88 protein-coding genes and 1 tRNA gene (2 of these 89 cut by a window edge) are annotated in these 115343 nt (G+C 69.3%); 44 read left to right on the plus strand and 45 right to left on the minus strand.

The annotated features are described in order from the left end of the window. The 5 genes in view from BLV57_RS15305 to gntD are tightly spaced (at most 5 nt apart) and all read right to left on the minus strand, a layout consistent with a single transcriptional unit that may run on beyond the window. Positions 1-7798, minus strand: partial view of a non-ribosomal peptide synthetase gene (locus BLV57_RS15305; protein WP_091289410.1) — the 5' portion only. Its footprint begins 674 nt before the window's first position; the window shows 7798 of its 8472 coding nt (coding positions 1-7798); its start codon is at positions 7796-7798; its stop codon lies off the left edge, out of view. A gap of 5 nt (positions 7799-7803) precedes the next feature. Further along, positions 7804-12636, minus strand: coding sequence for a non-ribosomal peptide synthetase (locus tag BLV57_RS15310; protein WP_091289411.1), 4833 nt, complete (start codon positions 12634-12636; stop codon positions 7804-7806). Further along, the gene (locus BLV57_RS15315; protein ID WP_091289412.1) at positions 12633-12827 is read right to left on the minus strand and encodes an MbtH family protein; all 195 of its coding nucleotides are present in this window, start codon (positions 12825-12827) and stop codon (positions 12633-12635) included. Before BLV57_RS15315 ends, BLV57_RS15310 begins: the two co-directional genes overlap by 4 nt. Position 12828: 1 nt before the next feature. Then, positions 12829-13671 carry a dimethylarginine dimethylaminohydrolase family protein gene (locus BLV57_RS15320; RefSeq protein ID WP_091289413.1) on the minus strand — a complete coding sequence of 281 codons (843 nt, stop codon included), beginning with the start codon at positions 13669-13671 and terminating at the stop codon, positions 12829-12831. After that, complete coding sequence (gene gntD / locus BLV57_RS15325; protein WP_091289414.1) at positions 13668-14675, minus strand: guanitoxin biosynthesis L-enduracididine beta-hydroxylase GntD; 1008 nt, start codon at positions 14673-14675, stop codon at positions 13668-13670. Before gntD ends, BLV57_RS15320 begins: the two co-directional genes overlap by 4 nt. 475 nt (positions 14676-15150) lie before the next feature. Between gntD and BLV57_RS15330 the strand changes: the two genes are divergently transcribed. The 7 genes from BLV57_RS15330 (at position 15151) to BLV57_RS15360 (ending at position 25533) form a co-directional block, all read left to right on the plus strand. Continuing rightward, positions 15151-16413 carry an HNH endonuclease signature motif containing protein gene (locus BLV57_RS15330; protein WP_091289415.1) on the plus strand — a complete coding sequence of 421 codons (1263 nt, stop codon included), beginning with the start codon at positions 15151-15153 and terminating at the stop codon, positions 16411-16413. 59 nt (positions 16414-16472) lie between these two features. Continuing rightward, a complete protein-coding gene (locus BLV57_RS15335) occupies positions 16473-17495 on the plus strand; it encodes an IS3 family transposase (RefSeq protein WP_281244415.1) in 1023 nt (340 codons plus the stop codon). A 470-nt stretch (positions 17496-17965) separates the two neighbouring features. Continuing rightward, the gene (locus tag BLV57_RS15340; protein ID WP_091289416.1) at positions 17966-20209 is read left to right on the plus strand and encodes an alpha/beta fold hydrolase; all 2244 of its coding nucleotides are present in this window, start codon (positions 17966-17968) and stop codon (positions 20207-20209) included. Further along, a complete protein-coding gene (locus BLV57_RS15345) occupies positions 20203-21441 on the plus strand; it encodes an ATP-grasp domain-containing protein (protein ID WP_091289417.1) in 1239 nt (412 codons plus the stop codon). Before BLV57_RS15340 ends, BLV57_RS15345 begins: the two co-directional genes overlap by 7 nt. Further along, positions 21441-23096, plus strand: a complete 1656-nt coding sequence (locus BLV57_RS15350; RefSeq protein WP_091290380.1) for a non-ribosomal peptide synthetase — start codon at positions 21441-21443, stop codon at positions 23094-23096. Before BLV57_RS15345 ends, BLV57_RS15350 begins: the two co-directional genes overlap by 1 nt. Next, the gene (locus tag BLV57_RS15355; protein WP_091289418.1) at positions 23093-24304 is read left to right on the plus strand and encodes a cytochrome P450; all 1212 of its coding nucleotides are present in this window, start codon (positions 23093-23095) and stop codon (positions 24302-24304) included. Before BLV57_RS15350 ends, BLV57_RS15355 begins: the two co-directional genes overlap by 4 nt. Further along, positions 24301-25533 carry an MFS transporter gene (locus BLV57_RS15360; protein ID WP_091289419.1) on the plus strand — a complete coding sequence of 411 codons (1233 nt, stop codon included), beginning with the start codon at positions 24301-24303 and terminating at the stop codon, positions 25531-25533. Before BLV57_RS15355 ends, BLV57_RS15360 begins: the two co-directional genes overlap by 4 nt. 55 nt (positions 25534-25588) lie before the next feature. Here the strand turns inward: BLV57_RS15360 and BLV57_RS15365 are convergent, their stop codons facing one another. Next, entirely contained in the window at positions 25589-26107 is a 519-nt protein-coding gene (locus BLV57_RS15365; protein ID WP_091289420.1) for an ArsR/SmtB family transcription factor, read from the minus strand. Positions 26108-26192: 85 nt separating this feature from the next. On the opposite strand from BLV57_RS15365, the gene BLV57_RS15370 reads away from it, so the two are divergent. Together BLV57_RS15370 and BLV57_RS15375 are read left to right on the plus strand one after the other, a co-directional pair. Beyond that, complete coding sequence (locus tag BLV57_RS15370) at positions 26193-27533, plus strand: M20/M25/M40 family metallo-hydrolase (protein WP_245757333.1); 1341 nt, start codon at positions 26193-26195, stop codon at positions 27531-27533. Further along, a complete protein-coding gene (locus BLV57_RS15375) occupies positions 27530-29305 on the plus strand; it encodes a S9 family peptidase (protein ID WP_091289422.1) in 1776 nt (591 codons plus the stop codon). Before BLV57_RS15370 ends, BLV57_RS15375 begins: the two co-directional genes overlap by 4 nt. A 59-nt stretch (positions 29306-29364) precedes the next feature. On the opposite strand, the gene BLV57_RS15380 is transcribed toward BLV57_RS15375, so the two are convergent. Together BLV57_RS15380 and BLV57_RS15385 are read right to left on the minus strand one after the other, a co-directional pair. Next, complete coding sequence (locus BLV57_RS15380) at positions 29365-31098, minus strand: sensor histidine kinase (RefSeq protein WP_218134811.1); 1734 nt, start codon at positions 31096-31098, stop codon at positions 29365-29367. After that, positions 31091-31786: a response regulator transcription factor gene (locus BLV57_RS15385; protein WP_091289423.1), complete on the minus strand. Its 696-nt coding sequence runs from the start codon at positions 31784-31786 to the stop codon at positions 31091-31093. The genes BLV57_RS15380 and BLV57_RS15385 overlap by 8 nt, the downstream gene beginning before the upstream one ends. Positions 31787-31828: 42 nt before the next feature. Here BLV57_RS15385 and BLV57_RS15390 point away from each other — a divergent pair, with 42 nt between their 5' ends. Next, positions 31829-32536 carry a Crp/Fnr family transcriptional regulator gene (locus tag BLV57_RS15390; protein WP_176968636.1) on the plus strand — a complete coding sequence of 236 codons (708 nt, stop codon included), beginning with the start codon at positions 31829-31831 and terminating at the stop codon, positions 32534-32536. Between the two features lie 260 nt (positions 32537-32796). Further along, positions 32797-34182: an FAD-dependent oxidoreductase gene (locus BLV57_RS15395; protein ID WP_218134818.1), complete on the plus strand. Its 1386-nt coding sequence runs from the start codon at positions 32797-32799 to the stop codon at positions 34180-34182. Here BLV57_RS15395 and BLV57_RS15400 read toward each other — a convergent pair. Beyond that, positions 34161-37253: an amidohydrolase family protein gene (locus tag BLV57_RS15400; RefSeq protein ID WP_245757334.1), complete on the minus strand. Its 3093-nt coding sequence runs from the start codon at positions 37251-37253 to the stop codon at positions 34161-34163. The genes BLV57_RS15395 and BLV57_RS15400 overlap by 22 nt on opposite strands. 94 nt (positions 37254-37347) lie before the next feature. On the opposite strand from BLV57_RS15400, the gene BLV57_RS15405 reads away from it, so the two are divergent. Both BLV57_RS15405 and BLV57_RS15410 read left to right on the plus strand, forming a co-directional pair. After that, the gene (locus BLV57_RS15405; protein ID WP_091289425.1) at positions 37348-37725 is read left to right on the plus strand and encodes a hypothetical protein; all 378 of its coding nucleotides are present in this window, start codon (positions 37348-37350) and stop codon (positions 37723-37725) included. A 433-nt stretch (positions 37726-38158) separates the two neighbouring features. Further along, positions 38159-39568 carry an amidohydrolase family protein gene (locus BLV57_RS15410; protein WP_091289426.1) on the plus strand — a complete coding sequence of 470 codons (1410 nt, stop codon included), beginning with the start codon at positions 38159-38161 and terminating at the stop codon, positions 39566-39568. 56 nt (positions 39569-39624) lie between these two features. Here BLV57_RS15410 and BLV57_RS15415 read toward each other — a convergent pair whose 3' ends face one another. Next, complete coding sequence (locus tag BLV57_RS15415; RefSeq protein ID WP_091289427.1) at positions 39625-40383, minus strand: chitosanase; 759 nt, start codon at positions 40381-40383, stop codon at positions 39625-39627. Positions 40384-40934: 551 nt separating this feature from the next. Here BLV57_RS15415 and BLV57_RS15420 point away from each other — a divergent pair. The 3 genes from BLV57_RS15420 (at position 40935) to BLV57_RS15430 (ending at position 44703) form a co-directional block, all read left to right on the plus strand. Beyond that, the gene (locus BLV57_RS15420) at positions 40935-41705 is read left to right on the plus strand and encodes an ABC transporter ATP-binding protein (protein ID WP_091289428.1); all 771 of its coding nucleotides are present in this window, start codon (positions 40935-40937) and stop codon (positions 41703-41705) included. Beyond that, a complete protein-coding gene (locus BLV57_RS15425) occupies positions 41705-44245 on the plus strand; it encodes an FtsX-like permease family protein (protein WP_091289429.1) in 2541 nt (846 codons plus the stop codon). The genes BLV57_RS15420 and BLV57_RS15425 overlap by 1 nt, the downstream gene beginning before the upstream one ends. A gap of 191 nt (positions 44246-44436) precedes the next feature. Further along, the gene (locus BLV57_RS15430) at positions 44437-44703 is read left to right on the plus strand and encodes a helix-turn-helix domain-containing protein (protein ID WP_091289430.1); all 267 of its coding nucleotides are present in this window, start codon (positions 44437-44439) and stop codon (positions 44701-44703) included. Here the strand turns inward: BLV57_RS15430 and shbA are convergent. Both shbA and BLV57_RS15440 read right to left on the minus strand, forming a co-directional pair. After that, the gene (shbA, locus tag BLV57_RS15435; RefSeq protein ID WP_091289431.1) at positions 44700-45314 is read right to left on the minus strand and encodes an RNA polymerase sigma factor ShbA; all 615 of its coding nucleotides are present in this window, start codon (positions 45312-45314) and stop codon (positions 44700-44702) included. The genes BLV57_RS15430 and shbA overlap by 4 nt on opposite strands. An 87-nt stretch (positions 45315-45401) precedes the next feature. After that, the gene (locus tag BLV57_RS15440; RefSeq protein ID WP_091289432.1) at positions 45402-46334 is read right to left on the minus strand and encodes an extracellular catalytic domain type 1 short-chain-length polyhydroxyalkanoate depolymerase; all 933 of its coding nucleotides are present in this window, start codon (positions 46332-46334) and stop codon (positions 45402-45404) included. Positions 46335-46480: 146 nt separating this feature from the next. On the opposite strand from BLV57_RS15440, the gene BLV57_RS15445 reads away from it, so the two are divergent. Then, complete coding sequence (locus BLV57_RS15445; RefSeq protein ID WP_091290389.1) at positions 46481-47725, plus strand: alpha/beta hydrolase family protein; 1245 nt, start codon at positions 46481-46483, stop codon at positions 47723-47725. Positions 47726-47792: 67 nt separating this feature from the next. Here BLV57_RS15445 and BLV57_RS15450 read toward each other — a convergent pair whose 3' ends face one another. From BLV57_RS15450 to BLV57_RS15475, 6 genes are all read right to left on the minus strand, one after another. Next, positions 47793-48896 carry a serine hydrolase domain-containing protein gene (locus tag BLV57_RS15450; RefSeq protein WP_245757335.1) on the minus strand — a complete coding sequence of 368 codons (1104 nt, stop codon included), beginning with the start codon at positions 48894-48896 and terminating at the stop codon, positions 47793-47795. Between the two features lie 78 nt (positions 48897-48974). After that, positions 48975-50630, minus strand: a complete 1656-nt coding sequence (locus BLV57_RS15455) for a helix-turn-helix domain-containing protein (protein WP_425425999.1) — start codon at positions 50628-50630, stop codon at positions 48975-48977. Between the two features lie 13 nt (positions 50631-50643). Next, complete coding sequence (locus BLV57_RS15460; protein ID WP_091289434.1) at positions 50644-51948, minus strand: MFS transporter; 1305 nt, start codon at positions 51946-51948, stop codon at positions 50644-50646. A 32-nt stretch (positions 51949-51980) separates the two neighbouring features. Continuing rightward, positions 51981-52727, minus strand: a complete 747-nt coding sequence (locus BLV57_RS15465) for a 3-hydroxybutyrate dehydrogenase (RefSeq protein WP_091289435.1) — start codon at positions 52725-52727, stop codon at positions 51981-51983. Between the two features lie 114 nt (positions 52728-52841). Next, complete coding sequence (gene kynU, locus BLV57_RS15470) at positions 52842-53996, minus strand: kynureninase (RefSeq protein WP_091289436.1); 1155 nt, start codon at positions 53994-53996, stop codon at positions 52842-52844. Then, positions 53993-54514, minus strand: coding sequence for a GNAT family N-acetyltransferase (locus tag BLV57_RS15475; RefSeq protein ID WP_218134820.1), 522 nt, complete (start codon positions 54512-54514; stop codon positions 53993-53995). Before BLV57_RS15475 ends, kynU begins: the two co-directional genes overlap by 4 nt. Positions 54515-54730: 216 nt before the next feature. Here BLV57_RS15475 and BLV57_RS15480 point away from each other — a divergent pair, with 216 nt between their 5' ends. Continuing rightward, positions 54731-56566: an AMP-dependent synthetase/ligase gene (locus BLV57_RS15480; protein ID WP_091289438.1), complete on the plus strand. Its 1836-nt coding sequence runs from the start codon at positions 54731-54733 to the stop codon at positions 56564-56566. Between the two features lie 54 nt (positions 56567-56620). Here BLV57_RS15480 and BLV57_RS15485 read toward each other — a convergent pair whose 3' ends face one another. Next, positions 56621-57511: an SDR family NAD(P)-dependent oxidoreductase gene (locus tag BLV57_RS15485; protein WP_091289439.1), complete on the minus strand. Its 891-nt coding sequence runs from the start codon at positions 57509-57511 to the stop codon at positions 56621-56623. A 355-nt stretch (positions 57512-57866) separates the two neighbouring features. Between BLV57_RS15485 and BLV57_RS15490 the strand changes: the two genes are divergently transcribed. Beyond that, positions 57867-59081, plus strand: coding sequence for an MFS transporter (locus BLV57_RS15490; protein WP_091289440.1), 1215 nt, complete (start codon positions 57867-57869; stop codon positions 59079-59081). A gap of 449 nt (positions 59082-59530) precedes the next feature. Then, positions 59531-60988, plus strand: coding sequence for a GGDEF domain-containing protein (locus BLV57_RS15495; RefSeq protein ID WP_245757336.1), 1458 nt, complete (start codon positions 59531-59533; stop codon positions 60986-60988). Here BLV57_RS15495 and BLV57_RS15500 read toward each other — a convergent pair. The 6 genes from BLV57_RS15500 to BLV57_RS15525 all read right to left on the minus strand — a co-directional run bounded on the left by BLV57_RS15500 (position 60966) and on the right by BLV57_RS15525 (position 69771). Continuing rightward, the gene (locus tag BLV57_RS15500; protein WP_091289442.1) at positions 60966-64361 is read right to left on the minus strand and encodes a tetratricopeptide repeat protein; all 3396 of its coding nucleotides are present in this window, start codon (positions 64359-64361) and stop codon (positions 60966-60968) included. The two genes, BLV57_RS15495 and BLV57_RS15500, sit on opposite strands and share 23 nt — an antisense overlap. Before the next feature lie 101 nt (positions 64362-64462). Further along, positions 64463-65068 carry a hypothetical protein gene (locus tag BLV57_RS15505; protein WP_143047065.1) on the minus strand — a complete coding sequence of 202 codons (606 nt, stop codon included), beginning with the start codon at positions 65066-65068 and terminating at the stop codon, positions 64463-64465. 14 nt (positions 65069-65082) lie between these two features. Continuing rightward, positions 65083-66495: a hypothetical protein gene (locus tag BLV57_RS15510; protein ID WP_091289444.1), complete on the minus strand. Its 1413-nt coding sequence runs from the start codon at positions 66493-66495 to the stop codon at positions 65083-65085. Next, entirely contained in the window at positions 66492-67202 is a 711-nt protein-coding gene (locus tag BLV57_RS15515) for an ABC transporter ATP-binding protein (protein WP_091289445.1), read from the minus strand. The genes BLV57_RS15510 and BLV57_RS15515 overlap by 4 nt, the downstream gene beginning before the upstream one ends. Positions 67203-67235: 33 nt before the next feature. Beyond that, positions 67236-68450: an FtsX-like permease family protein gene (locus BLV57_RS15520; RefSeq protein ID WP_091289446.1), complete on the minus strand. Its 1215-nt coding sequence runs from the start codon at positions 68448-68450 to the stop codon at positions 67236-67238. Positions 68451-69291: 841 nt separating this feature from the next. Further along, positions 69292-69771, minus strand: a complete 480-nt coding sequence (locus BLV57_RS15525; protein ID WP_091289447.1) for a hypothetical protein — start codon at positions 69769-69771, stop codon at positions 69292-69294. A gap of 74 nt (positions 69772-69845) precedes the next feature. Here BLV57_RS15525 and BLV57_RS15530 point away from each other — a divergent pair, with 74 nt between their 5' ends. The 3 genes from BLV57_RS15530 (at position 69846) to BLV57_RS15540 (ending at position 74477) form a co-directional block, all read left to right on the plus strand. Continuing rightward, positions 69846-71975 carry a phospholipase A2 gene (locus BLV57_RS15530; RefSeq protein ID WP_091289448.1) on the plus strand — a complete coding sequence of 710 codons (2130 nt, stop codon included), beginning with the start codon at positions 69846-69848 and terminating at the stop codon, positions 71973-71975. A gap of 145 nt (positions 71976-72120) precedes the next feature. Next, a complete protein-coding gene (locus tag BLV57_RS15535; RefSeq protein WP_483860463.1) occupies positions 72121-73836 on the plus strand; it encodes an LCP family protein in 1716 nt (571 codons plus the stop codon). A gap of 170 nt (positions 73837-74006) precedes the next feature. Further along, entirely contained in the window at positions 74007-74477 is a 471-nt protein-coding gene (locus BLV57_RS15540) for a helix-turn-helix transcriptional regulator (RefSeq protein WP_091289449.1), read from the plus strand. A 77-nt stretch (positions 74478-74554) separates the two neighbouring features. On the opposite strand, the gene BLV57_RS15545 is transcribed toward BLV57_RS15540, so the two are convergent. Beyond that, positions 74555-76024 (minus strand): flavin-containing monooxygenase, encoded by a 1470-nt coding sequence (locus BLV57_RS15545; RefSeq protein ID WP_091289450.1) that lies wholly within the window; start codon positions 76022-76024, stop codon positions 74555-74557. 105 nt (positions 76025-76129) lie between these two features. Here BLV57_RS15545 and BLV57_RS15550 point away from each other — a divergent pair, with 105 nt between their 5' ends. After that, positions 76130-76708 carry a TetR/AcrR family transcriptional regulator gene (locus tag BLV57_RS15550; protein ID WP_176968685.1) on the plus strand — a complete coding sequence of 193 codons (579 nt, stop codon included), beginning with the start codon at positions 76130-76132 and terminating at the stop codon, positions 76706-76708. A 156-nt stretch (positions 76709-76864) separates the two neighbouring features. After that, positions 76865-77320, plus strand: coding sequence for a hypothetical protein (locus BLV57_RS43945; RefSeq protein ID WP_245757338.1), 456 nt, complete (start codon positions 76865-76867; stop codon positions 77318-77320). On the opposite strand, the gene BLV57_RS15560 is transcribed toward BLV57_RS43945, so the two are convergent. After that, complete coding sequence (locus BLV57_RS15560) at positions 77317-77538, minus strand: DUF3618 domain-containing protein (RefSeq protein ID WP_091289452.1); 222 nt, start codon at positions 77536-77538, stop codon at positions 77317-77319. The two genes, BLV57_RS43945 and BLV57_RS15560, sit on opposite strands and share 4 nt — an antisense overlap. 119 nt (positions 77539-77657) lie before the next feature. On the opposite strand from BLV57_RS15560, the gene BLV57_RS15565 reads away from it, so the two are divergent. From BLV57_RS15565 to BLV57_RS15580, 4 genes are all read left to right on the plus strand, one after another. Next, positions 77658-77731: transfer RNA gene (locus tag BLV57_RS15565), tRNA-Leu, on the plus strand. Between the two features lie 353 nt (positions 77732-78084). Continuing rightward, positions 78085-80394, plus strand: coding sequence for a xanthine dehydrogenase family protein molybdopterin-binding subunit (locus BLV57_RS15570; protein ID WP_245757339.1), 2310 nt, complete (start codon positions 78085-78087; stop codon positions 80392-80394). After that, positions 80391-81251 (plus strand): FAD binding domain-containing protein, encoded by an 861-nt coding sequence (locus tag BLV57_RS15575; protein ID WP_091289454.1) that lies wholly within the window; start codon positions 80391-80393, stop codon positions 81249-81251. Before BLV57_RS15570 ends, BLV57_RS15575 begins: the two co-directional genes overlap by 4 nt. Next, positions 81248-81709, plus strand: coding sequence for a (2Fe-2S)-binding protein (locus BLV57_RS15580; protein ID WP_091289455.1), 462 nt, complete (start codon positions 81248-81250; stop codon positions 81707-81709). The genes BLV57_RS15575 and BLV57_RS15580 overlap by 4 nt, the downstream gene beginning before the upstream one ends. Here the strand turns inward: BLV57_RS15580 and BLV57_RS15585 are convergent. Then, entirely contained in the window at positions 81693-84383 is a 2691-nt protein-coding gene (locus BLV57_RS15585; protein WP_091289456.1) for an AfsR/SARP family transcriptional regulator, read from the minus strand. The genes BLV57_RS15580 and BLV57_RS15585 overlap by 17 nt on opposite strands. Positions 84384-84436: 53 nt before the next feature. On the opposite strand from BLV57_RS15585, the gene BLV57_RS15590 reads away from it, so the two are divergent. Next, entirely contained in the window at positions 84437-85162 is a 726-nt protein-coding gene (locus BLV57_RS15590) for a class I SAM-dependent methyltransferase (RefSeq protein ID WP_091289457.1), read from the plus strand. Positions 85163-85204: 42 nt separating this feature from the next. Here BLV57_RS15590 and BLV57_RS15595 read toward each other — a convergent pair whose 3' ends face one another. Then, positions 85205-86692 carry a glycoside hydrolase family 64 protein gene (locus BLV57_RS15595; protein WP_091289458.1) on the minus strand — a complete coding sequence of 496 codons (1488 nt, stop codon included), beginning with the start codon at positions 86690-86692 and terminating at the stop codon, positions 85205-85207. Between the two features lie 25 nt (positions 86693-86717). Further along, positions 86718-88292, minus strand: coding sequence for a discoidin domain-containing protein (locus tag BLV57_RS15600; RefSeq protein ID WP_091289459.1), 1575 nt, complete (start codon positions 88290-88292; stop codon positions 86718-86720). A gap of 456 nt (positions 88293-88748) precedes the next feature. Between BLV57_RS15600 and BLV57_RS15605 the strand changes: the two genes are divergently transcribed. From BLV57_RS15605 to BLV57_RS15630, 6 genes are all read left to right on the plus strand, one after another. Continuing rightward, positions 88749-88934 (plus strand): hypothetical protein, encoded by a 186-nt coding sequence (locus tag BLV57_RS15605; protein WP_091289460.1) that lies wholly within the window; start codon positions 88749-88751, stop codon positions 88932-88934. Between the two features lie 16 nt (positions 88935-88950). Continuing rightward, positions 88951-90183, plus strand: a complete 1233-nt coding sequence (locus tag BLV57_RS15610; RefSeq protein WP_091289461.1) for a cytochrome P450 — start codon at positions 88951-88953, stop codon at positions 90181-90183. A gap of 25 nt (positions 90184-90208) precedes the next feature. Continuing rightward, a complete protein-coding gene (locus BLV57_RS15615; RefSeq protein ID WP_091289462.1) occupies positions 90209-92449 on the plus strand; it encodes a TOMM precursor leader peptide-binding protein in 2241 nt (746 codons plus the stop codon). A 21-nt stretch (positions 92450-92470) separates the two neighbouring features. Next, positions 92471-94039, plus strand: coding sequence for a SagB/ThcOx family dehydrogenase (locus tag BLV57_RS15620; RefSeq protein ID WP_091289463.1), 1569 nt, complete (start codon positions 92471-92473; stop codon positions 94037-94039). A 378-nt stretch (positions 94040-94417) separates the two neighbouring features. After that, a complete protein-coding gene (locus BLV57_RS15625) occupies positions 94418-95632 on the plus strand; it encodes a sensor histidine kinase (RefSeq protein ID WP_091289464.1) in 1215 nt (404 codons plus the stop codon). A 13-nt stretch (positions 95633-95645) separates the two neighbouring features. Then, positions 95646-96260 (plus strand): response regulator transcription factor, encoded by a 615-nt coding sequence (locus BLV57_RS15630; protein ID WP_091289465.1) that lies wholly within the window; start codon positions 95646-95648, stop codon positions 96258-96260. Positions 96261-96263: 3 nt separating this feature from the next. Here the strand turns inward: BLV57_RS15630 and BLV57_RS15635 are convergent, their stop codons facing one another. After that, positions 96264-97193: a glycoside hydrolase family 25 protein gene (locus tag BLV57_RS15635; RefSeq protein WP_091289466.1), complete on the minus strand. Its 930-nt coding sequence runs from the start codon at positions 97191-97193 to the stop codon at positions 96264-96266. A gap of 234 nt (positions 97194-97427) precedes the next feature. On the opposite strand from BLV57_RS15635, the gene BLV57_RS43265 reads away from it, so the two are divergent. The 4 genes from BLV57_RS43265 (at position 97428) to BLV57_RS15655 (ending at position 102017) form a co-directional block, all read left to right on the plus strand. After that, entirely contained in the window at positions 97428-97604 is a 177-nt protein-coding gene (locus BLV57_RS43265; protein WP_091289467.1) for a hypothetical protein, read from the plus strand. 190 nt (positions 97605-97794) lie between these two features. Beyond that, positions 97795-98331 (plus strand): hypothetical protein, encoded by a 537-nt coding sequence (locus BLV57_RS15645; RefSeq protein WP_091289468.1) that lies wholly within the window; start codon positions 97795-97797, stop codon positions 98329-98331. A gap of 14 nt (positions 98332-98345) precedes the next feature. Next, positions 98346-98816 carry a thioredoxin-dependent thiol peroxidase gene (gene bcp, locus BLV57_RS15650; RefSeq protein WP_091289469.1) on the plus strand — a complete coding sequence of 157 codons (471 nt, stop codon included), beginning with the start codon at positions 98346-98348 and terminating at the stop codon, positions 98814-98816. Between the two features lie 66 nt (positions 98817-98882). Next, positions 98883-102017: an NACHT domain-containing protein gene (locus BLV57_RS15655; protein ID WP_091289470.1), complete on the plus strand. Its 3135-nt coding sequence runs from the start codon at positions 98883-98885 to the stop codon at positions 102015-102017. Positions 102018-102033: 16 nt separating this feature from the next. Here the strand turns inward: BLV57_RS15655 and BLV57_RS15660 are convergent, their stop codons facing one another. From BLV57_RS15660 to BLV57_RS15690, 7 genes are all read right to left on the minus strand, one after another. Then, on the minus strand, positions 102034-103017 hold the full coding sequence (locus tag BLV57_RS15660; protein ID WP_091289471.1) for a 3-oxoacyl-ACP synthase III family protein: 984 nt from the start codon (positions 103015-103017) through the stop codon (positions 102034-102036). Next, the gene (locus BLV57_RS15665; RefSeq protein ID WP_091289472.1) at positions 103014-104807 is read right to left on the minus strand and encodes a ThiF family adenylyltransferase; all 1794 of its coding nucleotides are present in this window, start codon (positions 104805-104807) and stop codon (positions 103014-103016) included. The genes BLV57_RS15660 and BLV57_RS15665 overlap by 4 nt, the downstream gene beginning before the upstream one ends. 217 nt (positions 104808-105024) lie before the next feature. Continuing rightward, positions 105025-105630 (minus strand): RdgB/HAM1 family non-canonical purine NTP pyrophosphatase, encoded by a 606-nt coding sequence (gene rdgB, locus BLV57_RS15670; protein ID WP_091289473.1) that lies wholly within the window; start codon positions 105628-105630, stop codon positions 105025-105027. Beyond that, positions 105627-106400, minus strand: coding sequence for a ribonuclease PH (gene rph, locus BLV57_RS15675; RefSeq protein WP_091289474.1), 774 nt, complete (start codon positions 106398-106400; stop codon positions 105627-105629). The genes rdgB and rph overlap by 4 nt, the downstream gene beginning before the upstream one ends. A gap of 23 nt (positions 106401-106423) precedes the next feature. Beyond that, positions 106424-107188 (minus strand): MBL fold metallo-hydrolase, encoded by a 765-nt coding sequence (locus tag BLV57_RS15680; protein ID WP_091289475.1) that lies wholly within the window; start codon positions 107186-107188, stop codon positions 106424-106426. Between the two features lie 30 nt (positions 107189-107218). Further along, positions 107219-108016, minus strand: coding sequence for a glutamate racemase (gene murI / locus BLV57_RS15685; RefSeq protein WP_091289476.1), 798 nt, complete (start codon positions 108014-108016; stop codon positions 107219-107221). After that, entirely contained in the window at positions 108013-108645 is a 633-nt protein-coding gene (locus BLV57_RS15690; protein WP_091289477.1) for a rhomboid family intramembrane serine protease, read from the minus strand. Before BLV57_RS15690 ends, murI begins: the two co-directional genes overlap by 4 nt. Positions 108646-108701: 56 nt before the next feature. Here BLV57_RS15690 and BLV57_RS15695 point away from each other — a divergent pair, with 56 nt between their 5' ends. Next, positions 108702-109205, plus strand: a complete 504-nt coding sequence (locus BLV57_RS15695; protein WP_176968637.1) for a TFIIB-type zinc ribbon-containing protein — start codon at positions 108702-108704, stop codon at positions 109203-109205. A gap of 54 nt (positions 109206-109259) precedes the next feature. Here BLV57_RS15695 and BLV57_RS15700 read toward each other — a convergent pair whose 3' ends face one another. From BLV57_RS15700 to clpS, 6 genes are read right to left on the minus strand one after another with little or no spacing between them, the layout of a single operon-like run. Continuing rightward, the gene (locus BLV57_RS15700; protein ID WP_091289478.1) at positions 109260-110210 is read right to left on the minus strand and encodes a PLP-dependent cysteine synthase family protein; all 951 of its coding nucleotides are present in this window, start codon (positions 110208-110210) and stop codon (positions 109260-109262) included. Positions 110211-110212: 2 nt separating this feature from the next. Beyond that, the gene (locus tag BLV57_RS15705) at positions 110213-110485 is read right to left on the minus strand and encodes a MoaD/ThiS family protein (RefSeq protein ID WP_091289479.1); all 273 of its coding nucleotides are present in this window, start codon (positions 110483-110485) and stop codon (positions 110213-110215) included. Between the two features lie 55 nt (positions 110486-110540). Continuing rightward, the gene (locus BLV57_RS15710; RefSeq protein WP_091290395.1) at positions 110541-110948 is read right to left on the minus strand and encodes a M67 family metallopeptidase; all 408 of its coding nucleotides are present in this window, start codon (positions 110946-110948) and stop codon (positions 110541-110543) included. Positions 110949-110957: 9 nt separating this feature from the next. After that, the gene (locus BLV57_RS15715; RefSeq protein ID WP_245757340.1) at positions 110958-111596 is read right to left on the minus strand and encodes a P1 family peptidase; all 639 of its coding nucleotides are present in this window, start codon (positions 111594-111596) and stop codon (positions 110958-110960) included. Beyond that, the gene (locus BLV57_RS15720; RefSeq protein WP_091289481.1) at positions 111593-112150 is read right to left on the minus strand and encodes a DUF2017 domain-containing protein; all 558 of its coding nucleotides are present in this window, start codon (positions 112148-112150) and stop codon (positions 111593-111595) included. The genes BLV57_RS15715 and BLV57_RS15720 overlap by 4 nt, the downstream gene beginning before the upstream one ends. Continuing rightward, complete coding sequence (gene clpS, locus BLV57_RS15725; RefSeq protein ID WP_091290397.1) at positions 112150-112446, minus strand: ATP-dependent Clp protease adapter ClpS; 297 nt, start codon at positions 112444-112446, stop codon at positions 112150-112152. Before clpS ends, BLV57_RS15720 begins: the two co-directional genes overlap by 1 nt. A 74-nt stretch (positions 112447-112520) precedes the next feature. On the opposite strand from clpS, the gene BLV57_RS15730 reads away from it, so the two are divergent. The 3 genes from BLV57_RS15730 to BLV57_RS15740 are packed head-to-tail and all read left to right on the plus strand — an operon-like array spanning position 112521 to position 115045. Further along, on the plus strand, positions 112521-113828 hold the full coding sequence (locus tag BLV57_RS15730) for a nicotinate phosphoribosyltransferase (protein ID WP_091289482.1): 1308 nt from the start codon (positions 112521-112523) through the stop codon (positions 113826-113828). A gap of 9 nt (positions 113829-113837) precedes the next feature. Continuing rightward, a complete protein-coding gene (locus BLV57_RS15735; protein ID WP_091289483.1) occupies positions 113838-114413 on the plus strand; it encodes an isochorismatase family protein in 576 nt (191 codons plus the stop codon). Next, entirely contained in the window at positions 114410-115045 is a 636-nt protein-coding gene (locus BLV57_RS15740) for a bifunctional 4-hydroxy-2-oxoglutarate aldolase/2-dehydro-3-deoxy-phosphogluconate aldolase (protein ID WP_091289484.1), read from the plus strand. Before BLV57_RS15735 ends, BLV57_RS15740 begins: the two co-directional genes overlap by 4 nt. 40 nt (positions 115046-115085) lie before the next feature. Here the strand turns inward: BLV57_RS15740 and BLV57_RS15745 are convergent, their stop codons facing one another. Continuing rightward, on the minus strand, positions 115086-115343 hold the 3' portion of the coding sequence (locus tag BLV57_RS15745) for a choice-of-anchor P family protein (RefSeq protein WP_245757341.1). It continues 417 nt past the right edge of the window; the window shows 258 of its 675 coding nt (coding positions 418-675); the start codon falls outside the window, past its right edge — the gene reads right to left on this strand; its stop codon occupies positions 115086-115088.

Genomic DNA, 115343 nt, shown 5'->3' on the forward strand with positions numbered 1-115343 from the left:
AAGCCGGGGTGAGCCCCGCGGTGTGCGTCAGCAGCTGCCGCAACGTCGCGGACGCGGGCTGGCCGTCTTCGTCGAGAAGCTGCCATTCCTTCAGCGAGACCGGCGCGTCGAGGTCCAGCCCCGCGGCCAGCGCGACCACGGTGGCGACGTGCTTGCTCACCGAGCCGCATTGGAACGCCGTCGTCGCGGTCAGGCCGTCGCCTGCCTGCCAGGCCTCGATCGAGCCCTCGGAGAACACCGCGATGCTGACACCCGGCACGTCACACTCGAGCAAATCCTTGTCGAGCCCCGACTTCTTGCTCGCGCAGTGCGAGATCAGCGTGCCGAGGTCGGCGAGGTAGTCCTCGGCGAGCTTGCGCACCGTCGACTCCTCGTGCATCCGATGCGAGTACAGCCAGCTGACCTGCAGCTTCCCGTCCTGGACGGCCGCACTGATCTCCAGCGGGTGCGACCGGGCGCACCGCCCGCTCCGCCCGATGGTCAGGTCGTCCAGCTCGCCTGCCTCGTCGGAACCGCTGAGCTGCCCGTGGTAGTTGAAGATGATCTGCGCGCCCGATTCGCCGTGCCCGAGCAGTCCGTAGCCGATACCGTTGTTCGGCGTCGACCGCGTCCATTCCTTGGCGGCGCCCATGATCTCGTCGGGGCGGCGCGACGCGGGCAGGTCGACGCTGACCGGGTGCCAGGTGGTGAACCAGCCGACCGTCCTCGACAAGTCGACTTCGGCGCCGGGCAGGTCCTCACGGCCGTGGCCTTCGAGGTCGACCAGCAGCCGGTCGCCGCCGGTCCACCGGGTCAGCGCCATGCCGAGCGCGGCGAGGAGCACCTCGTTGATCCGCGTGCCGTAGACGGCGGGAACCTTGCGCAGCAAGGATTCCGTGGCCGCCTTGTCGAGCGACACGGTGACCATGCTCGTGTCGGCGACGGTGTTCGCGGACGACTCGTGGTCGACCGGGAATACCTGACTCGGCGAGATCCCTTCCCAGTAGGACTTCTCGGCCGAGAAGTCCGCTGTGGACAGTCGGTGGGCCCACTGCGCGAACGAGGTCGTCTCCGGCAGTGAGACCGGCTGACCGGCCGCGAGCTGCTCATAGGCCGTCTCGACGTCCGAGCGAATGATCGGCCACGACACCGTGTCGACCGACCAGTGATGCACGGCCAGCAGCACCTGCTCGCCGACCACCAGCGCCCGCAGCAGCGGACCGTTCGCCAGGCTCATGCTCTCGTGCAGCGCGCGAGCATCCTCCAGCGAACCTTCCCGGACCAGCACCGAGTCTTCCCGGGACGCGACATACTGCCGCCACACACCGTCCACAAGCGACACGCGCAACCGCAGCGCGTCATGGTGGTCGACGACCGCGAGCAAGGCCCGCTCCAGCACGACCGGGCGCAAACCCTTGATGGTGAACAGATCCCACTGGTTGTAGTGGTCCAGGTCGAGGTGCCCGGCGCCGTTGACCCACCACTTCTGGATCGGGGTCAGCGGGATGTCGTCGGTGCGCACCTCGGCGACCACCTTGCGCACCGGCTTGGCGCCGTCGACGGCCGCGGCGAGTGCCGCGATCGTGTTGTGCCGCACTGCCAGACGCGGCGTCAGCGCCAGCCCGGCCTTCTTGGCGCGGGCCACGATCTGGATGGTCAGGATCGAGTCGCCGCCGAGCTGGTGGAAGTCGTCGTGCAGGCCGACCCTGCCGACCCCGAGCACGTCCGACCAGATCGCGGCCAGCGCCCGCTCGGTCGCCGTGCCCGGCGCGACGAACTCCGTGGCCAGCTCCGGCCGCAGCACCTCGGGCTCCGGCAGCCGGTCACGGTCGACCTTGCCCGCCGCCGTCAGCGGCATCTCGTCCAGCTCGACGATCACCGCGGGCACCATGTACTCGGGCAACGTCTCGGCCAAGTGTTCGCGCAGGCCGGCGGCGGTGCCGACCACGTACGCGACCAGCCGCTTGTCGCCGGGGGTGTCCTCGCGGGCCACGACCACGGCCTCGGTGACGTCCGGGTGGGTGAGCAGCACGGCCTCGATCTCGCCCAGCTCGATCCGGTAGCCCCGGATCTTGACCTGGTTGTCGATGCGGCCGAGGAAGTCCAGCTCGCCGTCCGGCCGGACCCTGGCCAGGTCACCGGTGCGGTAGAACCGGGCGCCCGGTTCCCCGTTGAACGGGTCCGGCACGAACTTCTCGGCGGTCAGGCCGGGCCGGTCCAGGTACCCGCGGGCCACACCGGCCCCGCCGATGTACAGCTCGCCGACCACGCCGACCGGAACCGGCTGCATTTGCGCGTCCAGCACGTACATCTGCATGTTGGCGATCGGCACGCCGATCGGCACCGGCACCGACTGGTCGAAGTCCTCCGGTACACAGTGGACGGAGCAGCCGACGACCGTCTCGGTCGGCCCGTACTCGTTGATGATCCGCGCGCCCGGCGCGATCCGGCGCCAGGCCGCGACCGTCTCCGGCTTGACCTCGTCCGCGCCGACCACGAAGGTCCGCACCGACGAGACCGCGCCATCGGCCCCGATCAGCGACCGCAGCACGTCCAGGTGCCCCGGCGTGATCTTCAGCAGGCTGAAGTCGCCCGGCGCGCACAGCCGGTCCGCGAGCGTCTCCATGCTGCGGTCCTCCGGCAGCAGGGTGACGCTCTTGCCGCCGATCAGCGGGAGGAAGAAGTTCGGCACCGACAGGTCGAACGCGATCGAGCCGAGCATGACCGCGCCGTCCGCGCCTTCGAGCCCGTAGCCGCCCTTGGCCCAGAGCAGGTAGTTGGTCAGGCCCTCGTGCGTGACCAGCACGCCCTTCGGCCGCCCGGTCGAACCGCTCGTGAACAGCGCGTACACCAGGTTCGACGGGTCCAAAGCGCGAGCGACCGGCCCGCGCGGAGCCTCCGCGATGCGCTCGGCGTCGTAGTCGACGCGCACGGTCAGCCCACCGAAGTCCTCGCAGAGGTTCTCCTCGGTGATGAGCACCCCGGCCTGGGTGTCCTCGAGCACGAACCGCCGCCGGTCGGCCGGATGCGCGGGGTCGAGCGGCACATACGCGCCACCGGTCTTGACCACCGCGAGCAGCGCGACCAGCTTGTCCAACCCGCCGGTCAGGCACACCCCGGTGAACGTCTCCGGCCCGACACCGTGGTCCACGAGCACATGGGCGAGCTGGTTGGCCCGCGCGTCGAGCTCGGCGTAGGACAGCCGGGAACCGTCGATGTCGATGACGGCCGTGGCCTCGGGCGTCGCCGCCACCTGCTGTTCGAACAGGTCGGGCAACGTGGTCGCGGGCATCGGCATGGCGGTCTGGTTGTTCGTGGAGAGCACGAACTCCTGCTCGCCCTCGGGCAGGTAGGTGGCGAGCGCGTCGCCGAACGGGTCGGCGGCCATCGACTCCAGCACCGCGCGGTACATCTTGCCGAGCCGCTCGCGGTTGGCGGTGGTCACGTCCTGCGGGCGGCTGATCAGCGCGAGCAGCCCGGGGTGCGTGGTGACCGACAACGGGAACTCGTTGGGGCTGTCGTCGATGCTGGTCTCGACGTCGACCAGGTCGGTGTCGAGCACGTGGAAGTCGAGGTAGTTGAAGTAGACGTCCGCGAGCCGCTTGCCACCCGCGTACTCACGCTGCATCTCGCCGAGCGGGAAGCGCCGGTGCGGCCACATCCCGATCTCGGTGTCGAAGACCTGCCGGACCAGCTCCATCCAGGTGCGGGCGCCACGCTTGAATGGGAACGGAACGGTGTTGATGAACAGGCCGAACACCTTGTCCGCGCCGGCGATCTCGGGCCGGGTGTCGCAGATCAGGCCGGACGAGAACGCCTCCTCGCCGGTCAGCATGCTCATCACCTTGAGGTGCGCGGCGTGCATGACGCTCTTGAGCGGCACGTCCGCGCGCTTGGCCAGTGCCTTAAGGCCGTCCTGCAGATCCGTGAACCACACGTAGGTCTGCTGGATCGTGTCCTTTTCGGACCCGCCCCACGCGGTCGGCAGCGTGAACTTCGGGTGGTTCGTGACCATCGAGCGCCAGTACTCGCGGTCCTCGGTGGACTCCAGCGCGGACCGCTCCAGCCGGACGAAGTCGGCGTAGCGGATCGACGGCAGCGCGGGCGGCTCGTACGGGACACCGTCGCGGAGCCCCGCGTAGCGGTCCAGCACCTCCATGATCATCGTGTTGAAGCTCCAGCCCTCGAGGATCGGGTGGAACTCGGTGAAGGTGAGCCACCAGCCGCCCTGATACGCCCTGGTGAAGAAGCGGATGAGCGGCGGCTTGGCCAGGTCGAACATGTGGTTGCGCTCGGCAGCCATCATCTCGCGCAGCGCGGTTTCCTGGTCCGCCTCGGACAGGTACGAGAAGTCGAGCGAGTCCACCTTGATCGAGGCGCTCGGGTGCACGATCTGGATCGGCTCGGAGTAGCCGGTCAGGTCCATCGAGACGCGCAGGATCTCGTGCCGCGCGACCACCAGGTCCACCGCCGCCTGGAACAACTCGGCGGAAAACGGCTTGGGGTCACGGATCCGGAACGAGGTGACGTTGTGGTAGTTGCCGTCCACTTCGGACGACTGCATCTCGAACAGCATGCCGACCTGCACCCGCGACAGCGGGTACGCGTCGACCACATCCGCGGGCAGCCGCTCCAGGTCGGCCGGGGCGAGCAGCTCGAACGGCTTGACCGGCGGCGCGTCGAGCCGGTCGGCACTGCGCTCACCGAGCACGGCCACGAAGCGGGCGACCGTGCGGTGCTCGAACACATCGCGCACCGAGACGTCGAACCCGGCCTCACGCAGCGCGCCGACGAGCGCGACCGCGCGGATCGAGTCGCCGCCCAGCTCGAAGAAGCTGTCATGCACCCCGATCACCGACGCGCCAAGGACTTTGCCCCAGATATCGGCCACATCGGACTCGACGCCCGGCTTGGGCGCGACGAACTCGGTCGTGGTCCGCGACTGGCGGCCCGGCGCGGGCAGCGCCCGGTAGTCGACCTTTCCGTTGCTGGTGACCGGAATCTGATCCAGCTCCACGAAGGCGACCGGGATCATGTACTCCGGCAACCGTGCCGACAGGAACGCCGCGAGATCGCCGACCGGACCGTCCGCGAGCACATACGCGACCAGCTCGGCGCCACCGGGTCCGTCCGTCCGGGCGTCGACGACCGCGGTCCGCACGGCCGGGTGCTCGGCGATGGCGTTCTCGACCTCACCGCGTTCGATGCGGTAGCCCCGGATCTTGACCTGGGTGTCCCGCCGCCCGACGAAGTCGAAGTCACCGCCGGGCAGCACCCGCGCGAGGTCGCCTGTGCGATAAAGCCTGCTGTTCTCAGAGAATGGGTCCGGCACGAACTTTTCGGCGGTCAGGCCGGGCCGGTTTCGGTAGCCGCGCGCGACACCGACACCGCCGACGTACACCTCACCGATCACGCCCTGCGGCACCGGGCTCATGTTCTCGTCGAGCACGTACGCGGTGGTGTTCGGGATGGGCAGGCCGAGCGAGACGAGGTCGGCCTCGACCGGGCCGTCGACCTCGTGGCACGAGTTGCCGATGGTGATCTCGGTCGGCCCGTACTCGGACGCGACCCGCGCGCCGCTCCAGCGGTTGGCCAGCGTGTTCGTGAACGCGTCACCCGCCGCGATGACCATGCCGGCCAAGGACGCGCGCTGGTCGGCGTCGAGCTGCGAGGTCAGCAGTTCCAAGTGCCCGGGCGCCATCTTGACGAAGCTCAACGGTCCCGCGGCGAGCAGCAGCGAACCCAGGTCGGCCAGGTCGAAGTCGGCGGGCAGGAGGTTGACCGGACGGCCGAGCATCAGGCTCGTGTAGAGGTTAGGCACCACCAGGTCGAACGCGACCGAGGAGAACAACGCGGTGCCGCCCTCGGCCGTGGCGTAGGTGTCGATCGTCCACAAGAGATAGTTGGACAGTCCTCTGTGGTTGATCAGCACACCCTTGGGCTTACCGGTCGTGCCCGAGGTGTAGATGATGTACGCGAGGTTGTCCGGGTCGACCCGCACGCCGAGATCGGACGAGTCGTAATACGGGACGTCCGCGAGGAATTCGCGGGTGATCACGATGTCCGCGCCCGCGTCGCCGAGGATGTACGCGAGCCGGTCCGCCGGGTGCGACGGGTCGAGCGGCACATACGCGCCACCGGTCTTGAGCACGGCGAGCAGCGCGGTCACCAGCTCCGGGCTCCGCTCCAGCTTCACGCCGACGACGGATTCCGGCCCGATGCCCAGCGACTGCAGGTGGCGGGCGAGGCGGTTGGTGTTGGCGTCGAGTTCACCGAAGGTCATCTTCGACGAGCCGGAGATGATCGCGACCGCTTCGGGATCCTTCCGGGCGCGGTCGGCGATCACCTCGTGCACCGCGGGCCAGGTCATGGGCTTGGCGGTGTCGTTCGCGGCCACGATGAGCCGGTGCAGCTCGTCGTCGGTGATGTACTCCGCCGCCGCGACCGAGATCTTCGGGTCGGTGGTGACACTGCTCAGCAAGCGCTCGAAGTGCGCGGCGGTCCGCTCCACAGTGGACGCGTCGAACAAGACGCTGGAGTACTCCAGCACCGCGTTCATCGCGCCGTCGGGCGCGTCGGTCACCTGCAGGTTGAGGTCGAACTTCGCGGTATCCCAAGCGGTTTCAACCGCTTCGGCGGTGATGCCCGGCAGCTCGAACCCGCCGGACTCGGTGTTCTGGTAACCGAACATGACCTGTACCAAGGGGGTACGAGACAGGTCACGTCCGGAGTCCAGTTTGTTGACCAGTTCCTCGAACGGCACGTCCTGGTGGTCGAAACCGTCGAGCACGGCCAGCCGGTTCTCGCCCAGCAGTGCGGCGAAAGACTGGTCGTTCGTCCACTGTGCACGGAGCACGAGCGTGTTGACGAAGAACCCGATCAGGTTCTGCACCTCGGGCAGCGCGCGGCCGCCGACCGGCACGCCGACCGCGATGTCGTCACGACCGGTGTACCGGCCGAGCAGCACCTGGAACGCGGTCAGCAGCACCACGAACGGCGTGGTCTCGTACTCAGCCGCGAGCAAGCGCACGGAGTCGGCCAGCCCGGCGGGCAGGGTGAACCGCACCGCGCCGCCGTCCGAGGTGCGGATGGCCGGGCGCGGCCGGTCCGCCGGCAGCTCCAGCGGCACGATCCCGGCGAGCCGCTTGGTCCAGTACTCGACCGAAGCCGCGGCCTCGCCGCTGTCGAACCGCGCACGCTGCCAGGCCGCGTAGTCCGCGTACTGGATCGGCAGCTCGGGCAGCGAAGCCTTCTCGCCGGTCGCTGCCTCCTCGTAAAAAGCGGCGAGTTCCTTCCAGAACACCGATTCCGACCAGCCGTCGTAGGCGATGTGGTGGAAGACGGTGACCAGCAGGTGTTCGTCGGCCGACAACGCGATGAGATGGAAGCGCGCCGGCGAGTCGAGCGCGACCGGTGTCGCCGCGAGGCGCTCGACCAGCTCGTCCGCGTCCTGCGGGCGCTCGGACAGGTCGGTGTACGCGAACGCCGCGCCGCCCTCCCCGATCACCTGCACCGGCTCGGTCCCGTCGAGCCGGTAGCCCGTGCGCAGGATCTCGTGCCGCCGCACCACCTGCTGCCACGCGCGGTGCAGCGTGCCGGGGTCGAGCGGGCCACGCAGCCGCAGCACGGTCGGCACCAGGTTGTCGGTGGCGTTCTGCTCGACGCGGTCGAGGAACCACAGCCGGCGCTGCCCGAACGAAAGCGGCAGGTCCTTGGCCCGGTCGGCACGGGGAATCTTGGTCTTCGGCGCCTCACGGCGGGCCCCGGCAAGCCGACGCTGCAACAGCTTCTGCCGGAACGCGTCCATCTCGATAGTCATGGGTGTCAGCCTTCTTCTGTGAGAGCTTGCAGCTCGGCGTCGGAGAGTTGCGCGATCTCGTCGCGGATCTTCTGCTCGATCAGCGCGGCTATTTCGGCGATCGTCGGATGCTCGAACACCGCGCGCAGCGGGATCGACAGCGCGAACCCGGATTCGATCCTGGACACCAGTTTCGCCGCGAGGATCGAGTTGCCGCCGAGGTGGAAGAAGTTCCGCTTGACGTCCACTTCGGACTCCAGTTCGAGCAGCTCGGTCCAGACACCGGCCAGGTGCTCTTCGAGCTCGTCACGCGGTCCGGTGTGGACGGTCCCGGCTTCCGGCGGCTTCGGCAGCGCGGCCCGGTCGACCTTTCCGTTGGCGTTCAACGGGATCCGCTCGATCACCACGAAGGACGCCGGCACCTGATGGCTCGGCAGCACCCGCACGCAGTGGTCGCGCAGCGCGTCCAGGTCCACGTCCGCGTCGGACGCCACGTAGGCCACCAGGCGCTTGGTGGCACCGGTGCCCTCCGCGAGCACGAGCGCGTCACGGATCTCGGGTCGCGCGGTCAGCGCGGCGACGATCTCCGCCGGTTCGATCCGATAACCCCGCAGCTTGATCTGGTCGTCGTTGCGGCCGAGGAACTCGACGTGCCCGTCCGCCCGCAGCCGCGCCCGGTCGCCGGTGCGGTAGAGCCGCGCGCCAGGGGTGATCGAGAACGGGTCCGGCACGAAGCACCGGGCGGTGAGACCGGGCTTGTTGAGGTAGCCGCGCGCGACGCCGGCGCCGCCGACGTACAGCTCACCCGGCACACCCAGCGGAGCCGGGTTGCCGTGCTCGTCGAGCACGTACATCGTGGTGTTCGGGATCGGCCGCCCGATGGGGACGACCTCGCCGCGCTCGGCGCCGGTGATCGGGTACGTCGAGTTGGCCACCGAGATCTCGGTCGGGCCGTACTCGTTCAGCATGCGCGGCCCGTGCGGACCGGCCAGGTCCAGCCACCGGTCGAGCACGGCGGCCGGGAACGAGTCCGCGCCGACCGCGAGCATGCTCGCGATGTTGGCGGCCTCGTCCGGGGAAAGCTGGTCGCACAACAGGTCCAGGTGCCCCGGCGTGAGCTTGATGAAGGTGAACGGCCCTGCCTCGGTGAGCAACCTGCCCAGCTGGGTCGGCTCGAAGTCCGGCGGCAGCAGGTGCACCGGCTGGCCCATCACCAGCGCGGTGTAGAGGTCGGGGACGACCATGTCGTACGCGGTCGACGAGAACAGCGGCGTGCCGCCGGTCCCGGTGCCCGCGTAGCCCTCGACCGTCCACATCAGATAGTTCTGCAGCCCGCGGTGGTCGACCAGCACGCCCTTGGGGCGGCCGGTGGAGCCGGAGGTGTACATGACGTACGCCAGCGTGTCCAGGTCGGTGCGGCCCCACGGCAGCGGTGGCCTGGCTTCGAGGCTCCGCCGGGTGGCGGGGTCGTCGAGGTACAGCGGCGTCGCGTCGGCGGTGGCCAGCGCGTCCGCGTGCCTTTCGTGCGTGAGCACGTACTTCGCACCGGCGTCACCGACCACATAGGACAGCCGGTCGGCCGGGAATGCCGGGTCCAGCGGGACGTACGCCGCCCCGGCCTTCCAAATGCCCAGGAACGAGACGACCAGGTCGATGCTGCGGTCGAGGCAGACGCCGACCACGGTCTCCGGTCCGGCGCCGAGCGCGACCAGTCCGGCGGCGAGCTTGTTGGCCTGCTCGTCCAGCTCCGCGTAGGTCAAGGACTGGCTGCCCGCGACGAGCGCGACCGCGTTCGGTGTCCTGGCCGCCTGCGCGGCGAACAGGTCCGGGATCGCGACCGGCGGCCGGGTGGCTGTGCGGTCGTTCCACGCGGTGAGCACGGTCGACCGCTCGCGCGGCGGCAGGATCTCCAGGTCCGAGATCCTGCCGCCGGCCTCGGCAGCGATGCTGGAGAGCAGCTTGACGTAGTGCTCGGCGAACCGGTGCACGGTGACCGGGTCGAAGAGCGCGGTCGAGTACTCCAGCACCGCGGAGCATTGCCCGCTGGGCAGGATCTCGACGGTCAGGTTCAGCTCGGCCTTCGAGCCGCGCCACGCGTCGAGCAGCATCCAGACCTCGGACGGGTCCTCGGACGCGGCCGTGACGCCCGAGTCGTGCAGGTCGAACAGCACCTGTGCCAACGGGTTCCGCGACAGATCGCGGTCCGGCAGCAGCTCGCCGACCAGCTTGTCGAACGGGACCTCCTGCGCGGCCTGCGCATCACGCGCGGTGTCGCGGACCCGGTCGACCAGGTCGAGGAAGGTCGGGTCGCCGGTGGTGTCACAGCGCAGCACGACCGTGTTGAGGAAGCAGCCGACGATCCCGGCGACCTCGTCACGCAGCCGCCCGGCGACCGGCGTGCCGACGGGGATGTCGGTCTGGCCGCTGTACCGGGAAAGCAGCGCGACGTAAGCCGCGAGCAGGGTCATGTACGGCGTCGCGCCACGCTGTTTGCCCAGGTTGAGCACGGCACGGGTGACATGCGCTGGCACGCTGAAGCTGAACGCGGCGCCGCGCGGGTCGCGCACCGGCGGGTGCGGGCGGTCGGTCGGCAGGTCGAGTCTGGGCAGGTCGGCCAGGTGCGCGCGCCAGTAGTCGAGCTGGTCGTCGAGCGCACCGCTGGCTTCGCGTTCCCGTTGCCAGGCGGCGAAATCCGCGTACTGGACGGTCATCGGCGGCAGGTTCGGCTCGCGGCCCTCGGTGTGCGCTGCCCACAGCTCGTCGAACTCGCGGCGCAGGGTGACCACCGACCAACCGTCGCACGCGATGTGGTGCACGGTGATGACCAGCAGCGGGCCCTGGCCGTCGCCCTCGGCGAGCAGCGCGCGCCAGACCGGGCCGCGCGTGAGGTCGAAGCCGCGCGCGAAATGGGCCGCGACGGCCGCGGCCTGCTCGTGCGGACGGGTCTTGACCAGCGTGAGGTCGATGTCCTGCTCGTCGTCGATCTGCTGGACCGGGCGGCCGTCGATCACCGGGTACCGCGTGCGCAGGATCTCGTGCCGCGCGGCCAGGTCGCTCAGAACCGCGTTGACCTTGCGGCGGTTCGCGCTCGCGTCCAGCCGGATCGCGATCGGCATCGTGTACTCGGGGCTCGACGGGTTGAGCTGGTCGAGGATCCAGAGTTGCTGCTGGGAAAAGGAAAGCGGCAGGTCACCGGTGCGCGCGACCGGCTTGATGGCGGTGCCGTCGTCACCGATGAGCTTCGCCTGCGCGGCCGGGGTCGACGCGGTGAACAGCTGGCGCACCGGCAGCCTCCGCCCGGACAGCGCGCGCAGCTTCGCCGCGACCCGGATGAGCAGCAGCGAGTAACCGCCGAGCTGGAAGAAGTCGTCGTCGAGGCCGATGCGCTCGATGCCGAGCACCTCGGACCAGGCCTGCACCACCAGGTGCTCGAACGGCGTGCGCGGCGCGCGGTGCGGCGGGCGGCGGACGTCGTTGGTGAGCGCCAGCGCGGCCCGGTCGACCTTGCCGTTGCTGGTGAGCGGCAGCTCGTCGAGGTGCTGGAACACCGACGGCAGGTACGACTCGGGCAGCCGGGCACGCAGGTATTTGCGCAGCGTGTCGGCGTCGGGGGTACCGACGACGCTGGCCACCAGGCGGACGTTGCCGCCGCCGTCGGCGACCGGGATGACGGCCGCGGCGCGGACGTCCGGGTGCCCGGCGAGCACGGCCTCGATCTCTTCCGGCTCCACGCGGACGCCGCTGATCTTGACCTGGTTGTCGACGCGGCCGACGAACTCGAGGCCGCCTTGGGGAAGTACCCGCGCGAGGTCGCCGGTGCGGTACCAGCGTTCGCCGTTCTCGGCCGGGATGAACTTCTCCGCGGTCAGCGCGGGCGCGCCGAGGTAGCCGCGCGCGAGACCCGGTCCGCCGAGGTGGATCTCGCCGGTGCCACCGGGTTTCACGGGCTCACCGTCTTCGAGCACGGCGAGCTTGACGTTCTCCAGCGGCGCGCCGAGCGGCACCGCGCCCGAGGTGCCTCGGACGTACTGGTGCTCGGTGGCGCCGATCGCGCATTCGGCCGGGCCGTAGACGTTCCACACCTCGGTCTGGAAGACCTCGTAGGCGCGGTCGCAGACGTCGGCGTGCAGTGCCTCGCCCGCGGAAGTCAGCCAGCGCAAGCGTTTGACGTCGGCGCTGCCCGGCTCGTCGAGCAGGACCCGCAGCATCGACGGGACCAGCTCGAGCGCGGTGATGCGCTCGTCGACGAGCAGGCGGACCAGCGCGGCCGGGTCCTGCTCGGTGCCGTCCGGCGCGATCACCACGGTACCGCCGGCGACCAGCATCACCAGGAGCTGGAAGACCGCCGGGTCGAAGCCGACCCTGGTGGCCTGCAGCAGCCGGTCGCCGGGGCCGAGGTTGTGCCCGTGCACCGCCGCGAGCAGCCGGTTCGCCAGCCCGCGGTGGGTGTTCACGACGCCTTTGGGCGTGCCGGTCGAGCCGGAGGTGTAGACGACGTAGGCCGCGTTGTCGCCGCTGAGGTCGCGGGCGGGCGGGGTGGCGGACCCGTCGGATTCGGCGGTGGTGAGGGTGATGCTCGTGTTCGCGGCCATTGCTGCGCGGCGCTCGGCCGGGTAGCGGGGGTCGATGAGCACGAACGTGCCGCCTGCCTTGAGTACCGCCAGCATGGCGATCACCAGGTCCGCCGACCGGGGCAGGCAGATCGCGACCGTCTGCTCGGTGGCCAGGGTGAGCTCGTTCGCGAGCCGGTTGGCGCGCGTGTCGAGCTCGGCGTAGGTGAGGCTGTGCCGCTGGTCGGTCACCGCGGTGGCGTGCGGCGTTCTCGCCACCTGCTCTTCGAACAGGTCCGCCACGGTCATGGCTTCACACCCTGGTCCATCCGCTTGCGCAGGCTCAGCGGCCGCATGTCGGTCCAGACGGTCTCGATGTGCGCGAGGCACTCCTCTTTGCTGCCCTCGGTCCCCTCGCCGCGCCAGCCTGCGGGGAGGTCGCGGGCGGCGGGCCAGATCGAGTACTGCTCTTCGTGGTTGAGCACGACGCGGTAAGACATTTCAAAGCTCCTTAGTTGTTTCGCCACAGAGGTCCAGGTCGAGGGTCATGCACCGGATCCCGCCGCCCGCCTTGATGAACTCGCCGACCGGGGAGATCAGCAGCTCGAAACCCCACGCTTCGAGCTGCCTGCCGACCCGGGCCGGGCAGTCGGACATCACGATGGTCTTGCCGATGACCACGGAGTTGACGCAGAACGTCATCGCCTCCTCGACGCTGACCACCAGCGGTTCCTCGATGAGGTCGTGCAGGCGCTTGCGGCTGGCCTCGTCCCAGGCGTCCGGCGAGACGATCGCGCGGCGGTCGTCGAGCGGGCAGACCGACATGTCCAGGTGGTAGAAGCGCGGGTCGACCAGCTTGACCGGCACGACCTCGCGGCCGAAAGCCTTTGCGAGGCCTTGATGTGCTTCTCGCGTGGTGCGGACGCCGTAACCGCCGAGCAGCTTGTCGCCGAACGCGAGCACGTCACCGCCTTCGAGGTACGCGCCCTCAGGCCAGTCGGTGCTGGGGATCTCGGTCCAGCCGTTGCGGGACAGCCAGTCCGCGCCGAGCCGGGCCTCGCCGTGCCGGTCCTTGGTGCTGAAGCGCGAGATGAGGAACTTGCCGCCGCTGACGATCGCGGTGTCGGTCGGGAAGACCATGTCCGGCCAGTCCGGGTCGGACGGTGCACTGTGGACGGTCCCACCCGCCTTCATCAGGTTCAGCGCGAGATCGTTCCACTCCTGCCGGGTCTTGTCCGGGTCCGGCTGGTCCTTTGTGGACATCCAGGGGTTGATCTCGAAGGCGACCTTGAAGTGCTCGGGGTCGCGGAGCAGGAACGGCCTTTGGACCGACTGCGGGATCACGCGAGCACCCGCGACTGCGAGCTGCTGCGGATCTGCCGCGACTTGCGCAGGTCCCGGGTGACCAGCACCTTCTTGAGCCAGCGGTCGGTGCCGTCGTGGCTGGCCACGAACGGGCGGCGGCCGTGCACGGCCCGGTAGTTGTCGATGAACCCGATCTCGCCGGACTCGAGGATCAGGTCGTCGAGCACCTCGTCCAGCGCGACGATCACGGTCTTGAGCGCCCGGCTGGCGTCGGAGTCCCCCTCGACGGCGTCCATGTAGTACGGGTCGATCCGGAAGTACGGCTTGTCCCGGTCCCCGAACAGCACCGGCGACGGCTTGGTGTGCTCCGCGATGTCGCTGACGCTGTTCATGCTTTTGACGCGCAGGTGCTCGTCATCGGGCCGGATCAGGAACCGCGGCTCGAACAGCACGTCCGCGACCTCCCTGGGCAGCGTGATGGCGGCGGCGCTCGCGAAGGTGGTCGGCACCTTGGTGTGATTGCGCATGGCCATCAGGCACAGGTAGTCACAACGGTAGGGGTGGAAGCCGTCCTCGGTGTGCCACTCCAGGTTCACCGTGCTGCCATGCCCGCTCTGCGCGAACTCCTCGCCCTTGACCGGCAGCACATCGTGGATCAGCCGACCCGCCTGCAACGTCGACCACCCGAACGGCTCACCCAGCAGCGACGCGCACAGCACGAAGAACGTCTCCTCGCGCACGGTGCTCTCGGGGTTTTCCTGGGAGGACCAGTGCGACGGCGTCGGCCCGATCCCCTCGTCATCGACCCGGAACCCCCTGACGACAACGCCGGCGTTCCGTTCACACAGCTGGAACTCCCGCAGGAACCCGACAAGACCGGAGGGCAGGTTCGCGGCCAAAGTGGCGGCACGGAACAGGAATTCGGGATCATCCGCGGACGGATAGGCGGCCCGCACCTCATCGACCAGCCCGTCGACCGCGACCCGCTCGTCCTCGCTCAGTTCATACACGCCGACATCGGCGGGAAATTTCTTGACTCCCATGGCAATCCGTTTCCTCCATGTCCGATCGATACGCCAAGACTCGCCCCAGGCCCGCTCGTCGCCAATCGGCCCGGCGACGGTTTTCCAGCCCCGTCTCCTCCCAGCGGCGGAGGCCCCGGTCTCGCGAGCCCGCCCTCGTGTCGTCCGTCCATGCACGCGTGTCGTCCGTCTGTGCACGCGTGTCGTCCGTCTGTGCAGGGCCGTGCGAGGCGGGACTTCCGCTCAACGGCTTACCCGGGTTTTTGGGTCTGTTTGGGTCAGATCTAGGGCGGTCCCGTATGAACATTCCGCTCGTGGGGTCGGGTGGTGTTTGGGGTTGCCGCGGAAATATCCATACGGACCGGGGCACGGTGGTCAGTTTTCGTTGTGGCTCACCAGAAACACCGGCCGGTACTTGCTGCCCGCCTGGGTGTTGGGTCGGCCAGCCCGGCGTGTCTAGTGGCATATGACTCTGAACGCGCGTAGTGTGGGATGCATGATCAGCACCGAATACCCCGACGCCGCAGCACCACCCGAGTGGTGGCGCTGCGACAAAGACACGCTGCTGCTCGCCTACGTCGCCCGCGAACGAGAAAAACGACGACTGGAGGCCGAGCAAGGACAAATCCTCGCCGAAATCGAATCCCGCGAAGTAAAAGAAGTAACCGGCTACGCAACCTTGCCGGGGATGCTGGTCGACTGGGTCCAGATCAAGCACTCCGAAGCCAAAGCCCGCGTCGACCGCGCCCGAGCGCTCAACTCCCGCCAGGACGGCGGCACCCGGATCCCCGCGCTGGCCCCGCATGCCGCCGCGGCAGCACTCGCGGGTGATCTCGGCGCGGCGCAGTTGGATCCGATCATCGCCGCCCTGGGCGCACTACCAGCCACAGTGTCTGCGGAGGATCGCGAGACCGGGGAAGAGATCCTGGTCAACCTCGCCCGCACTGCCGGACCACGCCAGATCAGCCACGCCGCCAAGAACCTGCGAGACCGGCTCGACCCGGACGGACGGGAGCCGAAAGACCCGGATCCGGCCGAGCCGCGTCATGAACTCGGGTTCGTCACCCACCGCGACGGCACCCACGGCATAAAAATCAAAACCGACGCCGACACCATCGCCCGACTCAAAGCAACCCTCGACCCACTCGCCAAACCCCGCCCCACCACCGAAGAAGAAGGCCGTGACACACGCTCCCAATGGGAACGCCTCGGCGACGCATTCGCCACCTTTGTTCGCATCGGCATGGGCAACCCCGACATCCCCACCCAAGCCGGAGACAGTGTCCATGTCGTCGTCACCCTCGGCCTCGACGAACTCAAGACCGGAATCGGGCGCGCCTGCTTGGATTTGGTCGGGGATATCAGCGCCACCGAAGCACGCCTGCTCGCCTGCGACTGCAAAGTCATCCCCGTCACCCTCGGCTCCCACGGCGAACCGCTCGATGTCGGCCGCGCTCAACGCCTCGCCACCCCAGCGCAACGCCGAGCGCTCGCGATCCGCGATGGCGGCTGCGCGTTCCCAGGATGCGATGCGCCGCCACAGCAATGCACCGCCCACCACATCGTCTTTTGGGCTCATCACGGGGAAACCCGGATCGATAATCTCGTGCTGCTCTGTGGTCGGCATCATCGGCTGATTCACAACAGCGACTGGGAAGTACGTATCGCCAGCGACGGATATCCCGAATTCATCCCACCGGCGTTCATCGACCCTGCACGGGCACCCCGCCGCAACACCATGCACACCACCCGAACCTGAGGGACTGCCCAGGGTTTGGTTGACACCTGATCTGTGAGGCTTCGGTCTTGCTTGGAAGGATGTCAGTCGTGCCTACGCCCTACCCTCGTGAGTTCCGCGACGACGTCGTGGCGGTCGCCCGGCAGCGTCAGGTCCCGTTGAAGCAGGTCGCGAAGGGCTTCGGGATCTCCGATACGTGTCTGGCGAACTGGATGCGTGACGCCGATGTCGAGGACGGTAAGCGGCCTGGTGTGACGTCGGATGAGTCCGCTGAGCTGCGGGAACTGCGCAAACGCAACCGGCTGCTGGAGCAGGAGAACGAAGTTCTGCGGAAGGCGGCCGCGTATCTGGCGCAGGGGCGGCGGGACTGGGACGACGCCCACCTGATCAACGCCGCGCTCGACATCCACGCCGACGACCCAGGCGACGGGTATCGATTCATCGCCGACGAACTCGCCCAGCGCGGGTTCATCGCCTCGGAGAACCGGGTCTGGCGGCTCTGTTCGATGCAGCAGATCTTTTCTCTGCATGCCAAGAAGAAAGGACGTACTCGCCAGGCGGGCCCGCCGGTGCATGACGATCTGGTGCGCCGGGACTTCACCGCTGCCGCGCCGAACGTGAAGTGGCTGACCGACATCACCGAACACCCCGCCGACCAGGGCAAGCTGTATCTGTGCGCGATCAAGGACTGCTACTCCAACAAGATCGTCGGCTATTCGATCGGCTCGCGCATGACGTCCTCACTCGCGGTCGCCGCACTCCGTAACGCGATCACGCTACGCGCCCCGGCCGCGGTGATCGTGCACTCGGACCGAGGCAGCCAATTCCGGTCCCAGTCCTACCGGCGTCTGCTGCGCAACAACCGGTTCACCGGGTCCATGGGCCGTCGGCGCATGCGGCGACAACGCCGCCATGGAATCGTTCTTCTCGTTGCTGCTAAGAATGTTCTCGACACCCGCCGCTGGAAAACCAGGGAAGACCTGCGCCTGGCGATCGTCACCTGGATCGAAACGAAATACCACCGCAAACGACGGCAACGGGGCCTGGGCAAGCTCACCCTGGTCGAGTTTGAGACCATCTGCACCGCTGCCACAGCGGCCTGAAACACCACACCCCCAGTGTCAATCAAACTTGGGGCAGTCCCTGACCCACCAGCAAAGCCAGACACAGCCCCGCTGGCCAGCAAGCAAGGATCACCGCCACCCGCGCCCAGCGCGATGCCCTAAGGCGTGCACAGCAAGGACCGGAAGCGACCCACCCGGCCGATGTGCAGGCATTTCGGCCACCCAGCGGCCGAAAACCCCGCACAGCCCGCCCTTTAGCCGAGGCCGGCCAGATCACGGCCGCCAGCCCCCACCATCGCGCGACCACAGCCGAGGCAGCCCGACCCGCGTACAAGCGCCAGCCGAGGGTCCGGCGAGCCGACAAGGCGCCCGCCCAGGCCGGCCTAGGCCCAGCCCAAACCGCAAGCGTCTCCTACCCGGGGAGGAGGCGGGCCCGGAAACCGTCGTGGGGCCGATTGCCGCTCCCAGGCGAGCCGGGAATCGTGGCGGTATCGAAGGTTGGAGGGCGTATGGAACTGCTGCCGTTCTGGCGGGGGCGGGGTGACCGGCCGCCGGTGTTCTGCCTGCCGCACGCGGGGGGCGGGGCGTCGGCGTACCGGAACCTCGCGAAGGATCTCAAACCCGAGGTCGACCTGCAGCCCGTGCAACTGCCCGGCCGCGAGCACCTCGCGGGCAAGAAGCTCGTCGACGATGTGCCGACGCTCGTGGAACTCATCGCGAAGAACTTGGAACCCTTGCTGGACAAGCCTTTCGCGCTCATGGGGCACAGCATGGGCGCGCTGCTCGCCGCCGAGCTGACCGCGTGGCTCGAGCGAAACCACAAACCGGGGCCCGAGCTTCTCATCGTGTCGAGCTACTTCGGTGACTTCCGGCATAACCGGGTCGCGCATCTCGAAGAGACCGATGATGAGCTGGTCGATGAGATCGTCAAGCTCGGCGGGACCGCGCCGGAAATCCTGCAGCACCCCGAGATGCGGGAGATCGTGCTGGACGTGATGCGCAACGACATGCGTCTGGTGCGGAACTACCGGCCGACCTATGACCGGCTCGCGGTCCCGATTCTCGCCGTCGGCGGTGACTCCGATCCCGAGGTGCCGCTGGATGGGCTGGCCGCTTGGCGCCTGCGCACCAGCGCGCGCTGCGAGCTGCACGTGCTGCGCGGTGGGCATTTCGCCGCGCTGGAACATCCCCGATTCGTCGCCGAGAAGGTGAGTAGCGCCTTGACTGCACCCGAAGACATTCTGCTCGACATTCTGCGCACCCGGCTGGAAGACCAGGACATCACGCTCGAGGACGACTTCTACGCCGCGGGCGGCGACTCCGTGATCGCGCTCGGTGTGATCGCCGATGCCAAGGAGCGGGGTGTCAAGCTCGGTCTGCGGGACCTGCTGACCGCCGCGACCATCGGTGAACTGGTGCCGTTGCTGGCCAAGGCCGAACCCGAGGAGGAACAGCCGGAGTTCGACGGGCTCACCGAGGCCGACCGCGCGCTGCTGCCCCAGAATATCGCCGACGCGTACCCGGCGTCGTCGCTGCAGGTCGGCCTCATCTACCTCTGTGAGCTGGCGGGCGATCCGAGCCTCTACAACGATCTCATCGGCATGCGGGTGAAGGCGCCCTTCGATGCCGCGAAGTTCCGGTCGGCTGTCGGCGCGCTCATGAAACGGCATCCGGCGCTACGCAGCTCGTTCGACCTGGCCACGTTCTCCACCGCGACCCACCTGATCTGGCAGGACGCCGAGCCGCCCGTCGAGGTGCAGATCGGTGACGAGAAGTCGGCCGACGAGCTGGTAAAAGCCTGGCGGGACAAGCATTTGGCCACCGGTATCGACTGGGACTCGGCGCCCGCGTTCCGCTGCCATGTGGTCGCGCTGCCCGACTCGTTCCGGCTGACCTTCGCGATCCATCACGCGATTATCGACGGCTGGAGCTTCGCGCGGCTGCTGGTCGAGCTGCTCACCTTCTACGACGCCGAACTCACCCACGAAAAAGCCGAACTCCCGCCCGTGCCCGCCGACGGCTACCGCAAGTTCGTCGCGCTCGAACGCCAGGCCATCGAGTCCCAGGAAGCCGCCGGCTTCTGGAAGGCCGAGGCCGACGTCCCGCCGCTGCTGCTCCCCGACCGGCCGATCGACGCGGCGCCGGACCCGACGCAAACCCGGCGCCTGCCGCTGATCAAGCTCGACCGGCTGCGTACGGCGGCCGAGGAGATCGGCGTGCCGCTCAAGAGCCTTTTCCTCGCGGTGCACGGCTTCGCGCTCGCGCAGGCGACCGGCCGTCACCACGACGTCGTGACCGGGCTGGTCGTCAACGGCAGGCCGGAGCTGCCCGGGTCGGACCACCTCGTCGGCCTGTTCCTCAACACCGTGCCGCTGCGGCTGCGCACGACCGCGGGCACCTGGGCCGACCGGGCGCACCAGGCGTGGACGGCCGAGCAGAACCTGTTGGCGCACCGGCGTTTCCCGGTGTCGGAGATCGAGCAGGCGCTCGGCCGGCCCGCGTTCGACGTGTCGTTCAACTTCACCCACTTCCACTCCTACCGCGACCTCGACGGGATCAAGCTCGAGGCCGACTCCTGGTGGGCCTACGACAAGGCCAGCTTCGCGCTCGGCGTAGACGTGATGATCGACTCGCCCGATCTCGGCACCGGCATCGTCATCGCCTACGACCCCGAGTTCATCGACGGCAAGCTGGTCGACGCCTACCTGCTCGCGCTGGAGTCGGCACTCAGGTCGGTGGTGTCGCCGTGTTAGCCATCGCGTACGAGCGCGGCGCGGCGTCCGGCGCGGAGGTCGCCACGGCGCTGGCCGCCGACACCCCGCTCGCGTTCCTGCTGCCCGCGTCCGACTACACCGAATGGGTCAAGCCGGTGCTCGAAGAGCTCGGCACCGTGGTCCCGCTGACCGGCGGCGACGAGGACATCGACCGCGTCAAAGCCCTGTCCCCCGACGGGATCATGACGTACAGCGAGTCGATGCTGCGTGACACGTCCAGGCTGACGACTGCGCTCGGCCTGCCTGGTCACCGCCTTGAGACCACGCACATGCTGACCGACAAGCTCGCCCAACGCCGCCGACTGTCCGAGGCCGGGGTCGATTCGGTACGCCAGCACGTGATCGACAAGCCGTCCGACTGGCCGGAAGCGACCAAGGCGATCGGCTTCCCCGCGATCGTGAAACCCTTGTACGGCGGGGGAAGCCGCGACACCTACCACGTGCCGGACACCGAAACCGCGCAGCGCCTGGCCAAGACACTGCCCGGCGGCATGGTGCTCGAGGAGTTCATCCAGGGCCGCCCGAGCCTGCCGTACGGCGACTACGTCTCGGTCGAAAGCCTCTGCTCCCCCGACGCCATCACGCATGTCGCCGTCACCGGCAAGTTCCCGCAGATGCCGCCGTTCCGCGAACTCGGCCACATCTGGCCCGCCGACCTTCCGTCGGACGAGACGGCCGGGGTGTGCGAACTGGTGACCAGGGCGCTGAACGCGCTCGGCGTCGACTTCGGCGTCGCGCACACCGAGGTCAAACTGACCGCGGACGGGCCGAGGATCATCGAGGTCAACGGCAGGCTCGGCGGGTACATCAACGAGCTCAGCCGCCGCGCGGCGGGCCTCGACCTGGTGCGGATCGGCGGGCTGCTGGCACTCGGCGAGCACGCCTGGTCCGAGCCGGTCGACCCGATCCGCGTGCACTTCCAGTACTGGGGCGCCGGGCCGACCGACCCGTGCGAGCTGGTCGCGACGCATGGCGTCAAGGCCGCGCGCCGCGTCAAGGGCATCACCGGCTACCGGCCGCTGATCCGCGCCGGGCAACGGCTCGACGGCGGTGTGATGACCACGCAGATGCATCTGCTGTGCGGGGACACCGAGGATCACGTGGCGATGTTCGCCGCGCTGGACGAGGCGATCGCGCACCTGACCTACGAATTCCGTTTCGACGACGGCGAGACGGCCTTGCAGGCGCCGCCGAGCACGTGGAGGACCTGATGTCTATTGTGGATCACTTCCGCGCACGGGCGGCGGAATTCCCCAGCCGCACGGCCATTCGCGACGGCGAGAGCACGCTGACCTACGCCGAGCTGGCCGAGCGGGCGAGCCGGATGGCGGCATCGCTGGCCAGCCGCGGCGTGCGACGCGGCGACATCGTCGGTGTCCACATGCGACGGTCGGCGGACACGATCGTCGCGCTGCTGGGCATCCTCCAAGCGGGCGCCGCCTACCTCGCGCTGGACACGCGCTATCCCGACGAGCGCGTCAAGTTCATGCTGAGCGACGCAGGCGCCGACGTGGTCATCACCGAGGTCGGCGACCTCCCGCCCGGCGAGACCACGGTGGCCGTCGACGCCGAAGACCTCGCGTACGTCGCCTACACCTCCGGCTCGACCGGCAAGCCCAAGGGCGTGATGGTCCCGCACCGCGGCGTCACACGCCTGGTCATCGACCCGGATTTCGTCGACATCACCCCGGACGACGTGTTCCTCCAGCTCGCGCCGATCGCGTTCGACGCGTCGACACTGGAGATCTGGGGCGCGCTGCTCAACGGCGCGCAACTCGTCATCCCGCCCGCCGGCGACCTTTCGCTCAGCTCGCTGACCACGCACATCCGCGAGGCCGGGGTCACCGTGCTCTGGCTGACCGCCGGGCTGTTCCACCAGGTCGTCGACTTCGGCCTGGACGACCTCAAGGGCCTGCGCTACCTGCTCGCGGGCGGCGACGTGCTGTCCGCGCCCCACGTCGGCAAGGCGCTCGAAGCCTTGCCGGAAACGGTGCTAGTCAACGGGTACGGCCCGACTGAGAACACGACTTTCACCTGCTGCCACCGGATCACCGCGGCCGACGGCCCGATCCCCATCGGCCAAGCGATCACCGGCACCACGGTGACCGTGCTCGACGAGGACCTCCGGCCGTCGGACACCGGCGAGCTGTTCACCTCCGGCGACGGCCTCGCGCACGGCTATCTCGGCCGTCCCGCGCTGACCGCGGAGAAGTTCCTGCCCGCGCCGGGCGGCGCGCGGATGTACCGCACCGGCGACCTCGTCAAGACCGGGCCCGCGATCGAGTTCGTCGGCCGCGCGGACCGGCAGGTCAAGATCCGCGGCTTCCGCATCGAACTTGGCGAGGTCGAGGCGGCGATCGCCGCGATACCGGAAGTGGCCCAGCACTGCCTGCTGATCAAGGACGCGCCCGGCGGCAAGAGCATCCAGGCCGCGGTCGTGCTCGCCGGTGAACTGTCCCTTTTGGACTTGCGGCGCCGCCTCGGCGAGACACTGCCGTCGTACGCGGTCCCGTCGCTGGTGACCGTGGTCGACGCGCTGCCGCTGACCGTCAACGGCAAGGTCGACACCCAGGCGCTCGAAGCCAAGATCGGCACCGGGCGGCCCGAGCTGATGTGCGACTACCGCGAGCCGTCCACGCCCGCGGAGAAGACGGTGGTCGAGCTGTGGTCGGACCACCTCGGCATCACCGGGATCGGCGCCGACGACGACTTCTTCGAGCTGGGCGGGCATTCGCTGCTCGGCGTCCGGATCATCGCCGACCTGCACCGCGAGTTCGGCGTCGAGGTCTCGCCGCGCGCCTTCTACCTCAACCCGACGCCGGCGGGCATGGCCGAGGCCGTCACCCAAGAGGAGGCGGCGGCATGAGGATCACCACCGACAGGCGAGATGTCGACTTGTCTACAGTGGACCTGTTCGACCCGATGCTGTACTCCGACGGCGATCCGCACCCGATCTGGACGGTCATGCGGGAGACTGCCCCGCTGCATCGCCAGACGCTCAAGGACGGCCGCTCGTTCGCCTCGGTCACCCGCTACGCCGACGCCTGCAAGGTGCTCGGCGACTCGAAGGCGTTCACCTCCGAGCGCGGCAGCCTGCTCGAACAACTCGGCCACGGCGACGCCGCCGCCGGGCAGATGCTCGTCTCCACGGACGCGCCCCGGCACACCGCGCTGCGGCGGCCACTGCAGAAGGCGATGACCCCGCGTGCGCTCGCCGCGTCGGCCGACCGCGTCCGCGCGGCGGCCAGGCGGGTGCTCGAGACCACGGACGGCGACCTCGCGAAGAGCGCGTTCGAGTTCCCGATGACGTTCACCGGCGCGCTGATGGGCCTGCCCGAGGCCGACTGGACCGACCTGGTGCAGTGGACCTCGATGGCCGCGGCGCCCGACGATCCGGCCTTCCGCATCGGCAGCCGCGGCGCGACGCTGGCCATCGCGCACCACGAGCTGTTCTCCTACTTCGCCACCCAGGCCAAGGAACGGCCGCTCGGCGACGACTCGCTGCTCGACATCCTGTCCACAATGGACGCCGACGGTGCGCCGCTGATCGAAGCCGAGATCGTCTACAACTGCTACAGCCTGCTCCTCGGCGCCAACGCGACGACCCCGCACGCGTTCACCGGGACCGTGCTGGCGCTGCTGGATCACCCGGACCAGCTCGAAGCCGCCCGCCGGGACCCCTCGCTGGTGAATTCGCTGGTCGAGGAGGGTCTGCGCTGGACGTCACCGGCGAACAGCTTCCTGCGGCACGCCGTCGACGACATCGAGCTGAGCGGCGGCCTGGTCAAGGCCGGTGAGCCGGTCGCGGTCTGGGTCGGTTCGGCGAACCGGGATCCCGAGGCGTTCGAGGATCCGTTCCGCTTCGACATCCGGCGCACGCCCAACCGGCACATCACGTTCGGCTTCGGCCCGCACTACTGCCTCGGCGCGCACCTCGCCCGGATGGCGCTGCGAGCACTGTTCACCGAGTTCCTGGAAACCGTCGAGCACATCGAGCTCGACGGCCCGGTCGGCCACACCCGGTCGAACTTCGTCGCCGGCATCAGCACCATGCCCGTCCGGATCAAGTCATGAGCGTCATCGAGCGGGCACCGGCCCGGCGGCACACCCTGGTCGCGATGCTCGTCGCCAACGCGATCTCGGTCGCGGGCACCCGGCTCAGCGCGATCGCGGTCCCCTGGCTGGTGCTGACCACCACCGGGTCGGCGGCGAAGACCGGGCTCGTGGTCGCGTTCGAGCTGACGCCGATGGTGCTGGCCAAGGCGCTGGGCGGGCCGATCATCGACCGCGTCGGCGCGCGCAAGGTCAGCATCCTGGCCGACATCGCCAGCGCGGGCGCGGTGCTGCTGATCCCGCTGCTGCACGGCCTCGGCCTGCTCAGTTTCCCCGTGCTGCTGGGGTTGGTCGCCATCGCGGGCGTCGCACGCGGCCCCGGCGACACGTCGAAGAGCACGCTCGCGCCGGATATCGCGGACGCCACCGGGCTGTCGCTGGAACGGGTCACCGGCCTGATCAGCACGACCGACCGCATCGCGATGATCGTCACCCCGGCGCTGGCCGGTGTGGTCATCGGCGCGATCGGCGCGCCCAACGCGCTGATACTGGACGCGGCCTCGTTCCTGATCTGCGCCGCGGGCATCGCCATCTGGGCGCCGCGCCGCTCGCTCGCCGAGTCCACAGAGGACGATGGGCCGTACCTCAAGCAGCTGCTGGCGGGCTGGCGGTTCCTGTCCAGGGAACCGTTGATGCGGGCCATGGTCGCGATGCTGAGCATCACCAACCTGATCGACACGGCGTACAGCGCGGTGCTGCTGCCGGTGTGGATCCACGACAGCGGCTACGGCCCGGCCGAGCTCGGGCTCATCGGCTCGGCGTTCGCGGTGACGGCGGCCGTCGCCGCGGCACTCGCGGCGGTCTTCGGCGAACGCCTGCCCCGCAGGCTCGTCTACCTCGCCGGGTTCGTGCTCGCCGGGGTGCCGCGGTTCGTCGTGATGGCACTGGGCGCGCCGATTTGGGTGGTGATCGGCGTCGGCGTGCTCGGCGGGTTCGGCTCGGGCTTCATCAACCCGATCCTCAACGCCATCTTCGTCGAGCGCATCCCCCGCGACCTGCTCGGCCGCGTCGGCTCACTCGCGGAGTCGTTGTCCTGGGCCGGAATGCCACTCGGCGGCGGCATCGCGGGCGTCGCCATCGCCACCTTCGGCCTGGTGCCCGCCCTCGTCACCGCGGGCGGCCTGTACCTGGTCGCCACGGTCGTCCCCGGCCTGCTCCCGCAGTGGCGCGAGATGGATCGAACGGGATAAAGCCCGCTTTATCCCGGGTGCTTTCCCCGGGATAAAGCCCGCTTTATCCCGGGCCTCACGAGTCCTTCGGCCGGGCAGCCACTGACCAGAGGTAGCTCAAGGGCTCGCCGTCGTCGGCGTCGTCGTCGGCGAACTCCGCGATCACCTCGCGGATGCGGCGATTGAGCTCGTCGACCCGCTCGGGGCGCAGCCGCAGCACGCCGCGGCTGACGCCCCGTCCGGCGTCCGGGCCCGCCGCGACCACCTCGGCGCGGTGCGCGCCCAGCATGGCCAGGTCGACCTGCTGGGACAGCCCCGGCTCGTCGGCGTCCAAAATGCTGAGTCCCCAGGTGCGCTGAGTCGCCCGATAAGGCCGCTCCAGCGCTCCGCGCTCGCCGGTGCGCACCTCTTCCGCGGCCAGGAAACCCGTCTTGACCAGCGCGCGGACATGCCGGAGCGTGGTCGCGGGCGCCAGCTCCAGCCGCGCGGAGAGCTCCTGGTTGGTCAGCGCCCGGTCCAGGCACAGGCGCAGGATCCGCCAGCGGATCGGGTGGCCGAGAGCCTTGAGTTCTTCGGTCGTCGCGATGGCCTCCACGTGCCGAACACTACCTTGCGATCATCCCACGAATTTGATTTGCTGCTATCGATTTCATTTCATGCAATCACTCGTGGAGGCCCTGGTGACCGTCGAGCAAGTCCGTGCCTGGGTCGAAGAGCATGACGAAGACCTGGTCAGCGAACTGGCCGCGTGGATCGCGCAGCCGAGCGTGAGCCGGACCGGGCTCGGCATGGCCGACGCCGCCGAACACGGCCTCGCCCTGCTGCGCACCGCCGGGCTCGAGGCACGCCAGGTCGAAACCGGCGGCCTGCCCGCGCTGGTCGGCACCGCCGAGGGCCCGCCAGGCGCGCCGCACGTGCTCATCTACGGCCACTACGACGTCCAGCCCGCCGGTCCCGAGGAGAAGTGGACGACGCCGGCGTTCGAGCCGTCGATCCGCGATGGCAGGATGTTCGGCCGCGGCACCGGCGACAACAAGGGCCAGCACCTCGCGCAGCTGCTCGGGCTCCGGGCGCTCAAGGAGCTGACCGGCGGTTTCCCTTGCCGGGTCACGGTCCTGCTCGACGGCGAGGAGGAGATCGGCAGCCCGAACCTCGCCAAGGCCGTCAGCCAGCTCGATGTGCCCGACCTCGCGATCTGGAGCGACGGCCCGGTGCATGACTCCGGCCGCGCCTGCGTGGTGCTCGGCGTGCGCGGGATCCTGACCTTCGAACTCCGCGCGTACGGCGCGAACCGGCCACTGCACTCGGGCAACTGGGGTGGTGTCGCGCCGAACCCGGCGTGGGCGTTGATCCAGCTGCTGGCCAGCATGCGCTCGGCCGACGGGACCGTGCTCATCCCTGGTTTCGCCGACTCCGTCGCCCCGCTCACCGAGGGCGAGTGGGCGGCGCTCGCGGATCTCCCGCTCGACATCCCTGGCGCGCTCGCGGGCATCGGCACCCAGCACATGGAACCACCCGCCGAACTCGGCTTCTACGAACGCCTCACCGCGCCGACGCTGACCATCAACTCGCTCAGCTGCGCCGATTCCGGCGACCACCGCACGGTGATCCCCGATGTGGCGATCGCCCGCTGCGAGACCCGGCTCGTCGGCGGCCAGACGCCCGCGCAGGTGACCGAAGCGATCCGCAAGCACGTCGAACGGCACGCGCCGGACATCGAGTTCATCACGGGCGGCTCGATGAGCCCGTCCCGCACACTGCCCGAAACCCCTTACACCGCAACGATTCTCGAAGCCACCGAGCGCGGTCTCAGCGAGAAGCCGTTGCTCGTGCCCGCGCTCGGCGGCAGCCTGCCGATCGCGGTGCTGACCGACGAACTCGGCGTGCCCTGCTACGGCATCCCGTTCGCCAACGTCGACGAGTCCAACCACGCGCCCGACGAGAACCTGGATCTCGGCTGGTTCCGCCGCGGCATCGTCGCCGCGGCCGCGATCCAGCTGGCGCTCGGGGAGCGCAGATGAACCTCCACGACTTCGACACGCTCACCGGCGCCTGGCCGCGCGAAGACGGTTTCGCCTACGTCAGCGACGCTTCCGGCAGGCCTCAGCCCTGGGTCCGGACCTGGGCGGGCGACTACCGGCTCCTCCCGATCGACGGCGCGGTGCTGCGGCTCGCCTGGCGGCCGGACGGCAGCAGGCTGCTCGTCCAGACCGACCTGACCGGCACCGAGCACTACCGCCTCGCCGAGATCGACCCGGACACCGGCGCCGTCGACTGGCTCGCGGACGCGCCGAACGTCCGCCACGAGATCGGCGTGCCGTACGGCAGCGCGAGCGAGCCGTACAGCCCGGACGGCACCCTGCTCGCCTTCTCCAGCAACGCACGCGACTCGAGCTGTTTTGACGTCTATGTGCGTGACCTCGCAACCGGCGAATCCCGGCTGGTGCTGGAGGCCGACGACCGCTACCTCCCGGTCTGCTTCTCGCCGGACTCGCGGCAGCTGCTCGTCATCAAGCTGCACCAGAACACCGAGCAGGACCTGTTCGCCTGCGACCTGACGTCCGGGGAGATCCGCCATCTCACCCCGCACGACGGACCGGCGAAGTACCTGCCGGGCGGCTGGACCGAGGACGGGATCTACCTCTGCACCACCGAAGGCCGCAGTTTCCTCGGCGCCGCGCTGCTGGTGCCGGGCAAACCGGTGCAGTGGCTCGATACGCCCGACGCCGACGTCGAGTCGATCACCGCCGGCCCGAAGATCGTCTGGGCGATCACCGAGGACCAGCGCACCATCCTGCGCATGCTGGACCCGGAAACCCACGAGGTGACCGATCTCGACGGCCTCTCACCCGGCATCTGCGCCGAGGAGTTCGGCTTCGACGGCTACGTCCCGCGCTTCGCGGGTGACCGGCTCCTGCTCCAGGTCGGCAACGCGGACCGGCCAGCCGAACTCTGGCTGGTCGACCCGTCGACGGCCGAAACCAGACGCCTCACCAACTGCGGCGACCGCCTGCCACCGGGCGCGGTCTCGCCGGAAACCGTGTGGTTCACCAGTTCCGACGGCCTGGAGGTGTCCGGCCTCCTCTACCGCCCGCTCCGCCAGACCGGCCCGGTGCCCGCGGTGCTGCACATCCACGGCGGCCCCGAAGCCCGCGCGCTGCCGGTGTACGACCCGATGATCCAGGAACTGCTGCGGCGCGGGATCGCCGTGCTGGCGCCGAACATGCGCGGTTCCAACGGCCGTGGTCTCGCCTACCAGCGCCTGATCTACCGCGACTGGGGCGGCGGCGACCTCGCCGATTTCGGCGCCGCGGCGGCGTTCCTGCGCGGTCTCGATTGGGTCGACGGCTCCCGTCTCGGCGTCTACGGCGCCTCGTACGGCGGTTTCGCCGCGCTCAGCTGCGTGAGCAGGCTGCCGCACCTGTGGCGCGCGGGTGTCGCCGTGTGCGGCCCGTCGGATCTGGTGCTGGACGTCCAGAGCATGCCGCCGACCTGGCGCCGCCGCGCCGCGGGCTGGATCGGCGACCCCGACGACCCGGCCGACGCCGCCCGCCTCGCCGCACGCAGCCCGTTGAACCACGCAGCCAACATCCGCGCGCCGTTGCTGCTGGTCCACGGCGTCGACGACACCCGCGTGAGCATCGAAGGCACCGAGCAGCTGCACGACCGGCTGCGCGACCTCGGCCGGACCGTCAAGCTGATCCGCGTCTCGGGCGGCCACTCGCCGACCGACCGCGAAAGCTGGGCGGACGCCGACGCGGACATGCTCGACTGGTTCAGCACCCACCTGTGACGAAGGCCCGGGATAAAGCGGGCTTTATCCCGGGTGCTTTCCCCGGGATAAAGCCCGCTTTATCCCGGGTGTGGCCCACGATCCGCGGGCAGGCGCACAGTAAAGGTCGAGCCCTCGCCGAGCACGCTGGTCACGGACACCGAGCCGCCGTGCGCCTCGGCCAGCTGACGCACGATCGCCAGCCCGAGCCCGCTGCCGCCGGTCTGCCGGGAACGTGACTTTTCCGCGCGCCAGAAGCGATCGAACACCTGCGGCAGGTCGGCCTGACTGATCCCGGCGCCGGTGTCGGCCACCTCGATCACGCACTCCGCGCCCGCCACGCGAGCGCGCACGGAGACGGTCCCGCCCGGGGTGTGCCGGATCGCGTTGCTCACCAGGTTGCCCATGATCTGCCGCAGCCGCACCGGATCCGCGACGATCTCGGGATCGCCCTCGGTCTCCAGGCCGAGCGCGACCTCGGCGGCGGCAGCGCGATCGCGATACGACTCGACGACCTGGTCGAGCAGGTCGCTCAGGTGCACGGGCTCCGGATGCAGCCGCAGGCTGCCCGCGTCGGCGGCGGCCAGGTCCTGCAGATCTTCGACGATGTGGTGCAGCAGCAGGGTTTCCTCGAGCAGCGACGTGGTCAGCGCGCGGTCGAGCGGGATGATCCCGTCCTCCGCCGCCTCAAGCCTGCCTTGGATGGCGGTCAACGGATTGCGCAGCTCGTGCGCGATGTCGCTGACCATGATCTTGCGCCGCTCGGACAGGTCGTTGAACGCCGTCGCGAGATAGCCGATCTCGTCGCGGGTGGTCACCGGCGCGGGCTTGCCCCGGCGGACCGCCTCGGTCAGCGTGCGCAGCGGCCGGGAAACCCTGGTCGCGAGCAGGACGGTGATCAGCACGGTCAGCCCGAGCACGCCGACGGTCACCGCGATGATCCGCGTGGTGTTGGCCTTCGACAGGTTGAACGGGTTCGCCGGCTGCCCGCTCTCGCTGGTGACGAACAGCAGCGCGGGCGGCGAGACGAAGGTGCGCAGCTGCTCGCGGCGGCTGGCCTCGACACACGCCCGCGCCGCCTGCGGATCGCTGACCACGCCGAGCGCGGTGAACGTCAGATCGAGCTTGACCGGCTGCAGGCCCTGCCGCTGCATGCAGGTGTTGACCAGGTCGTTGAGCTGGCCGAGCGCCTGTGCCTCGGTCGGCGTCAGCTCGTCGGCGATGAACAACCCGCATTTCGACGCCGCCACCAGCGGGAACCCGGTGAAGTCGATGGACGGCTTGCCGTTCGGCGCGGTCCGCGCGGTGGCGGTGATCTTGAACCCGCGCAGGCATTCGAGCTGCTTCGCGATCACCGAATCCAGCCGCGCCCGCTCCTCGGCGGTCAGCCGGAACGGCCCGACCGCGCGCGGGTCGATCCCGCTGGTGCCCGCCTCCGGCACCAGGATCGGGTCGGCGCGCAGCGGGTCGACGACCGCGGACGCCTGGGCGGGCAGCAGGATCGGGGCGCCGCCGGAGTCGGCGATCGGCGCGCGGTCCTCGCCGGTCAGGATGATCCGGCGCCCGGTCCGCGACGCGAGGTCCTGCAGCAGCGGGCCGACCCCGCCCCAGCTGGGCGCGCCAGCCGCGCGGCCGAGCAGTTCGGTGTAGACGGTCGCGTCGTCGGAGAGCGCCTGGCCTTTCTCCTGCTCGATCGCCTTCGTGGTGGTCTGCACGGCGAGCCACGCGGTCGCGGCGATCGAGCCGATGGCGATCAGCACCGACACGGCCAGCAGCCGCGTCAGCAAACGCTTGCGCCAGGGGACCTTAGCCACGGTCGGCGATCAGTTTGTAGCCGACGCCGAAGACGGTCAGCAGGTGCGCGGGCCGTCGCGGGTCGGCCTCGATCTTCTTGCGCAGGTTCATCATGTGCACGTCGATGATGCGCGTGGTGATGAACTGGTCGAACCCGCGCGTCAGGTCCAGCAGCTGCTGGCGGGTGAACACCCGGCCGGGTTGTTTCGCCAGCACTTCGAGGATCTGGAACTCGCCGGGCGTGCAGTCGACGACCCGGCCGTCGACCGACACCTCGTGCCGCACCGGGTCCACCCGCAGCGGGCCGACGCGCAGCACCTCGGCGTCCGCGTCGCCGTTCTGCCTGGTCCGCCGCAGCAGCGTGCGGACCCGCGCCATCAGCTCACGCGGGCTGTAGGGCTTGGTCATGTAGTCGTCGGCGCCCAGGTCGAGGCCGAGCAGCAGATCGTCCTCTGTGGACCGTGCGGTGAGCATCAGCACCGGCACGTCGGACTCGGCGCGCAGCGTCCGGCACACCTCGAGGCCGTCGACACCGCCCGGCATCATCACGTCGAGCACCACCAGGTCGGGCCGCTGCCGCCTGGCCTCGTCGAGCGCCGACCGGCCGTCACCGGCGACGACCACCGTGTGGCCCTCCTCCTGGAGGTAGAGCCGCACGACCTCAGCCTGCTTCTCGTCGTCTTCCGCGACGAGGATGTGAGCGCACACGAGGCGACCCTATGCTGGCCGGTTGTCCGTAGCATGGGGAGGATGGGGGGTCTACTGGAACCGGCGGCCGGATCCCTGGTCACGTATCTCTCGCCCGAGGACCGGCGCTTCCTGCTCGGGCTCGGTTCCCGGCGCCGCCATCCCCGTGGCGAACTGCTGCTGCGCCAGGGTGATCCGACCGGGCATCTGCTGCTGATCACCGAGGGCTGGGTCAAGATCTCGTCGTCGATCCCCGGCGGCCTCGAGCTGCTCACCGGGCTGCGCGGGCCCGGCCATCTCATCGGCGAGCTGGCCGCACTGTACGGCGCGCCGCGCGGCGCGGACGTGCACACGGTCGAGACGGTCGAGCTGGTGGTGATCACCCGCGAGCGGTTCCTCGCCTGCCTGCTCGACCGCCCGGCGATCACGATCGCGCTGGTCAAGCAGATGGCGGACCGGGTCAGCGAGGCCGAGAACATGCGCCGGTGGTTCGCCATGCACGACGTCACCAAGCGCATCGCGGCCTCGCTGCTCCACCTGGCCCAGCAGCACGGCGTCGAGGGCCCGGCCGGGCTGGTCATCCGGATCCCGCTCACCCAGCAGGATCTGGCGAACCACGTCGGCGCGACCCGGCGATCCGTGGCTCGGGCGATGACCGCGCTGCGCGAGCGCGGGCTGATCACCGCGGCGAACCGCCGTCATGTCGTGCCGAGTCTCGAAGAACTGCGCGCTTTTCTCGAGGAATCCCCGAATGGCGTAGCGCCTGTGTGACATCTGTCGTCGCCGCTGTCCCGCTTTGCCGTCATGCTCGGACAAGTCCGAGCAGTCCGCGAGGGAGGGGACCCCATGCGCCTACACATGCCACCGTCCTTGCTGGCGAAACTGTGCTTCGCCGCCTTCCTCGCGGGCGCGCTCGTGAGCAAGCTGCTCAGCATCGCGTACTGAAGACCGCCCCATCGGCCATGGCGGCACCCCGGCCGGTGTCCCTACTTTCGAGGAATAAGGGGAAATACGCTCGCCGGGAGGTCGCCGTGTCCGCATCCGTCTTCGCCAGGCTGAGCACCGGGGAACCACCCGCGCGGACCGAGATCGTGATGGACAAGGCCGTGGTGCTCGGGGGGAGCATCGCGGGCCTGCTGGCAGCGCGCGTGCTCGCCGATCACGCCCACACGGTGGTGATCGTCGAGCGTGACGAGCTGCCCGGGGTGCCCGGCCCTCGGCCGGGCACCCCACACGACGGGCAGGTGCACGGCCTGCTGCCCGGCGGTCTGGTCCAGCTCGACCGGTTCTTCCCCGGCTTCTCGGCGGAGGCGCTGGCCGAGGGCGCGCTCTTCTCGCCGTCCGAGCGGACCAGGCAGTACATCGACGGCTTCGCGAAGGTGCCCGACGGCCGGATGGGGATCCTGACCTGCAGCAGGCCGTTGCTCGAAGCGCTGATCCGCCGGCGCACGCTGGAGCTGCCGAACGTCAAGGTGATCACCGCGCGCGCCACCGACCTCGTGCTGTGGGGCGGCGTCGTCACCGGCGTCCGGTGCGCGGCGGGAAGCGAGGAATGGATCGAGGAAGCGGATTTCGTGGCCGACGCGATGGGCCGCGCGAGCAAGATGTCCGACTGGCTTTCCGCGCACGGCTGGGAAAGCCCGCGCCTGCGGCGCCTGCCGATCAACGTCAACTACGCCACCGGGTTCTTCCGCCGCGCCGAGGCGGAGCCCGCGATCGGCACGGCGATCGCCTACCGGAGCCCGAGCGCCGAACTGCCGAAGGTGGGGGTCGCGGCGCTGGTGGCGATCGAGGACGCCCAGTGGATGGTGCTGCTCGCCGGATTCGGCGACGAACGGCCCGGCCGGACGCTGGAAGAGATGCGCGTGCTCAGCTCCGGGGAACCGGCCGTCTTCGGCGAGGCGACGGCCGGCGAGCCCGTCGGCGACATCGTCACCTTCCGCCTGGCCGACTCCCGCCGCCGCGACTACCACGGCCTCAAGCGGTATCCGGCCAGGCTGATCAGCATCGGTGACGCGGTCGCGTCGTTCAACCCGGTGTACGGCCAGGGCATGTCCTCGGCGGCGTTGCAGGCGTCGGCGCTCTCGGAGTACCTGCGCGGCGGACCCGATCTGAACCAGCCAGCCCGTGCTTTCCTGGCCACGCAACGGGTCGTCGCCGACGCCGCCTGGAAGATGTCCACCGCGGCCGACCTGGCACGGCCGGACATCCACGGGCCGTACCCGCGCTGGTTCCGGCTCGACCAGTGGCTGACCGGGCAGGTCATCGCCGCCTCGGTGACCGACGCCGAGACCGCCGCGCGGTTCAACGCGGTGACCTACATGCTCCGGCACCCGCGCACGCTGCGGTCACCCGGAACGCTGCTGCGCGCGTTCCGGGTGAACCGCCGCCTGCGTCAGTCCCCGCAGCAGGCGTGATCCGTCCATTCGGGACGGTGCCACCACTCGTCGGCGAACTGCGCCGTCTGTCCACTCTGGACGATCTGGGCGGTGGCCGCTGCCGGGTGCTCGTACGGCGCCAGCAGCTCGTCGACCGTGTGCGCTTGCCCGCCGACCATGACGCCGCGGACCGCCGCCGCGGCGGCGATGTCGGTGAGCGGGTCACCGTCGACGATCACCAGGTCCGCCTTGGCTCGCGGCGCGATCACGCCGATCGTGCCGTCGAGCCCGAGCCAGCGCGCCGGGTTGGCGGTGGCCGCGGTCAGCGCTTCGTACGGGGTGAAGCCGTAGCGGACCATCGCGCGCAGGTTGGTGTGCAAGGAGATCGCGATGTTGTCGAGCGGGGCGTCGGTGCCCGCCAGCACGACACCGCCCGCACGCTGGATGCGCAGCATCATCTCGGCCTGGCCCTTGAGGATCGCGCGCATCGTTTCAGCGGCCGGTGTCCGCGCGTCGTCGGCCTTCTGCACCAGCCGGTCGTACTCCCATGACGGGTTCAGCACCCGGGTGCGCCGGTCGGTGACCAGCGAACGGTCGTCACCGTAGAGCACGCTGGAGTTGAACAGCGTGGTCGAGATGCCCATGCCGGACCCGGCGAACAGCGCGACGACATCGCCGTACGTGCGGCCGATCCGCGAGCCGGTGTGGGAGTAGCCGAGGCGGTTGGTGGCGCCGTAGTGCTCCATCCCGTCCATACCCAGGTGCGCGGCCGGATACAGGTAGTGCGAGGTCAGCGGCAGTCCTGCGCGGTGCGCGGCCGCGACGGCGGCCGCCTGGTACTCGTTCGGGAACCGGACGTAGGTCTTGATCAGGTCGTACCGCAGCTTCCGCGCGCGCTCGAACTCCTTGTCCAGCAACGAGATCGAGCGGTTCGGGCGCATGAAGTTGTAGTAGACGCGCGAGCCGTCGATCGCCTCGCCGGTGGCGAAGAACCGCGGCCCGGTGAGCGCGCCGGATTCGAGCGCCTCTCTGGTCTCCACCATCTGGTACGCCGGGTCGCCGGGCGACCTGGTCGAGGTGATCCCGTACGCGAGCCAGAGCCTGCCCTGCCTCGCTCCCCACTGACGGCCACGCAGGTGCCAGTGGACGTGCGCGTCGATGAGACCGGGCATGACCGTACGCGTGGACGCGTCCACCGTGGCAGGCCCGGGACCAGCCGGAACGACACCGGCGATGCGATCGCCGTCGACGATCACGTCGACATTGCGTCGCAGCTCCTTCGCCTTGCCGTCCCACAGCGCGCCCGCGCGGACGACCAGCTTCTGCCGGACGACCGGCCGCTGCCAGCGCAGGTCGACCGGAACCGTGGCGGGCGGCCCACCGGCGATCGACTGCGTGCGCAGCTCGCCGTTATTCAGGTACAGCAACGCGTCCGACCCCACCCAGGCGAGCGAGTCGGTCACCTCGTGGGTGACCTGCTTCGGCTGCCCGGTGAACGTTCCGGTGGCATCCACCGGCACGATCCACGCCGTCGACTCGACGACGAACGACAGGTACTTGCCGTCCGGCGACCAGACCGGGCCGTCGTCACCGCGCGTGGACAGCGACGCGTGCGGCATCGGCTCGCTGTACTGCAGCGTGCCCGCACGCAGGTTGACCAGCAGGATCTGGCTGGTGCCCTCGCGGTACCGCTTGGAATACGGCTTCACCGCCGCGAGCGCGAGCGTGGTGCCGTCCGGCGACCAGGTCGGCCTGCCCGGCATGAACAGCGTCGGCGCGACCTGCTTCGGCACGCCACCCGCGACGTCGACGATCCAGGTGGCGCCGTCGTGGTCCTGGTACGCGATCCGCGAGCCGTCCGGCGAGAACCGTGGTGTCAACTGCGCGCCGGGCAGGCCGGTGAGCCGCTTCGTCCCGCCGGTGGCGATGTCGAGCGACCACAGGTCGGCGTCGCCAGCCTTGTCCGAGGCGTACACCAGCGTCTTGCCGTCCGGCGAGAAGTCGGGATCTGAGTTGAAGTAGCCGTCGGCCAGCAGTTTGCGTGGCTTCCGCTCGCCGATTTTGAGCAGCCACAACGCGTTCAGCGCGCGGAAGGCGACCTGCGAGCCATCGCGTGAGACGACCGGCGACGCGATCCCCTGCGCCTGCCGCTCGCGGTGATCGTCGAGATCGCGGACCAGCTGGCGGTATTTGCGCTTGGCGACGAACGGCACGGTGGCGGTGAACCCGACATCGACCGGCGGCGTGCCCCCGAGCTTGCGCCGCCGGATCCGGCCGTCCGCGGTGTAGAGCAGCTCATCGGCCGCCAGCCAGCCCACCGGGAACGCGAACACGTCCTCGTCCCCCGTGACGACCTGGTCGCCGACGACGAGTTCCGGCTTGGCGCCGGTGAGCCGGACGTACGCGAGCTTGCCGTCCGGCGCGAACGACGGCCCGTACACCTTCGCGCCCGCCGGCGCGGTGACCGCACGGGTGACCACCCCGGATTCCAGCTCGAGGACGTCGATGGCCAGATCGTCGACCGTGTACGCGACCCGCTTGCCATCGTGCGACCAGCCGGGCGTGGCCTCCTCGGCGGCGGTGTCGGTGAGCTTGGTGATCTCGCCGGTCGCCACCGTCAACCGGTGCACGCCGTAACTGCCGCCCCGATCCGACGCGAAGACGATCGACGCGCCGTCGGGCGAGAACTTCGGCTCGCGATGATCGAACGGGCCTTGCGTGTGCTGCCGGGCGCCGGAGCCGTCGACCCCGATGCTCCACAGGTGATAGTTCCCGTCCCGGTACGACTGGAACACCAGCCGCCGCCCGTCCGGCGAGAACGCGGGCTGCGTCGCGTCGGCGAAGTCGTCGGTGAGCCTGCGCGCCTCACCACCCGCGATCGGCACCACCCAGATGTTGGTCAGCAGGTCGAACGCGACCAGCTTGCCGTCCGGCGAGACGGCCACGCTGATGTTCGTGCCCTCGCGGACCGTGGTCTTCTTCGAAGATTCTTGTGGTGTTTCCGTTGTTTCCGGATCCGCCCGCGCGGTCTCGGTGCCCACGAGACCGGCGGCGACCGCGGCCGCCCCCGTGCCTATGAGCATGTTCCTGCGCGTCAGTTCGCCGCTCATCCGTACATTCCTCCCAGTGGTTTCCCCCTGTCGGTGATTATCCGGGGAACACCGACAAGAACGGCAGTCTTGACTGTCCGACGTACGATGGGGCATGGCCATCGCCGCCAATCTGGCGTTGTACGCGGTCGTGGTCGTCACCCCGACCGCGGCCACCTGGGCCATACTCAAACTCCCTGGCCTGATCGAGAAAAAGCGCGCCAATCGGAGAATCCCGGAGCCTTCGGTCGAGCAGCTCGCCGCAGACCTGCGCCGGGTGCACCGCCTGCTCGCCGACTACGGCCCCGGAATCCCGGCGGCCCGCAGGCTCAGCGCACGTCAGGCCTACGACGCGCTGCTGGTCCAAGCGTGCGCGGCCGTGCGCGTGAAGCACCATCTCGACGATCTGCCGGAGGGGATGGAGCGCGAGATCGAGCGGCTCACCGTGGCGGAAAGTCTGCGCAAGGCCGGGCTCAGGTTGACGGACTCGTGAGTGTTGCGACCGGTTCTAACCGGCCGTACCACTCACGACCCCCTTACCTGAGTGAGGGCCTCCCTCACCCAGCCCGGGTTGGTGAGGGCCTCCGTCACCCAGATATATGGGTCAGGGCCTCCCTCACCCAACGATTCAAGTCAGGGAGGCCCTCACTGTGCGATAAGGCTCGGGACGCGAGTGGTAACTCTGCTGCATCTAACGGAGCAGAGTTACCACTCGCGCGCAGGCTTTTCACGCTCGAACGAGGGGATCCCCCGCTGCGTCCAACGCAGCAGGGGAGCCCCTCGCCCACAGCCCGGCCACGGGAGCCGGGGTCGTGAGTGATGCGGCCGGTTCTAACCGGCCGTACCACTCACGACCGCGTGGGACTTTCGCACGGCCATGAACTAGCGTGATCTTGTCACGCTAGTTCTGACTGGGGAGTTGGACCATGAAACAGCGGAGCCCGGTATTCGCCGTGTTCACACTGACCCTGGCGCTGGTGCTCGGCGCCTTCCTACTGGCGAAACCGAGCGGGAACGAAGCCCCTTCGGGCAGCGCTGGGGGCGGGAAGTACGTCATCCGCGGCGCGTCGATGGTGCTGACCATGGACCCGAAACTCGGTGAAGGCCCGCTCGGCTCGCTCGCCGACGCCGACGTGCTCATCGAGGACACGAAGATCAAGGCGGTCGGCAAGAACCTCGACGCCGGGCGCGCGCAGGTGGTCGACGGCCGGGGCAAGATCGTCATGCCCGGCTTCGTCGATCTGCACAACCACCTCTGGCAGGCGCTGATCCGCGGCTGCGCCGGCGACAAGGAACTCAACGGCTGGCTCGGCAAATGCGTGCTGCCGCTGTACAAGAACCAGCCGACCGACGCCGACGGCTACGCGGGCGCCCGGCTGGCGACGCTGGACGTGATCTCGACCGGGATCACCACGGTCACCGACTGGTCGCACGCGTTCAACGCCGACTTCGCGAAGGGCAACCTGCGCGCGCTCGGCGAGTCGAACCTGCGGTTCGTGTTCTCCTACAACGGCACGACCAACGCGGCGCTGCAGGACGAGATCCGGCGGGTCAAGCGCGAGGTCATCGACAAGAACCCGTTGGCACACCTGGAAATCGGCACGCACCCGTCGACGGGGAACTTCCCGAGCCTCGACGCTTCGGAGAAGCTCGCGCGTGAGCTCGGCGTGCCGCTGAACGTCCACCTGCTCGAATCCAAGGCGGACCCGGCGACCGGTCAGATGGAGGCGCTGCGCAAGGCGGGCGCGCTGCGCTCCGGGCTGGTGGCGAACCACGTCATCCAGGCGACCGACGCCGAGCTCGACGAGCTGGCCGCCGCCGACGTCCGCGTCGCGCACAACCCGCTGTCGAACATGCGGCTCGCGTCCGGCGTCATCCGGCTGCCGGAGATGAAGAAGCGGGGCATGAAGGTCGGCCTCGGCCTGGACGGCGGGACCAACGACACCAGCGACATGTTCAACGTGATGCGCGCGGCGGTCGGCTTGCAGCGGGCCACGGCGACCGATCCCGGCGTCTACCCGACCACGGCCGACGTGCTGCGGATGGCGACGCTCGGCGGCGCCGAAGCGCTCGGGCTCGACGGCGAGGTCGGCTCGCTGACGCCGGGCAAGAAAGCGGACCTGCAAGTGATCAACGCCCAATCGGTCAACTTCGCGCCGCGCGTGGACTGGGTGAACCAGCTGGTCTTCAACACCCAGCCGTCCAATGTGGACTGGGTGTTCGTCGACGGCCGCGCGCTCAAGCGCGACGGCAAGCTGGTCGGCGTCGACACCGGCCGAGTCGTGAAAGACGCCCAAGACGCGGCCGACCGCCTCAAGAAGTTGCTTCCGCAGTAAGGACTCGTGAGTGGTACGGCCGGTTAGAACCGGCCGTACCACTCACGACCCAGGAGTTACCCGATCGAGTAGCTGTCCCCGTAAACCTTCCACCGCAACGGGGTGTTCAGGTCCAGGTTGCCGTCGTTGAGCCAGACACGCTGCGCCGTGTCGATCCGGCTGGTGTCTTCGTGTGCTGCCTCCTTCTTCATTTCGATGACCCGCTCGTCCAAGAATGCCTGCAGGTAAGCCGTTTCGTCCCCACCCTGCGCGGGTGAAGCCGCCCGCCCGAGCGCCCGGTCCCTGATCGCCTGCAAACCTTCGTAACCGTGCACGACCGCCGCGTCGTAGTACGCGAACTGCCCCAGCGCGCGCAGCCCGTCCTGCTTCGCCCGCGACACGGACGGGTTGAAGTACACCCGGTCCCGCTCGGATTCCTGCAGGTCACGGAAGGTCTGGTCGTTCGCGGCCGCCCGCCAGTCGCCGGGATAGCCGGGGTCCAGTCCTTCGTGCGAGTCCGAGCCGTCGACCGCACGCAACGCGGGCAGGTACTTCGCGAGCACATTGCCCGGCTTGGCGTCGGCGTACCGCTCCACCAGCTCCAGCATGTCGTGCGTACCCGAGGTGAAGCCGATGATCCCGCCGGTGTAGCCGCGGCCGTCGCCGATGTCCTCGATGTACCCGAACTGCGCGCGCCAGTTCAGCGACGAGTTCTCCGCGCTCGACACGATCTGCATCGCGTGATCCTTTTTGGCCGGATCATCGAGCCCCGGGCCTGCGGCGATGGCCGCGGGGGCGGCTGAGACGAGCAAGGTGGCCAAGCCGAGAACGGCCATGAGCCGGACGGAAAATTTCACCGCAACCTCCGAGTCGGTCAGATTGCGGCACAGTTGACCCGATCACCGGGACCTTCGTCAAGACTCTTTCCTAATGTCCCGCAGGACAACCTACGTCACTCAGCGCAATGATCGACTTGACGGACCATCGCTGAGATTCGCCTCAGAAACCCCTGAACCGCGGCCATGTCAATACCCCTGCCCGCGCGAAATGCCCCCTTATTCAAGGGGTAAGGGTCGACAACAGTGTTGCGAACACGGGACCGTCGGTTTGTACCCCTTACAGGGACAGTTCGAGCCGTCACTGCCGCAACCGTGGAGGCTGGTCCGCACCCCGCCGGAACCGAAGAAACCACTGCTCAGAGTAGTTTTAAACGATCGTTCTACACAAGTGAATAGAACACATGTATAGTACGTCAGGTGAGCAAGCGCAGCCGGAGAGTGACCCGCACGAATCCGGCGTAGCGGACTAACGGGACAGCGATGCCCGGACGGATCGACCGAGCCGTACCCCGGTATGGCTACTGAGAGTGACTTACTAGGAGGAGAAAGTGAACACCACCATCCGGCTGGAGTCCGTGCGCAAGGTCTATGGCCACGACAACAACGCCGTGGTCGCGCTCGGCGGCGTCGACATCGGATTCGAGCGCGGGACCTTCTCGGCGGTGATGGGACCGTCCGGTTCCGGCAAGAGCACGCTGCTGCACTGCGCGGCCGGCCTCGACACGCCGACCTCGGGCAGTGTCCGCCTCGAGGACACCGAACTCAGCGGCCTCAACGAAACCCAGCTCACCCTGCTGCGCCGTGACCGCATCGGCTTCATCTTCCAGTCGTTCAACCTCCTCCCCGCGCTCACCGTCATGCAGAACATCCTGCTTCCCTTGCAGCTGGCCGGAAAGAAGCCGGATCAGGCGCTGGTGGACGAGGTCATCGACCGCGTCGGGCTCACCAACCGCGTCCACCACCGCCCCGCCGAGCTCTCCGGCGGCCAGGCCCAGCGCGTCGCCATCGCCCGCGCGCTCGTCACCCGCCCCGCCGTCATCTTCGGCGACGAGCCGACGGGTGCGCTCGACAGCAAGACCGCCCGCGAAGTGCTGCTGCTCCTCCAGCAGGCGGGCGCGGGCGGCCAGACGATCGTCATGGTGACCCACGACCCGATCGCCGCCTCCTACGCCGATCGCGTCGTTTTCCTTGCGGACGGCCACATCGTGACCGAGCTGCAGCACCCGACGGCCGAGGCGGTCGCGGAGCGGATGACCCACCTGTCCGAACTCGTCGAGCAGCGCAACCGCGCCGCCGCGGCCGCGGTCGGGGGCGTGTGATGTTCCTTCTCGCACTGCGCAGCCTGAAATACCGCTGGGCCGCGTTCGCCGCGACCTTCATCGGGATGTTCCTCTGTTCCGGCATCGTCATCGCCAGCGGTGGCATCCTGGAAACCGGTCTCCGCGACGAGGCGCCGGCCGAGCGGCTGCAGGCCACCCCGATCGTCATCGCGGGCGACACCGTCTACCCGCTGCCCAACAACCCGGTCGCGACGCTGCTCGAGCGCGTCCACATCGACGAAAACCTGATCGCCACCATCCAGACCGTGCCGGGCGTGCTCAAGGCGCTGCCGGACGTGTCCTTCCCCGCCGCCGTGGTGAAGGACGGCGCGACCGTCAACACCGGCGTCGAGTCCAGCGGCCACGGCTGGTCGTCGGCGGAGATGCTGCCCTACGCGCTGAGCTCCGGCGCGGCGCCGCAGGCACCCGGCGATGTGGTGCTGGACAAGCGATCCGCCGACGCGGCCGGCGCGACGGTCGGCAGCGAGGTCAAGGTCGCCGTCCGCGGAACCACGGAAACCTTCCGGGTCAGCGGCATCGCCGAGCCCGGCGCGGCGGTCAACCAGGCAGGGCTGTTCTTCTCGCCAGCCGACGTGCAGCGGCTCATCCCCGACCCCGGCAAGGTCGACAACATCGGCGTGTTCGCGACACCGGGCACCGACGTCGCGACCCTGCAGCAGCAGCTGTCCACCGCGCTGGCAGGCAAGGGCACCAAGGTGCTCACCGGCGACATCCGCGGCCACGGCGAGAAGCCGAAAACCCTTGAGGTGACCGACCTTCTCATCATCGGCGTGCTGATCGGCGGACTGTCCACATTGGCCGGTCTGATGGGGGTCGCCTCCACGCTCTCGCTGGCTTTCCAGCAGCGCCAGCGGGAAATGGCGCTGCTGCGCTCCATCGGCACCACGCCGCGCCAGCTCAAGCGGATGATCATCGGCGAGACGATCTTCGTGTCGCTGATCGCCACCGCGCTCTCGATCATCCCCGGTGTGCTGTTCGGCGAGGTGCTGTTCAACCGGATCGTCGACAGCGGACTGGTCGCCGAGGGCCTGGCGTTCCATCAGGGCCCGATCCCGACCATCGTCGCCGCGCTGATCTCGCTGATCACCTCGGTCGGCGCCGCGTCCATCGCCGGCCGACGGGTCACCAAGGCCAAGGCCATCGAGGCGCTCACCGACGCCGAGATCCAGGAGTACAAGCCCGGCAAGCTCCGCCCGATCTTCGCGATCGTCTGCTTCGTGATCAGCGGCTCGCTGATCTACGTGGTCCAGCTGGCCAACGGCCCGCTGAAGGCGAGCCCGGCGATCTTCTCCTGCATCTTCGCCGGGATCGGGCTGGCGCTGCTCGGCCCGATCGTGGCCAAGACGACCACGCGGATCCTCGGCCCGCTGGTGCGGCGGACGACCGGTATCGCGGGCTACCTCGCCTCGCTCAACGCCCAGGCCCGCGTGACGCAGGTGGCCGCCGTGATCACCCCGATCATGCTGGTCACCGGCATCGCCACGGCCAACCTCTACGCCACCACCACCGAGACCGCGGCGACCGAGACGTACACGCAGGAGCTGGCGCACAACGTCATCCTGCAGTCGGGCGAGAGCGGGTTCGCCCCCGAGGTGCTCGACGAGATCCGCAAGGTCAACGGGGTCGACGGCGCCTCGGTGTTCCTCACCAGCGCCGGCTTCATCGAGAGCCCGGCCGACCCGTGGCAGGGCCGCGACCTCGGCGGCTCGCAGATCAAGGGCTTCAACGCCGACGCGGCGGCGAAGGTCTACGGCACGTCGGTGGTCGAGGGCTCGTTCAGCGACCTCGTCGGGAACACGGTGGCGCTGACCAACACCCACGCCAAGGACATGGGCGCGAAGCTTGGCGACACGATCTCCATCCGGATGGGCGACCGGGGCAAGGTCGACCTGAAGGTGGTGGCGCTGTTCACCGCCAAGGAGAGCTTCGAATCCATCGTGATGCCCGCCGAGACGCTGGAAGCGCACACGACGCTCGGGCGCGCCAGGTTCATCCTGGTCAACCCGGCGCAGGGCGCGGACATGGGCCAGCTGAAGGCGGACCTGACCACGGCCATGGCGACGGTGCCGGGTGCCTCGATCGGCGACCGCAAGTCGCTCAACGGCGCGTTCCTGCACCACCTCGGCGCGCAGGCGCTGGTCACCCTGCTGATGATCGCCATGCTGGTCGGCTACATCGCCATCCAGGTGATCAACAACCTTTCGCTGGCCATCACCAAGCGGCGGCGTGAGTTCGGGCTCCAGCGGCTCACCGGCTCGACCAAGGACCAGGTGCTGCGGATGACGGCCATCGAGGGCGCGCAGGCAGGCATCATCGGCATCGTGCTCGGCACGCTCATCACGCCGCTCACGCTGGTGCCGTTCAGCCTGGCCCGCACCGGCTCGCCGATCCCGTCCGGCTCGCCGTGGATGTACATCGGCGTGGTGCTCTTCGCCGGTCTGCTGGCCATGGGCGGGACGCTGCTCCCGACCTGGCTGGAACTGCGCAAGAGCCCGCTCGAAGCATCAGTGGTCGCGTAACGCGCCACTGCACCAAGGGCCCCGGCGAATCCTCCTCGCCGGGGCCCTTCCCTTTCCCTGCCCCGAAAAATCAATTACCCACACAGAAAGAATGTCTTTACCACACCATTCGGGTGCGGGCATTCTCGGCCATTCGGCCGCCCTCCGGCCGTTGTTCTTTACCGGCCGGAATGCGCGGGCAATCATAAGATGTGCAAATCACGATAACGCCCCCGCTGGCGCCGGAAGACCGGCTGTTCCTGGAAGACGCGGCCGAAGGCGGCGCGCTCGCCCACCGTGCCCGCATCGTGCTGCTGGCCGCCGAAGGCATGGCGGTCAAGGACATCGTGACCACACTCGGCGTCTCGAAGCCGACGGTCATCCTGTGGCGCAAACGCTATGCCGCCGAAGGGATCGCGGGCCTCGCCGACCGGCCGAAGCCGGGCAGACCGCGGCGGGTGAGACCCGTCGTCCCTTAGCGCCACTTGTTCTCGGCGCTGACCTGCGCGCGGAGCTTGGTGAGCGCGCGGTGCTGCAGCACGCGCACGTGCCCCGAGGTCAGCCCGACCGCCTGCGCGGTCTCGCCCGCGGTCAGGCCGACCACGATGCGCAGCGTCAGGATCTCCCGCTGCAGTTCCGGCAAGGTGAGCAGCAATTCGCCCATCTGCGCGCGCAGGTCGGACGCCAGCGCCTGCGACTCGGGTTCGCCCATGTCCCCGATGGTCTCGGGGATCTCGGGCATCGGGCTCGACTTGTCGCGGGACGCGGCCCGGTACGCGTCGGCGACCTTGTTCGCGGCGATGGCGTACACCAGGTGGGTGAACGAGCCGCCCCGGTCCTGATAGCCCGGCAGCGCCTTGAGCACCGCGATGCAGACCTCCTGCGCCACGTCGGCCGCCGAGAGGTAGGAGACGTGGTGGCCGCCGATCCTGGCCCGGCAGTACTTGAGGACCATCGGCTGGATGGCGGCCAGCGTCTGGTTCCTGGCGAGCTCGTCACCGCGCGCCGCGGCGAGGACGACGCGCTCGAACTCCTCCTTGGCCGGGTCCCGGTCGGTCTGGGGGCGCGTCTGCGTCGTGCTCGTCGTCATGGGGCAAAGTCTTGCCCGCGAATGGCGTAAGCGCGCCGGTACACCGGCCTGACAAGAAGTGTCCGTAAGGCACTTGTTGTACAGCGTTCATTCTGCTAGCGCCCAGTCCTGCGCGGTCCGCCCGGCGGCGCACAGGTTGACGTCCACAATGTACGGCGCGGCCGTTCCGCACTGCACGGGGTCCACCGGCTGGCCGTGCCCCATGCCGGTGATCGAGTAGGTCTGGACTACCGCCTGACCAGCGGAATTCCTATACACCGCATGGGGAAACCCGGCCATGGTGTCGCGGGTGTCGGCGACCGCGTCGGTGCCGTGCACGTCGGTCCACTGCTCGGCGAGCTCGGTCAGGTTGGCGGAATTCACCGTGTAATCGGCGGTACCGTGCCAAATACTGACCACCGGCCAGGGTCCCGGGTAGCCGCCCGCGCGGACCTTGTCACCCCACTGACGTGGAGTCAGGTTCTTGCCGGGGTTCATGCACGAGAACGCCGTCAGCTGGCTGGTCGCACAGCCGTATGGCAAACCCGCGACGACCGCGCCCGCCTTGAACGTCGCGGGATACAGCGCGAGCATCGCCGCGGTCATGGCCCCGCCCGCGGACAGTCCGCTGATGTAGACGCGGGCCGGATCGGCACCGGCGTCGGCCACGGCGCGGTCCACCATTTGCTTGACGGACAAGGCTTCTTGGGGAGTCTTCACGCCGTCGAACCATGTGAAGCATTTACTGGCGTTGTTCGTGGTTTGCTGCTGCGGCAACACGAGCGTGAACCGCGCCTGCTGCGCGAGCTGGACCCAGCCGGTGTTCGTGCCGTAGCCCGCGGCGTCCTGCGTGCAGCCGTGCATCGCCACGACCACCGGGCGGCCCGAGGGCAGCCCATCCGGCGTGTACCGGAACATCTTGAGGTTGCCGGGATTCGACCCGAACCCGGTCACTTCCCCGACACCCGCCGCGTTCGCCGGTGGTGTCACGGCGAAAATCAGCACCAAGCCGAGCAAGAGAACGCGCAGCTTCCCGTCCATACTGGACCTCCTTGTCCTGGAACGTGGCTTCCACGTTAAGGAGCAACCAACCCGGTCACCATGTCTGCCGTCACCACAGCCCGGCGGCCCGGCGTGGTGGCCGCGACCATTACCTCGCGCGCGCCCGAGGCCTAGCTTCGGTGACCATGCGCACGCTGCTGGCCATCGCCGTCCTCGCCGCGACCGTCATCGTCCCCGCCGCACCCGCCCCAGCCGCCTCGTGCGGAACCCCGCGGGTCCCCGGCGCCGAACACCAGGAGTCCGCCCACGTCGCGGACCTGAGCACCGCGGGCGGCCACACCGACCCCGCCGACTGGGCCGGGCTCACCCCGGCGTCCCTGCCCGCGCCCGCCGCGGTGCCCGGCATCCAGATCGACGGCTACTTCCCGGACACCTCGACCGGCAACACCAACCACGGCTGGAACCACGACTCCCAGTTCGTGCTGCGCATGCCGGACCGCTGGAACGGCGGCCTGGTCGTCAGCGGCGCGCCGGGCGTCCGCGAGCAGTACGCCAACGACCGCGCCATCTCCGACTGGGTGCTGGCTAAGGGCTACGCGTTCGCGTCGACCGACAAGGGCAACACCGGCGCCACGTTCTACACCGACGGCCGCCGCCCCGGCGACGCGCTCGCCGAGTGGAACTTCCGCGTCACCCAGCTGACGCTGGCCGCCAAGGCCGCGGTCGCCCACCGGTACTGCGGCCCGGTCCGCCGCACGATCGCGACCGGCCTGTCCAACGGCGGCTACCTCGTGCGCTGGCAGCTCGAGAACCACCCCGAGCTGTTCGACGGCGGCGTCGACTGGGAAGGCACGCTGTGGACGGACCGCACCAATCTGTTGACCTTCCTCCCGCCCGCCTTGCGCGCCTATCCGGACGCCGACGCGATGCACGCCGCCGGATTCCCAGCGGGCTCGGAGTTCCTCTGGGACTATCACCACAAGTACTACTGGGATCTGACCCAGCGCATTTACCGCACCGAATTCGACCCCGCGTACACCGGAGCCGAAGCCGATTACGACTACGCTTCCCGGCCCGCTTCGGTGCACCGCGCGGTGGAGCGGATCTCGCTGACCGGCCGCATCGGCAAGCCGCTCCTGACCCTGCACGGCACGCTGGACGTCCTGCTCCCGATCAGCCTCGACTCCGACGTCTACGCCCGCATGGTCCACGACGCGGGCCGCGACCGGCTCTTCCGCTATTACCGCGTCGAAGGCGGCAACCACGTCGACGGCCTCTTCGAAGCCTTCCCGGATTCGGTGCGGCCCCTGACGCCTTGCCACCGCAGCGCCTTCACCGCCCTCGAATCCTGGCTCGGCGCCCACGTCCCGCCACCCGCCTCCCGCACCATCCCCCGCGAAGGCGACGTCCTCACCACCTGCCACCTCTAGGACCGGGATAAAGCGGGCTTTATCCCGGGTGCCTTTCCCCGGGATAAAGCCCGCTTTATCCCGGTCCTCACCCCTGTCGGCAGATGGCGTTGTCGACCAGGCGCGTCATGGCGGCCCCCTGGGCCTTGATCTCGCCGTCGTTGGACAGCGACGTGATCACGCTGGTCCGGCCGTCCTCGGTGACCGCGCCACCGGTGATGAAGCCGGGCGTGCCCCCGTTGTGGAACCAGGTGACCACACCGCAGTTCGTCACGTGCCGGATCACGCCGAGCCCGTAGGCGTCGGCAGGCCCGAGCGGGACCGTCGTCTTCATTTCGGCCAGCTGCGCGGGCGGGAGCAGCTTGCCGCCGAGCAATGCCCGCCAGAACGCGCCGAGGTCCTTGGTGGTCGACACGATCTCCGCCGCCGCGCCGCCCCAGCCGAGGCTCACCTCGGTGCTGCGGAACGCGCCGGTGCCCGTCAGGGTGTAGCCCTCGGCGTGCGGCCGCGGCAGGAAGGGGAAGTCGCCGGGCAAGGTCGTGTTCCGCAGGCCGAGCGGCACGATGATCCGGTCGCGGACCTCGGCACGCCACGAACGCCCGGTGACCTTCTCGATGATCATGCCGGCGATGATGTAGTTGACGTTCGAGTACTCCCACTTGGCGCCGGGCGCGAAAACCGGCGGATGCGCGACGCTCAGCTCCACCACTTTTTCGGGAGCCATCCGCTTGAACCGGTGCTTACGGAAACCGGCTTCGGTCGCCATTTCGAGTTCCACCGCGTGCGGGTAGTCGTAAATGCCGCTCGTATGCTGCAACAGGTTGCGGACCTTGATCAGATTGCCGTCATAACCGTTCCCTCGCACGAGACCCGGCAACCATTTCTCCACGCTGTCGTCGAGCGAAAGACGCCCCTGCGCGACGAGCTGCAGCAGCACGGTCGCGGCGAAGGTCTTGGTGTCACTGCCGATCCGGAAGTGACCGTCGACGGAAACCGGCACGTTCCGGCCGAGCACCGAAGTACCGCTGCTACCGGCGCTTTCCTTGCCAGGCGAGACCACCCGCGCCTGAACGCCCACGGCACCGGAATCGCGCACGGCGTCCAGGTCACGCTGCAGACCACTGGTCGAAGCCTGAGCCACACCGGTTGTCAAGAACATTGCCGCCACCGCGACGATCAGGGCTTTTCGCATGCGCCAAGACTATGGAATTCGGATCGCGGAGACGATCTACCGGACCCCACTATCCATGGTGGGGCAGGCCCCACCCTATTAGGAAACAGAATTACCCTTGACGCGATGCAATTCCAACGCCAGCTGGACCTCCAGCGCCCGCGCGGGCGATTGCCAATCCTCACCCAGCAACGTGGCGATCCTGTCCAAACGCTGGACGACCGTGTTGACGTGCACGTGGAGCTCATCCTTGGTCCGCGTCAGATTCGAGCCGCACGCGAAGTAAGCCCGAAGCGTCGCCACCAGCTCGGTCCCGCGCCGCGCGTCGTACTCCAGCACCGGCCCCAGAGTCGCCTTCACGTACCCGTCCAGGTCACCCCGATCCCCCAGCAGCAGCCCGACGAAACCGAGATCCGCCATGGTCGCGCCCTCACCGGCACGCCCGAGCGCCACCAGCGCCCGCAGGCACCGCACGGCCTCGTCCCAAGCCGCGGTCAACGCGGCGGGCCCCGAAACCGGCCCCGCCGCCCCGACGGTTCCCAGCGACTTCGCGACCTCGGCGACGTCCACCGCGCCCGGCAGCACCAGCACCCCGAAGCTTCCGGAAACCCCGGCCAGCCCGCCGCGGGCCCTGGCGAGCCGGGTCACCGCGGCCGAAGGACCGTCCACCGCGAGCACGGTGTGCGGCGCGTTCAGGTCGACGCCCCAGCGCCGTCCCCTGGCCAAGAGCCCTGGCGCGTCCCGCCCGGCGAGCAGGTCCGTGATCAGCTCGCCGCGCACCTTGTTCTCAGCCTCCGCGACCGACCGGCCCAGCATCAGCAGCAGCGCCGTCACCACACTCGCCCGCTCGAAGAGCCGCCGGTCCGCGCCGTCCAGCGACGGCCGTCCCGACAAGGCGATGCTCCCCAAAAGCTCAGGTCCCGCCAGCACCGCGCACACCCACACCCCGTCCCGCTGCACGGCCCGCCCGCTCGCCCGGGACGCCGCGACCGCCCGCGCGGGGATCCCGGTGGCGGTCAGCTCGACCCCCTCGGCATCGTGGACCGCGATCTCGCCACCGAGCACCTCGGCGACAGCCGAAGCCACTTCCGGGACGCTCGCGCCGCGCAGCACCAGGTCGGTCAGCCGGTCGTGAGCGTCCTCCGCGCGTTGCATGGCGGCGTTGTGGGCCTGGATGGTCTCGTGCGCACGGCGCGTCTCCTCCAGGAGGTTGGTCGTGTCGATGGCGATGGCCGCGTGGTCGGCCAGCGACGACAGCAGCGCGACCTCCTCGGGCGTGAACTCCCGCGCCGCGCGATCGGCCGCGTATAGCACGCCGATGACCCGGTTCTCCAAGGTCAGCGGCACCCCGACGATGGCGACCAGCCCCTCGTCGCGGACCGCGGCGTCGATCGGGCCGGTGTGCTTGAACCGCTTGTCGGCGAAGTAGTCGGCGGTGGCGTAGTGGCGGGCGCCGGTCGCGACCACCCCGCCGAGCCCCTCGCCCATGCCGAGGCGAAGCCGTTGAAACAGCGGGGAAATCGAGCCGTCGGTGACCCGCATGTACGTGTCACCGGCGACCGGGTCGTTGAGTGAGAGATAAGAGAGATCGGCACCGAGCAGCATGCGCGCCCGGTGCACGATCGACTTGAGCACGGCGTCGGGGTCGCGCTGCCCGGCCAGCTCACTGGCGGTGTCGAACAGCGCGACCAGCTCGGCCTCCCGCCGCCGATGCCTGGCGAGCAGCATCAGCAGTGCGGGCACGACGTCGTTCATGCCCGACATCGTGTCATCGCTTCGCGAGTTCGACCTCTTCACGCTCGTCGACCAGCGAAACCCCGCGGGTCTCCCGCGACGCCAGCACCGCGACGACCGTGATCGCGCAGGCGCCGACCAGGTACAGCGCCACCGGCGTGGTGCTGCCGAACGACTTGAGCAGCGCCGTGGCGATCAGCGGCGCGAGCCCGCCCGCCAATATCGACGCCAGCTGGTAGCCGATGGACGCGCCCGAGTACCGCACGTTGGTGCCGAACAGCTCCGAGAAGAACGCCGCCTGCGGCCCGTACATCGCGCCGTGCAGCACCAGCCCGACCGTGGTCGCGAGAATGATCAGCGGCGAGGATTTCGTTGCCAGCAAAGGGAAGAACGCGAAGCCCCAGGCGCCGACCCCGATCGCGCCGAACAGGTACACCGGGCGGCGGCCCAGCCGGTCGGACAACGCGCCCCACACCGGGATCGTCGCGAAGTGGAACGCCGAGCCGATCAGCACCGCGGTCAGCCCCACCGACTTCGGCAGGTGCAGCGGCCCGGTCAGGTACACCAGGATGAACGCGGTGATCACGTAGTACGAGACGTTCTCCGCCATCCGCGCGCCCATCGCGACCAGCACCTCACGCCAGTGCTCACGCAGCACGGTGACGATCGGCGCCTTCTCCTCGGGCTTGCGGTTCGCTTGCGCGGCAAGGAAAGCGGGCGACTCCGAGATCGCCATCCTGATCCACAGCCCGATCACCACGAGCACGCCGGAGAGCAGGAACGGGATCCGCCAGCCCCACGAGAAGAACTGCTCGTCGGTCTGCACCGCCGCCAGCAGCGCCAGCACGGCCGTCGCCAGCAGGTTCCCGCCCGGCGCGCCGCACTGCGGCCACGACGCCCAGAACCCGCGCCGCTTCGGGTCGCCATGCTCGGACACGATGAGCACCGCGCCACCCCACTCGCCACCGAGCGCGAAGCCCTGGACCAGGCGCAGCAGCGTCAGCAGGATCGGCGCGAGCGCCCCGACGGTGACGTACGTCGGCAGCAGGCCCATCGCGAACGTCGAGCCGCCCATCAGCAGCAAGCTCAGCACCAGCAGCTTCTTGCGCCCGATCTTGTCGCCGAAGTGCCCGAACACGAGCCCGCCGAGCGGCCGCGCCACGAACCCGATGGCGTAGGTGGCGAACGAGAGCAGCGTGCCGGTGAGCGGATCCGCGGTCGGGAAGAACAGCTTGTTGAACACCAGCGCGGCGGCCGAGGTGTAGAGGAAGAAGTCGTACCACTCGATCGTCGTGCCGATCAGGCTGGCACTGACGATCTTGGCGATGGGTTTGCTCATCGGCGACTCCTTTGTCGTTGCGAGCGGGTGGGTCACTGGGCGGTCCAACCCCCGTCGACCGGCAGCGACGCGCCGGTCAAGCTGTTCGCGGCCGGCAGGCAGAGCCACCGCACGAGGGCCGCGACCTCGTCCGGTTCGATGAGCCGCTTGACGGCCATGCGCCGCAGCAGCACCTGGTCGACGACCTCCGCGTCGCTGATGCCGTGCGCGCTGGCCTGCGCCGCGACCTGGCCTTCGACCAGCGGCGTGCGCACGTACCCGGGGCAGACGCAGTTGCTGGTCACCCCGTATTCGGCGCCCTCGAGCGCGGTCACCTTGCTCAGGCCTTCGAGCGCGTGCTTCGCGGTCACGTAGGCGACCTTGTACGGGCTCGCGCGCAGGCCGTGCACACTCGAAATGTTGATCACGCGGCCCCAGCGGCGCGTGTACATCTGCGGCAGGAACCGCCTGATCAGCAGGAACGGCGCGGTCACCATCACGCGCTGCATGAGGTCGAACCGCGCGGGGTCGAACTCGTGGATCGGCGCGACCTCCTGCAGGCCCGCGTTGTTGACCAGCACGTCGACCTGCGCCGGCAGCGTCTCGATGGCGTTGGCGTCCGCGAGGTCGGCCACGTGCTCGGTCCCGCCGATCTCGGCCGCCACCGCGAACGCCGTCTCCGGGTTCCGGTCGACCACGTGCACCTTGGCGCCCGCCTCGGCGAGCGCCCGCGCGCAGGCCGCGCCGATCCCGCTGCCCGCGCCGGTCACCAGCGCCGTCTTCCCGGCCAAGTCCGTCATGCCGCAGAACGTTAAGTCCGCAGGCCCAGCCCGGGTATGTGATCAACACCCACAGTTAACCAAGAACCTATGGTGTCCCCTCACACATCGGGGTCGTGAGTGTTCCGGCCGGTTCTAACCGGTCTGAACACTCACGAGCCCGTGCACGGCGCGTTCGACGTCCACGTAGCGCGTGTACAGGGGTGCGAGTCCGAACCGCAGCACGTTCGGCGGCCGGAAGTCGCCGATGATCCCCCGCCCGGCGAGCGCCTTCAGCTGCGCGGCCGTCCCCGCCACCGACACCTGATGCCCGCGCGCGGGATCGCGCGGCGTGAGCACCGACGCCGACGGCAGCAGCTCGTCCAAACACTCGAAGAAGAAGTCACCCAGCGCGAGCCCCTTGGCCCGAACGTCCTCAATGGACACCAGATCCCAGATGTCCAGCGCGGCGTCCACGGCGGACATCGCGAGAATGTCCGGCGTGCCCGCACGTGCCCGCCCGATCCCGGCACTGCCCGTGTAGTCCGAGGACATCGCGAACGGATCGCGGTGTCCCGCCCACCCGGTCAGCGGATGCTCGAACCGATCGAGCCATTTCCTTGCCACGTAAATGAAAGCAGGCGCGCCAGGCCCGCCGTTGAGGAACTTGTACGTGCACCCCACCGCGAAGTCCACACCGCAGCCGTCGAGCTGGATCGGCAGCACCCCGACGCTATGGCAGAGATCCCACACCGCCAGCGCGCCCACGGCGTGCAGGCCGTCGGTGATCGCGGGCATGTCGTGCAGCCGCCCGGTCACGTAGTCGACGTGGTTGACCACCGCCGCCGCGGTCCGTTCCGAGGCCGCCGCGGGCATGTCCACCGGATCGACCCGCCGCACCGTGTGCCCGGTGAACCCGGCCAGCCCGTCCGCGATGTACCCGTCCGACGGGAACGTCCTGGCGTCCACCAGGATCTCGTCGCGCCCCGGCTGAAGCCGGACGGCGGCCGCCAAAGCCTTGAAGAGGTTGACCGAGGTCGAATCGCACACCACCGTCTGCCCGGCGGCCGCCCCGATCAGCGGGCCGATCCGGTCACCGATCCGCTCCGGCGCGTCCCACCAGCCGTCGTCCCAGGCCTGGATCAGCCTACCCGCCCACTGCTTGCGGATGACGTCGTCCAGCCTGTCGGCGACCCGCCGTGGCGGCGCGCCCAGCGAGTTACCGTCCAGATAGGACACTGCGGGGTCGAGATCGAACTCGGCACGGATACCGGCCAGCGGGTCACGGGCATCAAGATCGGCGGCGCTCATAACCCCGCATGTTCGTCGTCCCACTCGGGCATCGTCAACGTGCCGGTCGCCCAGTCACGCCGCAGTATCGCGTAACCCACCCCGTCGTACAGGATCCCGTCGCAGCCCGGCCAGGCCTCGCGGTAGTGCGCTTCCTTGGTGTACCCGCACAGCCGGAACACCCGCCGCATCGCGTGGTTGTCCTGCCGCGTCGTGCCCTCAATGCGCGAGATGGCGGGCAAAGCCGTGAAAAGGTACTTCGTCAGCCACCGCACCGCGTGCCGCCCGACGCCGAGGCCACGGTAGGCCCGAGCGACGCGCAGGTCGAACAACGGGGTGCCGTCGTCGATGTCGAACAGGCGGATCAGCCCGGCGCGCTTGCCTTCGATCATGATCCAGAAGGTGCGGACCGAGTCGCTGTCGTAGTGCCCTTCGGCGACGTGACGGCGGACCAGCTCACGCTCGGGTGACCCGGTGCTGTGGAACGGCCATTCCTCGCCGGAGAGGAACTCGGCGAGCAGCTCTGTTTCGGCCCTCACGAAGTGGCGGTACTCGGTAAGCACGATTCATGCTAATGCTGAGCACAACCCCCGGAAGTCGGAGCACAAGATCACCCCGATGGTCGGCTGCTGACCGGCTTAAGTCCTGGTAAGTGGGTCTTTCGCAGCCATACCGACTGGCCGGGATTCTCTATCGTCGGGGAGGGAAACCACTTAAGGTGGCCGAATCCAGGCAGGATCCTCAGGAGGCCAGCGTTGACCACCGCCGCAGAAAAGACCGAAGGCCAGACCATCCCCAAGCTGTTGCAGCGCAACGCGACCCAGTTCGGTGACCTCCCGGCCGTCACCTCGCTCGACGCCGAGGGCCAGCCGACGCTCACCTGGTCCGAGTTCCGTAACCGGATCGCAGTGCTTTCGCGTGGTCTCGCGTCACTCGGGCTCAGGGCCCGCGACCGGATGCTCATCATGGCGCCGGGCAGTCCCGACCACATGGCGGTCGACCTCGCCGCCGCGCACCTGGCCGCGATCCCGTGCACCGCATACAGCACGCTCAGCCCGGAGCAGATCAGCTACGTCGCCAGGCACAGCGCCGCGCCGGTCGTGGTGATCGGCGGCGCCAACGAGCTCGACCGCTGGTCCAAGGTGCTCGAGGAACTGCCCGCGCTGCGCCACGTCGTCGTCATGGACGCCGACGCCGTGCCCGCCGACGACGATCGCTTCCTCAGCCTGGACACGCTGATCGAGCGCGGCACCGAGGCGCACGAGTCCGACCCGTACGAGTTCGAGGAGTCGTGGGCCGGCATCAAGCCGGACGACCCGCTGTCGATGATCTACACCTCGGGCACCACCGGCGACCCCAAGGGCGTGGTGCTCTCCCACCACAACGTGATCCACCAGGCGTACGCCGTGTGGGAGCTGCACGACGCGCCCATGCACACCACCAGCATCGGGTACCTGCCGCTGGCGCACATCGCCGAGCGCGAACTGTCGATCTACCTGCCGATCGTGTTCGCCGGCCACGTGCACACCCTCGCCAACCCGACCGAGATCGTCGGCGCGCTCGGCAAGGTGCACCCGCAGGGCTTCTTCGGCGTGCCCCGCGTCTGGGAAAAAATGGTCGCCGGCCTCAAGAACATGCTCGGCATGGCCCCCGAGGACCGCCGCGAGGCGCTGCTCGCCGCCAACAAGCTGTTGCAGGAAGGCTACAAACTCCGCAGCGAGGGCAAGGAGCTCCCCGCCGAGCTGGCTCAGCGGATCGCGCAGACCGACGCCGCCGCGCTCGCGCCCATCCGCGCGCTGCTCGGCCTCGACAAGATACTGGTCGCGTCCAGCGGCGCCGCCGCGCTGCCGGTCGAGGTGCTGTACTTCATCGCCGGGCTCGGCATCGAGATCTGCGAGGTGTGGGGCCTGTCCGAGACGACGGGCGCCGCCACCTCGAACACCGCGACCGCGTTCAAGGCGGGCAGCGTCGGGAAGCCGATCTCCGGGGTCGAGGTGAAGGTCGCCGACGACGGCGAGCTGCTCGTCCGCGGCCCGATCGTGTTCCTCGGCTACCTGCAGGAGGACGGCACGATCAAGCCGGACACCGACGCCGACGGCTGGCTCGCCACCGGCGACATCGGCGTGATCGACGACGACGGGTTCGTCTTCATCACCGACCGCAAGAAGGAACTGATCATCACCTCGAGCGGCAAGAACATCGCGCCGACCAAGATCGAGGGCATGCTCAAGGAGCACGCGCTGATCGGGCAGGCGGTCGCGATCGGCGACGACCGGCCGTACGTCACCGCGCTGCTGGTGCTCGACGACGAGATCGCGCCGGGCTGGGCCGCGGCCAACGGGGTCGAGGTGGCCGAGGGCGCGGCACTGGCCGAGCATCCGCGCATCGTGGAAGAACTCGACAAGGCCGTCGAGTCGGCCAACAGCAGGCTCGCCCGCATCGAGCAGATCAAGCGCTACGAGGTGATCCCGAAGTCCTGGACGCCCGAGTCCGGCGAGCTGACCCCGACGCTCAAGCTCAAGCGCCGCGTGATCAACGAGCGCTACGCCCCGAACATCGACGCGCTCTACAGCGCGGCCAAGCCCGAGTAGCACCGGGATGAAGCGGGCTTGATCCCCCTCGAATCAAGCCCGCTTCATCGCCCTTCAGGCGCTGCGCGTGGTGTCTGTCCACTTGCGCAGCAGCGGCGGGACGCGCTTTTCGAGGCCGTAGTTCTCGAGGTGCGCGTTGAAGACCTCGTCGAACGCTCGCTGCACGGTCTCGGTGTCCCAGGACTCGCGCTCCAGGATCGGCGCCTTCAGGAACGGCTGGCCCATCACGTGCAGCTGCGGGCCGTTGCAGCGGATCATCTGGCCGGTGATCCCCTCGGAGCCCGGCCCGAGCAGGAACGACACGAGCGGCGCGATCCGCGCCGGTGTCCGGTCTGGCGGGCAGGCGCGCAGCGAGCGCTCCGACTTCCACACCATCCGGGTGTGCGCGAGCGGGCAGACCGCGTTGACGCGGATACCGGCGTCCTCCAGGTCCAGCGCCCACGAGTAGGTCAGCGACGCCACCGCGCCCTTGCTCGCGGCGTAGACCCCCAGCTTGCGCTGCCCGAGCGAGGCGCCGGACGAGATGTTGACGATCGAGCCGCCACCGCCCGCCATCATCGCCTTGACCGCGGCCATCCCGGTGTACATCACCCCGAGCACGTTGACCTCGATCAGCTCACGAGCCTGGGCGGCGTCGTCCTCCCACGGCAGCGCCTCGTAGTTGAGCCCGGCGTTGTTGACCAGCCCGTCGATCGCGCCGAACTCCTTGACGCAGAGCTCGACGATCTCCTGGGCCTGCGCCGGGTCGGCCACGCTGTGCCCGCTGGCGACCGCGACCCCGCCCGCCTCCCGGATGGTCGCCGCCGCCGCGTCCGCCAGCTCCCCGTCGATGTCGTTGACGAGCACCGACCCACCCGCACGGGCGATGTGCGTGGCGAACGCTTCGCCGAGCCCGCGACCACCGCCGGTGACCACCACCGCCTTGCCGTCCAGCAGTTTGCCCATGTCCACTCCCCACCTAGCACCGCGCTGTGCTTCCAGTGTTCGGTGCTGGGAAGGCCACCGAACCCTCGTTGACGACGAACGGTGGCCTGACTGCGCCAAGCGAGTACCGCTTGATCAGTCGGGTGATACCTCCGGACAGATCAGTGGACACGATCCGTCATCGATCACCCGGCGTAGCGGCGTGCATCGATTAGTCCATTCCAGTGGAGGTCGACTGTTCGCCTGCGCGTAGTCAGCGGCATACTGAACGTTGACTGGGGGTCGTTTGCGGCGACCGCGCTACCAGGTTTCAGCCCGCAACCGACAGAATGCAGCGCGCGACACGTTCACTCGATCGGGGGGAAGTGGTTCAACGGTGAAGGCGAATGCCAAAGGGCGATTAAGTGCACCGCTGAAGAACGTCGAGTACCGCGCGCTCTGGTTCGCCGAAGCACTGTCCTCCGCAGGAGACCAGCTCGCCAAGGTCGCGCTCGCGATCCTGGTCTTCTCCCGCACCGGCTCCGCGCTCTGGGCGGCCGCGGTCTACGCGCTCACGTTCCTCCCCGCACTCGCCGGTGGCCTTGGCCTCTCCCACCTCGCGGACCGCTACCCCCGGCGGACCGTGCTGGCGGTCGCCTCGGCCATCCAGTGCGTGCTCGTCGGCCTGATGGCGCTCCCAGGGATGCCGATCGGCGCGCTGTGCGCGCTGCTCGTCGGTGTCCAGCTGGCCGGGTCACCGGCCAACGCGGCGCAGAACGCCGTCACCCGTGAGGTCTTCACCGACGACGAGCTCTATCTGCGCAGCCAGGATTTCCGCGGCATCACCAACAACACCGTCATGCTGCTCGGTCTCGCGGGCGGCGGGCTACTCGTCTCGCTGGTCGGGACGTCGTGGGCATTGGCCATCGACTCCGTCACCTTCGCCGTCGCCGGCCTGGTGGTCTGGCTATGGGTGGAGCACCGGCCGGCGGCCGGTGGCCGGCACACGACCTGGTTCGGCGCCACGAAATGGGTCTTCGCCCAGCCCCGGCTGCGCGTGCTGCTGGCGCTGTCCTGGCTGGTGGGGTTGGCCGTGGTGCCGGAGGGACTCGCCGCGCCGCTGGCGCACCAGCTGGGCGAACATCCGTCGGCCGTCGGCTGGCTGCTCGCCGCCGATCCGCTCGGCTTCGTCGTCGGGGCCTTCCTGCTGTCCCATTACGCGTCCGCGCAGACCCGGCTGCGGATGCTGGGGGTGCTCGCCGCGAGCTCGCTCGCACTGCTCGCCGTCTTCTTCGTCAAGCCCAATCTGGGCCTCGCGCTGGCACTGCTCGCGCTGGCCGGCGCGACCGGCGCCTACATCATCACCGTCACGGCCACCTTTTCGACCTGGGTGCCGAACGAGCTCCGAGGCAGCGCCGGAGGGCTCTACCGGACCGGACTCCGGGTGGTACAGGGACTGGGTGTCGCCCTGGGTGGCGCTGTCGCCCAGCTGATCGGCTCCGCCGCCAACGCGATAGCGCTGGCCGGTCTCGTCGGCATGATCGTCGCGATCCCGACCGCACTGTCCTGGGCGAAGGTCCGCCGCTCGGTCGTCGCCGAGTCCGAAGGCTGACACATGGACCACCACTTCGCCGCTCACGCTTCACGGTCACGCATTGATGCCACCTCCCGTGTAGTGCACACCTCGACTGCTTCGGTCAATCCATCTCGCGCTACTCACGCCTCACGATCCGACACGTCCGTTCACCTCCCAGTGACCGAAAACCGGCTTCCCGTCCACCAAAGTCTTCAAAGCTCACGCCTCGCGGTCCATCATCGAAACTCACCTCCCGACGGCAAAACGGCAGCGACAACGACCCATACCTATCAGGCTTCACGATCGGACACGAAACTCACCTCCTCGCGATGGGGGGTCACGAGTGGACATCTGATCAATTCTGTTCTCCCGCTGGGGGCGGCCGGCGAGAACTTGTTGGATGGGATGATACCGATGATTAATAACAGGACCACAGCGGGAACCGACACACAACCGCTGGCTTGTCAGTCGGGAGGAGGTGGGCCATGATCGGAAGTTCGCACGGCGAACAGCGGGGTACGTTCGGCGCAGCACCGTCACAGGGTGCGCCCGGCCCGGCCACCTCGGTGAATGTCCCACCAGGTTCGGCGGCTTCACCGACCGCCCGCCCGCACGGACGCCGCCACCGCATCGTCGAACAACTGCGCGGACTGAGCTGGAAAACAATCCGGAAATGGGATCTGTGGACCAAGCCGCGACCCATGATCGCATTTCTTCTGAGCTGGGAAATAATTGTCACGGGATTTCTCGCCTGGGGCACCGCCACCGCCCGTCCGATCACCGGAATAGATTGGCTTCGCGTTTCCGCATTGGCCGCCTGCGCGACTCTGCACATTCAGCTGACGCGGCGCCAGGAAGAGCGAAGGCGAAATAGGACGACGGCCGTCCACATCGATCTCGGCGGTATCTGGATACTCCCGGCGGCTTTGCTGCTGCCCATTCAGCTGACCCTGCTGCTCATTCTCATCATCCGCGTGCAGCGCTGGTTCAACTCACGGCGCCCGCCGCACAAGTTCGTCTTCACCACTTTCACGCACGCCGCCGCGGCATTGCTGGCCCAGGTCGTCTTCCGCTGGCTTTTCGACGACAACCTGGGCCGACTGGACCAGTCCAGTTCGTGGACCGCCTTCGGACTACTCCTACTGGCGGGTTTCGCTTACGCCGCCCTGCAAGCCGTCATGATCGGCGCGCTGCTGGCGGTCGACGGCACGACCGCGCCGACGCTGCGGAACATCCTTGGTAGCAAAGCCGACAATCTGCTCGACGCCTCCACCATTGGCCTGGGAACCATAACAACGGTATTGATCGTCAACATTCCGCCCGCGATCGTCATCCTCGTCCTGATCAGTGTCGTCGGTAACCGGCTCGCCGAGATCAATCAGCTGCAGTCGGAAGCACGCACGGACGCCAAAACCGGCGTATTCAACGTCCGGGGCTGGTCCGAATCGGCGGAACGCGCACTCACCCGAGCGGCCAAATCGGAAGCGAAGCTCGCGGTGCTCATGATCGATCTAGACCACTTCAAGTGGATCAACGACACTTACGGTCACCCGGCCGGTGACGATGTTCTACGGAACGTGGCACAAACACTGGGCGAAGTCACTAGGCCGAGTGATGTCGTAGGCCGGTTCGGTGGTGAGGAATTCCTTGTTCTGCTGCCTGATATCGCCGAAGAAGCGGCCAAGGCCGCCGCCGACCGCGTACTCACCGCAATCGCCGGGCTACGGGTGGTCACCACCGACAACCACGGCGGCAAGGCGACCATCACCGGCCGGACCACCTCGATCGGGGTAGCGCTCTTTCCGAAGGACGGCTCCACACTCGACGAACTCCTGCAGTCGGCCGACGGCGCCGTCTACCGCGCGAAGGAGGGCGGCCGCAATCGCGTCGAGTACGCGGAAAAAGGCCGCACCGCCCCCGTCACGCCGAAGCATCACCACTGATCCGGTCCAGCAGCGCGGTCACGTCGTCCACTTCCGGCAAGCTCAGTTTGCCGAACAGCTCGAGTGCCGACTTCCAGGCTTCCGCGGCGCCTTCCCGTTCACCGGCGGCTTCGCGGACGAGCCCGAGCACCACCAGCGCCCGCGCCTGATCCCGGTACTGGCCGCGGTTGCGCGCGAAGACCAGCGCCTCGCCCGCCCGCGCCCGCGCCTGCCCGAGCTCGCCGAGCGCCACTCGCGCGTGTGCCAGCTCGATCAGCACCTTCGCTTCCAGCAGATATGAACCCGAATGGCGCACCAGCTCCAGCACCCGTTCACCATCCCGAACGGCCGAATCCGCCCTTCCGGACTCACGGTCCACAACGGACAGTCCGATCAAGACGGACATCTCGCCGAACGAGTACCCGATCTCCTTGGCCAGCGCCAAGGCCTTCCGGTAGTAGCGGGCCGCGGCCTCGTGGTGCCCGGTGCGCAGGTAGACGGTCGCGACGACGTGCAGCCCGCCGACCTCGTCCCGCCGCTCGCCGGACGCGCGCGCCTGCGCGATCGCCATCCTCGCCCGCACCTCGGCTTCGGCGTACCGGCCGGCCTCGCAGTGCGCCTCGGCGAGGCAGACGAGCGCGGGCGCCTCGCCGTTCCGGTTTCCGATCAAGCGAACGATACGCAGGCATTCGGAAAACGAGTCGATGGCCTCGTCCAGCTCACCGCGCGCCCAATGGGTGAGCCCGAGGTTGTGCATCGAGCGCGCTTCGAGATCGGGGTCGCCGAGCTCACGGCTCAGTTCGAGCGCGGCGGTGGAGCACTCGACGGCCTTGGCGATCTGGCCGAGCGCGAGCGCGGCGACCCCGACGTGGTTGAGCGCGCTGGCCTCACCGTGGAGGTTGCCCGCCTTCCGGTTGATCTCCAGCGCTTCTTCGTAGTGCGACGACTCGTCGGCGTGATGCCCGGTCCGCGCGTACACCCGGCCGAGGTTGTGCAGCGCGGCCGCCTCGGCGAGCCGGTCGCCGACCCGCCTCGCCAGCGCGAGCGCGCTGGTGTGGCACTCGATCGCGGCCGGATGGTCGCCGAGTCCGTACCGGATCAGCCCGAGGATGCCGCGCATCGAGCACTCGGCGGCGAGATCGTCCTCCTGCCGCGCGGCGCGAAGGCCTTCCTGGCAGGCGGCGATGCCTTCCACGTTGTAGCCGCGCGTGCACAGGTATCCGCGCAACGCGTCGGTGATGCGCCAGGCGTAGGAGGGCAGGCCGTACTCGACCGCCTGCGCGACGGCCGCGAGCAGGTTCGCCCGCTCGGCGTCGAGCCAGCCGAGCGCGTCGGCCTCGTTCGCGGGCGGCGGCTCTTTTCCTTGCGGCACCGGCAGGCGCGGCACATGGGGATAGAGCAGCCGTGTCGCGCCGTCGGCGCGATGCAGATAGAACGCGAAGAGCCGTTCGGCCGCGGCGGGCGGCTCGTCACCGGACGGCAGCGAGATCGCGTACTCCCGCAGCAGGTCGTGGAGCTGGAACCGGCCCGGCACCGGCTCGTGCACCAGCCCGGCCGCGCCGAGCGCGGTGAGCAGGTCCCGCGTCCTTCCCGCGCCGTCGCCGCCGAGCGCGGCCGCGGCCTCGGCCGTGAAGTCCGGGCCCGGCACGAAACCGAGCAGCCGGAACAGCCGCCGCGCCGCCGGATCCAGCCGCCGGTAGGAACGGTCGAACGCCTCGTGCGCGGCCGAGCGGACATCGCCGCCGCCGGGGAACACCCGCTCGGCGAGATACCCGGCGACGGTCCCGTGCGGCGCCGACGCGATGCTCGCGCCCGCGACCCGCAGCGCCAGCGGCAGATACGCCGAAACCCTGGCCAGCTCGGCGACCTCGGCGGGCTCGGCGTCGCCGACCAGCTTGGTGAGCAGCAGCCGCGCGTCCTCGGGCGCGAGCACGTCGAGCGGCAGCCGATGCGTGCCTTCGGCCGCGCTCAACCCGGCCAGCGCGTCGCGGCTGGTGATGATCGTCAGGCACCCGGCGGCGCCGCACAGCAGCGGCCGCGTCTGTGCGGCGTCGACGGCGTTGTCCAGCACCACCAGCACCCGGCGGTCGGCCACCGTGGTGCGGAACAGCGCGGCGGCCTCGTCCTCACCTGCCGGGATCCGGCCCGGCGAGACGCCGAGCGCGCGCAGGAACCGGCTCAACGCCTCGATCGGCCGCATCGGCTGGCCGGACGTGTGCCCGCGCAGGTCGACGTGGAGCTGGCCGTCGGGGAACCGGGTCCGCAGCCGATGCGCCCAGTGCACGGCTAGCGCCGTCTTGCCGACGCCGGCGGCGCCGGTGATGGCCACGATCGAGGCTCCCGAGGCGGTGAGCGCGCGCACCTGCTCGCCGCGCCCGACGAACCCGGCGACCTCGGCGGGCAGCTGCGCCGGACGGCTCTCGTGCTGGACCGGCTCGCCCTCGACCACCTTGCCGTGCGCGAGCCGGATTTCCTTGCCTGGCTGGATTCCCAGCTCCTCGCCGAGCCTTCGGCGGATGTCGGCGAACACCCGCAGCGCGGCGGCCTGCTGCCCGGCGGCGGCCAGCGCGAGCATCAGCCTGCCGTGCAGGCTTTCGTGCAGTGGTTCGTGATGCGCGACCAGGCGCAGCCGGTCGATGGCGTCCTCGGCGCCGTCGACGGCGAGCGCCGTGTCGGCGTAGGCGAGCGTGGCCGTGACCCGGCGCCCGGCCAGCGCGACCGCCACCGGATGCTGCCGCACGTTCGGCGGCAGATCGGCGAGCACCGGCCCGCGCCACAGGTCGAGCGCCTGCTCGAACAGCTCCTTGCGCGCCTCGCCGTGCGGCGCGCGGCGCGCCTGCGCGACGAGCTCGTCGAACCGGGTCAGGTCGAGCTCGCCGGGGTCGGCTGTGAGCCGATATCCCCCGCTCACCAGCGAGATCACCGCGCCGGACTCCCGCGCGCGGCTCGGCTCGACCAGCTTGCGCAGCCCGGAAACGTAGGTGTGGACCAGATTCAGGCAGCTGGCGGGCGGCCTGTCCCCCCACAGCACGTCGATGATCTCCTCGCGGGAGACGACCTCGTTCGGCTGCAGTGCCAGCACCGCGAACAGGCTTCGCTGCTTGAGCGGACCGAGCGCGACCGGCTCGTCGCCTCTCGCGGCTTCGAGCGGCCCGAGCACGCCGATCCGGAGCGCGCCGCCGGATCCCGTCCACGGTGACTCGCCCCGGCTTTCCAGCGCGGCGGCGAGGCGCCGGATGGAATCCTGTCTCGGCCGCTCGACCTGTCCCTGCTCGATGTGCCGGATCGTGCGCAGGCTGACGCCCGCCTGTTCCGCCAGCTTGCGCTGGGTCAGCCCAGCCCTCAGCCTGGACGCGCGCAGCGCCTGGCCGAAGGCGATCGGGTTGTGCTCCACGGTGGCTCCCCCGCCCCGTATTCACCGCGCCGCCCTCTCAACACGGTGATGAACAGCCATCATGCCGGACGGCACCGACAAGATCTGCCGCTTTTGCCGGTTCAGGCCGGGCCCATCACCCGTTCGGCCCACCCGTTCGCGAGGGTCAAGACCATTAGGGGAACCGGGAGAACGAGCAGCCAAGCGTGGTGGACGGCCGCCCACTCCGGTTCTTCCGGCAGTGGCCAGACACGGCCCTCGTAGAAGAGCGTGCTCGCGGCCAGCGCGAGCAGGACGGCGGCGCCGACGGCGCCCGACACCCGGTCGGCGCGCCGCACCGCGACCACGGCGGTGCACGCGAGTCCCGCGCTCACACAAACCGCCGCCTCCAGCGCGTAGCCGCCGAAACCGGTGACGGTGCCAGGAGCCGCCCGCACGGCGAACACCCCGAACACCGCGCACCACGCGGCGGCGGCCGCCGCGAACGCGAGCAGTGTCCGCAGCCATTGGCGCACCCAGCGCGGCACCGGCGTGACGACCGAAAGCGGGTCCACCACGGCGAAACCGGCCGCCGTTCCCGGCAGCAACGCACCCAGCCGGACCGTCGCGGCCAGGCTGACCGGCTCGCCACCGGCCGCGAACGCCAGCCCTAGTACCGCCGGAACCGCGACGGCGAACGGTGTCCAGTCGATGGCCCGGCCGATCGGCTTGACCAAGCAGCCGCTCACGCGCGCCAAAGTCGTCACCGGCATGGCGTGCCTCGCGGGGCTTCGATCGGCTCGGCTTGGCGCAAACCCAGTAGCGGCAAGGCTTTCCCGAGCGTGGTCGACGGATCGACGAGCACTTCCCAGTTCGCCCAGATCCGCTGTTTCGCCTCGGGATCCGCGAGCAGAAGAGACGCGTAGCGGAGTTCGGTCTCGCCGTAGTCGATCGCACCCATGTCGGAGTCAGGCCTCGCGCGAACCCTTTGTGGTGCAACGGCTTTCTCCACCTGACCGGTCAGCCAGAGCGCGACGACCGTGCGCGAACGATCCCGCGCGTCGCATCCGTCCATCGACTCCAGCAGGCCGACCCGTGACTGGAACCCGGTCAGCACGCCCGCCATCTGCGCGGCGAGCGAGCGCCGTGATTCGACCTCGCCGCCGTTGCGGCCCCACGTGACCGGCGGCATGATCGCCGACGGCGCGCCCAGCCTGCCGATGGTGACGCGCTGCACGATCTCGGGCGCCCGTGCCCGCACCGAGGGCGGCGCCGCCGCGACAACGGGCTCGATCGCCTGCTGCCACAACGGAATCCACGCCGCGTACGACGGGAACGAGCAGTAGCGGATCCCGTTGTGCGCCAGGCAATGGTCGGCCCCCTCGGTCACCAGCCCGCGCGGTGCCGTGCGATCCGCGGTCGCCGACGGCGAAGCGGCCTCCGGCGAATGCAGCGTCAGCGCGCCGCCCAGCACGGCCAGCGCGGTCCCCGCGGCGACCACGAAACCCGGCCTCGGGCCGTGCCGCAGCAGCGCGGCCGCCGCGATCGCGAGGAACAGCCCCGCGACGTAGAGCAGATGCCACAGCGGCGGCCTGGCCGCGTCGATCACGATCTTGAGGTCCGGCACCACCGGCAGCAGCCAGGAACCGGGGAACTGGAACATCGCCCAGGTCAGCACGAGCGCGGCGAGCGGCGCCGCGATGAGCACCGGGACCCATCTGGCCAGCGCGACCCCGGCGGCGGTGAACAGCGCGACCATGGCGACGCCGGTGAGCAGCTCGGTCACGTCGAAGCGCCCGACCGGCACACTGCCCACCGTCAGCGACACGAAGTGCAGCCCGATGACCACCACGGCGACGAGCATCGACACCCCGGTCGCGGCGACGAGGACGGCCAGCGTGCGTGCCTTCGGCCTGCTCGGCAGGGGCGCGAGCAGTTCGGCGAACGCGCCGCGGCTGTCGCGCAAAGTCGCCAGGTTCGCGGCCAGCATCGCGCCGGCGCCCAGGATGAGGAGCGCGGTCGCGGTGTCCACGGTGGCGAGTGACCAGTTCGGCATGAGCCGCCAGCTCGCCACCGTGCGCGCGGCCAGCGTCACCGCCGCGAGCACCAGCAGGATCGGGTTCCGCAGCTGGCGCCGGGCTTCGAAGAGCACCAGCGCCCCGAAGGTCCGGCTCATGCGAGCAGCCTCAGATAGCCGTGCTCGACGGTCGGGCCGAGCCCGCCGGTGTCGCCGTCGAAGACGATTTTCCCGGCGCTGAACACGAGCACGCGCCCGCAGACCGCGGCGATGTCCTCGGTCTGATGCGTCGACAGCAGCACCACCTTGGACTCGCCGAGTGCACTCACCAGCTCACGGAACCTCATACGCTGCACGGGATCCAGCCCGACGGTCGGCTCGTCGAGTATCAGGAAATCCGGATCCCCGACGAGTGCGGCCGCGATACCGAGCCGCTGCCGCATGCCCCCGGAAAGCTTTTTGACCTTGGTCGACGCGTGCTCGGTCAAATCCACTTCGGCGAGCACCCGGCCGACTTCTTCCTCACGTTGACGGCGTCCGGTGATCTCTTTCAAGATCGCGATGTAGCCGACCATGCGCGCCACCGTGAAATGTCCGTACAACCCTGGATCCTGCGGCAAGTAACCGAGTCTGCGGCGCAGCTCCGTCCGTTGTGAACGGTCGCTCGCGTCAAGCCCGAACGCGGTGATATGACCGTGATCCGGCCTGAGCGCAGTGGCCAGGCATCGCAGCAAAGTCGTCTTTCCGGCGCCGTTCGGACCAAGCAGTCCGGTGACGCCTTTGCCCACTTCGAAATCGAGCTTGTCGAGCACTTGTTTTCGCCCGAAGCTTTTACTCAGCCCTTTAGCGGACACCGTGAAAACCATAGAGTTCTCCCCACTGAAAAATGCGGATTATTGTTATTCTTCGCGTAATGCGTCGCTGTGCGCGCTCGCGCGTACTAGCGGAATCGCCGAAACGGTCACGACCATGACCATCACCACGGCCAAAGCGCTGACGACGATCGTGAATGGCCAATCAAAGGACACCCGCGCATCGGCCATGCGCACCACGGCGGCGGCGAGTCCGGCGCCCGCGAGATCCGCCACCACAACCCCGAAACCGATCGGGATCAGGTTCTGCCAGAGCAGCGAACGCCCGATCACGCCCCACGGCACCCCGCTCGCCGCCAGCGCGGCCACCGCGCGCCTGCGCTCGCTCAGCTGCTGCACGACCAGCACGAGCAGGCTCGCACCCGCCACCAGCAGCGTGAAAACCGACATCAAAGAGACACCTTCGCCGACCAGCGGCACCGGCGGCGCGGACCGCAGCACCGTCCGCGCGCCGACCGCGGCCGCCAGCAGCACCGCCACCCCGCCCGCGACCCGGCTCGGCGTGCCACTGTCCGCCTGCAGCCGCCGCACCGCCAGCTGCCACGACGGCCGCCCGCCACGCAGCCCGCCGACCGCGCGTTCCACCAGCCACGGCAGCAGCACGGGGATCGACACCAAAACCGAAACCAGCCCAGCGGCAGCCGTCAGATCGGCGGTCTCACCGGTGCTCGCCACCCCGATCACCAGCAGCACGACACCCAGCACGATCGGCACCACCCGCCAGCGCACCCGCCGCACGGCCGTCTCACCCCGCCGCACCACCCCGAGCGGCTCGACCGCGGTGTCCCGCGTCCCGGCCAGCGCCGCACCGGCGGCCAGCACCGGCGCGACCGCCGCCACCACGACCAACGCGGGCCACGCCACCGCGCCGAACCCCCGGACCGCGAAGAACACCCCCATCCCGAGCACGAGCCCGGCCACCGCCCCGGTCAGCGACTCGGCGATCGCCACTCGCCGCACCTGCCGCGCACTCGCCCCGAGCAGCCGCAGCGTCGCGAGCCGCCGATCACGCTCCGGCCCGCCGAGCCTCGCGACACTGGCGACGAACACGAGCAGCGGCGCCAGCAGGAACCCGGCGACCGCCACCACCGCGACCAGCCTGCCGGGATGCGGCCCCAGCTCGCCCGCGGCGAACAGCAGCACCGCCACACACAACCCGACATCCCCGGCCACCAGCACGAACCGCGCGAGCGCGTGCCGCCCGACCGCCAGCCGGACCCCGATGGCCAGATCGGTCCTCATGTCACCCGCTCCGCTGCCATGATCGGACTATACACCGAGTGTCTACACCTAGTGCATACCCCCGCGGCCGGGTCCCTTCCTCCGATCGCACCCGCCCGCATGACGTGACAAGGGGCCCCCTTGGAACGCTCAAGGTGACACGGGCCGCCCTCGTCACGCTGCATTTCACGGGTCAGGCGGACACTTGGAATCCCTTGGACAAACTTGCTTCCTTCATCTCAAACCAGCCATCGGCGAACCTGACGATTCCGCCGGAAAGCACGCTAGCGAGACCTCAGTGAAGTTCCCCTGGAGTCGAACCCACCCCTCGTCCACACCCGCATACACCCACCAAAGTCCCTTGACCTGCACATACCCCACCCACGCACCACCGCCCGCGAGATCACCCCGCCCCAAGCGGCAAGTCGAGGGGAAATCTCCCACCCCGACGTCGTGAGTGTTCCGACCGGTTCTAACCGGCCTAAACACTCACGACCCCCGCACCGCTCACCCTCGAGCCCGGGATAAAGCGGGCTTTATCCCGCCCCACCCAACGGGCAACACGGGACCTCGGACCGGTCAACACGCCCCACCTGAACGTGCGACACGAGGTGCCGGACTGGTCGACACGCCCGACCTGAGCGTGCGACACGAGATGCCCGACTGGTCGACACGAGGTACCCGAGCGGCCAACACGCCACACCGCGTGTCCCACATCCGGGCACCGCGTGTCCCACGCTCCGGCACCGCGTGTCGACCACTTGGGCAGCGCGTGTCCCACATTCGGGCGCCTGGGCCAGAGGGGGGGTCGTGAGTGTTCCGACCGGTTCTAACCGGCCTAAACACTCACGACCCCCCTCGGTCAGTGCTGGAACCGCACGCCCGACCAGTACACGGCGGTGAGGCTCCTGACCTCGAACGCGTCCGGCGAGTTCCGGATCACCGCGAAGTCGCTGCGGTAGGCACGGCCGTCCGCGTTCACGCCTTCGACGTGCAGCACCCGGGTGTCCTCGCCGTCGCGCTCGCCCGCGTGCCACGTTTCGCCGACGATGCGCGGCTTCTCCGGCCCCGGTGCCCGGTGGGCGTCACGGGCGCTGGAGGCCAGGCCCTCGCAGTTCGTGACGGTGGCCGCGACGGATCGGCACAAGCCGTCGACGTCACCGGCCTGCCCGAGGCGCACGGCACGGTCGAACAAGGCCTCCGCCTCGCTCCGCGTGATCGGGGTGTGCGGCCGGGCCTTTCCCCGCTGAGCCCCCGTGACCACGAAGACCGCGACGCAAACACCCAGCAGCGCCAGCAGTGTTCCCAGCGACCATGACCAGTCGCGTGCCCGTTCCCCCATGAACCGAGCGTAACCCTGTGGCAAACCACAGTCACGGGCTGCGGAGTGCCACAGGAGACCCGGGGGTAATCCCCATGTCGGCCGCGAACCCGGGCTGGGACCCTTGTGGGGTGACTGATCCGGCCGAACACTCGCGCTTACGGCGCCCGCTGTCCACGTCGGGCTGGTTGCTGCTGGTCGTACTGGTCGTCTTCGGGTTCGGTTTCGTCGCCTCCCGCGCGCCGTCGCCCGCGGACACCGGCCCGCCACCACCTGATGTCGCGGCCGCGCGGGCCGCGATCGACGCGCTCGTGCATCCGGGGCCGCACCCGGACGCGCTGGCCAAGCTGCCCGCGGACTTCACCGCGTACACCGGGATCCGCCCCGGTGCGCTCGCCGCGCGCGACGGCACCGTGCGGGCGGTGCACGTCGACGGCGGCTGCTCGACGCCGTGGGGCGACGACAACACCAAATGGGACTACGCGGCGGCGTGCAAGGCGCACGACCTCGGCTATGACCTGCTGCGGTACTCCGCGAGCAAGGGCCACCCGCTGGCGCCGGACGCCCGCGAGGCGCTCGACGACCGGCTCTCCGCCGACATGCACGCGATGTGCCGTATCAACCCGATGAACTCGCCGGGCACCTGCCAGGTGGTCGCCTCCCTCTACTCGGCGGGCCTGGTGGTCAACTCGTGGCACCAGCGCTGGGGCCCGCCGGTCGGTGACCCGATCGGGCCGATGCTCGCCGGGGTCGCGGTGATCGGCTGCCTGCTCGTGCTGCGGCTGCGCGGCTGGCTCCACACGCGCCGCACCGGGCCCGCGCCGCTGCCTCCGCCCGAGGGCGGCGTGGACCGCTGGTCCGTGCTCGCGGTCGCGAGTATCGGCCTGATCGTGGTGGGCGAATCCGGCGTGGCACTCGCGCGGTGGGCAGGCTCCGGGAACGGGTGGCTCTGGCCGGTCACCTGGCTCGCCCAGCTCGCGCCGCTGTTCTTCTTCGCGGGCGGGCATTCCAACGCGGCGGGCTGGCGCAAGGCGAGCGGCTATCGCGAGTACCTCGCCCATCGCGCGAGCTGGCTGCTGCGGCCCGCGCTGATCTTCGTCGTGGTCACGCTGGTGCTGCCGCTCGCCATGGAACTGCTGAGCATTCCGCGCGGCACGACGTCGACGGTGCTGCGCATCGCACTGCATCCACTGTGGCTGCTCGGGGTCTACCTGCTGACCGTGATCGCGACCCCGTTCCTGCTGAAGGTGAACCAGCGCGCGGCCACGCTTTCCTTGCTGGGCTTGGTGATCTTCGGCGAGCTGGCGGCGGGCTGGCTCGGCTCGCCGCTGCCCCGGTACGCGGCCGCATTGGGCCTCGCGCTGCTCGCCCAGCAGCTCGCCTTCGCCAAGACCAGGCCGTCGCGGCCGGTGCTCGGGCTCGCCGTGGCCGCCGGGCTCGGCGGGCTGATCACCGCGAGCGTGGTGAGCGGCGGACCGCTGACGCTGCTCGGCAGTCCCGGCTCACCGCCCGCGCTCGCCGCGCCCGCGTGGGCCGTGCTGCTGCTCGGGCTCGCCCAGTTCGGCTTGCTCGGCCTGTTCGCCAGGCCGCTCGCCCGGCTCGGGCGGCGGCCGGGGATCGTGCGCGCCACGCGGCTCGCGCTGCGCGCGCCGATGAGCCTCTACCTGGTGTTCCTCGCCGCGATGCTGCTGCTGGTCGCGATCGTCTACCTGCCGGGCCGGATGGAGTGGCTGGTCAAGCCGCGCACGCTGTTCGCGCTGCTGCTGGTCGCCGGGCCCGCCGCGCTGGTGTTCTGGTGGTTCGAGCAGCACGGCCGCCGCGCGCGGGCTCCGCGCCCGACCGATCCGCCGGGCAGGCTCACCGCGCTGCTCGCCAGGTCCGCGGTCGCGGTCGGGCTGGTCTACGCCACGCTCGGCGTCTTCGGGTTCGCGCTCAGCGTGTCGGCCCAGGCCAGCCTGCTCGGATTGCGGCTCGATCCGATCCAGAGCCTCATCCACCTGCTGCTCGGGGTGTTCCTGCTGCACACGGTCCGGATCGGCACCAGCGCGGCGGCCACCACCTGGCTGATCTGCGGCCTGGCCTGCGCGCCGTCGCTGCTGGCCGCGGCCGACGGCGACGTCCACGACCCGGTCGGGCCGCTGCTGCACGGGGCCACGGCGGCCTTCGCCGTGCTGGCGATGTTCTGGGGTGTGCTGAACAGGGCAAAATACGCAACACGACCGTGATGATCGAGAAAGTGGGTGTTGCGGAACACACCTTGAGGGGGATGTGTCAACCTACGACAACCCACGCACTGCACCATGCGTCCACCAAGACCGCGACCATCACGACCAACGCACCACCCGACCGAGCGCGAAGGAGTAGCCGCCCGTGACCAACCCGCCTCGGAATGGGCAAGGGGACCGTCGTCCCTCCCGCCCGTGGCAGGAGCAATCCGGCGGTGTACCGGCGCGCAGGCCCTCGGGCGGTTCCGGCGGCACCGGTGGCTCGGCGAGCGGCAGGCCAGCGCCGGCCCGCCGTCCTGGCCCGCCGCCCCGCTCCCGCCCGCAGCCGCAGGCACGGACCTCGGCTCGACCGTCGGCAGGCGAACCCCCGGTCCGCCGCCCGGTGCGGCGCGTCGCGGACGACCCGCCCCGCAAGTCCAAGCGCGGGCCGAAGATCGCGGTCGGGGTCATCTCGCTGCTGATCATGGGCGTCACCGGATACGCGTGGGCCGCGATGCAGGGCCTGGTCAACGGCCTCACCACGCAGGACGTCATCGAGGGCGCCGAGGGTGAGAAGCCGGCCGACGGCGCGCGCGACATCCTCCTGGTCGGCCTCGACAGCCGCACCGACAACCAGGGCAACCCGCTCTCGCAGGAGGTGCTCGACGAGCTGCGCGCGGGCGAGTCCGACGGCGAGCTCAACACCGACACCCTGATCCTCGTGCACATCCCGAACGACGGCAGCAAGGCCGTCGCCATCTCGATGCCGCGTGACTCCTACGTCGACATCCCCGGCGGCTACGGCAAGCACAAGATCAACTCGGCCTATGCCCGCGCGCTGACCTCCACCCGCAAGGAACTGCAGAAGCAGGGCGTCAGCGATCCCAAGGAACTCGAGCAGAAGTCCAACCAGGCGGGCGCGAAGACGCTGATCCAGACCATCGAGAAGCTGACCGGCTCGCACATCGACAACTACGCCTCGGTCAACCTGCTCGGGTTCAGCGACATCACCAAGGCGATCGGCGGCGTCGACGTCTGCCTCAACAACGACGTCAAGGACCAGTTCTCCGGCGCCAACTTCACCAAGGGCGAGCACACGATCTCCGGCGTCGAGGCGCTCGAGTTCGTCCGGCAGCGGCACGGGCTGCCGCGCGGCGACCTCGACCGCGTGGTCCGCCAGCAGGTCTTCATGGCCTCGATGGCGAAGAAGGTCATCTCGGCGGGCACGCTGGCCGACCCCGGCAAGCTGTCCGACCTGGCCGAGGCGATCAAGAAGTCGGTCGTGCTGAACCAGGGCTGGGACATCATCGGCTTCGCGCAGCAGATGAAGAACCTCACCGGCGGGCAGCTGGAGTTCAAGACCATTCCCGTGGTCAACATGGACTTCAAGACCCCCGAGGACGGCTCCGCCATCCAGGTGGACCCGCGCGCGGTCAAGGACTTCATCCAGGGCACCACCGGCCAGGCCTCGCCGTCGGAGCAGCCGAAGCCGGACGCGAACAACAAGTCGACCACCGTCGACGTCCGCAACGGCACCGGCAAGAGCGGGCTCGCCGCGAGCGTCCTGCAGTCGCTGACCGCCGAACACGGCTTCACCGCCGGCGACGCCGCGAACTCCACCGCCCGCAAGACGACGGTGATCCGGGTCCCCAAGGGACAGAAGCCCGCCGGCGAGGTCGTCGCCGACGCGCTCGGCGGCAAGCCCGCGGTCGAAGAGGACAAGACGGTGTCGGCCGGGCACGTGCTGGTGCTGCTCGGCACTGACTACTCAGGACAGGGCGCCACGGAATCCGCTGCTCAGGGTGCCGCCCAGCCCGAGTCCCCCGCGCCTCCCGCCGATGACAAGACGATCACGGCCAACGGCGTCACCTGCGTCAACTAGGTCACACCCCGCGGCCATTCGGCCCCCTTTCGTTAGCCCATTCAGCTCAATCGCGAACTCGGTGCGAAAACTGACACCGAAATCGCGTAATGAGCGGCTGCCTGCGGACTTACATAGCTGTGAAGACGGCTCGCAGGGCAACGAGCTGGTGGCAGGGCAGGGGACGAGGTGTGCTGATCGACGCTGAGACTTACCAGCGGGTGCTCGGGGACGAGCTCCGCAAGCTCCGGCGCCAGCGCGGCTGGACGCGCAAGGAGCTGAATCAGCGTCTGCAGAGCGACATCTCCTTGCAGACACTGGCGACCTACGAATTGGGCACCCGGCAATGCTCCGTGGTGCGGCTGGTGGAGTTGTGCGTCGCGATGGACGAGCTCCCGCAGGACCTGCTGGCCAAGGTCCACCGCCGCGTGTTCACCGACGAACCCGGGCGGGTGCGCGTCGACCTGCGCAAGGTCATCGCCGACGCCCAGCCGGAGCTGGGCCCGCTGCGCCGCTGGGCCGAGGATCGCCTCGGCCACGCGGAAACGGGCCCGGCCCCGGCCGAGGTCCACTTCGACCTGGCCGCGCTCGAACGCATGGCGGAGCTGTGTGGACTGTCCACGGTCGACCTCATCAGCAGGCTGCGCCGGCTGAATTCCTGACCCTTTCCCCTCCCCAAACGGAAACCGGCCCTGCCGCGATCACCCCTCGATTTCGCGGCAGGGCCGGTTTCCGGTGCTCAGCCCAGTAGTTCGAAGTCCTCGGTCTTCACCTTGCGGGTCTCGAGCCAGTACTTCCAGGTGAAGCCCGGCCACAGTGTCCGGTTGACACCCTTCGCGTCGAGATACCAGCTCTGGCACCCGCCCTGCGTCCAGATGCCCTTCGCCAGCTTGCGCTGGATGTCGCTGTTGAACCGCTCCTGCGCGCCCGCGCGCGGGTCGATCGCCTTGGCGCCGCGGCTTTCGACCTCGCGCAGCATCTGCGCGATGTAGCGGATCTGGGACTCGATCATGAACACCACGGAGTTGTGCCCCAGCCCGGTGTTCGGGCCGAGCAGGAAGAACAGGTTCGGGAACCCGGACACGGTGATGCCCATGTGGGTCCGCATGCCCTCGGCGCCCCACTCCTTGCCCAGGTTGCGCCCGTCCCTGCCGATGATGTCCAGATCGTCGAACGCGTCGGTGACGTGGAAGCCGGTGCCGTAGATGATCGCGTCGACCTCGTGCTCCACCCCGGCACTGTCCACGACGGAATGCGCGCGGACCTCGGCGACGCCGTCGGTGACCACGTCGACGTTGTCGCGCGTCAGTGCCGGGTAGTAGTCGTTGGACACCAGGACCCGCTTGCACCCCATCGTGTAGTCCGGGGTCAGCTTCTTGCGCAGCTCGGGATCTTTGATGGCGGCGGCGATGTGCCGTTTGGCGAGCTTCTCGCCGATCTTCATCACGCCGGGGTGGCCGTTGAAGCCGACCGCGCGTGCCTCCAGCACCCAGTAGAGCGCGCTGCGGAAGGCGCGCTGCAGCAGCGGCACCGAGCCGAACGCGCGGCGGGCCCACGTGGGCATCTCGCGGTCCGGCTTCGCCATGATCCACGGCGGGGTGCGCTGGAAGAGCGTGAGCCGCTCGACGTCCGGCGCGATCTGCGGCACGAACTGGATGGCCGACGCGCCGGTGCCGATCACGGCGACCTTCTTGCCGCGCAGGTCGTAGGCATGGTTCCAGCGCGCCGAGTGGAACGACTCGCCCTCGAACCGCTCGATGCCGGGCAGCCGCGGGATCTGGGGGATGTGCAGCGCGCCGATGCCGGAGATCAGGAACCGCGCGACGAACTCGTCGCCCGCCTTGGTCACGACGTGCCAGCGCGCCTCGTCGGAGTCCCAGCGGGCGCCGGTCATCTCCTGGCCGAAGCGGGTGAAGCGGGTGAGGTCGTGCTTCTTGGTGACCTCGCGCAGGTAGTCCCAGATCTCGGGCTGCGGCGAGTACGCCCGCGACCAGCCGGGGTTCTGCTCGAACGAGAACGAGTACATGTGCGACGGGATGTCACAGGCGCACCCGGGGTAGGTGTTGTCGCGCCAGGTGCCGCCGACGTCGTCCGCCTTCTCCAGGATGACGAAGTCCTCGCGCCCCTCTTTGCGCAGCTGGATCGCCATGCCGAGGCCGGAGAACCCGGTCCCGACGATCACGACTCCCGTCTCGATCCGCTTACCCATATCGGCGTTCCTCCACGGCGGTTAGGTGTTACTCGGAGTCCACCTTACCTGGAGTAGGTTACCAACGGTAGTCTCAGTTGCGTGACCACAGCACGACGCAAGCGCATGCCACGGGCAGAGCGCGAGCGGCAGATGATCGAGACCGCCGAAGCAGTGTTCGCCGAGCGCGGGTACAGCGCCGCGTCGATGGACGACATCGCCGAACGCGTCGGCGTCTCGAAACCGATGCTCTACGAGTACTTCAACTCGAAGGAAGGCCTGCTGCTGGCGTGCATCCGCCAGTCACGCGCGGCACTACGCGAGGTCACCGCCCAGGCCACGTCCGGCGCCACCTCGCCGGAGGACGCGCTGCACCGCGGCCTGCTGGCGTTCTTCGTCTTCATCCGCGAGCGCCGCCAGGCCTGGTCACTGCTGCGCCACGAGATGGCACTGATCGGCACACCCGCCGCGGACGAGATCGAAGAGACCCGGCGGCAGCAGACCGACCTGATCGCCACCCTCATGGCTGAGCACTTCGACGCCGACTCCGGACTCCAGGCCGAGGCCTCCGCCGAGTTCGTCGTCGGCGCCTGCGAACGCCTCGCCATCTGGTGCGAACGCCACGACGACGTCACCCCCGAAGCCGCCACCCGCTACGCCATGGACATCCTCTGGGCGGGACTCGGCAACCGCGCCCGCCCGTGAAGATGCTCGTGCATTAGGCCGTTCGGTCGTCACTCGACGTGGATCACCTCAAGTTACTTGTGACACAGAGTCGCTTTGAGGTATCGATATCATGTAGAAAGTAGAACGGACCGGCGTGTCAGGGTGTCCGGCGTAGGAGGGAACGGGGTGAGACAGATGGCGGAACCGATCACGGCGGTCTACGTGCAAGAGGACGACGACTGGACGATCACGGTCAGCGGCCTCGGCAAGAAGCTCACGGCCCGGGCGCCCGGCATCATCGCGGCGCGGGATACCACCGACCAGCTGGTCGACAGGATCGCGCCGGAAGGCAGGCCGACCGTCGTCCATCTGCTGAACGGGAGCGCGCTCGCGTTCACGTCCGCGTACATGACGGCCAGGCTCACCCTCCCCGAGGCCGCGCTCGCGCCCATCGAGATCCCGCCGCCGGGCAAACCGGTCAAGGCGATCAAGGAAGCGCCCAAGACGCCGCTCGCCACCAGCAAGCAGCTATCCAAGGCCGTCGAGGAGAAGAAGCCGGTCACGGCCGCACAGGCGGCCAAAAAGAACCGGGCGGTGCCGACACCCCAGAAGGCGACGACACCGCCTGCGGCGGCTTCCAAACTCGCTTAGCGGAACAGCTTCCGCACCAGCAGCGCGACGATCAGCACACCCGCTCCGATGAGCGGGTACTTCACCTTGGGGTTCTCCAGCGTCGAGCGCACCGAGCTCTTCGCCGACTCGACGAGCACCTTCGGGTTCGCCTTCGTACCGAGCTCGTCCAGGGTCGCGGCGAGCGCGGTCCTGGCCTTCTCGATGTCGCGCTCGATCGTCTCCGGGTCGCGGGCCACGTCTCCTCCTCGCAGGCGTACCTGTGCAGGCGACCCACGGTAGATCACGCCCGAAAACCCCGCCGCATCGGCCACACCCCGACCAATCTGATCACTCCGCACGCTAGGCTGTCCGCGCAGGGCCCGTAGCCCAATTGGCAGAGGCACACGGTTTAGGTCCGTGCCAGTGAGAGTTCGAGTCTCTCCGGGCCCACTCGAGGTTCTTGGGGGCTGGTGTTCGCGCGTGACCGCGCTCCCACCAGCGACCTCTTCGTCATTTCCTGCGGGGGCCGAGCCCCCGCACCCCCGCCGGGGGCGAGCCCCCGGACCCCCATCCGTTCGGTTGCGTGGCCGTTTTCGGGGTGATCGCTACTCGCTGTAGTTGCGCCGATTGGCCGTGCCCGTTATGCGATCTTTGCGGGGGTGGGGTCGTGAGTGTTGCGGCCGGTTCTAACCGGTCAGAACACTCACGAGTGCCCTTTTGGGCGCTGTGGATGATCGGCCCGCGCTGGCAGGGTGGGGGTTGTGGCGGGGTTGATCGGGGCTCGGGTCAGTCGGCAGGAAGATGTGCGGCTGCTGACCGGGCGTGGGCGGTTCGTGGACGATGTGCGGGTGCCGGGGATGCTCGAGGCGGCCGTGCTGCGCAGCGTCGTGCCGCATGCCCGGATCCTGAGCATCGACGTGAGCGCCGCGGCGGCGCTGCCCGGGGTTTTCGCCGTGGTGACGGGCACTGAGGTCAAGGCGCTGGTGAAGACCCCTCAGCCGGTCATCTGGCGGACCATCCCGGACATGCTCATGGGGTTCGGATACCCACTGGCCGTTGAGAAGGTGCTGTATCCCGGGCAAGGCGTGGCCGCCGTCGCCGCGAAGGACCGCGCCACCGCCGAGGACGCGCTGGAGCTCATCGAGGTCGAGTACGAGGAGCTTCCGGCCGTCACGACGCTGGAGGAGGCGCTCGCCGAGGACGCGCCGCGGCTCTACGAGGACTGGCCGGGCAACGTCGCCGGGCGGACCATGGTGCCCAAGGGGGATGTGGCGGCGGCGTTCGCCGAGGCCGATGTGGTGGTGCAGGAGTCTTTCCGGTTCGCGCGGCAGATGGGGACACCGCTGGAGACACGGGGCGTGATCGCGGACTGGGACCCGTTCACCGAGCGGCTCGAGGTGTGGCTCGGGACGCAGGCGCCGAACCTCGCCCGCGAGCTGCTGGGTGAGGTGCTCGGGCTGTCCGCCGACAAGGTGCGGGTGCGGACGCCGGATGTCGGTGGCGGATTCGGGAACAAGTTCGACTTCTATGGCGACGAGGTCGTCGCTTGTGTCTTGTCCCGGCGGGCCGGGAAGCCGGTCAAGCTGATCGAGGACCGCGCCGAGAGCTTTGTCGCGACCGTCCACTCGCGCGAGCAGAAGATCGACGTCGAACTCGCCGCGAAGAGCGATGGGACGATCACCGGGCTGCGGGGCACCGTGTACGGCGTGCTCGGCGGCGTGCTGGGGACCATCGGGATCGGGCCGTGCTGGACGACCGCGGCGCTGATGACCGGTCCGTACGACATCCCGGCCGTCGAGCTGAACGTCGTCGCCGTGATGACCAACAAGTCGCCCTACGGCTCCTATCGCGGCTACGGGCTGCCGAAGGCGAACTTCGCGCAGGAGCACCTCGTCGAACAGCTGGCCAGGCGGCTCGGGATGGACGCGCATGCCGTGCGGCGCAAGAACTTCGTGCCGCCCGACGCCTTCCCGTACCAGAGCCCGGTCTTCGTCTACGACACCGGACGCTACGAGGAATGCCTGGACCTCTGCCTCACCAGCGTCCAGCGGGCCGGGTGGGCCGAGCGCGTCGCACGCGGGCGCGCGGACGGGGCCGCCATCGGGATCGGGTACTCGTTCCACACCGAGGCCAGCGCGTTCGCGCCCAGCCGGATCGTGAACCTGGCAGGGTTGCAGCACTCGGGCTTCGACACCGAGGTGGTGCGGATCGATTCGACCGGCCACGTCACCGTCTTCACCGGGCTGTCCGCGATGGGCCAGGGCATTCACACGGCGCTCGCGCAGGTGGCCGGGCAGGCGCTCGGCGTGCCGCTCGACCACGTGACGGTCCTGTCCGGCGACACCGACACCTGCCCGTACACCGGCTACGGCACCGGGGCGAGCCGCGCGGCCGCGGTCGGCGGCGCGGCCGTGCTGAACGCCGCGACCAGGCTCAGGGAGAAGGTGCTGCGGATCGCGGGACACATCCTGGAGGTGTCGCCGGAAGATCTGTCCATCGAGGACGGGGTCATCTCGGTGCGGGGCGTGCCGGGCAAATCGCTCACCATGGCCGAGATCGGCGACGCCGCGTACCGCCGCATCAACGGCAAGCTGCCGGAGACCGAGACACCGACGCTGGAAGAGCGGGAGGTCTTCGACCCAGCCAACATCGCGACCTCGTTCGGCTGCACGGCGGTGCTCGCCGAGGTCGACCGCGAGACCGGTGTGGTCACACTGCTCGGGTACCTCATCGCGCACGACTGCGGCACGGTGATCAACCCGCTGATCGTGGACGGCCAGCTGCACGGCGGCGCCGCGCAGGCCATCGGCGGCGCGCTTTACGAGGAGCTGGCGTACGACGCCGGTGGGCGGATGGCGACCTCGACGTTCGCCGACTACCTGCTGCCGACCGCGACCGAGATCCCGCCGTTCGGCATCGAGCACATGGCGACGCCGTCGGACCACATTCCCGGCGGTTTCAAGGGCATGGGCGAAGCGGGCGTCATCGGCGGCGGCGCCGCGATCGCGCACGCCGTCGAGGACGCGCTGAGCGAGTACGGCGTCGAGATCACCTCGCTGCCGATCACCCCGCCCCGGCTGCTCGCCGCCATCAAGCGGGGAGCACGCCGATGAAGGCGGCCGCGTTCGACTACCTCCGGGCGTCCTCTGTGGACGAAGCACTCGAAGCGCTGAGCACCGCCGAGAACGCCAAAGTGCTGGCAGGCGGGCAAAGCCTGGTACCGCTCCTGAACCGGCGGCTGGCCAGGCCGTCGGTGCTGGTCGACATCAACGGCCTCGACCTGTCCTCGATCCAGCGCACCAACGACCACCTCGTGCTCGGCGCCCTCACCCGCCACCGCGCGGTCGAGACCTCGCCGCTGGTGGCCCGCGATCTCCCCCTGCTCACCGAGGCCCTGCGTCACGTCGGCCATGTCGCGATCCGCAACCGCGGCACGTTCGGCGGCAGCCTCGCGCACGCCGACCCGGCGGCCGAGCTGCCCGCGGTGGCCGTCGCGCTCGACGCCGAGTTCACCGTCCGCGGCGAGCACGGCCTGCGGACGATCTCCGCGCGCGACTTCTTCACCGGCAGCGGCCAGACCGCGCTCGAAGCCGACGAGCTCCTCGTCGAAGTCCGGCTGCCCGTGCTCCCCGCGCGTACCGGGCACGCGGTCGAGGAACTCAGCCGCCGCAGCCACGACCTCGCGCTCGTCGCCGTCTTCGTGACCGTCACCCTGGACGCGGACGGCGCCTGTGAGCAGGCGCGGATCGCCATCGCGGGCGCGGGCCCGACCCCGATCCGCGCGATCGCGGCCGAGGAGTCGCTGCGCGGCTCCGTGCTGACCCCGGCCTTGATCGCAGGCGCCGCCCGCGAGGCCGCCGCGGCCACCGATCCGGCATCCGACCTCCACGCCCCCGCCGATTACCGGCGCGACATGGCCGCGGTCCTCGCGCGCCGGGCGATCACCCGAGCGAACGGCAGCGCACGATGAAGGTCACCTTGACGGTCAACGGCAGGCAGTTCACCGCGGACTGCGAGCCGCGCCGCACCCTCGCCGACCTCCTGCGCGAAGATCTCGGCTTCACCGGCGTCCACCTCGGCTGCGAGCACGGCGTCTGCGGCGCCTGCACGATCACCCTCGACGGCGCCACCGCCCGCGCCTGCTGCCTGCTCGCCGTCCAAGCCGAAGGCGCCGAGATCACCACGGTCGAAGGCATGGCCACCGACGGCGAACTGCACCCGCTCCAGCAGTCCTTTCGCGACCATCACGGCCTCCAATGCGGCTTCTGCACCCCCGGCATGCTCGCCACCGCGGCCGAGCTGCTCCGCGAGAACCCTGCCCCGACCGAGGCAGAGATCCGCGAGCGCATCTCCGGAAACCTGTGCCGCTGCACCGGTTACCAGTTCATCGTGGACTCGATCGCCGCCGCCGCTAAGAAGTCTTGCTGAGGTGATCGCGAAGGCGTGCGTGGCGGAACTGGTAGACGCCGCCGCTCTGGCGCAGCACGCCGCGCTGGTGGGCGTCTTCGAGGAAGCGGAGCACGCGCCACGGCTGACGGCCGCGGATCGCCAGCCAGACCTGGCCGACCATGAACGCGCCCCACGCACGGGACAGCACGCTGACCGCGGCGACCGAGAGGCCGAACACGGTGCCGAAGGCGAGCCCGACGCCGAGGCCGTAGACGTTCGGGTACGCCGGGCCGAAGATCAGGCCGCCCGCGACCGCGCTGGCGAAGCCGATGCCGAGCACGCCCGCCCTGCCGAACCAGACACCGCCGACGACTCCGCCGGCGAGCGCGCCGCCGAGCGCGCTGATCAGGATGTCGATCGCGCCCGCTTCGGCGGCGGCGGTGTCCAATGTGGGCACGCCGACCGCGAAACCGCTCGGCAGGGTGAGCGCGAGCGCGAAGGTCAGGCCGAGCACGAGCGCGGCCGTGCGGTCCTGCCGCAGCACGACCGGCGGGCCGGACACCTCGGCGACGTCGGCGGGTTTGGCGAGCCAGACGTGCAGGCCCGCCGCGAGCCCGAGTACGACGCCGACCCCGGCGACGACGGCGGTCGGCAGGCCCATCGTGCGGCTGAACAGGACGCCGAGTGCCAAGCCGATGGCGAAGCGGCCGAGAAAGCGTAAACCGGTGCCACGGAAGCGAAGTTCGACCCTGACCGGCTCGACGTTGACCCCGGCGGCGTAGATCAGGCCCATCGAGGAGCCGAACGCGAGCGCGTACACGGCGAAGTAGAGGAACCCGGTCCAGCGGCCGGTGCCGATGCCGCCCGCGATGCCACCCGCGAGCCCGAACGCCAGCGCGGCCACGACACCCACCATGAGTGCGCGCGCCGGGCGTGACACCGACCGGATGAGCTGCCACCAGGCGATGTCGTGGGTGTCGAGCCGGGTGAGGTGCCTGGCGAGGAACCGCAGCCACTCCTGCGCCTGCGCCGGTTCGTAGCGGGGCGGCGTCCGCGAGTCGGGTGCGGCCGGGTGTGCCAGGTAGGCGGCGGGGATGAACGCGTCGAGCAGGTGCTGTTCGATCGACTCGCGATCGGGGAAGTCGAGCAGCTCGCCGGGATCGGTCGTGGTCGCGGTGTAGACGACCCTGGCGAGCGCGACCATCAGCGGGCTGGTCAGCACCTGGTTGAGCGGGAGCGCCGGATCGGAGCGCAGCTTGTCGAGCACCGGCTCCCAGCGCCGCCGCGCGGGCGGCCCGGCGGAGAGCAGGAACGCGGTCGCGTCGGCGAGCTCGACCGGCTCGATCTCCACCACCGGCGCGCGGGTCAGGATGACGCCGCCGCGGTCGACCGCGTCCTCGTACTCGGTGGTGCGGCAGGTGAGCAGCAGCGGGTACCGGTGGTCGCGGTCGAGCGCGTCGACGGCGGCCGCGTGCACGGCCAGCGGCATCTCGTCGAGCCCGTCGAGCACGACCAGGATCCGCCCGTCGGCGACCAGCTCCGACGCGGTTTTCGCCTCGAGCGCCGGATACTCCTCGACGAGCCGTTTCGCGACCCAGCTCTGCAGATGCTCGCTCCGCGGATCCCAGCCCGAGGCGCTGAGCAGCACCGGCACCGGCTCGCCGGGCCGCAGATCTTCCAGCAGCGCCAAGGTGAAGAGCAACGCGAGCACGGTCTTCCCTGCCCCGGGTTCGCCCAGCACCACAAGCTGTTTCGACGGCAGTGAACGGAACAGCCGCACCAGCTCGGTGACATCGCCGGACGGCCGTGACGGCGCGACATCCGGGTCGGCCGCGACCGGCCGCCGGGTGTTCGACCAGCGCACGCGCAGCGGCTGCGGGCGGCGCAGCGACCGCAGCCCTGCCTCCTCCGTCCACTGACGGCGGACGGCGCCAGCCAGTTCCCGCGCCGCGCGGTCGTGGGCGGTGCCGACCCGTTCGGCGGGCGCGGTCACCTCGGCGGACAGGATCTGGCGCTGCAGGTCCTGCAGCCGCTGGCCGGGGTCGGCGCCGAGTTCGTCGATCAGCAGCCGCCGGGTCCGCTGGTAGTGCTCGAGCGCCTCGGCCTGCCGCCCGCTCCGGTAGAGCGCGAGCATCACCTGCCCGGCGAGCCGTTCGTCGAGCGGCCGCTCGGCGGCGCGCGCGAGCAGGCCGGGCAGCACCTCGGCGTGCCTGCCCGCGCCGAGCATCAGGTCGGCGTGGTCGAGTTCCGCCGCGTGCCGCTCCCGCGTCAGTCCCTCGCGGACGCCGGCGAGCCACTCCGTCTCCAGCCCGGCGAGCGCTTCGCCCCGCCACAGCCCGAGCGCCTCCTCGAACAACGCGAGCGCGTGCTCGTCATCGGCGACCCGCGCGTCGGCGACGAGCCGCCGGAACCGGTGCACGTCGACCGCCTGGTCGTCGACGGCGAGCACGTACCCGCCCGGCTTGCGCGCGATCTCGGCGTCCAGCGCCCGCCGCAACCGGGTCAGGTAACTCTGCAGGGTGCCCCGCGCCCGCACCGGCGCCTGCTCACCCCAGACGCGGTCGACGAGCTGATCGGCCGTCACCGGTTTGTTCGCCTCGAGCAGCAGCACCGCGAGCACGCACTGCTGCCGGGCATGCCCGATATCGACGGGGTGGCCTGCCACGCTGACCTCGCACCCGCCGAGCAGCCGGAAACTGATCCCGTCGACCATCCGGCCAGCCTATTCAAGCCGGATTCAAGTGCCAGTCCGGGCACACTGGTCCCATGCTCTACGACGAGATCGGCGTCGGCTACTCGCTGGGCCGCCGCACCGACCCCCGCTGGCTCACCCCGATCACGGAGGCACTCGCCCCGGCCGGATCGGTGGTCAACATCGGCGCGGGCACCGGTTCCTACGAGCCGGCCAACGTGGTGCTGGCCGTCGAACCGAGCGCCGAGATGATCCGGCAACGCCCGCGTGGCGCGGCCCCGGCCGTCCGCGGGGTCGCGGAGTCGTTGCCGGTCTCGCGTGCCGACGCGGCGCTGGCCGTGCTGACGGTCCACCACTGGACCGACTGGCGCGCGGGCCTCGCCGAGCTTCGCCGGGTCGCGCAGCTGCGAGTGGTACTGACCTATGACCCGCGGCGGCATCTGGAGTTCTGGATGGTCAGGGAGTACGTGCCCGAGATCGCGGACCTCGAGGCCGGCCGCCCCTCGTCGGAAGACATCGCGCACGAACTCGGGGCCACGTCGGTTTCGGTGTTGCCGGTGCCTTGGGACTTCACGGACGGCGTGTTCCCCGCGCATTGGCGACGTCCGGAGGCGTACCTGGACTCGCGAGTGCGGGACAACTGCTCGGCGCTCGCCCAGGCTCCCGCGCACGCCGTGGAGCGCGGGATGACCCAGCTGCGCGCGGACCTCGAGTCGGGGCGCTGGCACGACCGGCATCAGGACCTGCTCGCACTCGACGAATGGGACGCCGGGTTCCGGCTGATCGTTTCGGGGTCGTGAGCGTTGCGGGCGGTTCTAACCGCCCGCAACGCTCACGAGCCCTTACCAGCCGATGGACAGCGTCAGCGCGGTCGGCGGGTTCGCGTTGGGCAGGATCTTCACGGAACTCTGGTCGTTGATGTCGTCGTAGGCGAAGCCGTACGCGCGGTGGTCGATGCCGATGGTGTGGAAGAACTGCGCGTAGTCGTTCTTGCTGGCGCCGCTGTAGTACGCCGCCGGGTTGTACCAGTTCGCCGTGTTCGCCGCGACGCCCCGGTTGAAGGCCGCGCAGAACTCGGCGCCGAGTTCCAGCGCGGTGGTCGTCATGCCGGCGGACGCCAGCGCGCCCGAGCATTCGACGACGTCGCGGGTGGTCGGCTTGTCCAGCACGAACGGCCCGGCGCCGTCCTTGGTGAACTGGAGCCTGCCGCCCACCACACGGCCGGTGAAGGTCTGGTTCAAGCGGGTCAGCGTGAACTGGCTTGCCGTGTACTGGTTCCAGACCTGGTCGATGTACGCCTGCAGGTAGTTCTGCTGGGCCCCGCCGGGCGCGAACAGCCCGGACGACCGCGGCGCGGTGATCCGATAAGCACCTGCCAGCGGTTTGAAGGCCGCGCCGACCGAGGACTGGTACTGCGCCAGCACCTGATCACGGGTCTGGGTGATGCCGACCGTCTGGTCGTAGCCGATGGCCGACTGCTGCAGCCGCGCGGTCATCGGGAAGCCGAACATGTCGACCTGGGTGGTGTTGCCGCCGTACGGGATCACGCCATGGCTGTAGGTCAGCTCGTACCAGTCGAAGTAGACGTCCGCGTTCGGGTCGGCCGGGTTGTGCAGGTCGGGACCGCCCCAGCCGCGGTCGTCCGGCGAGATCGGGATGTACATGGGGGACCCGGCCGAGATGTAGATCCGGCCGCCTTCGAGCCTGGACGGGATCGTCACGGTGGACGCCTGCGCGAGCGTGAACTGCATGTTCGCGTAGTTGACGCCGTTCTTGGTGAGGTGACCCGGCGCCGACGCCTCGGTGTGGTTGATGTGCGCCAGCGTGCCGTTCGGCTTGAGGTAGGACCACTCGCCCGGTGTGCCCATGCCGAGCACCAGCACGTAGATCTGGGCGTTGGTCCACTTGCCTCGCGTGTTGTTCTGCAATACCAGCGGGAACGTCCCTGTGCCGCCACCGCCGGGAGTGCCGCCCCCGCCGCCATAGGTGTAGGAGAAATGGCCCGTGTCGTAGAGCGGGCCGCCTTTCTCGTAGGTGAACCAGTATTCGATGACGGTCCCGCTGGAGAGCGAGGAGACCGTCTGCTCCCAGGTGCCGGAGACGTTGGCCATCCGGAAGTTCTGCTGGCCGAGGTTCGGCACCAGATAGTGCACGTCGACCAGCGAGGACGGGGTCGTGGGTTTGAACCAGATCTTGGCCTGGCCGTTGCTCAGCGGCGTCACGCCCTGGGTGTAGTCGGCGGCCGCCGCGGGCCCCACGCTGACTTGCGTGAGACCGGCGAGCAGGAGCACCAGTACGAAGGCACGGGAAAGGCGGCGGGCAAAGGACATCTTCGTCCCTTTCGTCGAAATGGAACTAGATCAACTGCCAGAGTGAGGCCGCGTTCGGCGGCTCCCAGCTGACGATCGAGGTGTGGGCTTGCAGGCACTGGTAGTTCCGGCCCGAGTAGCTGACCCGGGTGCCCACGGCGTAGTACGTGTTCGGTGCCCACGCCGGGTATTGGCCGGGAGGCTGGCTGGTCGTCGGCCCGCTGGTCGGCGTGGTCGGGCCGGTGGTCGGCGGGGTGCTGCCGGGACACGCGCCGTAGATTTCGAACTCCCACAACGAGAATCCGTAGACCGTGGCGCGCTGCATGCCGTACATCCGCACGTATCTGGCGCTTCCGGTGACGGCGATGTCCTCGATCCCGCCGACGCCGGAATAGGTGGTGTACGCGTCCGTCCACGTGGAACCGTTGGCGGACAACTGGATCGAGTACGCCCGTCCGTACGCGGCCTCCCAGTTCAGCCGGACCCTGGTGACCGGCTTGACCGCGCCGAGGTCGACCTGGAGCCAGTTCGGCTCGTTGTGCGCGCTGGACCAGCGGGTCCCGGTGTCGCCGTCGACGGCGAACGCCGCTGCCTGGTTCCCGCTCTCGATGCTCGACGCGGTCACCAGCATGTTCCGGGAGATCAGCGGGCCGCAGGTGGACGGCGGCGTCGTCGGGCTGGTCGGCGGACTGCCCGCGCCACGGGTCCACGCGGCGACGTAGTCGACGACCATCGGGTGCCCCGGCGCGGTCGCGCCGTCGGGCCCGCCGCCGAGCGCGGCCGGGAACTCGCCGCCCATCGCGACGTTCAAGATGATGAAGAAGCCGTGGTTGGTCGCGGCCGCCCAGGTGCCCGCGTCCATCTGGTTCGCGCTCACCTGATGGAACTGCGCACCGTCCAAATAGAACCGGACCTGCTGCGGATTCGTGCTGCGGTCCCACTCCATCGCGTAGGTGTGGAAACCGGCCTGGCAACTCGTGCCGGAGCAGGCACGCTGGCCGCCGATGCCGGACTTCTCGTTGCACGGCCCGCCGGGGCTGGTGCCGCAGTGCATCGTGGCCCACTCGTTGTTGATGCCCTGGACGTTCTCCATGATGTCGATTTCGCCGACACCGGGCCAATTCCACCAATTGCCACGATAGGGCGTGCCGAGCATCCAGAACGCGGGCCAGTATCCGCGCGCGGCGGCGCCGGTGACGTTGGGCATCTGCAGCCGCGCCTCCACCCTGAGCACCCCGTTCGCCGGCGGCTGGAAGTCCTCGCGGTTGGTCTCGATGCGGCCGGACGTCCACGCCGTGCCGCTGCGCTGCGGCGTGATGCGGAGATTCCCCGCACCGTCGAGCGAGACGTTCGACGTGCTGCTGGTCATCGTTTCGATCTCACCGGTGCCGAAGTTGGCCGGTCCGCCGGGATAGCTGGTCCCGGTGGTGTAGCGCCAGGTCCCGGTGTTGACCCCGCTGCCTGCGGGGCCGGTGAAGTCGTCGGCGAAGATCTGCGTCCACCCGGCGGGCGGCGGGGGCACGGAAGCCTCGGCCGCCAGGGTGAGCGGGATCGCGATCAGCGCGGCAGCGGCGGCGGCGCCGAGCACGCCGAGCCGTCCACGAGAGGAGCTGAAGGACATGGGTGACCTCCTCGTCAACCCGGGCCGAGGTTTTGTTGCCGGTCGCAACAAAGCCTGGATGTCCCTATGAGAGCTCCGATGTCTCCGGCTTGTCTGTAGGCCGACCGGGTGAATATGTGACGGCTATCACATAGTGCGAAAAGGCAGCGGACCTACCTTTCCAGTGGTCTGGTCCACCCGGAGTCACCTCGGAAATGTGCGTTTCGCACTAGAGGAAGGTGCCCCGAGGCACTGACGCGGGCGCGCGCGGGTCCGGCATCGTGAAGGGCCAAGGTGGCGCCGTCCGTGGTCTCCCGCAGCCGGGCGGCGTCACCACCTCACCCACCGCGTTGGGACGTTTACCGGCCACGGTGACAAAAGTCATCGTGTCTGGTGCTCAGCGCACTACTGGTCATGCGGTCGTATGAGCGAAACTCCCGGGGCGTACGGCCAGTTCACGACACACCGGGAGACCGCATGAACAGCATCGCGCTACTGACGGACGACGACTTTTCGGTGACCATGCTCGACGGGGGCCTCGGGGCCGTCGCGGGCGACTCTTCGGCCGTGGTGCCCGCCGCGACCGATCTCTGCTGGTGCGCCTGCGTGGTCTGCTTCGTTCCGGACGCCGTCCCGTCGAACGAAGAGGTCGCCACGGCATAACCAGGAGGAGCACCCGGTGGACAGTCTTTCCCAGCTGCGCAAGGAGATCTCGCGCTATCTGACCGACTCCGAAGCCAGGCGCCATGACCCCGTCGGCCCGATCGACGAGCTCGTCCGAGATGCGGGACTGCTGGAAGTGAACGGGGTGTGGGTGGTGTCGAGCCACCGGCTGGTGTCGGCGCTCAGCGCCGACCGCAGACTGTCCGTGGATGCTCGGCTGGGCGGACGCGAGCCACGCTTCGCCCAGCCGCGCACGCTGGATCATGTTTTCGGGCTGATGCTCAATGTCCGCGACGGTGTGGACCACCGGCGGCTGCGCGGACTGGTTTCCGGCGTGTTCACCGCACGCCGGATCGCCGAACTCACCGAGTCGGCCGCCACGCTGGTCGAGTCCGCATTGGACACTGATGACGCGCTCGATGTCGTCTCGGATCTGGGAGTGCGCCTGCCGGTGCACATGAACTGCGAACTCGTCGGCGTACCCGCCGAAGACCACACCCAGGTGCTGCGCTGGGTGAAAGCGCTCGCCAGGCAGCTCGACCGGTTCGGCCAGACCGAAGCCGAAGTCGCGCAAGCGGAACGCACACTGGCCGAATTCACCGACTACATCCACGCGCTGCTGGCCAAGCGGCGGCTCGATCCGCGCGACGACATCATGACGCGGCTCGTACAGGCGCACGCTCAGCACATGCTCTCCACCGACGAACTGGTCGCGTTCGTGATCACGCTGTTCGTCAACGGGCTGGACACGCTGTCCGCGGCACTGGGCAACGTGCTGTGGACGATACTCGGGCAACCGGGGCTGCTGCCGAAACTCACCAACCGCGAAGACGCGCGGGTCGCTTTCGACGAGGCGGTCCGGCTTTGCTCGCCGATCCGGCTCGCCGCGCGCACGGCGCTGAGCGACGTCGAGGTCGACGGCCAGACCATTCCGGCCGAGTCGGTCGTGCTGTTCTACTGGGCGGCCGCGAACCGCGATCCCGGGTTCACCGACGCGCCAGCCGAGTTCCGGATGGACCGGGGCGCGCTCGGCACGTTCGCCTTCGGCCACGGCCCGCACCAGTGCCTCGGCGCGCAGCTGGCCAGGCTCACCGGCGCCGAGGTCATCTCCCGGCTGGCCACCCGCTTTCCCGAGTCCACTGTAGACACAGCGGCAGGCGAGGTCCGCTGGCAGGGTGAGCTCGTCTTCTGCTCTCCGGAACAGCTGCGGGTCAAGCTGGTCCCACAGGGCGCGATGGCGGTGGCCTGATGGCCGCCACCGGAAAGGACACCTCATGGGGGTACCACGGATCAAACGGCATCTGGGCGTCTCGGTCGTTCCCGGCGAAGGCGCGTACCTGTTGTGCGAGCACGGGAGCGCGGTCGTCACCGACCCGCTCGCCGAACGGCTGCTGCCGCTGCTGAACGGCAAGCACGATCTTCAATCCATTGTGGACACCTTGCGCGACGAGGTCGCGCCCGAGGTGGTCCGGCGCGCGGTCGCCCAGCTGGCGCGCGCCGGTCAGGTCGTCGAGGTCGACCCCGACGCCGATGAGCGCTCGGCCGGGTATTGGGAGTCACTGGGCCGACACGGTGACGAGGCCAACGCCGAGCTGGCGGCGGGTGTCCGGGTCACCACGTTCGGGTCGGTCGACGCCGAAGAGGCGATCGAAGCGTTGTGGGCGGCCGGAATGCGGATCGTCGAGTCCGAAGAGGACACCTCGGCGCTCGACCTCGTGCTCACCGACGACTACCTCCGCGCGGGCCTGGCGAGCTTCGATCGCCGCCAGCGCGCGACCGGCAGGCCGTGGCTGCTGGCGAAGCCGGTCGGCGTGATCGCTTATGTGGGACCGATCTTCGACCCCGCCGGAGCCTGCTATCGCTGCCTCGAAGTGCGGCTGCGCGGCCAGCGCCGCGCCGAGGACTACCTGGAGGGCAAGCTCACCGACGTCCGGATCGCACCGCCGACCGTGGACATCGCGGCGAGCCGCTCGCTCGCCTTCGGCATGGCCGCGACCGCGGCGGCGCACTGGCTCGGCGGGCACCGCCACGACGGCACGCACGCCGTGCTGAGCATCGACACGGCGACACTGCGCACCGAGACCCACGCGCTGAGCCGCCGTCCGCAGTGCTCCGCGTGCGGAAACGCCGCGCTGGTCACGAAGAACATGCGCAAGCCCGTGAAACTGGTGCCACGCGAAAAAACTTTCGCCGAGGACGGCGGGCATCGTGCCAAGAGTCCCGAAGAGATGATGCGGAACTGGGGCCATCTGGTCGATCCGATCACCGGCGTCGTGCCCAAGCTGACCCCGCTGAACACGCGATTGCCGTTCGTGCGCGCGTACGCGTCCGGCTACAACCGCGCCCTGCGGGTGAGCACGCTGCGCGCGTTGCGCGACGGGCTTCGCACGCAGAGCTGCGGCAAGGGCGTCACCGATATCCAGGCGAAGGCGAGCGCGCTCGGCGAGGCGCTCGAACGCTACAGCGCCGTCTACACCGGCGACGAGCCCCGGTTCCTGGCTTCGCTGAACACGTTGGGAGAGATGGGAATCCACCCCAACCGGTCGATGCTGTTCAGCGACCGGCAGTTCGCCGAGCGAGAGCAATGGAATGCGAAAGGGATCGCTTTCCAGACGGTCGCGGAGCAGATGTCCGCCGACGCCGAACTCGAATGGAGCCCGGTTTATTCACTCACCGAGGAACGCACCAAATACGTGCCGACTTCGTTGTTGTTCTATTCCTATCCTTATCGCGGACCGGTATACGCGATCGCCGATTCCAACGGCTGCGCGGCGGGCACCAGCTTCGAAGACGCGATGCTGCAAGGGTTCTACGAACTCGTCGAGCGCGACAGCGTGGCGATCTGGTGGTACAACCGGCTGCGCTGCCCCGGCGTCGACCTCGACGCGATGAAGGAGCCGTGGCTCGACCGGATGCAAGCCGAATACCGCGGCCTCAACCGGGAGCTCTGGGCGCTCGACATCACCGCGGACCTCGGGGTGCCTGCGGTCGTCGCGGTCAGCAGGCGGACCGACAAGCCCGCCGAGGACATCATCTTCGGGTTCGGCGCGCACCACGACGCACGCATCGCCGTGCTGCGCGCCGTCAGCGAGCTCAACCAGTTCCTGCCGGCGGTCGCGTTCAGCACCGAGGACGGCGGGGGCTACACCTTCCCCGACCCGGTGCAGAAGCACTGGTGGCAGACCGCGACCGTGGCCGATCATCCTTATCTGACACCGGATCCGCACGAACCGGCCAGCCGGGTCGTCGATCTGAGCATGCCGACCGGCGGTGACCTCGCCGAGGACGTGCGGCTGTGCCGCCGTCTCGTCGAGGACAAGGGGATGGAACTGCTCGCGCTGGACCTGACCAGGCCGGACATCGGCCTGCCTGTGGTCAAGGTGCTGGTGCCGGGTATGCGGCACTTCTGGAGCAGGTACGCGCCGGGCCGGCTCTACGACGTGCCCGTCGCGCTCGGCAGGCTGCGGTCGCCGACCGCGGAGGCCGACCTGAACCCGATTCCGATGTTCGTCTGATGCACGACTAGGGGGACAACGATGTCCAGCTCGATCCTGCCGCACCGGCAGGCCTCACCCGCCGCCATCGGCGACGCGAGGCATCTGGTGTCGTTTCGCGAGGACGTCGTCGTCGACCGCACCGGCGACGAGCTGGTCATCGCCCATCGCTGGGGCAACCACGTGCTGACCGGGGTGTCCGACGGCATCGCGGCCGCGGTGGACCGGCTCACCTTCGGCCCGGTGCTGGCCGGCAACGTGATGGACCTGGTGATCACCTCGGCCCAGGACCCGATCGCCGAGGCGACCCGGATGCACGGGCTGGTCGAACTGCTCCAGTTCCTGCTGGTGCACTCGGTCGAGCGGGACGCCGTGACGCTCGCCGACGTGGTCCCGATCTCGTCGAGCGCGCGGCTCAAGGGGTTCACCGGCCCGGTGCGGGCCGCGGGCCACGAGCGCCTCGCGCTGTCGCGCTTCGCGTATCTGCACCAGGTCGACGGGGTGCTGACGCTGGAGAATCCGCTGAGCCTCTACCGCGCGCGCCTGCACGACCCGCAGCTGGCCGCGCTGGTCACCGCCGCCTCGCGGCCCCGTACGGTGGCCGAGCTGATCAAGCTGGTGCCCGCGCTCGGCGAGCGCGCCACCAGGCCGGTGCTCGACCTGCTGCTCGCCGCCAGGCTGCTCGACCGCGCGGACGCCCCGGAGACGGACCGGCTGCGGCAGTGGGGCTTCCACGATCTGCTGTTCCACGCGCGCAGCCGCTCCGGCCGTCACGACGAGGAGTTCGGCGCGACATTCCGGTTCACCGGCGAGATCGAGCACGAGTCGCCGATCCGTGAATTGCCGGCCGGCGAGATCGTCGTATTGCCGGTGCCCGATTTCGACGAGGTGCGCGCCCGTGATCCCCGGCTGACCGAAGTGCTGGAACTGCGGCAGTCGGTGCGCACTCCGGGCGAACGGCCGCTCAAACTCCGCCAATTGGCCGAGTTGCTTTACCGCGTGCAGCGCATCCGTTCGATCTACGGGCCGGTTCCCGAACAGCAAATGCCGTATCAAGGTGTCGACCGCCCTTATCCGGCGGGCGGCGGAGCCGGTGAACTCGACCTCTGGCTGACCATCCGGCGCTGCGCCGGGCTCAAGCCGGGAATGTACTTCTACGACCCGGCGGGCCATCGGCTCGTGCTGGTCAACGACTCCACTTCGGACATCGACGCCATGCTCGGCGTCGCTTCCATTTCGGCGGGGAACGCGCTCGCGCCCGACGTGCTGGTGACCATCACCTCGCGGTTCCAGCGGCTCGGCTGGAAGTACAGCGGCATCCCGTACGCCACCACGCTCAAGCACGTCGGCGTGCTCTACCAGACGTTGTACCTGGTGAGCACCGCGATGGGGCTCGCGCCGTGCGGGCTGGGCGTCGGCGACGCGGAGCTGTCCGCGCGCTGTTTCGGCCTCGACTGGGAACGCGAGAGCAGCGTCGGCGACTTCATGATCAGCTCGGCCCCCACTGGTCTGGACCGGGCCCGTCACACCACAGAGGACCTGCCTGGCTGGCAGGCGCACAACGGTGTCGACTGGCGTGCGCGGGCGGCGGCCGAGTCCGACGAGGACTGAACATGGCCGGTCATTCCCCCACCATCGGCGCTATTAGTCGACGCCTGATATCAACGGGAAGTATTCGTTCAATTCCGTAGCGCGACAGCCGATTGCACTGCGTTCAACAACAAGGCATCACGCTGGGGAGTTATTCAACGACTGGCCGTTCGATGACGGCAAAAAGGCCCGCACCCAGATAAGTTAATTTTCGGGTTGCGCGCAGTAAAAATGCGCGAAGTCGAGACCAAACGGAGCAGCATGATGGCGCTGCTCCGATGTTAACGTTTAGCAACCGCGGCCAGGACATGAGAGGCAGCCGGAGATGACCATCACGAAGATCCTGGCTCGAGATGCCGCGCTCATCGGACCCCACACGCTCCGGACGGAGTGGCGGAGATGAAGGCCGCGGGCTCGCTACTGGGGAGAACGAGAGCCTGGCTGATCCGCAGCCTGCGTCCCGGCGCCGGCGGGACCGGGCACGTCGTCGGCGTGCTCGCGCTGCTGGGCCTGGCCACGTACATGTTCCTGATCGCGACCTTCCCGCTGAGCCTGATCGCCGAGACCCAGGGCCTGCGCCAGGTTTTCGCGATCATCGGGTTCGTGCTGTGGATCGGCACGTACATCTACTGCACCATCGCGATCCTGCGCGGCAACCGGCGCAAGCGGACCATCCAGGTGCTCGCGCTCAGCGGGCTCGGCTGGTCGCTGCTGCTGTTCGGCGTGTTCGGGATGAACTGGGCGGCGCCGCCCGCGCTGAGCTTCTCGATCATGTTGCTGTGCCTGTCCGGCAAGGCGCGCGGGTTCGCCACGCTCGCCTGTTTCGCGCTCTATATTCCGATCACCGCGAATGTGTTCCACGGGGACGATATTCGCCGGGTGCTCGAAGAGTTCGCGTTGTCCACGTTGATCTTCTATTCGATTCCGCGGCTGGTCACGTTCGCGCGGGAGCTGGAGGACACCAGGGCCGAGCTCGCCGGCGTCGCGGTCAGCGAGCAGCGGCTGCGCTGGGCCCGTGACCTGCACGACACGCTCGGCCACGGATTGTCGGTGGTGCTGCTCAAACTCGAGCTGGTCGAACGACTGTCCGAACGCGACCCGCGGCGCGCGGTCGAGGAGCTGCGCGAGGCACGCTCGCTGCTGCGTGACTCGATCGGCGAGATGCAGACGGTCGTCGCGGGCATGCGGGACACCTCGCTCGCGGGCGAGGTCGCCAGCGCGCGGACCATCCTCACTTCGGCCGGCGTGCAGACCGAGGTCAAGATCGCCGACCTCGACCTGAACAGCTCGACCTCGCAGGCGCTGGCCTGGATCGTCCGCGAGGGCGCGACGAATGTGTTGCGGCACAGCGACTCCACCCTCTGCGAGATCCGGCTCAAGGCCGAGGAGGGCAGGGCGGTGCTCGAACTGGCGAGCAACGGGCCGTCGATCATGACCAAGCGGACCCCGTCCGGCGGGCACGGGCTGCGCGGCATGCGGGAGCGGCTCGCGGACCTCAACGGCGAGCTGCAGGCGTCCGGGCAGACCGGCGGCGGTTTCCTGCTGCGCGCGCAGGTCCCGCTCTCCGGCTCCGGCAAGCCGTCCGGGATCCGGCGCATGACCGCGGCGACGTAGAAGGAAACAACGTATGAAGGCAGAACAGGTCCGCGTCTTCCTGGCCGAAGACCAGGTGATGGTGCGCTCGGCGCTGGTGTCCCTGATCGAACTCGAGCCAGACCTGTGCGTGGTCGGCGTCGCGGGCCGCGGCGACCAGGCGGTCGAGCGGATCGCCGAGCTGCGGCCCGACGTCGCGGTGCTCGACATCGACATGCCGGGTCTGGACGGTCTCTCCGCCGCCGAGGCCGTCCGGACCCGGGTGCCGGGGTGCGCCGCGCTGATCCTCACCGCGCTGAGCAAACCCGGGATGCTGCAACGGGCTTTGCAGGCGGGCGCGAAGGGATACGTCGTCAAGCACGCGCCGGCCGACGAGCTGCTGGCCGCGATCCGCGGGGTGGCCGCGGGCGAGCGCGTGTTCGACTCCGCGCTCGCCGTGGCGGCACTCGAGGAGGACGTGCCGGTGACCCAGCGGGAACTGGACGTCGTCCGGCTCGTCGCCGAGGGCGCTTCGGCCCGTGAGATCGCGGGCAGGCTGTTCCTGTCCGAGGGCACGGTCCGCAACTACACGTCGAACATGATCAACAAGTGCGGCGCGCGGAACAGGGTCGACCTGGTCCGCATCGCCTTCGACCGCGGCTGGCTGTGAGCGTCAGCGCTTGCCGTAGATGACGGCTGAGCTCGACGGGCCCTTGCAGTAGTACTCCCACGAGATGGACTCGCAGCCGTCCGGCACCTGCCACACCATGCGGGTGTCGGGGTCGATCGACGGGATCTCGATCGGCGCCTGCTTGCCGTTGAAGAACACGATCGTGTCGGTCATCGGCTGGTAGCCAGCCGAGATCGCGAACCACACGTCGCCGACGACGGCCGAGATGGACCGGGTCTCGATCGTGCGGTGGTGGTACTGCTTCTCGTCGCTGGGCGCGTATTCGTGGTCCTGAGGGCCTGCCATGTCGTCATCCTCTTCGATCGGTTCGGTGAGAAAGTGGTTGTCGCTGAAGGACTCCGTGAGATCGACGCTCTTCGCGGCGATCCCGGGCACGTGCCCGCCGTCGGTGTACTGATGCAGGTCGTACCGGCCGGCGTCGGCGTGCGGCCGGGCGCCGTAGCGCGCGATCCAGATGACCAGTCCCGGCACGCCCCACTGGTCCGGCCGCAGGTGCCTGGCCAGGTCGTCGTTGAGGTACACCCCGGGCCGGAACCCCAGTTCCCGCACCCGCTCGCAGAACCGCGTGGCGAAGGCCTTCTTCTCCGCCATCGGGATCCGCGGCACGTCCGGGTCCGGGTGGTCCTCGAGATCGAGCATCGGCGCCAGCCCGGTCGCACCGAGCCGCCGCACCTCCCCGACGAGGACCTCCGCCTGCCGCTCCGGGCCCGGCGAGGCCCGCACGAAGTGGTATCCCCCAACGGGTATCCCCGCCGATCGCGCACCGGCGACGAGCGCGTCACCAGGCCCGACCGGCGGGACGCCGCCGCCGTCGGTGAGCTTCACGTAGCACCACCCGACGCCGTGCGCCTTGACCGCCTGCCAGTCGGTGACGTCCTGGTACGCGCGGTATACGTCGATTCCCAACGCCATGATTCCTCCCGCCGACCAGCATGGTGCGCGCGGCCGTTAGCCGGAATGGTCGATGGTCCATACCTCCGTCCGCCCGATCGGGCACGGCCCGATGGTGGGCGATTCACGGGAAAGGACCGCCGACGGGTGGCGTCGCACCGCCTGGCAAGCGGCTGATCGGAGTACTCTCATTGACCCATGACGGCGAGCCCGTAGGGTACTGACGACGGATCGTGACGAGGAGGTGGACGACCGATGCGCAATCCCCTGCGCCTGCTCGTGCGCTTCGCCGACTGGTTCGAGATGCGCGGGGTCTACGTGCCCGGCGAGGAGTCACGCGCTGTAGACCCCTGGCGGGATTTCGGCTGGCTGATCGTGGCCTGGCTCTCCGGGTTGGCGATTTTCGTCCTGTTCTTCGCGTGGGCCGTCTGAGTGGACACTCAGGTGACGACTGTCACCCCGGGTGCACCGCCGATCACGGATTGGCCACGGGTCAACACCAGGTCCGCTTCGACCGGCGCGCGGCGCTCGTGGAAACGCGCCGCGGCAGTCAAAGTAGTCACGTTCGGCGGCACCCGTAGGCCGTACGGATGACATCTACCCCGCGACTGGAGTAACCGCGATGGCGCTCGCGCGCGCACCGAGGCTCTTGCCGGCAGTCTGCGCGCTACTCGCCGCAGTCGCCTGTGGTGTGCCCGTCCAGCAGCAGACCGGTTCGGCGGCCGAAGCCAGGCAAGCGGCCAGAGGCGAGGTCCGCCCGGTGAAGAAGGCGCAGGACTTCGGCAACGAGCACACCTTCGCCGACGGCCTGAGCATCCGCGTCTCGATGCCGAAGTCGTTCCAGCCCAGCAACAGCTCCTACCCCCGCTCCGGCCGCGCGGCCGCCTTCGACGTCGAACTCCGCAACGGCGGCACCGAGCCGTATCGGCTCTCCGGCCTGTCGGTCACCGCGAGCGCGTCCGGCGCACCCGCGAGCCCGCTCGTCGACGCGCTCCAGGGCTTCAACGGCATCTCCGACGCGGGCCGCGACATCGCCCCCGGCCGCGCGATCCACCTGAACATGGCCTTCGCCGTGCCCGAGAACCCGGTCGAGCTGTGGATGGTCCTGCGCCCCAGCGCGGGCAGCGCCGCCGCCGCGACGTATTGCGGATCCGCCTGACTAGTCTTTACCCCATGACTGAGCAGCGTCTTTCCCCCGGCGACCCCGCCCCGGACTTCACACTCTCGGACAGCGAAGGCACCAAGGTCTCGCTGTCGGACTTCCGCGGCCAGTCCGTCGTCGTGTACTTCTACCCGGCCGCGGGCACGCCCGGCTGCACCAAGCAGGCCTGCGACTTCCGCGACAACCTGGCGGAGCTGAACGACGCCGGCTACCAGATCCTCGGCATCTCCCCCGACAAGCCGGAGAAGCTGGCCAAGTTCGTCGCGAACGAGCAGCTGACGTTCCCGCTGCTCGCCGACCCCGACAAGACGGTCCTCACCGAGTGGGGCGCCTTCGGCGAGAAGAAGAACTACGGCCGGATCGTCCAGGGCGTCATCCGCTCGACGTTCATCGTCGACCCCGAAGGCAAGATCTCAAAGGCGCTGTACAACGTCCGCGCCACCGGCCACGTCGCCAAGCTCATCAAGGATCTCAACATCTGAGTGCTTGTCCCCGCACTCGGTTCCGCCCAGAATGGTCGGCTCGGAACCGAGTGCTGGGGAGGCACAGTGGCCGGGTTGGAAGCGTCCGCGCTGAAGCTGGGCGGCACCATCGCCTCGCACGCCTTCAAGTCCTGGCTGCGGCGTCGTAAGGACAAGGACGAGCGCACAGCCGACCTGGCCACGCTCGCGGCAGACGAGGTTTCGAGCCCGCTCGAGCGCCAGAAGCTCGAGAACCTGATCGCCACCGTCGGCACCCAGGTCGCCGAGCAGCTGACGCCGGTGCTCACCACGCGCTTCCCCGAACTCCCCCGCAACGAGATCACCGCGGCGTTCCTGGCGTTGGAAGACACGCTCGGGCAGATCGACCTGTCGGACACCGCGCTGCTGGCCGACGACGCCGACCCCGAACGCCTCGCCCGGCGCGTGCGCGAGCAGTTCCCGGGCCGCCCGGTGGGGTTGTCCGAGCGCGCTGGTTCGCTCTACGAACTGGCGCTCGACCAGTCGTGCCGCCACCTGGTCCTGGTCGTCCGGCACCTGCCGTCGTTCCAGCCGAGGGCACTCTCCGAGGTGCTGGGACGCCTGTCCCGCCAATCGGACCAGCTCGACGAAGTACTCGCCCGGCTGCCCAGCACGCCGTTCCGGGTGCTGGGCCGAGACGTCGACGCGGCGTTCCGCGAGGACTACCTGAGCTTGCTGGCCCGCAAGCTCGACCACCTCGAACTGCTCGGCTTGACCATGGACGACCAGCCGAGGCTCCCGCTGACCGTCGCCTACCTCAGCCTGACCGTCTCCGACGGCAGCGCCACCCTGCGCGCCGAAGCCGCGATCGGCGCGGCCGACCGTACCTTGATCCGTGGCGAGGCCGGTTCGGGCAAGACAACGCTGGTCGACTGGCTCTCGGTCACCGCGGCGCGCGGCGCGTTCACCGGCGAGCTGGCCGCCTGGAACGGTTTCGTCCCGTTCCCGATCCGCCTGCGCAGCTTCGCGACCGAGCCGTTGCCACGCCCCGACGACTTCCTCGCGCACATCGCACCGGGCCTGGCCGCGCAGATGCCACCGCTCTGGGCCACCCGCATGCTCCTCAAGGGCACCGCGCTGGTGCTGGTCGACGGCGTCGACGAGGTCGACGCCTCGCGCCGGTACGACGTCAAAGCCTGGCTGCGGGACCTGAACCTCACCTTCCCCCAGGCGAAGTTCGTGATCACTTCCCGCACGGCCGCGGCGGACCGGCGCTGGCTACGCAAGGAGGGCTACGCCTCGGTCGTGCTCCAGCCCATGACGATCGTGGACATCAAGCTGCTGGTCGAGCGCTGGCATCTCGCGGCCGCCGCGGGCAAGTCGCCGCGGCCGAAGGTCGACCTCGCGGCCGCGGAGCGACGTCTGCTCGGCCAGCTCGAAAGCCGCGTCCATCTTCGCTCGCTCGCCGCGAGCCCACTGCTCTGCGCGGTGCTCTGCGCGCTCAACCTCGCCCATCGCGCGGAACTGCCCAGCGACCGGATGGACCTCTACCGCAAGGCATTGTCGATGCTGCTGCATCTGCGCGACACCGAACGCCGCGTCCCGGTGCTGCTCAGCGAAGCGCAGAAGACGAGCTTGCTCGGTGATCTGGCCTGGCGGCTCACCTTGGCCAACAAGGTCGAGTTCGATGTGGACAAGGTCCGCGAGCACCTGGAACGGCGGCTGCGGAGCCTGCCGTACGTCGACAAGAGCGTCGACGAGGTGTTGAACGACCTGCTGGAACGGAGCGGGCTGTTGCGGCGCCCGGCCGCGAGCCAGGTGGATTTCGTGCACCGGACCTTCCAGGAGTTCCTGGCCGCGGGCGAAGCGACCGAGCAAAACCACATCGACACGCTCATCGGGCACGCGCATCTGGACACCTGGCGCGAGACCGTGGTGCTCGCGGGCGGCCAGGCCAAGCAGCACCAGGCCGAAGAACTGCTGAACGGCATACTCGATCGCGCGAACACCGAACCGGATTACGCCCGGTACCTCCGGCTCGTCGCCGCGAGCTGCCTGGAAACGGTCCGCGATATCGCGCCGGAGACACTGGCCAGGGTCGAGCGGACGATCACCGAACATCTGGTCCCGCCCCCGCATTTCCGTGCGGCCTCGTCGCTCGTGTCGCTGGGATCCCGGCTGCTGCGGTATCTCCCGGAGTCGGTGGAGGCACTGCCGGAGGAGTCGGCGGCGGCCACCGTCCGGGCTGCTTCTCTCACCACGAGCGACGACGCGCTGCCGCTGCTTCGCCGCTACGCGAAGGATTCGCGCGCACAGGTGCAAACCCAGCTCGAAAAGGCCTGGCAATTCTTCGATCCCGACCGGTTCGCGACCGAGGTGATGGCGGATTCCCCACTGCAGGAAGGATCGTTCATCATCACCACGAGCAGGCTGTTGCCCTATCTCAGGCACTTGCGGCACCTGACCGGATTGGGCATCACCCTTTCCGGCACCGAGCGGCATCAAGACCTCGGGGTACTGGCCGGCGCCCCCGCTCTGTTCATGACCAGGCTCAAGTTCGACGAGCGGACCGAAATCGACCTCACGCCGCTGACCGAACATCCTCGCCTCAGGATGATTTCACTGCACAACGCGGCCAGGTACACCGAGGTGGCGGCACTGACCGGCCTGGATCAGCTTTCCAATCTGAGATTGGACCGCGTGACACCTTGGACGCGTCCCGACGTGCTCGGTGATTTGACCGGCCTCAGCCGGTTGTCGCTCAACATGATCGGCAGGCTCGACTTTCTCTCACGCCTGCCGAACCTGAAGCATCTGTTCCTCAGTGAAGCCGGCCCCATGGCACTGCGGAAAAGGTCCCCGCTCGAAAACGTCGAGGAGTTCACGCTCGAGAACCCGGCGGGCCGGATGGCCGTCGCACAGGAAACCGCCGCGGCATTCCCGGCGGTGACGGACTTGCGCTTCAGAGGCGCGACTCTCGATACCTTGCGGCCGCTGGCCGGACTTCCGCTGACCAACCTCGAACTCGACTACTGCACTATCGGATCCTTGGCGCCGCTCGCCGAGATCTCCACGCTGAAGCGGGTGGTCATCCGGTTCCCGCAGGCCGAAGTCGATGTCCGGCCGCTGGCCGACCGGATACTGACTCTCCGGCTGCGCGACACGACCGCCGTGATCGGCGTCGACCGGCTCGGCGCAGGCGTGAAGCTCGAATTACTGGGTGCTCCGTCACCCACCCGGTGACGGAGCACCTCGGCCGCTAAGCGTGGCGCAGGCAGAGGCTTCCCCACTGGAAGCCCGCGCCGATCGCCGACATGACATAGGTGTCGCCCGAGCCGACCAGCCCTTGGCTGAACGACTCGTGCAAGGCCGTGAAGACACCAGCCGAGCCCGTGTTCCCGAGCTTGTCCAGCGTGATCGGAGCCCGTTCGCGCGCCACCCCGAGCTTGTCCATCGCCGCGTTCACGATGTTCACATTCGCTTGGTGCAGAAAGAAGTGCTCGACGTCGGTCACCGCGACTCCCGCCCGCCCGGTCGCGGTGAGGATGCTCTCCGGCAGACACAGGGTCGCCGTGTTCCACACCTCCCGGCCGTCCATCTTCAGGTAGTGCCGCCGCTCGGCGACCGTCTGCGGCGAGGCGGGCGTTCGCGAACCGCCCGCCTGGATCTCCACGCCGTAGGACAGCTCCGAGCCGAAGTCCCAGCCGAGCAGGCCCGCCTCGGGGTCCGGCGAACGCGTGAGCACGGCGGCCGCGGCGGCATCGCCGAAGAAAACCCGGCTCGTCCGCTCATCCGGGTCCGTCACCCGCGACGCGCAGTCGGCCGCGATGACCAGCGCGGTGCGCGCGGACGTCTGCAGCAGGTGCGCCGCGAGCAGCATCGCCTGCATGCCGTTGGCACAGGCCGCCTGCGTGATGTCGAGCGTGAGGGCACGCTCGGCGCCCAGCGCCGCCTTGACGATCAACGCGGTCGACGGGAGCGGCTGGTCCCAGGTGTACGTCGCGATGATGATCACGTCGACGTCGCACGCCCTGATCTCGGCCGCGCCGAGTGCCTGGCGAGCGGCGGCGACGCACATGTCCGAGGCGGCCAGCTCGGGTTCGAGCCAGCGGCGCTCCCGGATTCCCGTGCGGCTGACGATCCACTCGTCCGTCGTGTCGAGCAGCTCGGTGAGACGCTGGTTGGTGACCACCGGGTCGGGCAGGTGCAGTCCGGTGCCCGCCACGGCCAAAGGCAGCGTCACGCGGCACCCGCCGTGTTGCGATCCGGCGCGATGAGTTCTGCGAAATCGGTGTAGAACCGGCCGGACTCACAGGCGTCGCCGAGCAGGATGCGCCGTGCCGCCTCCGCGGTCAGCGCGCCGCCGAGGGCGACGCCAGACGCGAGCTGCGGCCAGCTGCTCAGCGTCTTGCCGAGTTCACCGAAGGACGCCTTGAGCTGCGGGCTGATCTTGTCGGCGTCGACCATCGCCAGGATCAGGTCGACCTTCTCCTGCCGCGTCAGGTCCTGTAGCTGGCTCGCCTTGACGTCGCCGATCAGGCCGTGCAGCACCGGCCGGTCGCGTTCGAGGTCGAAGCGCTCGATGTCCAGCATGCCGCGGTCGTTGCAGTCCATCACCACCGGGATGCCGAGTGTCCTGGCCTGCTCGCGCGCCGCGATCTTGACGTACGGGGTGTCGCATTCCTCGACGAGCAGGTCGATCGGGCCGTTGCCGCCGCTGAAGAACTCGGCCATGTTGGCGTCGGTGAGACCGTCGGTGAAGATCTCGATGTCGAGGTAAGGGTCGATCTCGAACATCTGCCGCGCCGAGATCACCGCCTTGTTGACGCCGAGGTGGTGCACGCCGGCACGCAGCCGGTTCAGGTTGGACAGGCTGAACTCGTCGAAGTCGGCGAGTTTGTACGCGCCGCCGATGCCTTCCAGCGCGAACGTGACGGCGGCGCTGTTGCCGACCGAAAGCCCGATGACGCCGATCCGGTTGCCGAGCAGGCGCCGCTGGTCCGGCCGCTCGATCTTGCCCCGGTTGCGGTCGGTGCGGACCAGCCGGAACTCCTCGCAGGGCAGCACATGCACCAGCCTGCCCGACCATGGGTAGAACGCCCAGGTGCCGTACGCCCACGGCTCGGCGCCGTTGAGCTGCTCGAGCTTCTTGGCGGTCAGCAGGTCCTCGTCGAAGCGGACAGCGGGCTCACGGCTGCGGATCAGCTCCTCCAGCTGAGTGTCGATCGTGTCGTGTACTTCGCGGACGACACCTGAGGCCAGCAGGTCCGAGAGCGCTTCGCCGTCGCCGGAGCGGAACAGCACCGGACGCCAGCAGTCCTTTTCGGACTGTGCGGCCTGGTCGAGACCGGCGGGTTTCACCGGCTTCGCGAAGGTCGCCGAAGCCGTGTGCGCACCGGACTCGGCGAGCGCAGGGAACTCGTCGCGCAGCCGCCGCACCAGGTCGGTGTACTGACCGGCGCCGTCTTCGGCCCGGTAGAACATGATGATGACGTCCTCGGCGTAGTGCTCGACATAGCGGCGAGTCTCCGGAATGCCGACGAAACCGAAGCGCTCATGGAACTTGTCCTGGCCGTCTTTCGTGCCGGAGGTCCCGATCATCGCCTTGGCTCCCAGTGAATGGGCCGCTGAAATCGCGATGGCGTTCAAATGAACTCCGAGACCCAGTTTCCTTGCCCGATGTTCGACCACCAGCCTGCTGTGCTCGAATGTCTCACTGAGCAGGAAACCGCGCTCCGCGATTAATTCTTCGTATTTATCCGAGCCGAGATAGGCGCGGGACTGGAAGAGATGGCCGTTGTCCGGAGTGGACAGCCGAATGTACCCGAGCGGCGGGCCGCCCGGCTCACGCCTGGCGATGAAGTGCCAGGCGCCGTAGTCGAGGACCTGGTCGTCGACGTGCGCACCGTCGGCACTACGGAAACCCGGCCGCCTGCCGTGATCGAAGAGGATGCGAGCACGCAGCTCGCGGACCTGCGCCACCAGTTCAGGGGCATCGGCGCCCGCTTGGACGGCGGTGATATGCCAGCGCATGGGGGCAGCACTCGAAGTGCGGGAAAACATTGTTTTTATTCCTCGACAATAGCCGTGAACATCACGAATGCTCACGAGAAGAAAACTGGGGGTAGACAAGAAAAATCCGGCGAGCCCGTCGACTCGCCGGATCGGAAGATAGCAGGGGCGCTACAGCGCAGGGAAGATCAACTTGACTGTGTCCATTCACACGAACCGATGAATGGGAACCTCATTTTCAGCCGGCGAAAGCGCGCAGCTTCGGCAGCAGTGCGCGCAAGGCTCGGCCACGGTGTGACAGAGCGTCCTTTTCGGACGGTTCCAGCTCGGCCGACGACCGCGTCTCACCTTCGGGCACGAAGATCGGGTCATACCCGAACCCGTTGCTCCCACGCGGAGCCCGCGCCAGCGTTCCGCGCCACTCACCGCGCACGACCGTCTCTTCGCCACCCGGCACCACGAACGCCGCCGTGCACACGAAAGCCGCGCCCCGGCGCTCGTCGGGAACGTCGTTGAGCTGACCCAGCACGAGTTCGAGATTCGCGAGGTCGTCGCCGTGCTTGCCGGACCAGCGCGCCGAAAGCACGCCAGGCATCCCGTTCAGCGCGTCGATCGCGATGCCGGAGTCGTCCGCGATGGACGGCAGGCCGGTCGCTTCGGCGGCGTCGCGGGCCTTCGCGAGCGCGTTGCCCTCGAAGTCGGGCGCGGTCTCCGGGGCTTCCGGGAACTCGGGGACGTCGGCAAGGCCGATGACCTCGACGCCTTCGATGCCTTCGGCCGCCAGGATTCGCCGGAGCTCGCCGAGCTTCTTGGCGTTGCGGGTGGCCAGCAGGAGGCGGGTCACTTCGACTTCTTCTTGTCAGGGCGCGGCTCGGGCAACTCGCCGGGGTACGGCAGCGCCAGCGCCTCGTTCTGCAGCCGGGTCAGTTCCTCGCAGCCGGCCAGCGCCATGTCGAGCATGGTGTCGAGCGTCGAGCGGGCGAAGGTCGCGCCCTCGCCGGTGCCCTGGACCTCGATCAGGGTGCCCGTGTCGGTGGCGACGACGTTCATGTCGACCTCCGCGCGCGAGTCCTCCTCGTAGGGCAGGTCGAGCCGGACGCGGCCGTCGACGACGCCGACGCTGATCGCGGCGACCGAGGACGAGAGCGGCTGCGGGTCGGCGAGGCGGTTGGCGGCGCCGAGCCAGGTGATGGCGTCGGCCAGCGCGACGTAGCCGCCGGTGACCGCGGCCGTGCGGGTGCCGCCGTCGGCCTGGATGACGTCGCAGTCGATGACGATGGTGTTCTCGCCGAGCGCGGCCAGGTCGATGCACGCGCGCAGCGAGCGGCCGATCAGCCGGGAGATCTCGTGGGTGCGGCCGCCGATGCGGCCCTTCACCGATTCACGGTCGCTGCGGGTGTTGGTCGCCGAGGGAAGCATCGCGTACTCGGCGGTCACCCAGCCCAGGCCCGAACCCGCACGCCAGCGCGGCACGCCTTCGGTGACGCTGGCCGCGCAGAGCACGCGCGTGTTGCCGAACTCGATCAGCACCGAACCGGCTGGCCACTGCTGGAAGCCGCGGGTGATCTTCACGTCGCGGAGCTGGTCGTCGTTCCTGCCGTCTTTTCTCGCCACGGGTGCACTCTATGACCCGCCGCTCAGACGTCGTAAACCGCGCCCTGCTGGACAAGTTCGGCGCGCGGGAACACCGCGTCCGCTTCGGCCAGCACGGCGGCCGAGTCGGTCCACGGCAGCACGTGTGTGAGCAGCAGCCGGTCGACGCCGCCGCGCAGCGCGATCTCGGCGGCCTGCTTGCCGGACAGGTGCATCCCGGGCGGCCGGACCGGCGAGTCCGTCCACGAGGCTTCGGCGAGCAGCACGTCGACGTCGCGCACGAGCTTGTCGAGCGCCTCACACGGCCCGGTGTCGCCGGTGTAGGCGAGCGAGCGGCCGCCGTGGCACACGCGGAACCCGAACGCGGGGGTCGGATGATCGACCGGCACCACGGTCACCTCGAACGGCCCGATCTCCACGGTCTCTTCGAGAAGACTGTGGAACTGATAGGTGTCGGAGAGATCGGTGATCGCGCGTTCGTCCTCATCGGGCGCGTACGCGTTGGCCAGCCGGTGGTGCGCACCCGTCGGCGCGTAGACGGGCAGCCTCCCGGTCGTGCGCTGCGCGGCCTCGGGGTGATAGCGGCGCAGCACGGTGAGCGCGCTGAAGTCCGCGCAATGATCAGGGTGCAAATGCGACAGCACGAGCGCGTCGAGGTCGAAGGGGTCACGCAGCGCCTGCAGGCGCGCGAGTGTCCCGTTGCCGAGTTCCAGCCCCAGCACGAAACCGTCGGCCTCGATCAGGTAACCCGAGGCCGCGGTGTCGGGGCCGGGGATGCTGCCCGCACAGCCGAGGATCGTGAGTCGCACACTTCACACCTTAAGCGCGATAGGAGTGTTTCAGGCCGTAGTCAACGCCACACCGGGAGCGAAGCCCATGAACCGTTGCGCGAGCCGGTTGAACGGGTCGGCCGAACCGGTGGCGACGAACTCGTGCTTCGGCGGCGTGGAGCGCTCGGAGAGCAGGTCACGCTCGGTCAGCACCCTGAGCACGTCCTTGGCCGTCTCCTCCGCGCTGGACACGAGGATCACGTCCTGTCCCATCACGATCTGCAGCACCCCGGTGAGCAGCGGGTAATGCGTGCAGCCCAGCACCAGCGTGTCGACCTGGGCGCTGAGCAGCGGCTCCAGGTACCCCTGCGCGAGCCCCAGCACCTGGCGGCCCGAGGTGATCCCGCGCTCCACGAAGTCGACGAACCGGGGGCACGCGACGCTCGTCACCTGCAGGTCACGCGCCGCGGCGAACGCGTCCTCGTACGCGCGGGACCGGACGGTGCCCTCGGTGCCGATCACGCCGATGCGGCCGGTGTGCGTCGCGGCGACCGCCCGGCGCACGGCGGGCAGCACGACCTCGATCACCGGGACGTCGTAGCGCTCACGCGCGTCACGCAGACAGGCGGCCGACGCGGTGTTGCAGGCGATGACCAGGGCTTTCACCCCGCCTTCGACGATCTCGTCCATGGCTGCGAGCGCGAACTCACGGGCCTTCGCGATGGGCAGCGGGCCGTACGGGTTGTGCGCCGTGTCGCCGACATACCGCAGCTGCTCATGGGGCAGCTGGTCGAGAATGGCCCTGGCGACGGTCAGCCCGCCGACCCCGGAGTCGAAAACGCCGATCGGAGCGTCCGGTGTGGTCACACCGCGAGGCTACCTGTGTCCTTCTTCCGGCTCGCCCTGGCAACGAGCCACGCGGCCAGCACCCCCGAAAGCGCCCCGAAAAGATGCCCCTGCCAGGAGATCCCCGGGTTGCCGGGCAACAGGCCCCACAGCATCCCGCTCCAGATGCCCAACAGCACCACGGCCACCACGATCTGCCCGGCGCTCCGGTTGAAAATGCCCCTGACCAGCAGGAACGCCAGCCACCCGAACGCCAGCCCCGAGGCCCCGACGGTCACCGCGCCCGACGGCCCGGTCAGCCACACCCCGAGCCCGCCGAGGATCCAGATGGTCGCGGTCACCGCGATCCACTGCCCCAGCCCGCCCGCCATCGCCAGGAACGAGAACACCAGCACGGGCACGGTGTTGGCGAACAGATGCGACCACCCGCCGTGCAGCAGCGGCGCCCAGATCACCCCGGCGAGTCCCGACAGGTCCCGCGAGTGGATGCCACCCTGGTCGAGGTCACCGGAGATGAGGACGTCGGCCAGCTCGACGAGGTAGAGCACGAGCGTGAACCCGAGCGCGATGATGGCGGCCGCCTGGGGATTGGGCGGCAGTATCCGCTTGGCCGGGTCCGTCGGCGTCGGCTGGGTCGGCAAAGTGCTCATAACCCCAGGCTACGAGCCCGAAAAACCATTCGCCTCGGGTGAATACCCTGAGATGCATGACCCGCTTCACCGACCCGCAACTGAGCATCGCGACCATGGCCTCGTGGGGGCTTGATGTCGTCTGCCCACAGTGCAAGGCGAAGGCGGCCGTCGTCGGCTGGGCGAGACTCACCTGCCCGAGCTGCTCGTACGTGAAGGCCGGCCGCGGCAACACACTCTGGGGTGGGCCGGTCGACCCGCACTTCCACCAGCCGCTGTGGTGGCAGGCCGACTTCCGGGGCCACACGCTGTGGGCATTCAACCGGCGGCATCTCACACTGTTGGAGAACTACGTCGCGGCGGATCTCCGGGAACGTGGCCCGATAGCCGGCCGCAACATGACGATGGTCGCCAAGCTCCCGGCCTGGCTGAAGTCGGCCAAGAACCGTGACGGCATCCTGCGCACCATCGCCAAGATGCGCGAAGCGGACGGTCCGACCGGCAACCCCGGCGCCTTCCGCCGCACCATGCACGTCTACGGCCGGACGGTGCCCGTATGCGACAAGGGTTGCTGCCGGTGAAGGGCTCGTGAGCGTTGCGGGCGGTTAGAACCGCCCGCAACGCTCACGACCCCTCTAAGCCCAGAGCTGCCCATCCAACCGCTCGGCCGCCTCATCCAGCGACCCGCTGTAAGCGCCGGTCGACAGGTACTTCCACCCCGCGTCCGCGACCACGAACGCGACGTCAGCGGCCTCACCCCGCGCCGCCGCCTTCTCGGCGACCGCCAGCGCGGCATGCAGCACCGCACCCGTCGAGATGCCCGCGAAGATCCCCTCGTGCTCCAGCAGCTCACGAGTACGCCGAAGCGCGTCGTAAGCGCCGACGGAGAACCGTCCGTTCAGCACCGACGGGTCGTACAGCTCGGGCACGAACCCCTCGTCGAGGTTCCGCAGCCCGTAGACCAGCTCGCCGTACCGGGGTTCCGCGGCGATGATCTGCACGTCCGGCTTCGCCTCGTGCAGGTACCGCCCGACGCCGACCAGCGTCCCGGTCGTGCCGAGACCGCCGACGAAGTGCGTCAGTGTCGGCAGGTCCTTCAGCAACTCCGGCCCGGTGCCGCGGTAATGCGCGTCGGCGTTGGCCGGGTTCCCGTACTGGTACAGCATCACCCAGTCGGGGTTCGCCTCGGACAGCTCCTTCGCCCGCCGCACGGCCTCGTTGGATCCGCCCGCGGCCGGTGAGAACACGATGCGCGCGCCGTACGCCTGCAGCAGCTGCTTGCGCTCGGTCGAGGTGTTCTCCGGCATCACGCAGACCAAGCCGTAGCCCTTGAGCTTGGCGGCCATGGCCAGCGAGATGCCGGTGTTGCCCGAGGTCGGCTCCAGGATGGTCGACCCGCGCCGCAGCCTGCCCTCCCGCTCGGCCGCCTCGATCATGGCCAGCGCGGGCCGGTCCTTGATCGAGCCGGTCGGGTTGCGGTCTTCGAGCTTCGCCCACAGGCGGACGTCGTTGGTCGGTGACAGCCGGGGCAGCCCCACCAGCGGGGTGCCGCCGAGCGCGTCGAGCAGCGACTCGAACCGGGCCACGATCAGCCGCCGGCGACGGCCGGGAGGATGGTCAGCGTGTCGCCGTCCTTGACCTCGGCGTCGAGCCCACCGGCGAAGCGGACGTCCTCGTCGTTGACGTAGACGTTGATGAACCGGTGCAGCTTCTCTTCCTTGACCAGGCGGGCCTTGAGGCCGCCGTGGCGCGACTCGACGTCGTCGATCACCTCGAGCACCGTGGCGCCCTTGGCCTCGACGGACTTCTCGCCGCCGGTGTGGGTACGCAGGATGGTCGGGATGGACACGGTCACGGCCATGATGGGTTTCCTCCGCTTGGTTGGTCTGAAGGGGCTGACGTTCGGGCGGCGATCGTTATTCCACGATCTTCACCGGCTCTTCGGTGATCACTCCGTCGACGATCCGGTACGACCGGAACTGGTGCTCGTCGGGGTCCTTGGTCGACACGAGCACGTAGTGCGCGTCCGGCTCGGAGGCGTACGAGACGTCGGTGCGCGACGGGTACGCGTCGGTCGCGGTGTGCGAGTGGTAGATCACCACCGGGACCTCGTCGTTCGCGTCCATCTCGCGGTAGAGCCGGAGCAGGTCACCGGAGTCGAACTCGTAGAACGTCGGCGAGCGCGCCGCGTTGAGCATCGGGATGAGCCGTTCGGGACGGTCGGAGCCCTCGGGACCCGCGATGACGCCGCACGCCTCGTCCGGGTGATCCCGGCGGGCGTGCGCGACTATCGCGTCCACGAACTCGCGGCGGATCTCAAGCACGCCCATATCCTATGTGCTGGACGGGGCGCGTCCATCTGTTGAGATGCTCACCTCAAAGGCCCTCGCGGCCTCCGTGCACAGCGCGTTCAGCGCGACCGCGCGCGGCATGACCTCCGACGGCAGCTCCCTCGGCCCGGTCGCCACGGCGAACACCGTCCCGCCGCGCCCCGTGGCCCTGATCAGGCCGTCCTGGGCCGACACGGTCAGCCGCTTGCACTCGGTCTTCGACAGCACAGCGTCCACAACGACCACGCCGGTCGAGCCCACCGCGAGAGCCCAGACCTCGGCCTGGACAGCCAGGTCACGCGCCGCTTCACAAGCCGCGTAACCGTCCTCGGCGGTTCCTAAAGCGCCAGAAGCGACGGTCACCGCGGGCACGATCGGCACCACCTCGTGCGCCAGCGCCCCCACCGGAAACCCGCGCCCATGCTCACTCAGCCAGCGCAAGGCCCCGTCCGCCGCGGCCAGCCCGGCCGGGCCACCCGACGAGAAGCAGAGCGCGTCGATCCGCTGGACCAGGTTCTCCGGCCCCAGCAGGTCGGTCTCCCGGGTGCCCACAGGGTCACCGCGGAAGTCCACGGCCGCGCCCGTCACCGACGAGAACAGCACGACGGTCACCCCGCCGGAGCGGCCAACGGAGACGGTCACCCGGTCAGCGCCTGGATCAGGCTCTCCTGCACCCAGGTCAGCCAGTGGTAGACGCCCAGGTGCGGCGCTCGCGGGTCGTCCTCCGGCAGCTCGTCGGGCATGTCCTCGGTGACGTCGAGCGCCGTGCCCAGCGCCAGCCGCACGTCGTTGAGCGCCTTGAGCCAGGCGTCGGCCTGCTCGAAGTCCAGCCGGACGTCGCCGCCGTCACGCGGCAGCGTCTCCAGCACCACGGCCGCGACACCGACCTTCAGGTCCAGCAGCTCTGGCTCGTGCAGTGAGCGCATCGCCGCGGCCGAGTCCAGCGACTCCTTCGACGGGTTGTCCGGGTCGAGCCGGTGGAAGTCCGGCAGCAGCCGCGACAGGACCGGGTCGTCCGGCGACTCCGTCGGGCCCGTGCGGATCCCGGTCAGCTCGGCGAGCTCGTCCTGGGGAGCCTCTTCGGCACGCGCGCGCAGCATGTCCTCGAGCTGGCTGACCAGCCCGCGCAGCACCGCGGCCTCCTGCTGCTCGAACCCGGCGAGCACGACCTCGCCCTTGCGCCGCCAGTTCTTCATCAGGGCTGCTCCATGGTCGCCCAGAGGCCGGCCGCGTGCAGGCGCGCCACGTCGGCTTCCACCTTGTCCTTGGATCCGGACGACACGATGGCCTTCCCCTTGTGGTGGACGTCGAGCATCAGCTTCGTGGCGTGGTCTCTGCTGTACCCGAACAGCTTCTGGAAGACATAGGTCACGTAGGACATCAGGTTGACCGGGTCGTTCCAGACGATGGTCTGCCAAGGTTTGTCCTCGGCGACGACCTCGCCCCCAAGCGGGTCAACCTGCGTCTGCTCGGCAACGACAGGCGTCGACATGCTGTCCATGGTGTCACGATGGCCACCGGGGATGGGCTGGCAGGGCCCGCCATGTGAGTGAATAGGCTAAGCACATGGCCTCCGAAAACGGCACCGAAGCGGTCACCAGCACCGCGTTGCTCACCGACCACTACGAGCTGACGATGCTGAGCAGCGCGCTGGCCGATGGGACGGCCGACCGGCCGTGCGTGTTCGAGGTCTTCGCGCGGCGGCTGCCGGACGGCCGCCGCTACGGCGTGGTCGCCGGCACCGCGCGCGTGCTCGACGCGATCGCCGACTTCAAGTTCACCGACGCCGAGATCGGCCAGCTCGAATCGACGGCCGTGGTCGACGCCGAGACACTCGAATGGCTGGCGAACTACTCGTTCGGCGGCGACATCGAGGGCTACCCCGAGGGTGAGCTGTACTTCCCGAACTCGCCGATCCTCACGGTGACCGGCGGGTTCGCCGAGGCGGTCGTGCTGGAGACGCTGGTCCTGTCGATCCTCAACCACGACAGCGCCATCGCGTCGGCCGCCGCCCGCATGTCGAGCGCCGCGCACGGCAGGCCGATCATCGAGATGGGCGGGCGCCGCACGCACGAGTGGGCGGCCGTCGCCGCCGCGCGCGCCTCGTACCTGGCCGGGTTCGCGACGACGTCCAACCTCGAAGCGGGCCGCCGCTACGGCATCCCGACGCGCGGCACGGTCGCGCACGCGTTCATGCTGCTGCACGCCAGCGAGGAGGAGGCCTTCCGCGCGCAGATCGCGAAGATGGGCCCCGACACCACGCTTCTGGTCGACACCTACGACATCAGCACCGGCATCGACACCGCGGTGCGCGTCGCGGGCAAGGAGCTCGGCGCGATCCGCATCGACTCCGGCGACGTCGGCGTGCTCGCCCGCCAGGCCCGCGAGCAGCTCGACTCGCTCGGCGCGCGTGACACCCGCATCGTCGTCTCCGGCGACCTCGACGAGCACGCGATCGCCGCGCTGCGCGCCGAGCCGGTCGACGCGTACGGCGTCGGCACGTCCGTGGTCACCGGATCGGGTGCGCCGACCGCGGGCATGGTCTACAAGCTGGTCGAGGTCGACGGCAGGCCGGTCGCCAAGCGCAGCGCGCAGAAGATCTCGCGCGGCGGCCGCAAGGCGGCGATCCGCAGGCACAAGAGCACCGGCACGGCCGTCGAAGAGGTCATCTACACCGTGGACGGCCCGGTGCCCGACTCGGACGAGTACGACCGCGCGCTGCAGATCCCTCTGGTGCGCGCTGGACAAACCGTGGACGATCTGCCCACGCTGGACGACGCGCGGGCCCGGCTGCGCCGCGCGCTGGTGAGCCTGCCGTGGGAGGGCCTGAAGCTCTCGCACGGTGAACCCGCAATTCCGACGCTTTTCCTCTAGGAGACGAACATGGGTACCGCGCTGATCGTGGTCGATGTGCAGAACGACTTCTGCGAAGGCGGCTCGCTCGGCCTGCCGGGTGGCGCGGCCGCCGCCGAGGCCATCTCGAAGCTGGCCAACAGCGGTGACTACTCGCACGTCGTGGCCACCCGCGACTACCACATCGACCCCGGCTCGCACTTCAGCGAGACGCCGGACTTCAAGGACTCGTGGCCGCGCCACTGCGTCGCGGGCACGCCGGGCGCCTCGTTCCACCCGGCGCTCGACGTCGCGCCGGTGAACGCGGTGTTCTCCAAGGGCGAGTACAGCGCCGCCTACTCCGGTTTCGAGGGCGCGTCGGGCGACGGCCAGTCGCTCAAGGACTGGCTGGCCGAGCACGAGGTCACCGAGGTCGACGTGGTCGGCATCGCGACGGACTTCTGCGTGCGCGCGACCGCGCTCGACGCCGCCAAAGCCGGGCTCAAGGTGCGGGTGCTGCTCGACCTGACCGTCGGCGGCTCGCAGCCGACCGTCGACGCCGCGCTGAAGGACTTCGACGAGGCGGGCGTGACCTACACCGGCACCGCCCCGGTCCCGGCCGCATGACCACCCCCTTCCTCGAGGCGCTCGCGCGGCACCGGCTCGTCGCGATCCTGCGCGCCGCGGACGCGTCGCGCTTCGCCGAGGTGGCTTCGGTGCTGCACGGCGCCGGTGTCCGCCTGCTCGAAGCGACGCTGACCACGCCGGGCGCGCCGGACGCGATCACCGCCATCCGCAAGGAACTCGACGCCGAGACGCTGGTCGGCGCGGGCAGCGTGCGCACGGTGTCCGATGTGGACATCGCGGCCGACGCGGGCGCGGACTTCCTGATCACGCCGACGGTCAGCCCGGCCGTGCTGGAGCACGCGGCGGCCCGCGAGGTCCCGGTGATCTGCGGCGCGCTCACGCCGACGGAGATCGACCAGGCCTGGCACGCGGGCGCGGCGGCCGTGAAGGTGTTCCCGGCCGCGGCGCTCGGCGGGGTCGCGTACGTGCACGCGGTGCGCGCTCCGATGCCGGACGTCCCGCTGGTGCCGACCGGCGGCGTCTACCTCACGGACGTGCCGAAGTACCTGGCGGCGGGCGCCATCGCGGTCGCCGCCGCGACGCCGCTGCTCGAAGACGCGCTGACCGGCGGTTCACTCGACGCGCTGGCCGCCCGTGCCCGCGAATTCGTGGCCGCCGCTTCGGGGTCGTGAGTGGTATGGCCGGTTCTAACCGGCCATACCACTCACGACCTCAGCCACGCCCGTACGGATCGCAGCCCGCGCTGCCCGCGTAGATGTCCCCGCTGATCGGGCCGCCTTCCGGGAACAGCTGGATGTGGATGGCGGTCGTGATCAGCGACCCGTCGGCGGGCTCCGGCACGACGACCTCGTTCAGCACGATCTTGGCCAGCGGTTTCTCCTTCTCGCCGCCCTCGATCAGCACGGTGGTGTTCGGTTCGATCTTGTCCGGCGTCGTGAAGCCTTCCACCGCGCCGAACTGGACGTAGCC

The sequence above is a fragment of the Amycolatopsis xylanica genome (assembly GCF_900107045.1).
Taxonomy (GTDB): domain Bacteria; phylum Actinomycetota; class Actinomycetes; order Mycobacteriales; family Pseudonocardiaceae; genus Amycolatopsis; species Amycolatopsis xylanica.

Coding starts and splice junctions, on each gene's coding strand:
- BLV57_RS15310 (WP_091289411.1), bottom strand. CDS start 12,636: ATGACCGTGGCGGACCTGTTCGAAGAGCAGGTGGCGAGAACGCCGCAC.
- BLV57_RS15315 (WP_091289412.1), bottom strand. CDS start 12,827: ATGTCTTACCGCGTCGTGCTCAACCACGAAGAGCAGTACTCGATCTGG.
- gntD (WP_091289414.1), bottom strand. CDS start 14,675: ATGGGAGTCAAGAAATTTCCCGCCGATGTCGGCGTGTATGAACTGAGC.
- BLV57_RS15330 (WP_091289415.1), top strand. CDS start 15,151: ATGATCAGCACCGAATACCCCGACGCCGCAGCACCACCCGAGTGGTGG.
- BLV57_RS15335 (WP_281244415.1), top strand. CDS start 16,473: ATGTCAGTCGTGCCTACGCCCTACCCTCGTGAGTTCCGCGACGACGTC.
- BLV57_RS15340 (WP_091289416.1), top strand. CDS start 17,966: ATGGAACTGCTGCCGTTCTGGCGGGGGCGGGGTGACCGGCCGCCGGTG.
- BLV57_RS15350 (WP_091290380.1), top strand. CDS start 21,441: ATGTCTATTGTGGATCACTTCCGCGCACGGGCGGCGGAATTCCCCAGC.
- BLV57_RS15355 (WP_091289418.1), top strand. CDS start 23,093: ATGAGGATCACCACCGACAGGCGAGATGTCGACTTGTCTACAGTGGAC.
- BLV57_RS15360 (WP_091289419.1), top strand. CDS start 24,301: ATGAGCGTCATCGAGCGGGCACCGGCCCGGCGGCACACCCTGGTCGCG.
- BLV57_RS15375 (WP_091289422.1), top strand. CDS start 27,530: ATGAACCTCCACGACTTCGACACGCTCACCGGCGCCTGGCCGCGCGAA.
- BLV57_RS15390 (WP_176968636.1), top strand. CDS start 31,829: ATGGGGGGTCTACTGGAACCGGCGGCCGGATCCCTGGTCACGTATCTC.
- BLV57_RS15400 (WP_245757334.1), bottom strand. CDS start 37,253: ATGAGCGGCGAACTGACGCGCAGGAACATGCTCATAGGCACGGGGGCG.
- BLV57_RS15405 (WP_091289425.1), top strand. CDS start 37,348: ATGGCCATCGCCGCCAATCTGGCGTTGTACGCGGTCGTGGTCGTCACC.
- BLV57_RS15410 (WP_091289426.1), top strand. CDS start 38,159: ATGAAACAGCGGAGCCCGGTATTCGCCGTGTTCACACTGACCCTGGCG.
- BLV57_RS15415 (WP_091289427.1), bottom strand. CDS start 40,383: ATGGCCGTTCTCGGCTTGGCCACCTTGCTCGTCTCAGCCGCCCCCGCG.
- BLV57_RS15425 (WP_091289429.1), top strand. CDS start 41,705: ATGTTCCTTCTCGCACTGCGCAGCCTGAAATACCGCTGGGCCGCGTTC.
- shbA (WP_091289431.1), bottom strand. CDS start 45,314: ATGACGACGAGCACGACGCAGACGCGCCCCCAGACCGACCGGGACCCG.
- BLV57_RS15440 (WP_091289432.1), bottom strand. CDS start 46,334: ATGGACGGGAAGCTGCGCGTTCTCTTGCTCGGCTTGGTGCTGATTTTC.
- BLV57_RS15445 (WP_091290389.1), top strand. CDS start 46,481: ATGCGCACGCTGCTGGCCATCGCCGTCCTCGCCGCGACCGTCATCGTC.
- BLV57_RS15450 (WP_245757335.1), bottom strand. CDS start 48,896: ATGCGAAAAGCCCTGATCGTCGCGGTGGCGGCAATGTTCTTGACAACC.
- BLV57_RS15455 (WP_425425999.1), bottom strand. CDS start 50,630: ATGAACGACGTCGTGCCCGCACTGCTGATGCTGCTCGCCAGGCATCGG.
- BLV57_RS15460 (WP_091289434.1), bottom strand. CDS start 51,948: ATGAGCAAACCCATCGCCAAGATCGTCAGTGCCAGCCTGATCGGCACG.
- BLV57_RS15465 (WP_091289435.1), bottom strand. CDS start 52,727: ATGACGGACTTGGCCGGGAAGACGGCGCTGGTGACCGGCGCGGGCAGC.
- kynU (WP_091289436.1), bottom strand. CDS start 53,996: ATGAGCGCCGCCGATCTTGATGCCCGTGACCCGCTGGCCGGTATCCGT.
- BLV57_RS15485 (WP_091289439.1), bottom strand. CDS start 57,511: ATGGGCAAACTGCTGGACGGCAAGGCGGTGGTGGTCACCGGCGGTGGT.
- BLV57_RS15495 (WP_245757336.1), top strand. CDS start 59,531: ATGATCGGAAGTTCGCACGGCGAACAGCGGGGTACGTTCGGCGCAGCA.
- BLV57_RS15510 (WP_091289444.1), bottom strand. CDS start 66,495: ATGAGCCGGACCTTCGGGGCGCTGGTGCTCTTCGAAGCCCGGCGCCAG.
- BLV57_RS15515 (WP_091289445.1), bottom strand. CDS start 67,202: ATGGTTTTCACGGTGTCCGCTAAAGGGCTGAGTAAAAGCTTCGGGCGA.
- BLV57_RS15520 (WP_091289446.1), bottom strand. CDS start 68,450: ATGAGGACCGATCTGGCCATCGGGGTCCGGCTGGCGGTCGGGCGGCAC.
- BLV57_RS15525 (WP_091289447.1), bottom strand. CDS start 69,771: ATGGGGGAACGGGCACGCGACTGGTCATGGTCGCTGGGAACACTGCTG.
- BLV57_RS15530 (WP_091289448.1), top strand. CDS start 69,846: ATGTCGGCCGCGAACCCGGGCTGGGACCCTTGTGGGGTGACTGATCCG.
- BLV57_RS15545 (WP_091289450.1), bottom strand. CDS start 76,024: ATGGGTAAGCGGATCGAGACGGGAGTCGTGATCGTCGGGACCGGGTTC.
- BLV57_RS15550 (WP_176968685.1), top strand. CDS start 76,130: ATGCCACGGGCAGAGCGCGAGCGGCAGATGATCGAGACCGCCGAAGCA.
- BLV57_RS43945 (WP_245757338.1), top strand. CDS start 76,865: ATGGCGGAACCGATCACGGCGGTCTACGTGCAAGAGGACGACGACTGG.
- BLV57_RS15575 (WP_091289454.1), top strand. CDS start 80,391: ATGAAGGCGGCCGCGTTCGACTACCTCCGGGCGTCCTCTGTGGACGAA.
- BLV57_RS15580 (WP_091289455.1), top strand. CDS start 81,248: ATGAAGGTCACCTTGACGGTCAACGGCAGGCAGTTCACCGCGGACTGC.
- BLV57_RS15585 (WP_091289456.1), bottom strand. CDS start 84,383: ATGGTCGACGGGATCAGTTTCCGGCTGCTCGGCGGGTGCGAGGTCAGC.
- BLV57_RS15590 (WP_091289457.1), top strand. CDS start 84,437: ATGCTCTACGACGAGATCGGCGTCGGCTACTCGCTGGGCCGCCGCACC.
- BLV57_RS15595 (WP_091289458.1), bottom strand. CDS start 86,692: ATGTCCTTTGCCCGCCGCCTTTCCCGTGCCTTCGTACTGGTGCTCCTG.
- BLV57_RS15600 (WP_091289459.1), bottom strand. CDS start 88,292: ATGTCCTTCAGCTCCTCTCGTGGACGGCTCGGCGTGCTCGGCGCCGCC.
- BLV57_RS15605 (WP_091289460.1), top strand. CDS start 88,749: ATGAACAGCATCGCGCTACTGACGGACGACGACTTTTCGGTGACCATG.
- BLV57_RS15615 (WP_091289462.1), top strand. CDS start 90,209: ATGGGGGTACCACGGATCAAACGGCATCTGGGCGTCTCGGTCGTTCCC.
- BLV57_RS15620 (WP_091289463.1), top strand. CDS start 92,471: ATGTCCAGCTCGATCCTGCCGCACCGGCAGGCCTCACCCGCCGCCATC.
- BLV57_RS15625 (WP_091289464.1), top strand. CDS start 94,418: ATGAAGGCCGCGGGCTCGCTACTGGGGAGAACGAGAGCCTGGCTGATC.
- BLV57_RS15630 (WP_091289465.1), top strand. CDS start 95,646: ATGAAGGCAGAACAGGTCCGCGTCTTCCTGGCCGAAGACCAGGTGATG.
- BLV57_RS15635 (WP_091289466.1), bottom strand. CDS start 97,193: ATGGCGTTGGGAATCGACGTATACCGCGCGTACCAGGACGTCACCGAC.
- BLV57_RS43265 (WP_091289467.1), top strand. CDS start 97,428: ATGCGCAATCCCCTGCGCCTGCTCGTGCGCTTCGCCGACTGGTTCGAG.
- BLV57_RS15645 (WP_091289468.1), top strand. CDS start 97,795: ATGGCGCTCGCGCGCGCACCGAGGCTCTTGCCGGCAGTCTGCGCGCTA.
- bcp (WP_091289469.1), top strand. CDS start 98,346: ATGACTGAGCAGCGTCTTTCCCCCGGCGACCCCGCCCCGGACTTCACA.
- BLV57_RS15665 (WP_091289472.1), bottom strand. CDS start 104,807: ATGCGCTGGCATATCACCGCCGTCCAAGCGGGCGCCGATGCCCCTGAA.
- BLV57_RS15690 (WP_091289477.1), bottom strand. CDS start 108,645: ATGAGCACTTTGCCGACCCAGCCGACGCCGACGGACCCGGCCAAGCGG.
- BLV57_RS15695 (WP_176968637.1), top strand. CDS start 108,702: ATGACCCGCTTCACCGACCCGCAACTGAGCATCGCGACCATGGCCTCG.
- BLV57_RS15705 (WP_091289479.1), bottom strand. CDS start 110,485: ATGGCCGTGACCGTGTCCATCCCGACCATCCTGCGTACCCACACCGGC.
- BLV57_RS15720 (WP_091289481.1), bottom strand. CDS start 112,150: ATGAAGAACTGGCGGCGCAAGGGCGAGGTCGTGCTCGCCGGGTTCGAG.
- clpS (WP_091290397.1), bottom strand. CDS start 112,446: ATGTCGACGCCTGTCGTTGCCGAGCAGACGCAGGTTGACCCGCTTGGG.
- BLV57_RS15730 (WP_091289482.1), top strand. CDS start 112,521: ATGGCCTCCGAAAACGGCACCGAAGCGGTCACCAGCACCGCGTTGCTC.
- BLV57_RS15735 (WP_091289483.1), top strand. CDS start 113,838: ATGGGTACCGCGCTGATCGTGGTCGATGTGCAGAACGACTTCTGCGAA.
- BLV57_RS15740 (WP_091289484.1), top strand. CDS start 114,410: ATGACCACCCCCTTCCTCGAGGCGCTCGCGCGGCACCGGCTCGTCGCG.